This is a genomic window from Rhodococcus sp. IEGM 1372 (assembly GCF_030056835.1).
Classification (GTDB): Bacteria; Actinomycetota; Actinomycetes; order Mycobacteriales; family Mycobacteriaceae; genus Rhodococcoides.
On the sequence record NZ_JASHKS010000002.1, the window covers coordinates 172,502 to 286,134 of the forward strand.

The window sequence follows — 113,633 nt, forward strand, 5'->3', positions numbered from 1 at the left end:
GGGCGACGGCCGCGAGCTTGTCCGACAACGCCTCCACCTCACCGGCGACGGTGATCGGTGGCACGCTCTCGAGCACCTTGCGCATGTCGGCAGCATGCTCGGGATCCCACTGCGGTTGCTGCGCAGCCGGCTTGGCCAACGCATCGTCCAATCGAGAGCGCAGCGTCGGCGACAACGGCGGCAGGTCGGGCAAGCGATCGATGGGTACGTCGACAGTCCAGTTCACGGCTACAGGATATTCGCACCGCCGAAGCCGCAGGACAACGGGTGTTCACCCGCGGTGCGAGTACTCCTCGATCGTCTGGAACTTCGCCAGATTGTGCCGCGCGTCGGCCAAGGCATCGTGAGCGTCGTCGGGCACCGACGGCAGCTCGGGACTGCCGCGATCCTCCCAGTGCTGGCGCAGCTCGCGGGTGAACCGCGGCAGCGAACGCGGCAACTCGGTCATCGAGCCCCACAGCTGGCAGAGCGCGACGTGGTCGTACGCCGCCACCCACGCCCACAGTTCGACCTCGGCACCGTAGTGCGGAACGAGAAATTCGAGCAGTTCGTCCCGGATTCGCGACCTGCTCATCCACAGCGGCGACGAGTACGGTGGCAGCTTGGGAAGCACGTTGCGTCGAACCCAGCGGCCGGCGCGCTCGGGGTCGAACTCGGAGGACACCGCATAGAACTCGCGGCCGTCCTCCGACACCACACCGATCGAGACCAACTCGATTGTGCGACCATCCTCGATGAACTCTGTGTCGTAGAAGTAGCGCACGCGGCTCACCCTAGCGCGTCCCCGACACGTCCCCCCACGTGCCGGTAGCCCCGATCCGAACAGCCCTGAAAGGCAACGCCAGTGACTCCGCCCGACACCAACCGTCCGGTCGCCGAAGCATCGGAGCCGGCGGCGCCGACGCGACGCCGGTGGCCGAGTTGGGCGGTGGCGTCGAGCAGGGTTCTCGTCCTGATCGGTGCTCTCGTCGGCGTGCTGTTCCATCTCAACGGCTTTCCGGGGTTGCGTGAGCTCGGCGAGCACTACCGACTCGATCTGGACGTGTATCGACTCGGCGGTCAGGTGTTCGCCGAGGGCGGGGATCTCTACGGTCAACTGCCGCCGATCGCGACCGGTACGACGCTGCCGTTCACCTATCCCCCGATCGCCGCGGCGATCTTCAGCCCGCTGTCGTCGGTGTCGCTGTACGCCGCCTCGATCGCGGTCACCGTGCTGTCCATGCTCTTACTGCTGGTGACCGTGGTGGCGACCCTCACCTCGCTCGGACTGCGTCCTCGCACGCTCGTGTGGTGGACTGCCGGAGCAGTCTTCGCCGTGGCCGTGCTGCTTCTCGAGCCGGTCACCTCGACGCTGAACTACGGGCAGATCAACATCGTGCTGATGGCGTTCGTTGCACTGGACTGCCTGCCGAAGAAGACGCCGTGGCCCCGAGGTGTGCTGATCGGACTCGTGGCTGCCGTCAAGCTCACCCCCGCGGTGTTCGTATTGTTCTTCTTGTTGCGCAAGGACTTTCGAGCCGCTGTGGTTTCGGTCCTGAGCTTTGCGGTGTTCACCGCGGTCGGTTTCGCGCTGACGTGGTCGGACTCGGTGAAGTACTGGACCGAGACGATCGTCGATTCCGACCGAATCGGCGGTCCGGCCTACCCGCCCAACCAGTCGATCACCGGAGTGCTCGCGCGGCTCGGGCTGGACGAACTGCCTCGGTCGATCCTGTGGCTCGCGTTGTCGGTGGTGGTCCTTGCCATCGCGGCGATAGCGATGCGAAAGGCGTTCTCCGCGGGCGAGACTGCTCTCGCCCTGACGATCAACGCCATGTTCGGTCTGCTGGTGTCGCCGGTCTCCTGGTCACACCACTGGGTGTGGGCCATCCCGTTCACCGTGGTGCTCGCCGTCCTCGGCTACCGACGCCGCAGTGCGCTGTTGGCAACTCTGGTGGCCGTCGGGCTGGCGTTGATGGTCTACCCGCCGCACTGGAAGCTCGGCGAGGGCCGTTGGAGCGGTCTCGGTTGGCCGCTCGTGGATCAGTTCGCGGCCTCGGGATACGTGTGGTGGGCGCTCGCGTCGATCATCGCGGTGGCCGCGGTCGGCTGGACCGACCGGGCCGATACGACAGTCGACACCCGCTCCGCAGTCTGATCACGGAGCGGGCCGAGCAGATTCAGCTCGCCTTGGAATCCGGGATGCGCTGCGCGGTCGGACCCGACTCCGCCTCGGGTGCAGCCTTCTTCAGCGATGCGGCGTACACGTCCACGTACTCCTGACCGGAGAGCAACATCAGGTCGTACATCACTTCGTCGGTCACCGCACGCTCGACGAAACGGTTGCCTGCCATGCCCTCGAAGCGCGAGAAGTCGATGGGCTTGCCGATCCGGATGGTGACCTTCGCCGGACGCCACACGCGCGAACCGATCGGGTTCATCTTCTCGGTACCGATCATCGCGACCGGAATCACCTGAACTCCGGTCTGCAGTGCCAGACGCGCCATCCCGGTCTTGCCCTTGTACAACCGCGCGTCGGGTGACCGAGTGCCCTCGGGGTAGATACCGAGAACCTTGCCTGCTTCGATCACACGCACGCCTGCGTTGAGTGCGTCCTGTGCCGCGTCGGCTCCGGTGCGATCGATCGGCACCTGCCCGACGGCGGTGAAGAACCATTTCTGGAACTTGCCCTTGAGTCCCGGTCCGGTGAAGTACTCGCTCTTGGCGAGGAAGGTGATGCGTCGAGGCGTCTTGAGCGGAAGGTAGAAAGAATCGAGAACGGCCTTGTGGTTGCTGGCCAGAATGACCGGCCCCTCCGTCGGGATGTTCTCCGCACCCTCGATCGTGGGCCGACCCAGGGCGATGAGAAGGGGGCCGACGAAAATGTACTTAACCAGCCAGTACCACATTGACATGCTCCCTGATGATGGTCGGGAAATCGTTTGGTGCCGCCTCGCCCTGAAGCGAATCGACTGCGGCCGTGCGTCCTCGAACCGTGCCGCGTAGTGAACTGTACCCACGGTTTATGACACCAGCCACATCATCGCCGACACCAGGACCGAGGTCACAGAAAGCAGTCGAAGAACCGTCAGCGAACGCCGGTGACGAACTGCGCCCGGGCCAACTCCGCGGCCCCGATCATGCCTGCTGCCTCACCGAGTTGAGTACTGCGAATACGCGCCAGGGGGCGATGCCCCGCACCGGTCACCAGCTCCGCGTACTTGTCGGTCGCGCGAGCGAGGAACTGACTCGACGACGTCGCCACTCCACCGGCCAGCACGATCAGATCGGGGTCGTACACGTCGCTGACCATCGAGAGCCCGACGCCGAGCCACTGCGCGAAGTCCTCCATCGTGCGGCGGGCGATCGAGTCACCCTCGTGCGCGGCACTGGCGATTCGGCGGCCGGTCAACGAACCCGGGTCGAGGAACACCTCACGTGCCAGCGTCGTCGAGGACGCCGGGTCCGCCGCCAGCAACTCGACTGCGGTGTCCACCAGAGCGGTGCCGCTGCAGTACCGCTCCCAACAACCGCGCTTGCCGCAGGGGCACGCACGGCCGTCCGGCACGACCTGGATGTGACCGAGTTCCGGTGCCACACCGTGGCTACCCCGATAGATCCTGCCGTCGATCAACAGGGCCGCGCCGATTCCGGTGCCGATGGCCACCATCACCACGTTGCGCCCCCCGGACGCCGCACCGAAGCGATACTCGGCCCACGCCGCAGAATTGGCGTCGTGCTCGAGCAACACCGGCAGACCGATGCGCATGCTCATCTCGGTCGCCACAGGGGTGTTCACCCACGGCAGATGTGGGGCGAAGAGAACCGTCGTGCGATCGGAGTCGATGAACCCGGCGACGGCGAGCCCGACGGCCGCGATGTCGTGTCGCCCGGCCAGCTCCTGCACGGCCCGATCGAGACCGCGTTCGAGCGCACGCGCAGTGTGCGGAGTGGGAGCGGCCGTCGAATCGAGGACTTGCCCGTCCTCGTCGACGACGGACGCGCGCAGGCTCGTCCCGCCCACGTCGATTCCTACCGTCAGTCGCTGGTGGTGGCGCTTCATTCGTTCATGCCTTCCTCGCCCGTCCCCCGCGCGGGCTGCACCCGAGTCGCTCCGATCACGGACGCTCCTGCTCGTCCGAACGCGAATTCTTCACTCGAACGGTAATCGGAACGAACGAAGCGGGACGATCGCCCTGAAGTTTCGTGTCGATCGACACGTCCGCGACCTCCGCGGGGTCCGAGGGGACACCGGCACTACCGGACCCGGGCTCGGGCGCAGTCCCCGGTGGCGGCGAGGTCGGCGGAGCCTGCGCTGCGGAGTGCGTCGCCCCGGAGGTCGTGTGATCGGCCAGCAACTGACGCAACAGCGCGATCACCACGGCGCTCTCGGAGGCCACGAGCTCGACGAGATCGTGGCGCTCCCCGCGCACCAGTGCCGCGAGAGCGCAAACCGGACACCAACTGCATCCCTGGCGGTCACGATCCTGCTGCGTCTCGGCGACGCGACGCAGGATCGGCTCGAGTCGCGTCAGCACGGTCTCGGCCAGGGCCAGCAGGTCCGCCCCAAGCTCGGAGTGGTCCGAGGTCATCGCGACACCCCGGCCGTCGGGGTTGGCGGAGTCACAGCGGCCACACGTCGGGGTTCGGACGAAAACGCACCACCAGGCACGGTCCGTCGAGTTCGGCGGAGTCGGCCACGCACCGACGCAGCACCGACGCCAATCTGATGCGCCGTCGCCTCCCGTCGGCACTCACTATCAAGTCGTCCTCCACTCGCCCCAGGCCCAAGGTCGTCGAATCCACCACCGGCAGCAGCATTCTCATCGCGTACACGGATTCGAGTCCGCCACCCGACTCGAGCACGACCGAAGGCTGCTCACCCCAGCCCGGCGCGCGCCGTTCGAGGGAGTCCGGTTCGAGGCGATCGGCAACATCTTGCAAGGGCCCCAACCCTACCGGTTCACCGGGAGCCTGCTCCACCTCCACGATCGGCACGGTACCGATGCGTCGGCGCAGCTCGGCGACCGCGTCGAGCTGCGCCGCCCGCCACCTCTCGAACCAGAACACGGCCGGATGAGCGCCCACCAGACCGACCGACGATGCGTTGAGCTTCGGCAGGATTCTGTTGACCAGCACACGATCGATTCTGATTCCGAGCAGAGCAGCTGCCGACAGAGTTCGTTCCGCGTCGACGATCGAGAGCTGTTCGGCGGTGACGACCACGGTCGCCCCGGTACGGTCGGCGTCGGTGATCAGGGACCGGACGGAGTCGATCTGCGCAAGGATTCGCTCGATCATCGCCACCACGAGAGTGAGCCGCACATCGGAACCGGTGCCGGCGACCATCCGAGCGTGCAGAGGCCAGATCCGCTCGACGTATGCGGCGACGGTGTCGGGCAACTGCAGGGTACGTAAGGCATCCGCCGATGCGGGAAGGTCGACTATCACTGTGTCCCAGCGATTCTCGTCGGCAAGACGGCTGATCTCGTGCATGCCGAGCAGCTCTTCTATTCCCGGGAGACCGAGCAGCTCCTCCGGTTCGATCGCCCCGAAGCTCACCCCGTGCTCGTGTCCCGCGGACGCCACGGCCAACAGTGAGCCCAATCCCCGGTACCGGGCTTCGAGCAGCCTCAACGTATCGATCTCGAGGATGTCGAGGCCGGGTGCGATCGAACGAACACCGGACGCATCCTCGACCTCGGCGTCCCCCTTGAATGCATCGGCGAGCGAGTGAGCCTGGTCGACGGACGCGATCAGAACCCGTTCGCCGGCCTGGGCGAGTCGTAGCCCCGACGCAGCCGCCAGCGTCGTCTTACCCGCACCACCTTTGCCGAGGAACAGCAACACCGTGGTGCGGGCTTCGGTGCGAGCTTCGCTCAGCCTTCGACCCGCTTCTTCAATTCCTTGAGTGCAGTGTCGGTGATGACCTTTTCTGCCTTGCGCTTGAACAGACCGATCATCGGAATGTTCAGATCCACGGTGAGCTCGTACGTCACGTCGGTGCCGCTGCGGGTCTCCTTCAACGTGTACGAGCCGTTCTGCGATTTCTGCATTTCGCCCGATACGAGGTTCCAGGAGACCGAATTGCCGTCGGCTGCCCAGTCGTATTCGAGCTCGTAGGTGTCTTTCACCATCCCGGCGTCGAGCACGAACTTGACCCGCTTGCCGCGGCCGTCCGCACCGACCTCGAGGACCTCGACGGATTTCGCGGCCGACACCCACGTGGGGTACGCGTCGAAATCGGCGATGACGTCCATGACCCGGCTCGATGGAGCTTCGACGACGATCGACCTCTGGGTTTTCTCCGCCATGACTACTGGTCCGCTTCCTCTCGGGTACTTCGATCAGCTCGGTTCGCTTCGGTGCCGCAGAACTCGCGCAGGCCTATCTCACACGATCGATCCGCGGACGCACAATGCGAACCGGCCGACCGTACCGCGCGGTTCATTCGCGAGCTGAAGTCGACGCTACGTGGTGGGGTGCTTCACCTGCAGACCGACCGGCCTCGAGCTCTCGCTTGAGCTCGAACGTCATCGCACGTCCGGCCACCCGCCGGGCATGCTGGTGCGCTGCCACGTCGGCGTCCGCGGCGGGTTCGGCGTGCAGGAAGTAATGGACGATCACCCCGTCCAGCGCAGGCTCGAGCCACAGCTCCATCGTTCCGACCACACCGCCGCGCACTGCCCAGCGGATCCCCTTCTCACCCCGGTCCTCGGTGATCGTCAGGTTCAGATCCGGCCACCATCGACGCCACCGCGCAGGCGACGCGAACGCCTGCGCCACCCGCACGCCGGGGGCGGCCACGAATGTCTGATCCGCAACTTGAATACTGCTCATCGACAGAGCTTCACACATCGGGTCGGGGGCCGTGCGCGTCGAGGCGTATTTCGACGCCGGGAGCCCGGGTCTAGAGTATCTGTGAAGCCGAGCTATCGACTTTCGTTCTCCCCAAGTTCTATCCGGAGGTAATCCCGTGCGCGAGTTCACCGTCGCCGCCAAATACGCCATCGCGGACACCGACTCGGCTGTCGATACCGTCTTCGCTCGCGCCCGCACCTCGCCCGACGCGGTGGTGTTCCGACGCACAGTGGACGGACAATGGATCGACGTCACCGCCGCCGAGTTCGAGCGCCTGGTGGTGGGGGTGGCACGGGGTCTGATCGCCGCAGGCATCGAGCAGGGCGATCGGGTCGCACTGATGTCGTCGACGCGATTCGAGTGGTCGGTAGTGGACTACGCGATCTGGGCCGCGGGCGGTGTGACGGTGCCGATCTACGAGACGTCCTCGGCCGGTCAGGTCGAATGGATCCTCGAAGACGCCGAGCCGGTCCTGCTGATTCTCGAGAACGACGCGCATGTGCAGGAGACGAAGTCCGTTGTGGCAGCAGCCCCGTCGGTCCGACAGACGTTCGTCATCGCGAACTCGGCGGGCACCGACGCAGTGCAGGCACTGCTCGACGGTGGTGCCGAAGTCGCCGAAGACGAGGTGCACCTACGGGTTTCGAAACTCGTCTCGTCCGACCCGGCAACCCTGATCTACACCTCGGGAACCACCGGTCGGCCCAAGGGCGTCCAGCTGACCCACGCCAATCTGCTCGCCGAGTCACTCGGGATTCGTGAGACGTCGCTGAAATCGCTGATGACACAGGGCCGCAGCACGCTGATGTTCCTTCCGCTCGCACACGTCCTGGCACGCGCAGTGTCCATCGCGTCGTTCGACGCCGGGGTCACCATCGGCCACACCAGCGACATCCCCAATCTCGTCGCGACGTTCGGCACGTTCCAACCGGACTTCATCCTGTCGGTTCCGCGAGTGTTCGAGAAGGTCTTCAACACCGCCAAGCAGAAGGCGCACGCCGACGGCAAGGGAAAGATCTTCGACCTCGCCACCGAATGCGCAGTGGCATGGAGTGAAGCGCAGGATACCGGAGGTCCGGGAATCGTGTTGCGCGCCAAGCACACCGTGTTCGACAAGTTGGTGTACGGCAAACTGCGAGCAGCGCTCGGCGGCAAGTGCGAACTCGCGATCTCCGGCGGAGCGCCCCTCGGTTCCCGGCTCGGCCACTTCTACCGGGGCATCGGTGTGACGATCTACGAGGGCTACGGACTGACCGAAACCACGGCAGCGTTCGCGGTCAACACCATCGGATTCCAACGCGTGGGCAGCGTCGGGCGTCCACTGCCCGGCAACACCGTGCGCATCGCCGAGGACGGAGAGATCCAACTCCGCGGACCGGTGGTGTTCGACGGCTACTGGCGCAACGAGACCGCCACCGCCGAGTCGCTGGACGAAGGCTGGTTCCGCACCGGTGATCTCGGTTCCGTGGACGACGACGGCTACATCACGATCTCGGGACGCAAGAAAGAACTGATCGTCACCGCAGGCGGCAAGAACGTCTCACCCGCCGGGTTGGAAGACCACCTGCGGGCGGGTGCACTGATCAGCCAGGCCGTCGTCGTGGGCGATCAGAAGCCCTTCATCGGCGCGCTCATCACCCTCGATCCGGACGCGTTCGATCGCTGGAAGTCCGCACACGGCAAGGCCGCCGACGCCACCGCGGCGGATCTGCAGACGGACCCCGAACTCGTCGCGGAGATCGACGCCGCCGTCGCCGACGCGAACAAGTCCGTCTCGCATGCGGAGTCCATCAAGAAGTATCGACTTCTCCCCCACGACTTCTCGGAGGAGAACGGCGAGCTCACTCCCACGATGAAGCTCAAGCGCAACGTCATCACCAAGTCGTACGCCGACGAGATCGAGTCGATCTACTCCCGTTGAGCCGTACTGCCTAGATCAACGAACGCAGCTTCTCGGTCAGCACGTCCCAGCGCCATTCCGCGTCCACCCAGGCGCGGCCGGCGTTGCCCATCTGCGTCGCCAGCGTGCGATCGGACAGGATTCGCACGATCGCGTCGGTGGTGTCCGAGACGGACGTGCCGTCGACGACGAGGCCGGTCTTGTTGTGCTGCACCGCTTCCGGCGCACCCCCGGACATGCCGGCGACTACGGGTACACCACAGGAAGACGCCTCGAGGTAGACGATGCCGAGACCTTCGACATCGAGACCGGCACCTCGGGTTCGGCTCGGCATCGCGAACACGTCGGCGATCGTGTGGTGGGCGCCGAGCTCCGCCGACGGCACGGTACCGGTGAACACCACGTGTTGCTCCATGCCGGTGGATCGGACGAGCTCGCGCAGAGTCTTCTCGTACGGCCCGCCGCCGACGATCACCAGAATCGCTCCGTCGACGGCCCGGCGGATCCCCGGGAGCGCCCGGATCAGGACATCCTGACCCTTGCGCGGAACCAGCCGGGACAGGCACAGAACGGTGGGGCGATCACCGAGGCCGTAGCGGGCACGAAGTTCCGCTCGCGCTGCGTCGTCGGGCACGAAGCGATCGGTATCGACACCGGGCGGCAGATGTTCGAGGGCGGCGGTCCGCCCGAACGCCGAACTGAATCGCCCCCGGGTGTACTTGCTGACGTAGGTCACCACATCGGTGTTCTCGCCGATCGTGCGCAGGGTCGCCCGCCCGCCCGGCACCATCGACCATCCGACCTCGTGACCGTGTGTGCTCGCCACGATGCGATCGGCCCCGGCCTTGCGCAGGTACGACGACATCACTGCCAACGGAGCCGACGCACCGAACCACACCGAATCGCAGCCTCGGGACTTCAGGATTCGAGCCGCACGACGCGCGACGAGCGGAGTCGGCAACATCAGGGTCGTCGGATGCCGGATCACCTCGAAAGGCTGCCTGGCATCGAACTTCTCGTGCGAGTCGCCGCGCCAGCGGGGGGCGTAGACCACCAGCTCGTCGGCCGGCAGCTGCGAGGCGAAGCTGTGCAAGTAGGACTGAATACCACCCGGGCGAGGAGGAAAGTCGTTCGTCACGAGCAGGGTACGACGCATGGCGTCAACCGTAGCGCCCCGTCTCAGCGGGCCTGGCGAGCCACCCAGTCACCCCACGAGGACACGAACTGTGCCCGGTCGAGTCCCAGCACAGACTCGAATGCAGAATCGGTGGGGCTCTCGGACGCGAGCGCTTCGTACAGGGAACGCAGGGTCGACTCCCCGAACCGGTCGGCCACGAATGCGAACACCGACCAGGCCGATTCGTAGGCCACACTCGACCGGGCACCACCGGCACCGAAGTCCTCGTTCTTCGGCAGCACCGTCGGCGGCCCACCCGCCGCCACGATCGCCGCGAGAGTGGGTGCGAGTTGCGCGAACTCGGCACCGGACCCTCGATACCCGGAATAGTCGGCGAACCCCTCCGACACCCACAACTCCGTACCGTCGGACGTCCTCGCCCTCGCCGCCACATGTGTCAACTCGTGCCGCAGAACCGAGCGCACGGTGAACGGCGTCAACCTCGACGCGGCGTCGGGACCGAACACCACCCGCTGACCCGTCGGACGGGAGCCGTCGGCCGCCACCGCGTCGGACACCGTCACCGCAGCCACGTCGGTGGACGGATCGGACCCCGTCAGTTCGGCGAACTCCTCCGCCGAGGATGCGACGAAAATCAGCCCGTCGCGCGCCCAGTCGTCTCCCCAGAAGTCGGCCACGGCCGCGATTGCCGACGGAAGTTCGGCCGTAAGGTTCTCCACGAACGCATCGCGGTCCGGATGACCCATGACCACAGATGTCCCGGCTTCAGTGGCCACCGAACGCACGGTGAGAGGGCCGAAGTCCCACGGCCCACGCCAGGTCTGGCGTCGATACTCGGTCAGATCCGCGTCGTCGACCAACCGCCATCGACCGTCCCGCTCGGCGACGACGAGTGAGACCGGCCGACGCGTCGGCGATGCGTCCGGGCCGGTGATCGCGTATCGCAGATACACCGCGGGTGCCCAGACATCGGTGGAATCGAGCGCCGCTGCGATCGACGGCGGCACCGGGGTCTCGGGCTCGTCGCCCAGGTCGTAGCCGAACTCCGCGAAGGGGACGCCGGGTACCACTGCTGCCCGGCGCAGCTGCGCTTCGACGAAGCCGGGGTCGGCCTGCGGATCCATCACATCGCGCAGTGCGTCGAGATCACCGGAACGAACCGCGCGCGCCCACTGGTCGAGGAGGACGGTCACATCGGCGCGGCGCTGCTGATCGTAGGTCGGCGGGTCCTGGCCGACGGTGACCTCGGCGGTCCCGGCCGTGGGCGGGCCGTCGAATCGGTGAATCAGGACGACCGAGACGGCGACCACCACGACGACCACGACGACAAGCCAGCGCCGCCATGACGATCGGAGGATGACGTGCAACCCGGATGGTCGGTTCGAGGTGGTCATGCCGCCACTCGTCGATCGTCGAGACACGACCTCAGTATCGACGCGCCCCGTAGTACGGGAACGATGCCATCGACTGCACCTTCACGGGCACACCGAATGTGGAGGCATGCAGCACGTTGCCGTTTCCGGCATAAATTCCGACGTGTGAGATGTCCGGATAGAACAGAACGACGTCACCGGGCTGCAGATCCTTCTGATCCACCGGAGTTCCGCCCGCCGCCTGCGCCTGACTCGATCGCGGCAGCGTCTTGCCCACCTGCTTGTACGCCCACACGACCAACCCGGAGCAGTCGAAGCCATCCGGACCGGTTGCGCCCCAGACGTACGGCTTGCCGATCTGCGTGAGGCCGGCCTGCAGCGCACTGGCTCCCGATCCCGGCGTCAGGTTCTGCAGAATCGAGGACGGGTCGAACCCGTCGGGCAGGGTCGAACCGGCCAGAGACAGTTGCTCCGAGGACGAGAGCGCACTGTAGGCGGCCATGACCTCGGCTATCTGTCCCTGCAGCTCACTCTGCTTGGCCTGGAGATCGTCGCTGACGGCCTTGGCCTGCTCTGCGGCGACGCGTGCCTGTTCGGCGGCCGTCGTCGCGGCCTGCTCGGCCGTCTCTGCATCCGAGCTGGCCTGCTTGAATCGGGCGACCTGGTCGGCGGTCTCCGCCGAGATCACGTCCAGCGCCGACATCTGGTCGAGCAACTGCTGTGGTGAGTCGCTGACCATGACGGCGAACAGTCGGTTGGTCCGCGCGCCCTGGTAGTTGACGTTGGCGACCTTGTCCATGGCCGGTTTGAGCTGCTCCAACTGCGCCTGCGCTGCGTCCACGGCGGCACGGCTCTGGTCGACGAGGGCCTGAGCGTCGAGTTGCTGCTGGGTCTTGGCGTCAAGATCGATCTGAGCATCGTGCAGAGATTCGGTGGTCTGCTCGGACTGGCGAGAGAGCTCGGCGAGTTCGGTCTGCGCGTCGGATGCCGAACCGAATCCCGGCTGCGCGGTTGCCGTCGTCGTCGGCACCACGGCGATGCATGCGGTCAGCGCGAGCGCAACCACCGAGTTTCGGGCCGTACGCAACGCTCGGGTAGATCTCGATATCGCCACGGAAAGCGACTCTCCGTCCTCACAGATGTTGCCTCGACCGAGGCAACGGTTGGAAAAGTAGTCCGAAAACGAACCATACCCATGCTCTTACGGGCGCGGACGTGAACACGGTCCGAAATCGACGGGGGTTCGAGGTGACAGGTCACAAAATAAACATCGACCAGGTCTCGATCAGATTACGAACTGGATCCTTCCCTGTCCACCGAACCGGCGTGTCGCGCAGTCCGTGTCCGGATACGCCGACAGGGCCGAGCCGATGAACGGCTCGACCCTGTCGGTCGGTTCACAACGAACGTCGATCGCTCGAGTCAGTAACGGCGAGCACCGTCGAACGGCATCGAGTCGAGCGGGGCAACCTTGACCGGCACGCCGGACGTGGATGCGTGCACGACATTGCCGTTGCCGACGTAGATGCCCGAGTGCGAGCCGTCGTAGAACGAGACGACGTCGCCGGGGGCGAGGCTGTCGCGCGAGACCGGAGTGCCTGCGGCGGCCTGGTCGTAGCTCGTACGAGGCAAGCTGACGCCGGCCTGCTTGTACGCCCACTGGACGAGGCCCGAGCAGTCGAACGAATCCGGACCCGAAGCGCCGTACACGTACGGTGCTCCGATCTTGGATTCTGCGGCCTGAACGGCCTTCGCAGCCGGGGTGACCTGCGGTGCCAACGGCGCACCCGGCGCGGGCACACCCGGAAGGTTGAGGGGAGGAAGGCCCGGGATGTCAGGAATCTCGAAGGTTCCGACGCCGGGAATGGTGAGGGGGGCCGCCATTGCGGGTGCAGCGGGAAGAACGACCACGCCTGCCGTGAGCGCTCCGGCTACGAGGACTCGCCGCAATGTTCGGTTGGAAAGTTGTGACGCCACGAAAGATGGTGCTCCGTTTCTTCCTATCGTCCGCCGACCGAGTTAGCTGACGGGTTCGGGCTGGGAAGAGCAGCCCTACCCACCGGCCACCATGTGGTGGCTCAGCGGGATTCACCCCAGTAGATATCGGGTTCCCGGTACGAACACTCTCGCGAGTGAACGATTAGGCGGTGACTTGCGACGCCACTCCGGTTTGGACTGGCGAGACTCCGCAAGGTCTCAGGAAGGTTACGAAATGGCATACCCCCGTGTCGACCCCAACTCGCCGAGGAGAGCGAATTCGGCTCGATTCTCGCTAGCCGGCGCGCTGATCCCCCGGTGTGTCACGAGTCGATAACAAAGGAACCTCGGCGATGTCGTCGTCGTTCACCACGAGCTTGAGAGTGGGCACGAGACCGACATCGGCGAGCACCCCCATGGCACCGAGTTCCTCCTGCTCGAGAGTGATACGAGACGGCGGACCGACCCGCCGTCCGTCCGACCCGGACGGCATCCCCGGAGCCCCCAGAAGCACCGTCACGACGCAGTCCGCGCAGGCGATGTCACGGACCAGGCAGTCACTGCAATCGATGATCATTGTGATCCTTGTCTCTTTACGGTTTCCGGCGGCCGAATCGGCCGACTCAGCGAAAGATAGCGACGGGCACCGACAGGTTCCGTGACACGACGACGTGGGACGGCGCGATGAGCGTTCTTGTCGGAGGTCGGCCCTAACGTCGTCCCGGTGAGCCTGCCCATCCAGCTGACGTTCGACGAACTCGACACCCCGCTGCACGAGACGACGTTCGTCGTCGTCGACCTCGAGACCACCGGCGGTAGCGCGGACACCGAGGCCATCACCGAAATCGGGGCAGTCAAGGTTCGAGGCGGCGAGATTCTCGGCGAGTTCGCCACGTTGATCGACCCGGGCAGGTCCATTCCGCCGTACATCGTGGAACTGACCGGCATCACATCGGCGATGCTCATCGGTGCGCCGCGCATCGAACGGGTTCTGCCCGGTTTCCTCGAGTTCGCACGAGGTTCGGTACTGGTGGCGCACAACGCCGGCTTCGACACCGGATTCCTCAAGGCCGCCGCGAGCCGTCTCGACATCGCGTGGCCACGGTTTCAGGTGCTGTGCACGGTCAAGCTGGCTCGCCGAGTTCTGACGCGCGACGAAGCTCCGTCGGTGAAGCTGTCCGCACTGTCGACTCTGTTCCGATCCGGCACCAGGCCTACCCACCGTGCGCTCGACGACGCCAGGGCCACGGTCGACGTTCTGCACGGCCTCATCGAACGCGTGGGCAATCAGGGAGTCCACAGCTACGCCGAGTTGGTCGACTACCTACCTGCGGTGTCGGCCGGCCAGCGCGCCAAACGCGGGCTGGCCGCCCATCTTCCCGGCACACCCGGCGTCTATCTGTTCCGCGGCCCGTCCGACGAGGTGCTGTACGTCGGTACGTCCAACAACCTCAAACGACGCGTGCGCAACTACTTCACCGGCTCGGAGACCCGAGGCCGGATGAAGGAGATGGTCGCACTGGCCACCCGCGTCGACCACGTCGAGTGTGCACACGCGCTCGAAGCCGGAGTCCGCGAGCTACGTCTGCTCTCGGCGCACATCCCGCCGTACAACCGCCGCTCGAAGTTCCCCAGGAAAGGGTGGTGGATCACCCTGACCGACGAGGCGTTCCCTCGCCTGTCGATCGTCCGCACCCCGGCACCGAACAGTCTCGGACCGTTTTCGGTTCGCGGTGACGCCGCAGAGGCCGCGGCGCTCGTCGCGGAGTTCTGCCGCCTGCGTACGTGCACTCGCCGTCTGGCCCGCTCGGTTCGACACGGTGACCAGTGCCCGGCGACCGACGTCGGAGGCTGCCCAGCGGCACTGTCCGGCCCGTTGACGGCCGACGAGTACTCCGATGCCCCGACGCAGTTTCTCGCGCTGGTGTGTGGCCAGGACGACGCCGTTCTCTACTCCATGCGCCGCCGCGTCGCCGAGCTCGCAGACAAGGAGCTGTACGAGACGGCTGCCCGTCTGCGCGACAGAATTGCGATCACCGTCGATGCACTGCGCCGGATGCACCGATCGGCAGCAGTGGCCGCCATTGCCGAACTGGTTGCGGCGAGGCGCACGGCCGACGGCGGGTGGGAGTTGATCGTGGTGCGCTTCGGCCGGCTGGCCGGCGCTGCCGTCGCGCCGCGGGGAGTGCATCCGATGCCCGTCGTCGATGCCATCACCGCGTCGGCCGAAACGGTGGTGCCCGATACGACCCCGCTGCGCGGCGCGCCCCCGGAGGAAGTCGGACTTATTGCGGCCTGGCTGCGCACGGAGGGAGTCCGGATCGTGCGCACGAGCAGTGGGTACTGCAGCCCGGCACGGTCGGCGGGTTCGTGGGAGTCGTGGTGTCGGACGGCGAGAGAAGCCGCGAGGGCAGGAGTGGAGCCTGCGGAACGACTGTTCAGCTCAGGAGTGGAGCCTGCGGAACGACTGTTCAGGTCAGGAGTGGAGCCTGCGGGACGACTGTCGGGGTACGGCAGCAACTAGGGTCTGGGGGTAGCTCGCGTCGGACACCGAGCTCGAGATGCTTGAGGAGCGCACATGATCAATGCCATCGTCTTGATCGACGCCGAGGCCGACTTGATTCCGGAAGCGGCGCAGGCCGTTGCGGATGTCGACGGGGTGTCGGAGGTCTATTCGTGTGCTGGTGATGTCGATCTGATCGCCATCGTGAAAGTTCGTGATCATGCGTCGATCGCAGAGGTCATCACCAAGCACATCAATCGTGTGCGGGGGGTGCGCAGCACCACCACTCACATTGCGTTCCAGTCCTATTCGAGTGCCGATGTCGAAGCCGGGTTCTCGATAGGCGAGTAGCCGCGCTCTTCGTCAGCCGGCGAGTTCGGTGGTGCATCGACCCCAGTCGGCGAGTAGCCGTGCTGCTGCACCGGAATCGATTGTTGTTGCGGCAGTGGCCAATCCGGCTTCGATTCGGGCGTGGAGGTCGTCGGACACGCCGTGGTGCGCTGCCATGGCTGCGGCGGCATTGAGCAGTACGGCGTCGCGGACGGGGCCCTGTTCTCCGGCGAACACTCGGTGCGCCACCGCTGCATTGAATTCGGCGTCTCCACCTCTGAGAGCTTCTATGGGCGCTCGGGCGATGCCGTAGTCGAGCGGGTCGATCGTCTCGACGGTCACCGAACCATCGGACACCACGTGCACTGTCGTGGTGGTGGACAGTGTGATCTCGTCCAGTCCGTCGTCACCGCGGACCACGAGCACCGAGCTGCCCCGGGCTGCGAACACGTCGGCGACGACGGGGACCAGGTTCTCGAACGCACAGCCGATCAGGCCTGCGCGCGGGCGCCCGGGGTTCGTCAGTGGCCCCAGCACGTTGAAGACCGTGGGGATTCCGATTTCCTTGCGCGGTGCGGCAGCGAAGCGCAGTGCGGGGTGGTGGATCGGTGCGAAGCAAAAGCCGATGCCGACCTGCTCGACGCTCGACGCGACTGCGTCGGCCCCGAGGGTCACTCGGACCCCCAATGCTTCGAGCACGTCGGTCGTGCCGCTCTTCGACGACGCTGCGCGGTTGCCGTGCTTGACGACTCGGATCCCGCTGGCAGCGACGACGACGGCTGCCATGGTGGAGATGTTGACGGTGTCCGCTCCGTCTCCTCCGGTCCCCACGACGTCGACGGCGTCGGTGTCGGTGTGCACCAGCACTGCGTGCGCCAGCATCGATTCGGCGAGTCCGTTGACCTCCGCCGGCGTCGGACCTTTCATCTTCAGCGCTACTCCGAAGGCTGCGATCTGCGCGGCTGTCGCGTTGTCGGCCATGATCTCGTCCATGACCCAGCCGGTGTCGGCGCTGGACAGGTCGGTGTGGTTCGTCAACGCGCCGAGGATTCGACGCCAGGTTCGCGGCTGTTCGTCGCTGATCGCTGCGGTCATGGTGGTTCTGCCGTGCCCTTCTGCCGTCGATGCACTCGGTGCGGTGGAAGCTTAGCCAGACGCTGCGTCGGGCTGCGCGGGCTGCAGTGCGTCCCACCCCAGTACTGCTCCCCCTCGACGCTGAGCAAGGCCGGCCATGCGAGAACGCTCCTGCGAGCAGTGCAGAGCGTCGAGTACCTGAACACGTTGCAGAACCAGCGGCACGCCGCCTTCCACCCGAGGGCGGTAGCCGGTGCTCTCCGGTAGTTCGGCGGCCGGCCCCACTTCGTAGTCGTCCTGAGCCGCAACCGCTGCTGCGTCCTCCACTTGGTCGGAAGGCAACACGAGATGATGCCGTAGCACCACCTCCGCCGATTCCGTCCACAGCGGTCGGGTCCTCGCTGCTTCGTCGAGCACGGCCGAGCATGCCTGTGCATCGTCGAAGCAACTCGCCACTGTCACGAGGTCCTCGCGAGTGGGGTCCAGACGTTCGGCCGTCGATCGCGAGAACAGTCTCCGAAACCATCCACCTTCGGTGCGCTTTGCCATGAGGCCAGCCTTGCACGACTGGACCCTACCGGCCCGTACAGAGGCTCTGACCAGCACGGGAACAAGGACGTACGCGGATTCGTTCCGACACGACGCGCCAAGAGCGGACCCGGATATGCCTTCCGTACTACGACGGGTCATACTTCTCTTTGTGACGAGCGCTGTAGGGACTCAAGGATCGGCAATCACCCAACGCGTGCACTCGCTGAACCGTCCCAATATGGTCAGCGTCGGCACGATCGTGTGGCTGTCTAGTGAACTCATGTTCTTCGCCGGGCTGTTTGCGATGTACTTCGTCGCACGCGCCCAGGCGAATGGAATCTGGCCGCCGGAGCCGACGGAGCTGAACCTCGCTCTCGCTGTGCCGGTGACCGCGGTGCTGATCGCATCGTCGTTCACCTGCCAGCTGGGCGTGTTCGCCGCCGAGCGAGGTGACGTCTTCGGACTGCGCCGCTGGTACATCATCACTCTGGTGATGGGCGCGTTCTTCGTGGCCGGCCAGGCGTACGAGTACTACCACATGGTGCACGAGGGCACGACGCTCTCGAGCAGCGTGTACGGCTCGGTCTTCTACATCACGACCGGTTTCCACGGATTGCACGTCATCGGCGGACTCATCGCCTTCGTCTTCCTGATCACCAGAACGCTGGTCAGTAAGTTCACGCCCGCGCAGGCCACCGCGGCCATCGTCGTTTCGTACTACTGGCACTTCGTCGACATCGTCTGGATTGCCCTCTTCGCAACGATCTACTTCATCCGCTAGTGACAGTCAGCACACCAGAGATAACGAGCGAACGGAATCAGCCCCCGACGTTCGGTCCGTCCCGACACGACAAGGGATAGAAGATGAGTACATCTCCCCCAGCAGCATCCGACGACAACGCCGCCTCCAAGACGAGACGGCAGCGTAGGACGCGCCGACGCATCACCGGTGCTCTCGTTCTGATGATGGGCCTCCTGAGCGCAGGGTTCCTCGCCTCGGCCCTGACGCCGGCTCCTCAGGTCGCGACTGCCGATACCGATTCGGCAGCGCTCATCCGCGAGGGCAAGCAGCTCTACGACACGTCCTGCGTCACGTGCCACGGTGCCAACCTGCAGGGTGTTCAGGATCGCGGACCGAGCCTCATCGGCGTCGGCGAAGCAGCCGTGTACTTCCAGGTGTCGAGCGGTCGTATGCCCGCTGTTCGCAACGAGGCACAGGCGATGCGCAAGCCGCCGAAGTTCAACGACAAGCAGATCGACGCCCTCGGTGCCTTCATCAACGCCAACGGCGGCGGACCGACGGTCATCCGCGACGAGAACGGTGAGATCGCTCAGGAGTCCCTGCGCGGTGGCGACATCGGACGCGGCAGTGAACTGTTCCGACTCAACTGCGCTTCCTGCCACAACTTCACCGGTGAAGGCGGCGCTCTGTCCTCGGGCAAGTTCGCACCGTCCCTCGGCCCTGCCAACGAGCAGGAGATCTACACCGCGATGGTCACCGGCCCGCAGAACATGCCGAAGTTCTCCGATCGTCAGCTGACGATCGAGGAGAAGTCCGACATCATCGCGTACGTCAAGTCGGCCCAGGAAACCCTTCCCGCAGGCGGTTGGAGCATCGGAAGTTTCGGTCCCGGTACCGAGATGATCGCTATCTGGACGGTCGGCATCATCGCCGTCGTCGGAGCAACTTTGTGGATCGGAGCTAGATCATGACCGACGGCGATTCCGGCCGTAAGGACGCGGGCAACGACGACGAATCCGGACGCAAGGATGCGCCCGGTGCCGACGGCGTGAACGCGGACAAGAAGTACACCGACGAGGAACTCGCCGCGATGAGCCGCGACGAACTGGTCGAGCTCGGCACCAACCTCGACGGTGTCGATGTCGCTTTCCGCCGCAACCGTTGGGCTGTAGAAGGTACCCGCGCCGAGAAGCGTGCCGAGCGCAGCGTCGCGATCTGGTTCGCGATCGCCGGCCTCGCCGCTGTCGCATTCATCGGCATCTACCTGTTCTGGCCGTGGCAGTACTCCGGTATCGGCGAAGAGAACTACCTGGCCTACTCGCTGTACACCCCGCTCATCGGCGGCACGATGGGCCTGGCGATCCTCGCGGTCGGTATCGGCGCGGTGCAGTTCACCAAGAAGTTCATCCCCGAAGAGGTCTCCATCCAGGACCGTCACGACGGCGGCTCGTCCGAGCTGGACCGCAAGACTCTCGTGGCAGAGCTGGGCGATTCGCTCGACACGTCGACCATCGGTCGCCGCAAGGTGATCAAGCGTTCGCTCGTCTTCGGTGGTGGCGCGCTCGGCGTCATGGCGCTGCTCCCCCTCGGTGGACTGATCAAGAATCCCTGGGCCAAGGGCGAAGATTCGCCGTTGTGGGTATCCGGCTGGACTCCTCGCTACGATGGAGAGACCATCTACCTCCGACGAGACACCGGGCGACCGGAAGATGTCGTTCTCGTTCGGCCCGAGGACTTGGACGCTGGTGCCATGGAGACCGTCTTCCCGTTCCGCGAAGCGGACCGCGAGAGCGAGCACGATCTGCTCGTCTCGCTGCGTGGAGTTCGTAACTCGGTCATGCTCATTCGCCTTCGCCCGGATGCCGCAAGCACCGTCATCAAGCGCAAGGGTCAAGAAAGCTTCAACTACGGCGACTACTTCGCCTACTCGAAGATCTGTACGCACCTGGGTTGCCCGACATCGTTGTACGAGCAGCAGACCAACCGAATTCTGTGCCCTTGCCACCAGTCGCAGTTCAACGCGCTCGAGTACGGCAAGCCGATCTTCGGACCGGCTGCGCGTGCGCTGCCCCAACTTCCCATCACTGTCAACGAAGAGGGATTCCTCGTCGCTTCGGGAGATTTCACCGAAGCTCTGGGGCCCGCCTTCTGGGAACGTCGTCCGGAGCGTGACTCATGAGTACATTGCAAACCCTCGCCGCCAAGCAGGCCGACGGCGTAGACAGTCGTTACCACCTGGCGCCGGGATTGCGTCGCCAGATCAACAAGGTCTTCCCCACGCACTGGTCGTTCCTGCTCGGTGAGATCGCGCTGTACAGCTTCGTCATCCTGCTGATCTCGGGCGTGTTCCTCACCTTGTTCTTCGATCCGTCGCTCAGCGAGGTCGTGTACGACGGTGCGTACACCCCCCTCAACGGTGTGACGATGTCCAGGGCATACGCCACCGCTCTCGACATCACGTTCGAGGTTCGTGGCGGTCTGTTCATGCGGCAGATTCACCACTGGGCGGCCCTGATGTTCGCCGCCTCGATCATCGTGCACATGATGCGCATCTTCTTCACCGGTGCGTTCCGTCGCCCGCGCGAGGCCAACTGGGTCATCGGTTGTTTGCTGCTCATCCTGGCGATGTTCGAGGGCTTCTTCGGCTACTCGCTCCCCGACGATCTGCTTTCCGGCACCGGCCTCCGCGCCGCTCTCGGTGGCATCACGATGAGTATCCCGATCATCGGCACGTGGATGCATTGGCTCATCTTCGACGGCGACTTCCCCGGCACGATCATCATTCCGCGCCTGTACGTCGCTCACGTTCTTCTTCTACCGGCCATCATCCTGGCGCTGATCGCAGCCCACCTGGCCCTGGTCTGGTACCAGAAGCACACGCAGTTCCCCGGACCCGGCCGCACGGAGCAGAACGTCGTCGGCGTTCGTATTCTTCCGGTCTTCGCGGTCAAGTCCGGTGCTTTCTTCGCCGTCACCTTCGGTGTGCTGGCAGCAATGGGCGGACTCATCCAGATCAACCCGATCTGGAATCTCGGACCGTACAACCCGTCGCAAGTGTCGGCAGGCGTGCAGCCCGACTTCTATCTGATGTGGACCGACGGCATGGCACGACTGTGGCCTGCCTGGGAGATATACATCGCCGGGCGCTACACCATCCCGGCAGTGTTCTGGGTGGCAGTGATCATGGGTCTCGTCTTCACCGTGATGATCGCGTACCCGTGGATCGAGAAGCGTCTGACCGGAGACACTGCGCATCACAACCTGCTTCAGCGTCCCCGTGACGTTCCGGTGCGTACTGCGATCGGCGCGATGGCCCTCACGTTCTACGTGATCCTCACGCTCTCGTGCATCAACGACCTCATCGCCTACAAGTTCGACATCTCGCTCAACGCGATGACGTGGATCGGTCGTATCGGAATTCTCACCATGCCTCCGCTCGCGTACTTCATCGCGTACCGATTCTGCATCGGACTGCAGCGCAGCGATCGGGCAGTTCTCGAGCACGGCATCGAAACCGGAATCATCAAGCGACTCCCGCACGGCCAGTACGTGGAAATCCACCAGCCGCTCGGACCGGTCGACGATCACGGACACCCGATTCCCCTCGATTACCAGGGCGCAGCCGTTCCGAAGAAGATGAACAAGCTCGGCTCGGCCGGAAAGCCCGGCTCGGGATCGCTGTTCAGTCCGGATCCGGTGGCACAGAGCAAGGCTCTCGAAGATGCCCTTCACAAGGGTGAACACGAGCAGCTGACGATGCTCCGCAACTACCAGGCGGGCATCCACGGCAACGGCCACTCGAACGGCAACGGCCATGCCAATGGCAACGGGCACTCGAACGGCAACGGCCACTCCAATGGCAACGGCCACTCGAACGGCAACGGCCATGGACTCCACTCGGATGAGGACACCGCTATCGCTTCGGGTCGAAGCGACAACGACAGAGAACACTGACATCTGACAGAGTCTCGAAAAGGGCGACACCGGCAACGGTGTCGCCCTTTTTGTTGTCTGCGAACACGATCCGGGCTGGAACACTTCGCATCACCCTCCGAGGCAGCACGGCCGGCTGCTCGTCGTCGGGAGATCCGATAGCCCTCCCCTCCCCCACCGTCGGATGACCCATCCATATCCCAGGTACATCGACCGGTCTCAGCTCCGGGGTTCGCGACGACCGGTATTACTATCGGTGTCATGGTCCGTGTTCCACTCACCCCCGGCGAACTCGCCCGCGGTGCCAGGCTCGGCTCCGCTCTCCGTCATGCCCGCGGTGGCCGAACCATGACCGACGTCGCCGATACAGCAGGCATCTCGGTCGAAACTCTGCGCAAGATCGAGACCGGCCGAATTCCGACGCCGGCGTTCTTCACCGTCGCCGCGTTGTGCGGCGCGCTGAACATCTCCCTCGATTCGCTTGCCGATCAGGTGCCCCGTGCCGTTCGGTCCCACTCGGAGGCCGACGTTTCCTGAGGGTGCGTGCCACCTCGTTCACCGCAGCGCGCTCGACCTCCACACGCTCGCTCTCCGTGTCACCTGACAGCGCCATGAGCGGACCATCCTGTTCGGCCGGTATGCGGACAGCAGAAAAGGGCCCCGGTCGCTCGTGAGAACAACCGGGGCCCTTTTCGGGTGGAGCAGATGGAGTCAGTGGCGCTCGGCACCGACGTGGTACTCGAACACCAAACCTGCGGCCGCAGCGATGACGCTCACCACGCCGAGGGCGATGAGCCACGGCTGGAAGAAGGCGAATCCGATGGCGGTGATGGACGCGGCGCCTGCGAGCACGATCGGCCAGAAGCTACCGGGGCTGAAGAAGCCCAGGTCTCCTGCGCCGTCGCTGACCTCGGCGTCGTCGAAGTCCTCGGGTCGGGTGTCGAGGCGTCGTGCGACGAATCGGAAGTAGGTTCCGACGATCAACGTCAGACCGACCGACAAGAAGATCGCGGTGACTCCGGCCCACTCGACTCCTGTGCGGCTCAGGCCCGTGAACAACGCGTACACGATGCCGACCAGGAGAAAGAAGACAGTGAGGATTTCGAAGATCTTGGCTTCGATTTTCATATCAGCATGCTTCCTTGGTCAGTTGCCTTCAGCGACAGCGGCTGTGCGGAGGGTGCGGTCGGTCGAGAACGGAGCGGTGCTCGTTGCGAGGGGGCTTTCGCCGATGGCTTCGAGTGCCTGCGCGTTGGTCAGCGCATCTCCGCCTTCGGACAGAGGCTTGCGAAGCTCGATGTACTGCTCGAACCGCTCGGGAGACACGGCACGAACCTCGAAGTTCATCATCGAGTGGAAGGTGCCGCACATTTCGGTGCACCGTCCGACAAAGGAGCCTTCGCGTTCGATTTCGCTGATCTGGAAGACGTTGTCGGAGTGGTTCTCCTCGGGGTTCGGGAGAACGTCACGCTTGAACAGGAATTCCGGAACCCAGAATCCGTGGATGACGTCCGAGGACGCGAGCACGAATTCGATGCGCTTACCGGTCGGCAGAACCAGGACCGGGATCTCTTCGCTCGAGCCGACCGTTTCGATCTTGTTGTAGTGCAGGTACGACAGATCCTGCGTGGATGCTCCGTTGATCGGTCCCGGAACGAACTCGCCGTCCTCGCTGCCCTCGGCACCTTCGCCCGGAGTGGCAGCGGCCTCGGCGGCAGCCTGCTCCTCCTCGTCGGTGCCCTCGTACTTGGCGGCACCGTCCTTGAGGTCGATGGTGCGGTAGCCGAACTTCCAGTTCCACTGGTAAGCCGTGACATCCACCTGGACGTCGGGATCGGCCTGCTTCTCGTCGACGTAGTTCTGCACCACGACGGTGAAGTAGAACAGGACGGCGATGATCACGAACGGGACCGCCGTGTAGAACAACTCGAGCGGAACGTTGTAGGCCGTCTGGCGAGGGAACTCCGGTGAGCTCTTCTTCTTACGGTGGAACAGCACCACCCAGAAGATCAGAACCCACACGATGATGCCAATGACCAGGGCGGCAATGACCGACCACGTCCACAGGTCGCCGATGCGTCGCCCCTGCGGGGTGACGCCCGAGGCGAAACCGAAATTGAGTACGTTGTCGCTGCTGATGGAACAGCCCGACAGCATCAACGCGGCTACACCGAGAAATGCTGTCAGCCCCGCTCGCCGAAGGATCCGACTATGCGCCACGTTCACGCCTTCCTGATTGCCCACCACTGAAGAATAAGGGCTTCCACATGGAGATGCCCGAGTACTACGCAGCGTAGACCAATGCTGACGCGGAGCCACCCTTGGGTCGTTACCTAGGTTCGAGCGTGTCTGCGGCATACTCGGTTGCTGATCGACCGTCCCGCTGACGACACGCGGAGATCCGGCCCCCGGCATTGTCCCCAACTGCGAGAAGAGGTAGCAGACGCTGTGTGTGGACTGCTCGGAGTACTGACATCTCACGGAACGACCGCCGCCGGCGTCGAGCTGGTGAGCTCGGCGACTCACTGCATGCGCCATCGTGGCCCGGACGAGCCCGGTGGCACCTGGCACGACGACGACGTCGTATACGGCTTCAATCGACTCTCGTTCATCGACATCGAACACTCGCACCAGCCGATGCGGTGGGGTCCGCCCGAGTCGCCGAACCGGTACGCACTGGTATTCAACGGTGAGATCTACAACTACCTCGAGTTGCGTGCCGAGCTCGCGCGCGATCACGGGGCAGAATTCGCCACCGAAGGTGACAGCGAGTCGATCGTTGCGGCGTTCCACTACTGGGGCGCTGCCGCCGTGCAGCGTCTGCGAGGAATGTTCGCCTTCGCCATCTGGGACACCGAGACGCGCGAGATGTTCGTTGCACGCGATCCCTTCGGCATCAAGCCGCTGTTCCTGGCCACCGGTCCCGGAGGCACCGCGTTCGGTAGCGAGAAGAAGAGCGTGCTCGAGCTGATGGATCTGCTCGGCGTCGGCACCGATCTCGATCCGCGTGCCATCGAGCACTACACGGTGCTGCAGTACGTCCCCGAGCCCGAAACCCTGCACGCAGGCGTTCGGCGGCTCGAATCCGGTTGCTACGCCACGCTGTCACCGGGCACGCCGCCGAAGGTCACTCGCTACTTCACCCCGAAGTTCCCGGTTCAGCCATTCGCACCCGGCAGCGAGAAGGCGCGGTACCAGGAAATCGCCGAGGCACTCGAAGACTCGGTTGCCAAACATATGCGCGCCGACGTCACGGTCGGCTCCTTTCTCTCGGGCGGAATCGATTCGACGGCCATCGCAGCTCTGGCGATCCGTCACAACCCCGACCTGATCACGTTCACCACCGGATTCGAGCGCGAGGGCTACTCCGAGGTGGACGTGGCAGCGGAGTCGGCCGCGGCAATCGGTGCTCGGCACATCGTGAAGGTCGTCGGACCCGAGGAGTTCGCGGCGTCCATCCCCGAGATCGTCTGGTATCTGGACGATCCAGTGGCCGACCCCGCGTTGGTGCCGCTGTACTTCGTCGCCAAGGAAGCCCGCAAGCACGTGAAGGTCGTGCTCTCCGGCGAAGGTGCGGACGAGTTGTTCGGCGGTTACACCATCTACCGCGAACCGCTGTCGTTGAAGCCGTTCGAGTCGCTTCCCGCATTCCTTCGACGTGCGGCCGGCTCGTTGAGCGAGCGAATCCCCGAGGGCACTCGCGGCAAGAGCCTGCTCAACCGCGGATCCATGACTCTCGAAGAGCGGTACTACGGCAACGCACGCAGTTTCAACGACGCGCAGTTGCGGTCGGTGCTGCGCGAGTTCCGATCCGAGTGGACCCATCAGGACGTCACCGCGCCGATATACGCGCAGTCGCAGGGATGGGATCCGGTGGCTCGCATGCAGCATCTGGATCTGTTCACTTGGTTGCGCGGCGACATTCTGGTGAAGGCCGACAAGATCACCATGGCCAACTCACTCGAGTTGCGCGTTCCGTTCCTCGACTCCGAGGTCTACAAGGTCGCCGAGAAGCTCCCGCTCGACCAGAAGATCACCAAGAGCACCACCAAGTACGCTCTGCGTCAGGCGCTGGAGGGAATCGTTCCCGGTCATGTACTGCATCGCGCCAAGCTGGGATTCCCTGTGCCACTGCGCCATTGGCTGCGCGGACCGGAACTCTTCGATTGGGCCCACCAGCAGATCGCCGACTCGCAGACCGATCACCTGCTCAACAAGGCCGCCGTCGTGGCGATGCTCGACGATCACCGCGCCGGCAAGTCCGATCACAGCCGTCGACTGTGGACGCTGCTGATCTTCATGGTGTGGCACGGCATCTTCGTCGAGAAGCGCATCGTGCCGCAGATCGCCGAACCGGAGTATCCGGTCAACATCTGACCTGGCCGACCGTCCCCGCCGGATCAATGCGATTTTCGGTCGCTCGGAGTGCAACAAAGCCACATTGATCCGGTGGGCGAACGAACAACCTCGATCAGGCGGGGAGCAATGCCCCGATTTCCTCGCCCGCTTCTTCACCATAGGCAGAGGTCAGACGCTTGATCGCGTCGTCGCGGTTGAGATCCCACTCCTGAGTGCCGGTGGTCTCGAGCACCAGCACGGCCACGAGCGAACCCAGTTGCGCTGCACGTTCGATGCTGGCTCCGGCCATGTGGGCGGTGAGGAAACCTGCTCGGAAGCCGTCGCCGACACCGGTCGGATCCACCTTGCTCGTCTCTGGCACGACACCGACATGGGTGTGCACACCACCCTTTTCGACGATGTCCACGCCACGCTTGCCCAGGGTGGTGACGCGCAGATCCACCTTGTCGGCGATGTCAGCGTCGGACATGCCGGTCTTCTGCTTGAGGAGCGCCCATTCGTACTCGTTGGTGAACAGGTACGCGGCACCGTCGATCAAGTCGGTTGCCTGCGCGGCGTCGAGCCGAGCGAGCTGCTGCGACGGGTCGGCCGCGAACGGGATGCCTGCAGCGCGGCACTGCGCCGTGTGCGCCGTCATCGCGTCGGGGTCGTTGGCACCGATCAGAACCAGGTCCATCGCGTGCTGCGCTGCGAGTGCCTCGATGGAGATGTCCCGGGCCTCGCTCATCGCTCCGGGGTAGAACGACGCGATCTGCGCCATGTCCTCGTCCGTGGTGCAGACGAAGCGAGCAGTGTGTGCGGTAGCGGACACGCTCACACCACTGCAGTCGACACCGTGCTCTTCGAGCCAGGTCCGGTACTCGGCGAAGTCCGGTCCCACGGCCCCGACGAGCAGCGGCGCGCCGCCGAGAACTCCGAGTGCGTACGCGATGTTTCCGCCGACGCCTCCCTTGCGAATGACCAGATCGTCCACCAGAAAGCTCAACGAGATGTTCGAGAGCTGATCGGCGACGATCTGCTCGGCGAACCGTCCGGAGAATCGCATCAGATGGTCGGTCGCTATCGAGCCGGATACCGCGAGTGTCACGAAGGAAGGCCTTTCGGTTCGTAGATGCTGTGGAGTCGACGGGCAGACACGACTGTGACCGGTACACGCATGCGTGTACCGGTCACAGTCGAGTACGAGTCAGCTCAGTTGAACGAGTCGCCGCACGCGCACGATCCCGTGGCGTTCGGGTTGTCGATCGTGAAACCCTGCTTCTCGATCGTGTCCACGAAGTCGATGGATGCACCCTCCACGTAGGGAGCGCTCATCCGGTCCACTGCGAGGGTGACGCCGTTGAAGTCGACCGCGAGGTCGCCGTCGAGGCTTCGGTCGTCGAAGAAGAGCTGGTAGCGCAGTCCTGCGCAACCACCCGGCTGCACGGCGATGCGCAGCGCGAGGTCGTCACGGCCTTCTTGATCCAGCAGCGCCTTGGCCTTGGTCGACGCGGTCTCCGTCATGGTGACCTTGTGTGCCGTGGTTTCGGTCGTTGCGGTCTCATTCGAAACGGTCATGGGTTCTCCCTATCAGTCGTACAACCCGTGAATGACTCAACCGTACTCCCGGTAGCTCTATTCCTCACGCTCGCCGCCTCCCTTGCACACCGGTGTCGACCACGTCGGCCGCGACGCGCGCGGCCAACTGTTCGAGCTGATTCGCCGCATCCGACATCGCCAGCTCGACCGAACCCGCGAACTCACTGATCGAGTGCGCAGCCGAGATGCCCGCCGACTCCAGTTCGTCCTTCGACAACGTGACCTGCCCCGCGAGCACGATCGTGTCGATGCCCGTCGCGCCGCCCGCGGCAGCGATTCTGGTCACCAGCTTGCCGCGCAGCGATTGCGAGTCGAATTTGCCCTCACCGGTCAGCACCAGGTCGACGGAGTCGAGCAGTTCCTGCTGGCCGGTTCGTTCGGCCATCACGACGGCACCGGGTAGCTGCCTGCCGCCGAGTGCGAACAGTGCCGCCCCCAGACCTCCTGCGGCTCCGGCTCCCGGTCGGTCTGCCACGTCGTAGCCGGCGGCAGAGAGCACTGCAGCCCAATCGGTGTTCGACTCCTCCAGCCGAGCGACGGTGTCTGCGTCGGCACCTTTCTGTGGACCGAACACGCGGGCCGCACCGGCGTCGCCCAGCAGCGGGTTCTCCACGTCCGACGCGGCGACGAGGTCGATGCCCGACAATCGCGCGACCGCCGATCCGAGTCCGCCCAGCGCACGAATCATCGCGCGCCCGCCGTCGCTGCAGCTGCTTCCGCCGAGCCCGACGAACACCGTTCGCGCCCCGGCGTCGAGAGCGGCGTCGAGCAGCTGACCGACGCCGTAGCTGCTCGCCTTCAGTGCTGACAGTGGAGTGGGCGGGCCGTCGAGAAGATGCAGTCCGCAGGCCTGAGCCGATTCGATGTACGCCGCCGTACCGTCGAGCAGCCAGTGGGCTCGGACCGGGTTGCCGAGGGGCCCGTCCACGTCTGCGGTCTGCACGGTGCCGATGCGCGAGGCCAGGACCTCGACGAACCCTGGGCCGCCGTCGGATTGGGGCGCGAGTTCGAGTTCGTCGGTCTCACGAACCGAGGCCCATCCCCTGGCGATGGCGTCGGCCGCGGCCGCGGCAGTCAAGGTGTCTCCGAACGAATCCGGCGCAATCATCACTCGCATCGTCGGAAGTCTAGGGCTGCAGCGCCGGAACGGCATCCGCTGTTTCGCCGCTGACCTGGCCGGTGTTCGTCGGCAACGGGCCATCCCATACTCTGAGTGCGTGAAGCTGCTACGCCGTGGAAACTCTGACAATTCGGACGGAAACGACTCGAACGAATCCGAGTCGACGACGGCCGGGAGCGACGCAACCCCTTCGGTGTCTCTCGGCAAGGGCCGACCGACCCCCAAGCGCCGTGATGCCGAAGCTCGGCGTCGCGGACCGGTTGCTCCTGCTCCTCTGACGAGCAAAGAGGCACGCGAGCGCCGCAAGGCGAACAAGGGCAGCAAGGAAGACCGCAAGGCCGCCTCCAACGAGCGACGCGCCGCCGCAGCCGAACGACGCGCACGGATGCTGGCGGGCGAAGACAAGTATCTGCTCCCCCGCGACAAGGGTCCGGTGCGTGCATACGTACGCGACATCGTCGATGCACGACGCAACCTCGTCGGCCTGTTCATGCCGCTGGCGTTGATCCTGATCTTTGCGCTGTTCCTGCAGCCTCAGGTACAGCAGTACGTCACCCTCGGCATGTTCGTGATGATGCTCTTCATGGTCGGCGAGGGCATCTACCTCGGCAAGATGATCAACAACAAGATCCGGGTGCGGTTCCCCGAGACCACCGACGGCGGTTTCAGGATCGGGTGGTACGCCTTCGTCCGTGCGTCCCAGATCCGCAAGATGCGCGCACCCAAGCCGCGAGTCAGCGCCGGCGAGGCCGTCTGACGTCGGTGGGCGAACCGAGACGAACCCTCGTGCTCGGTGGAGCCAGATCCGGCAAGTCCGGGCACGCGGAATCGCTTGCCGTTCTCGAGCCGGTTCGCTACCTCGCGACCGGTCGGCGGGACGCCACCGACGAGGACTGGCAGCTTCGTATCGAGCGTCACCGTGCGTCGAGACCGAGACACTGGTCCACCGTCGAAACCGTCACGTCACTGTCCGGTGTCGTCTCGCAGCCCTGGGACGGCACCACCGTCGTCGACGATCTGGGAACGTGGCTGACGGGAATGCTCGACGATGCACAGGCCTGGGAGCTCCCCCGCGGCACGATCGCACCGGCTGTCGACGATCTGGTTCGGGCAGTCGCGGACTGCCCGTCCCGCCTTCTGCTCGTCAGCCCCGAAGTCGGCTTGTCCGTGGTGCCCGAATCCCGTTCCGGTCGCCTCTTCCGAGACGAGCTGGGATTGCTCAATTCTCGGCTCGCGGCAGTATGTGACAGGGTTCTGCTGGTCGTCGCAGGACTCGCGCTGACCCTCAAGGACCCTCCGGCGGACTTCATCACCGCGAAAGGCACAGTGTGACAATTCTTTCGGAAGAGGCTTCGGCGTCGTCGCCGTTTCGTCCGGTGACAGCTCCGTCGGACTCGGCTCGATCGGCCGCCGCCGACCGGCAACAGGAATTGACCAAGCCTGCCGGAAGCCTCGGTCGCCTCGAGGCGCTCGGTGAGTGGATCGCCGCCTGCCAGGACGCCTGCCCGCCGCGGTCTCTCGAACGAGTGCGTGTCGTCGTCTTCGCCGGCGATCACGGCGTGGCCGCACACGGGGTCTCTGCCTACCCTCCCGAGGTGACGGCTCAGATGGTCGCGAACATCCGCGCCGGCGGCGCAGCGGTCAACGTACTCGCGGCCATAGCCGGTGCCGCGGTTCGGGTTGTCGACATCGCGGTCGACGCCGATACGGATTCTTCGGTGTCCGCGTTCAAGATTCGACGGTCCAGTGGATCGATCGACCGCGAGGATGCACTCACCGAGGACGAGGTTCAGGCCGCGATCGCTGCCGGAGCCGCCATCGCCGACGAAGAGGTCGACGGCGGCGCGGATCTTCTCATCGCAGGCGATATGGGTATCGGAAACACCACTCCGGCAACGGTATTGATCGCCACCCTGACCGACACCGAGCCGGTTGCCGCCGTCGGCCGCGGCACCGGAATCGACGACGCGGGGTGGATCAGAAAGACTGCAGCGATCCGGGACGCGATGCGTCGAGCCCGGCCGGTCGCGAAGAACCCCACCGATCTGCTGCGAGTCGCGGGCGGTGCCGACATCGCGGCCCTCGCCGGCTTTCTGGCACAGGCAGCGCATCGGCGAACCCCGGTGATTCTGGACGGCCTGGTGGTGACCGCGGCCGCATTGGTGGCCGAGGACGCGGCGGCCGGAGCACGCAACTGGTGGGTTGCCGGGCATCGCTCGGCCGAGCCTGCCCATTCACTTGCGTTGCGGCACTTGCGTCTCGAACCGATCGTGGAGCTCGGGATGCGACTGGGCGAAGGTTCGGGAGCGCTGGCGGCGTTGCCTCTGGTTCGTGCGGGTGTCGGCACCCTCAATTCGATGGCAACCTTCGCCGACTCCGGTGTCAGTACCGGCGACAGCGAAGCCCGCAGCACTGCCGAAGACCGCAGCACCGCCGAAGACCACTGACTGTGCGCAGCCCAGCCGATTCACTGGTGCTCGCGTTCTCCTGGCTGACGGTGCTTCCCGTGCGCGGCCCCGACGAGGTCGACAGGGACTCCGCCGGGCGCGCGATAGCGCTCGCTCCAGTCGTCGGTATCGCCCTCGGCAGCATCAGCGCGATCGTTCTGTGGGTGTCGATCACTGCGGGCTTGACGCCTCTCCTCGGCGGACTGCTCGCCGTCGCGGCCTCGGCATTGCTCACTCGGGGTATGCATCTGGACGGCTTGGCCGACACCGCGGACGGACTGGGCTGCTACGGACCTCCCGAGCGCGCGCGAGAAGTCATGAAGTCCGGCAGTGCAGGCCCGTTCGGCGTGGCATCACTTGCTCTGGTGCTGGGGATACAGGCCGCAAGCCTGGGCCAGCTCGCGCAGTTGCACATGTGGTGGGCCATCGTGTGTGTCTCGGTGATCGGACGGGTGTCGGTGGTCGTCGCGTGTCGCCGAGGGATCGAGGCGGCGGCACCGAGCGGCTTCGGCGCGCTGGTGGCAGGCACTCAGTCGATCGCAGCCGTGGCGTTGTGGACAGGCGTGGCAACGGCCATGTCCACGTACATCCGTCCCGACCGACCGTGGCAGGGAGCGCTGGTGGTCGTTTTCGTACTCGCCGTCGCGGTAATCCTCACTCGCCACTGCGTCCGACGCTTCGGCGGGCTCTCCGGCGACGTGCTCGGAGCCGGAATCGAGACCACCACCGCGCTGGCCGCGGTCGGCCTGCTTCTGGGAAGCTAGCGGAGCGTGGTCATCCAGCCGTGCGTATCGGCGAACGTTCCGCGCTGAATACCGGTGAGCGTGTCGCGCAGTGCGAGCGTGATCTCGCCGGGCTCGCCGCCTGCGATCTCGAACGCCCCCTCGGTGGACTTGACGCTACCCACCGGTGTGATGACGGCTGCTGTACCGCAAGCGAACACCTCGGTGATCTCGCCGGAGTCGGCCCCCTTGCGCCACTCCTCGGTGGAGATCCGACGCTCTTCGACGGGGATGCCTGCGTCGGTCGCCAGGGCCAGCAGCGAGTCGCGAGTGATGCCGGGGAGCAGTGACCCGGACAGCGACGGCGTCACCAGTCGTGCGTCGGAGCCCGAGCCGAAGACGAAGAACAGGTTCATCCCGCCCATCTCCTCGACGTACCGGCGCTCGATGGCATCGAGCCAGACCACCTGATCGCATCCTTCGTCGCTGGCCTGTGCCTGCGCCAGCAGAGATGCGGCGTAGTTGCCCGCGAACTTCGCGTCTCCGGTGCCGCCCGGTGCCGCCCGGACGTATTCGGTCGACAGCCAGACGCTCACCGGCTTGACGCCTCTGGGGAAGTACGCACCTGCGGGAGAGGCGATCAACATGTAGCGGTACGAATCGGCCGGGCGGACACCGAGTCCGGCTTCGGTGGAGAACATGTACGGCCGGACGTAGAGCGCGTCCTCGCCGCCTGCCGCGGGGACCCAGTCGTGGTCGAGTTCGAGCAGCTTCTCCATCGATCCGATGAACAGCTCGTCGGGCAACTCCGGCATCGCCAGACGGCGAGCCGAGGAGCGGAAGCGCTCGGCGTTGGAGTGCACCCGGAAGGTCGAGAGGTCGCCGTTCGGCTGACGGTAGATCTTGAGTCCCTCGAAGATTGCCTGGCCGTAGTGCAGGACCATCGCGGCGGGGTCGAGCTCGATCGGACCGTACGGCGCGATCGTGGCATCGTGCCATCCGCCGTCACGGGTGTAGTCGATGTACACCATGTGATCGGTGAAATGTTTTCCGAAACCGGGTGCAGCGAGCACCGCGTCGCGCACGGCGGGCGTAGCGGGCGAGGGATGCTGCACGTACGTGAATTCGGAGACACCTGTCATGCCCGAGATCCTATCGTCACGGCCACCGAGCTCTCGCGCGGTCACCTGGTCTTCGCTGCGACGAAGGGCGGCGCGACCACTTCGCAGCGCAACGCTCGCCCACGAACGTCGACCTCGACCTCGGTGCCCACCGCAGGAGCGGCCTCCGCGTCGAGCAGGGCGAGGGCGATTCCGATCTTCAGCGACGGCGAGAACGTGCCGGACGTCGTCGTTCCGATCTGCTGTCCCGATGCTTTGACGGCTAGGCCCGGGCGCAGGACACCGCGATCGAGAGCCCTCAGTCCACGCAGCACACGTGCCGGTCCGCTCTCCTTCTCCGTGGACAAGGCTTCCTTGCCCCAGAATGCGTCCTTCTTCCACCCGATCGCCCAGCCGCAGCGCGCCTCGAGGGGCGAGATGTCCAGTGCCAGTTCGTGTCCGTGCAACGGGTACCCCATCTCGGTGCGCAGTGTGTCGCGTGCTCCGAGCCCGCACACCTGTCCCCCACGAGACCGCACTGCTGCCATCAGCGCCCGGAAGAGGGGTTCGACGTCGCCCGCGGGTGGAACCAGTTCGTAGCCGTGCTCGCCGGTGTATCCGGTTCGGCAGACTCGCACCGCAACCGAATTCCAGGTGGCGTCCTCGAACGCCATGTAGTCCATGTCGGTCGGCAGGCCCAGTTCCTGAAGAACCTCGGTCGATTTCGGCCCCTGCACGGCCAGGACTCCGAACTCACGGTGCTGGTTCACCACCGAAATCCCGTCGGGTGCCTGCTCGGCCATCGCCGCGACGACGGCCGCCGTGTTCGCCGCGTTCGGCACCAGGAAGACATCCTCGTCCGAGACGTAGTACGCGATCAGGTCGTCGACGACGCCGCCGGATTCGGTGCAGCACAGCGTGTACTGCGCCTTGCCCGGTTCTATTCGGTTCAGATCGTTGGTGAGAACGGAGTTCACGAACGCAGCGGCTCCGGGTCCGGTCACCGATGCCTTGCCGAGATGGCCCACATCGAACAGACCCACGGCCTCTCGCACTGCCGTGTGTTCGACGACGACCCCGGCGTACGACACCGGCATGGTCCAGCCGCCGAAAGGTGCGAATGTCGCACCCAATTCGGTGTGCACGGCGTGAAGTGGTCCCTCGATCAGCTCGGTGTCGGTCATGGCGGTCACGCTAGCTCACATCGCGGCCGTCGCGGGCCCGGCAGACCGACTGCGTCCCTCGACGAGTCGTCATTAGGATCGAGGTACGTACACGTCAACCCCTACAGGAGCAGCCACGTGCCTTCACCCTCGACGCCTTCCCGCACTCTCGGACCCGACCTGGTCCTCGCGGGCAAGCTCGGTAAGAAAGTCGACGTTCTCGTCGTCGCGCTGAGTACCAGCGACGACGGCCTCGAGCTCGCCATCACCGACGACATCTCCGACGACGCCGTCGCTGCTGCGCTGCTCGATTCCTTCGAGTCCGTCGGTGCCACCGGCAAGGCCGATGAACTGGTGCGCATTCCGGCACCGGCCGGCCTGTCCGTGGACAGCGTCCTGGCGGTCGGCCTCGGTAGCGCGGCCGACATCGACAGCGAGCGCATCCGGCAGTCCGCCGGAACCGCGGCCCGTGCACTGAAAGGCGTCGATACGGTGGCGACCACGTTGTCGGCACTCGATCTCGGTGCGGCCGCGGAAGGTTTCTTTCTCGGCGCGTATCAGTTCACCGAGTTCAAGTCCTCGCTCTCGGCACCGAAGGCGGACGGTCTTCCCCTCGCCCGCGTCGAGTTGCTCGTGCCCGACACGCGCTCGAAGGAAGCGAAGAACGAGCTGGCACGCTCGATCGCCATTGCCGAATCCGTCGCTGTAGCACGTGATTTCGTCAACACCCCGCCGAGTCACCTCTACCCGGAGGAGTTCGCGGCGCAGGCGAAGGCGCTGGGTACGGCTGCAGGTCTGAAGGTCGAGATCCTCGACGACAAGACACTGGAGAAGGACGGCTACGGCGGCATTCACGGCGTCGGCAAGGGTTCTTCACGCCTGCCGCGACTGGTTCGCCTGACGCACTCGGGCGGCAAGCGGGGCGCGAAGAAGGTCGCCCTGGTGGGCAAGGGCATCACGTTCGACACCGGCGGCATCTCCATCAAACCCGCTGCGGGCATGGAGAACATGACCTCGGACATGGGCGGTGCGGCTGCGGTCATCGCGACGGTGATCCTGGCCGCGAAGGTCGATCTACCGCTCGACGTCGTCGCGACGGTGCCGATGGCCGAAAACATGCCGTCGGGCACAGCGCAGCGTCCGGGCGATGTCCTGACCCAGTACGGCGGCATCACCGTGGAGGTCATCAACACCGACGCCGAAGGCCGCTTGGTGTTGGCCGACGCGATCGTGCGTGCCTGCGAGGACGATCCGGATTACCTCATCGACACCGCGACACTGACCGGGGCCCAGGTGGTCGCGCTCGGCAATCGAACGCCAGGGGTCATGGGCACCGACGACTTCCGCGACCGCGTCGCCGAGATCTCTCAGGCCATCGGCGAGAACGCGTGGCCGATGCCGTTGCCGAAGGAGATCCGACGTGAACTCGATTCCAAGGTGGCCGATCTGGCGAACGTCACCAACGGCCGGGCCGGTGGAATGCTGGCCGCTGCGCTGTTCTTGAAGGAATTCGTCCCCGAGGGCGTCGAATGGGCTCACATCGATGTCGCAGGACCGGCGTACAACACCGGCGGGCCCTTCGGTTACACCGGCAAGGGCGGCACCGGCGTTCCCGTACGGACGATGTTCGCGGTCCTCGAGGACATCGTCGAGAACGGCTGATGGCACAGTCCGTGCGTGCGGATCCGAATCTGCACGCACGGATTTCGGTCAGAGATCGCGCTGCTGCTGTTCGCGCTTCTTGATGATCTTCTGGCGAGCGTCGTGATCGCGCATGCGTTGGGGATAGCCGGTCTTGCGCACGTCGTAGACCGGCATCTTCAGGTCGCGTCCGATCTTTCGTGCATATTTTTCATCCAGCGGCCGACGGGTCCACTCGCCGTCGTTCGCGACGAGCACCACCGTCAGCGGGGTCACCGTCGTCTTCGGCTCGACGTAGGCCTCGACACCGATTCGAGCGGCCGTCCAATCGGCCAGGTACTGGGCAACCGACCCCTCGGGGCCACGTTTCGCGGACCCGCCGCTTCGTTTGAGTCGATCGAACAATCCCACGAGAACATCCTTTTCGTACGGCCGATGGATCACCGGTTCGGGTGCCGGAATGTTGTTACCCGCCAGTTTGCCAGGCGTGTTGAACGCCCTAGGGGAACGGCGAGGCGATAACAATGGAAGGATGACATTAGAGGGTTCAGCTCTCTTGATAGTGAACCAAGGCTCGTGAAGTGAGTAAGTGAATTGCCGAGAGGGAGTGTCTACGTGGGCGCTGTGTCGAGCCGAACACGCTCGATCGGTGTCTTGTGCACCGGTGCCTCCGTCGAACCGAATCACGCAACTCTCGTCCATGAACCCTGTTCCGCCAGCACAATGGTCTGCGACCACGAGTCGTCGAACCACATCACCCGCACACAACTGTCGAGGAGTCAACAGACATGGCCTTCTCCGTCCAGATGCCAGCTCTTGGTGAGAGCGTCACCGAGGGAACTGTCACGAGGTGGCTCAAACAAGAAGGCGACACCGTCGAAGTCGACGAGCCATTGCTCGAAGTCTCCACGGACAAGGTCGATACCGAGATCCCGTCGCCTGCAGCCGGTGTTCTGACCAAGATCGTCGCTCAGGAAGACGACACCGTCGAGATCGGTGGCGAGCTCGCCCAGATCGGTGACGCAGGCGAGGCTCCCTCGTCCGACGCGCCGGCCGAGGAAGCTGCCCCCGCCGAGGAGTCGGCACCCGAGGAAGCTGCCGAGGAGCCCACTCCCGCAGCCGAGCCCGAGCCACAGGCCGAGGAGGAGGCACCCGCAGCGAGTGCATCGTCCGACTCGTCCGGATCAGGCACCCCGGTGACGATGCCCGAGTTGGGCGAGTCCGTCACCGAGGGCACCGTGACCCGTTGGCTCAAGGCCGTCGGCGACGAGGTTGCTGTCGACGAACCATTGCTCGAGGTCTCCACCGACAAGGTCGACACCGAGATCCCGTCTCCGGTCGCCGGAACTCTGCTCGAGATCTCCGCCGAGGAAGACGACACGGTCGCCGTCGGTGGCCAGCTCGCCGTCATCGGATCGGGATCGCCGGCCGAGAAGGCCCCCGAGCCCGAGGCCACCCCGGAGCCCGAGGCCCCCAAGGCCGAAGAGCCGAAGAAGGAAGAGCCCAAGACGGAGGCTCCCAAGAAAGAAGCCCCGAAGGCCGAACCGAAGCCCGAACCCAAGGCCGAGCCCAAGCAGGAGGCCCCCAAGGCTGCTCCCGCCAAGGAGTCGGCACCGTCGGGTGATTCCAGCCCGTACGTCACGCCGTTGGTTCGGAAGCTGGCGTCGGACAACGATGTCGACCTCTCGACGGTCAAGGGCACCGGTGTCGGTGGACGCATCCGCAAGCAGGATGTGCTCGCTGCTGCCGAGGCCAAGAAGGCTCCGGCTGCTCCGGCCGCCGAGGCTGCGCCCGCCGCGGCCGCCAAGCCTGCTGCGCCGGCCACCGCCGGTGTTCGTCCCGAGCTCGCGCATCTTCGTGGCACCACGCAGAAGATCAACCGGATCCGTCAGATCACCGCGAAGAAGACGCGTGAGTCGCTGCAGACCTCTGCGCAGCTCACCCAGACCTTCGAGGTGGATGTCACCAAGATCGCCGGTCTGCGGACGAAGGCGAAGGCGAAGTTCGCCGAGAACGAGGGCGTCAATCTGACGTACCTGCCGTTCTTCGCGAAGGCCGTCGTCGAAGCTCTGAAGGCGCACCCCAACGTCAACGCGAGCATCAACGAGGAAGCCAAGGAGATCACGTACCACGCCGATGTCCACCTCGGTATCGCCGTGGACACCGAGCAGGGTCTGCTCTCCCCCGTCATCCACAATGCGGGCGACCTGTCGCTCGCGGGGCTGGCTCGGGCGATCAACGACATCGCCACCCGTGCACGCTCGGGCGGGCTCAAGCCCGACGAGCTGTCCGGTGGCACGTTCACGATCACCAACATCGGCAGCCAGGGTGCATTGTTCGACACCCCGATCCTGGTTCCGCCGCAGGCCGCCATGCTGGGCACCGGCGCAATCGTCAAGCGTCCGGTCGTCGTCAAGGACGACTCGGGCAACGAGTCGATCGGTGTTCGCTCGATGTGCTACCTGCCGCTCACCTACGACCACCGCCTGGTGGACGGAGCCGATGCGGGACGCTTCCTCACGACGATCAAGCAGCGTCTCGAAGTGGCGTCGTTCGAGGCCGATCTCGGCCTGTAGGCAACCGGCGAATCGCTACTCTCACGTATTCTGGTGAGAGCGCGAAACATTCGCATCGGAGTCTCGAAAAGAGGGGCACGAACCGTGCATCCGGGGCATCATTCGTTCGCGAATGATGCCCCGTTTGCGTCAAGGAGGCTTTCGTTCACATGCGCGTAGTCATTGCAGGTTCATCAGGTTTGATCGGCACGGCCCTGGTCGCAGCGCTGCGGGGCCGTAGCCACGACGTCACCCGCCTGGTTCGGAGATCACCGGCCGGACCCGACGAGTCACAGTGGGATCCATCGCGCGGAAGCGTCGATGAGGCCGCGCTCGCCGGAGCCGACGCGATCGTCAACCTCTGTGGTGTCGGAATCGGTGACAAGAGGTGGTCCGGTGCGTACAAGCAGTTGGTACGGGACAGCCGCATCGCTCCCACCGAAGTACTCGCCGGGGCTGCCGCCGACGCGGGTGTGCCCACTCTGATCAACGCGAGCGGCGTCAACTTCTACGGCGACACGGGCGATCGGGTGGTCGACGAGACGGCTCCCGTCGGTGAGGGGTTCCTGGCCGAGGTCTGTCGTGATTGGGAGAACGCCACGTCTGCGGCGTCGGAAGCGGGTGTTCGCACGATCATGCTGCGCAGCGGTGTCGTGCTGTCGCAGCGCGGCGGCATGTTGGGCAAGCTTCGTCCGCTGTATCTGTTCGCCCTCGGCGGGCGGCTCGGCAGTGGCCGCCAGTACTTCCCGTGGATTTCTCTCGAGGACGAGATCGGCGCCATCGTTCACGGCATCGAGAACGATTCCCTGCGTGGGCCGGTCAACATGGTCGGTCCCACTCCGGTGACCAACGCGCAGTTCAACAGTGCGATGTCGCGCGCGGTGCACCGTCCGGCCCCCTGGGTCGTCCCCGGCTTCGCACTGAAGGCAGTGATCGGAGAATTCGCCGAGGAGGCCATTCTCACCGGTCCACGGGCAATTCCGAAGGCTCTCGAGGACGCGGGCTACACCTTCGAGCACAACACCGTGGGAGAGGCACTGCGGGTGGCCGTCGGCTCGTGACGCGGCGTACCGTTCCGATTCATGAGTGATGCGAACTCTTCGTCGGCCGTAGTGTCGGCGCGCGCGAGCTCCGAACCGATGGTGGTGCGTGAGTTGGGCACCGTCGAGTACACCGAGGCCTGGGCACTGCAGCGCGAGCTGGCCGGTGCCCGGGCGGATGGCGTCGGATCCGATACGCTGCTGCTGCTCGAGCATCCGTCCGTCTACACGGCAGGGCGGCGCACTGCCGAGGAAGACATGCCGCGGGACGGCACTCCCGTCGTCGAGGTCGATCGTGGCGGCAAGATCACCTGGCACGGTCCGGGCCAACTGGTGGGTTACCCCATCGTGAAGCTCGAACAGCCGATCGACGTCGTCGAGTACGTGCGCCGGATCGAAGAAGCTCTGATCTCGGTCGTGTCCGGGTACGGCATCGCCTGCGGACGCGTCGACGGCCGATCGGGAGTGTGGTTGGCAGCCGAGATGCGCGACGGCGCGTGGCTTCCCGAACGCAAGATCGCCGCCATCGGAGTACGCGTTCAGCGTGGGGTGACGCTGCACGGATTCTCACTGAACTGCAACGCCGCCATGACCGGCTTCGATGCGATCGTCCCGTGTGGCATCGCCGATGCGGGTGTGACGTCGCTGTCGCTGGAGCTGGGCCGAGACGTCACCGTCGGCGAGGTAACCGCTGCTGTCACCGAGGCCGTTCTGGCCGCGCTGGACGGGTCGATGCCCGTGCAGGATCACGAGATCGAACATCCGGCCGTCACGAGTGCGTCGATCAACCCGCAGTTCACCACGGTCCGCTTCGGCGCGTAGCATCGACTCTGTGACTGTGGCCCCAGAAGGACGCAAGCTGCTCCGCCTCGAGATCCGAAACGCGGAGACCCCCATCGAACGCAAACCCAACTGGATCAAGACCAAAGCGAAGATGGGCCCGGAATACACCGAGCTCAAGGGTCTTGTGAAGCGTGAAGGTCTGCACACGGTGTGCGAGGAAGCCGGCTGCCCCAATATCTACGAATGCTGGGAGGATCGCGAAGCGACCTTCCTCATCGGCGGTGAGCAATGCACCCGCCGTTGCGATTTCTGTCAGATCGACACCGGCAAGCCGGAGGACCTCGATCGAGACGAGCCGCGCCGGGTGGCGGAGAGCGTGCAGGCCATGGGTCTGCGCTACTCCACGATCACCGGCGTTGCTCGGGACGATCTCGAGGACGGCGGCGCGTGGCTGTACGCCGAGACGGTGCGGTACATCAAGAAGCTGAACCCCAACACCGGCGTCGAGCTGTTGATCCCGGATTTCAACGCCAAGCCGGATCAGCTGGCCGAGGTGTTCTCTTCCCGCCCCGAGGTGTTGGCGCACAACGTCGAGACGGTGCCGCGCATCTTCAAGCGCATCCGCCCCGCCTTCCGGTATCAGCGGTCGATGGACGTCATCACCGCGGCCCGCGACGACGGTCTGGTCACCAAGTCGAATCTGATCCTCGGCATGGGTGAGACCCCGGAAGAGGCGCAGGAAGCCATTCGTGATCTGCACGAGGCCGGTTGCGACATCCTGACCATCACCCAGTACCTGCGCCCGTCGCTGCGCCACCACCCGGTCGAGCGTTGGGTCAAGCCGGAAGAGTTCGTCGAGCACTCCGATTACGCCACCGAGATCGGGTTCGCCGGTGTGCTGGCCGGTCCGTTGGTCCGCTCCTCGTACCGCGCCGGACGCCTCTACGCACAGGCCATGGCGCATCACGGCCGTGAATTGCCCGAGAGCATGAGTCACCTGACCGATGGTGGCGAGGCCTCTCAGGAGGCCAGCTCGTTGATGGCTCGTCTGGCCGCCCGCTGATCGTCGTTCCCAATCCGGAGCGGTGCGAGTGAGCGTCGGCACAGGACGTATCCTGTGAGGTATGGCGAACGGCAGTAAGGCTGGCAAAGCAGCAAAGCCCAGCAAGGAAGCAAAAGCGGCTGCCAAGGCGGCGCGCAAGCAGGCATCGAGGGAACGGCGCAAGCAGCTCTGGCAGGCGTTTCAGATGCAGCGCAAGGACGACAAGATTCTCCTGCCGCTGATGATCGGGTCGGTGGTCGGGCTGGGGCTCCTCGGGTTCCTGATCGGCCTGGCCTTCGGTTTCCAGTGGTTCCTGCTCCCCATCGGACTGCTCCTCGGAGTCCTGGTTGCGTTCATCATCTTCGGTCGCCGCGTGCAGAAGTCGGTGTACAAGAAGGCCGACGGGCAGGCCGGAGCGGCCGCGTGGGCCCTGGGCAATCTGCAGGGGTCGTGGCGGGTGACCAACGCGATCGCCGGAACCACCCATCTCGACGCCGTGCATCGTGTCATCGGCAAGCCCGGTGTCATCCTCGTGGCCGAGGGTGCACCGCACCGCGTGAAGTCGTTGTTGGCTCAGGAGAAGAAGAAGACCGCGCGCTTGGTGGGCGATACTCCGATCTACGACATCATCGTCGGCAACGAGGAGAACCAGATTCCGCTCTCGGGTCTGCAGAAGTACCTGTCGAAGTTGCCGAAGAACATCGACGGCAAGCGCATGGACACCATCGAGTCGCGGCTTTCCGCTCTCGGCACCAAGGGAGGCCCGGCGATGCCGAAGGGACCCATTCCCGGCGGAGCCAAGATGAAGGGCGTTCAGCGGACCATGAAGCGCCGCTAGTACTCACGACCACTCGAAACAGCCCTGGTGCGACGACCCCTCAGCGGGTCCGCAGCAGGGCTGTTCCCGTTGCGCGGTCGTGCATTCCTCGGCCGTCCATGTCGGTCACGACGGCCGGTACGACGAACAGTAGAATCAATTGGCGAACCAGGGCGCGGACGAACCCGACCCGCGCATGGGCGTCGATGCGTGCCACCTGAACACCGACGACGAACTGCCCCGGGGTGAACGAGAACAGTGAGACGCTCACCAGTCCCACTCCGAACCACACGGCCAGCACGATCGTCGAGATCAGGCCACTGGTGGTGTATCCGCCGAGAATCAGCGACGCCACGCCGGTGGCCATCGTCCAATCCAGCAGCAACGCGAGGACTCTACGTCCGGTACCTGCCAGCGATCCGACGCCCTGCTGCGGCAGACCCAACTCCTCCCCGCGAAAGTTCTGGGGTTCACGTGGGTTCGCCGAGGCCGGTCCGGACAACCAGGACCCTGTCATTCGTGCCATGATTTCAAGGATAGGCGCGGTCGGGCACACGGGAAAACACCTGGACGTACTGTTGTCCGTGCCAGTCGTGAGCCAGGACGTGTAACACGGGCGAAACACGAGCTTGACGGGCGGGCAACACCAAGTCCATACCGTCAGGTCGACGGACTCAACAAAGGAGCAAAAGCGTGGCGTTTTCCACGGCCCAAGAGGTCATCAAGTTCATCGCAGATGAAGGAATCGAATACGTCGACATCCGGTTCACGGATTTGCCGGGTGCACAGCAGCACTTCTCGATCGCCGCCAAGGCGTTCACGGCAGACACACTGGAAGACGGCCTCGCGTTCGACGGCTCGTCCGTCCGCGGCTTCCAGTCCATTCACGAGTCCGACATGATTCTGCTTCCGGACTACGCCACCGCTCAGGTCGATCCCTTCCGCAATGCGAAGACGCTGAACATCGACTTCTTCGTTCACGACCCGTTCACGCGTGAGGCCTACAGCCGCGACCCGCGCAACGTCGCACGCAAGGCCGAGGAGTACTTGGCGAGCACCGGCATCGCCGACACCGCTTACTTCGGTGCCGAGGCCGAGTTCTACATCTTCGATTCCGTGCGCTTCGATTCGCAGGCGAACGGCGCGTTCTACGAGGTCGATTCGTCCTCGGGTTGGTGGAACACCGGAGCCGAGACCGAGGCCGACGGCAGCCCGAACCTCGGTTACAAGGTGCGTTTCAAGGGTGGCTACTTCCCCGTCGCGCCGTACGACCACTACGTCGACCTGCGCGACCAGATCTCGACCAACCTGCAGAACGCGGGCTTCGAGCTCGAGCGTGCGCACCACGAGGTCGGCACCGGCGGTCAGCAGGAGATCAACTACAAGTTCAACACGCTGCTTCGCGCAGCGGACGACCTGCAGCTGTTCAAGTACATCGTCAAGAACACCGCATGGCAGAACGGCAAGTCCGCGACGTTCATGCCGAAGCCGCTGTTCGGCGACAACGGCTCGGGCATGCACGTGCACCAGTCCCTGTGGAAGGACGGCAAGCCTCTCTTCCACGACGAGGCCGGATACGCCGGACTGTCGGATCTCGCTCGCCACTACATCGGCGGCATCCTGCATCACGCGCCGTCGCTGCTGGCGTTCACCAACCCGACGATCAACTCGTACCACCGTCTGGTGCCGGGCTACGAGGCCCCCATCAACCTGGTCTACAGCCAGCGCAACCGCTCCGCTGCGGTGCGTATCCCGATCACCGGCAACAACCCGAAGGCCAAGCGCCTCGAGTTCCGTGCGCCGGACTCCTCGGGTAACCCGTACCTGAACTTCGCCGCTCAGATGATGGCGGGTCTGGACGGAATCAAGAACAAGATCGAGCCGATGGCTCCGGTCGACAAGGATCTCTACGAGTTGCCGCCCGAGGAAGCCAAGAACATTCCGCAGGCACCTACCTCGCTGAATGCCGTGATCGACCGGCTCGAGGCCGATCACGACTACCTCACCGAGGGTGGCGTGTTCACCACCGACCTGATCGAGACCTGGATCTCGCTCAAGCGCGAGCAGGAAATCGCTCCGGTGAACCTGCGTCCGCACCCGTACGAGTTCTCGCTGTACTACGACGTGTGATCGTCTGATTTCACGCTGACAACGCCCGGCCGAATCCTTTCGGCCGGGCGTTGTTGCGTTCCCGGGCAGTAACCGATCGGCAACGCTTAGGGCAATCGACGAAGAATTCAGACCGGTCGGCGTTTGATTGTCGGTACGCGGGGTAAAGGTATTTATCCGCTACCGGCGAACAGAGGACGACAACTGCATGGATGCACTGTGGGAATTCATCGTCGGACGGCGAAGGCAGTTGGCGATCGACTCCTATCTGCACGTCTCGGCCGTCGTTCAGTGCGTCGTCATCGCCACCGTCATCGGTGTCGCGATCGGTGTTCTGGTCTACCGCAGCCCCGCTGGGTCGGCGATCGCGACGGCTCTCGCGAGCACGATTCTGACGATCCCCTCGTTCGCGCTGCTGGGAGTTCTCATCCCCATCATGGGATTGGGCGTTCGGCCGACGGTGACCGCGTTGGTTCTGTATTCGCTACTGCCGATCATCCGCAACACCGTGGTGGGTCTCGCTGCAGTCGATCCGGCTGTCGCCGACGCCGCCCGCGGTATCGGCATGAGTCGCACGCTGGTGCTGCGACGCATCGAAATCCCTCTCGCCTGGCCGTCGATCCTCACCGGGATGCGGATCAGCACACAGATGGCCATGGGCATCCTGGCCATCGCTGCGTACGCGAAAGGCCCTGGCCTGGGCAACCTGTTGTTCTCCGGGCTCGCTCGCGTAGGCAGTCCCACAGCCCTACCGCAGGCCCTCACCGGCACTGTCCTGATCGTCCTGCTGGCGTTGATCCTGGACGGGATCTACGTGTTGATCGGCAAACTGACCACCTCGAGGGGTATCCGTGAGTGACTCGACCCGTACATCCAACGTCTCCGGCGCGGAAATCGTGCTCGAGAACGTGACCAAGAGCTACCCGGGGCAGAAGCTGGCCGCGGTGGACAACGTGTCCATGACGATTCCCGCCGGCGAGGTCGTCGTTCTGGTCGGGCCATCGGGCTGCGGCAAGACGACGACGATGCGCATGATCAACCGGCTCATCGAACCGACGTCGGGCCGCATCACCATCGGTGGCAAGGACGCGCTCTCGATCGACCCCAACGAGTTGCGTCGCACCATCGGCTATTCCATCCAGCAGGCGGGTCTGTTCCCGCACATGACGATCGCGCAGAACGTCGGCATGGTGCCCGGGCTCATCGGATGGAACAAGAAACGCATCGACGATCGCACCGACGAGATGCTCGATCTCGTCGGGCTCGATCCGGCGGTGTACCGCCAGCGCTATCCGCGTCAGCTCTCCGGTGGCCAGCAGCAGCGTGTCGGCGTCGCCCGCGCTCTCGCCGCCGATCCCCCGGTGCTGTTGATGGACGAACCCTTCGGCGCGGTCGATCCGATCACCCGAGGACTGTTGCAGGACGAGTTGATGCGGCTGCAGGCGGAACTGGGCAAGACCATCGTGTTCGTGACCCACGATTTCGACGAGGCCGTCAAGCTCGGCGATCGAATCGCGGTGCTCGGAAACCAATCGACGATCCTCCAGTACGACACCCCCGAGGCCGTTCTCGCCAACCCCGCCGACGACACCGTCGCCGGATTCGTCGGGGCCGGGGCCGCGTTGAAGCAGCTGACCCTGATGCGCGTACGCGACATCGAACTGTCCGACGTTCCCGTCTTCGGCGAGGACGATTCGGTGGAGAAGATGAACACCGCTCTCGGCTCCGATCCGGAGGCGTGGGGAATTATCCTCGATGCGCGCAAGCGGCCGCTTCGCTGGACCGATCGTCGCCACCTCGTGGGGGTCGGCAGCCTGCGCGACGTCGGTGTGCCGATGGGCGAGATGGTCTCGACGCAGTCCACCCTGCAGGACGCACTGGAAGCTCTTCTCTCCGAGGGCAACGCGACGGCCACCGTGACCGGCAACCGCGGCGAGTACGTCGGCACCGTGACGATCGACGTGTTGATCGACACCATCAAATCTCTACGCTCTCAGCACGCCAACGATCACGACGAGGCGCGCAGCGACGTCGGGACGCCGTCGTGACCACACTCGCCGACACCGGCGAAACCACGAAGGACACCGCGCGCGCCGCCAAGCGGGCCGAGCGACTCCGGCTACTCATCCAGCCCGTGGTCATCCTCGTCATAGTGGCGGTGCTCTTGGTCTACACATTCAGCCGGGACCTCACCGCCACCCAGTCGGGCACCCTCAACGCCGGCAGCATCACCACCGCCGTCCGCGAGCACGTGGCGATCACGTTCGTCGTGACCGCACTCGTACTCGCCATCGCAGTGCCGCTCGGAATTCTGCTGACGCGGCCCGGGTATCGGAAGCTGGCCCCGCTGTTCATCGGTATCGCCAACATCGGTCAGGCAGCGCCGGCCGTCGGACTGCTCGTTCTGTTGTTCCTGGCCACCGGATGGACCGGATTCACTGCCGGCGTTCTGCCCATCGCGTTCTACTCGCTGCTCCCGGTGCTGCGGAACACCATGCTGGGCTTCCAGACGGTGGACCCGAACTACATCGATGCCGCACGCGGGCAAGGCATGTCGAACATGGGCATCCTGCGGCGCATCGAGTTTCCCCTCGCGGTTCCGTTCATTCTCGCCGGTCTGCGGACCTCGCTCGTGTTGGCCGTGGGCACTGCGACCCTGAGTTTCCTGGTCGGAGCGGGCGGTTTGGGCGTGTTGATCGATACCGGCTACAAGCTCAACCAGCCGATCATTCTGGTGGTGGGAGCAGTTCTTGCTGTTGCTCTCGCACTGCTGGTCGACTGGCTGGGCGCACTCGCCGAGGCATTCCTCGGACCGAAAGGACTCCGCTGATGCGGCGCACCACTCGACGACTTGCGGCCCTGTGCGCCGCGGCAACCCTGGCGCTCTCGGGATGCGGATTGCAATCCGGCGGTGCCATGCCGTTGTCGGTCGAGCCGGGAAGCATCACCCCGCTCCCCGGCCTCGAAGGTGCCCAGTTCACCGTGGGATCCAAGGACTTCACCGAGCAGATCATCCTCGGCTACATCCTCGAATTCGCGTTGAGCGCGGCCGGAGCCGACGTACGGGATCTGACCAACATCGCCGGATCGCAAAGTGTGCGGCTGGCCATGCAGAGCGGTCAGGTGGACGTCGCGTACGAGTACACCGGTACCGGATGGATCAACTTCCTGGGCAACGAAACCCCCATTCCCGACGCCACCGAGCAGTTCGAGGCCGTGCGCGACGCCGACAAGGCCAACGGCATCGACTGGGTCAATCCGGCCCCGATGGACAACACGTACGCGCTGGCGATGAATCAGCAGGTGGCACAGGAGACCGGGGTTCGCACCCTGTCCGACTACGCGGCGCTGGTGAACAGCGACCCCGCCGCGGCAGCACTGTGTGTGGAGACCGAGTTCAACAGTCGTCAGGACGGGTTGCCCGGGCTCGCCGCCACGTACGGATTCGACGCCAGCACGTTGCCGGTGCAGATTCTGCAGACCGGCGTCATCTATCAGGCCACGGCCGAGGGCGCGCAGTGCCGGTTCGGTGAGGTGTTCACCACCGACGGACGTATCAAGGGCCTGAATCTGACGGTCGTCGAAGACGACAAGTCGTTCTTCCCGCGCTACAACGCGACCGTCATCATCCGCCAGGAGGTCGCCGATCAGTACCCCGAGATCGCCGAGGTGACCGCACCGATCTCGGCCGCGTTGACCAACGAGGCCATTTCCGAGCTGAACAAGCAGGTCGACATCGACGGACGCGAGCCTGCGGACGTCGCACGGGACTGGATGGTTCAGCAGGGATTCGTCACCGTCGGAAGTGATTAGAGGCAGACGGGGACTAGTTCCCGCCGAACGTCCTCTCCACCACTGCCTTTGCTCGACGCGTCACTCGTAGGTAGTTGTCGAGGAACGCTCCGGCGTCGCCGTTCTCCCAACCCGCGACCTGCGCGACTGCGGAGAGCACAGCTCCCGGTCGCGGCAGCTGATCGGTGGGCTTACCGCGAACCAGGACCAGCGCGTTGCGGGCCTTGGTTGCGAGAATCCATGCTTCCCTGAGCAATTCGACGTCGGTTTCGCTCATGAGCTCGGCTGCGCCGATGGCGTCGAGTGACTGCAGAGTCGAGGTGTTGTGCAGCGTCAGGACCTTGTGCGCGTACCTGAGTTGGATGAGCTGGACGGTCCACTCGATGTCTGCCAGTCCCCCACGTCCGAGCTTGGTGTGGGTGGAGGGGTCGGCCCCCTTGGGTAGACGCTCGGAGTCGATGCGCGCCTTGATGCGTCGGATTTCGCGGACCGCATCGGCGGACACGCCGCCCTCGGGGTAGCGCACCTTGTCGGCCATCAGCAGGAATCGGATTCCGAGATCCTGGTCGCCGGCCACCTGGTGTGCGCGCAGTAGAGCCTGCACTTCCCAGGCCTGAGCCCACTGCGAGTAGTACGCGGCGTACGACGACAGGGTGCGCACCACCGGTCCGCTTCGCCCTTCCGGTCGCAGACCGGTATCGACTTCGAGGGGCGGGTCGGTGCTGGGCGCACCGAGCAGTTTGCGGATGCGATCGGCAATGGTGTTGGCCCACTTGACCGCAACGGTCTCGTCGACTCCGTCGACCGGATCACAGACGAACAGCACGTCGGCGTCGCTGCCGTAGCCGAGCTCACCGCCGCCGAGGCGACCCATGCCGATGACGGCCAGCGTTGCCGGTGCCGGTTCCCCGCGTTCCTTCTCGCTGGCGCGTACGGCTGCGGCGAGGGCGGCGTTTATGACCGCGGCCCAGACCGAGGACAAGGCCCGGCACACCTGAGGGACGTCCAGCATGCCGAGGATGTCCGCCGAGGCCACGCGGGCCAGCTCGTGACGCCGAAGCGCCCTGGCGGCGTTGATGGCTCGAACCGGGTCCTCGTACCGAGCCGAGGACGACAGGATGGCGCGGTACGTCTCTTCCGGCTCGACATCGAGCAGGCGCGGACCTGTGGGTCCGTCGGCGAACAGACGGATGACCTCGGGAGCTTTGATCAACAGATCCGGGACGTAGGCCGAGGAGCCGAGCACGATCATCAGGCGCTGTGCCACTGCGCCTTCGTCGCGCAGCACGCGCAGGAACCACGTCTGCTCCCCCGCCGATTCGGACAGCCTGCGGTAGTTGAGCAGTCCGGCGTCGGGGTCAGGGGTGTCGGCGAGCCATTCGAGCAGCGTCGGAAGCAACACCGCCTGAATCTGACCGCGGCGGGTGCCCGAGCCGACGAGCGCACGCAGGTGGCCCAACGCATTCTGCGGGGTCGCGTAGCCGAGCGCAGCGAGCTGACGCGTTGCGGCGTCGGGCGTCAGACGCACCGTCTCGGAGTCGAACTTGACCACCGAGTCGAGCAACGGCCGGTAGAAGAGCTTGGCGTGCAACCGGCGGATGCGCTGCGCATTGCGCTTGATCTCGGCGTTCAGCACGCCGAGCGCGTCGCGGTTGCCGTCGGGTCGCATGTGCGCCGAACGGGCCAGCCAGCGCAGGGCTTCCTCGTCGTCCTGAGGAGGCAGGGTGTGTGTGCGACGCATTCGCTGCATCTGCAGGCGGTGCTCGATCAGCCGGAGAAACTCGTAGGAGGCCGTCAGGTTCGCGGCATCGTCGCGGCCCACGTAGCCGCCCTCGGTGAGTGCGGTCAGTGCATCGGTCGTGCCGAGAACGCGCAGCGACTCGTCGGTTCGACCGTGCACCAATTGCAGAAGCTGGACGGCGAATTCGACGTCCCGCAGGCTGCCGCGTCCGAGTTTGATCTCGCGCTCGCGGAGCTCAGGCGGCACCATCTCCTCGACGCGACGCCGCATGGCGCGCACCTCGGGCACGAAGTCCTCGCGCTGGCTGGCCAACCACACCATCGGGTTGACCGCGTCGACGTAATCGTTGCCGAGCGCGATGTCGCCGGTCATCGGGCGGGCTTTGAGCAGCGCCTGGAACTCCCAGGTCTTGGCCCAACGCTTGTAGTAGGCGACATGCGAATCCAGGGTGCGGACCAACTCGCCGCGCTTGCCCTCGGGCCGCAGCGCCGCGTCCACCTCGAAGAACGCCGAGGATCCGATGCGCATCATCTCACCGGCGATGCGGCTCGCCTGCGAGTCGGCGGGCTCCGCGACGAACACGACATCGACGTCGGATACGTAATTGAGTTCGCGCGCACCGCATTTGCCCATTGCCACGACGGCCAGACGCGTCGGACACGGAGCGTCCGGGCACACGGTGGCCACGGCCACCGCCAGTGCGGCGGTGAGCGCAGCGTCGGCCATGTCGGACAGCTGCGACCCGACCACCGTGTACGGCAGGACGGGTTCGTTCTCGACGGTCGCGGCGAGGTCGTATGCCGCCAGCACCATGATCTGGTCGCGGTACTTCTTGCGCAGCGCGATCACCGCGGGCGGTCCTGTGACGGATGCGCGGTACAGGTCCGGTGCGGCGTTGGGGCCGGTCTCGGGTTCGGCCCCGACGGCTTCGAGCAGTTCAGCGACCAGGGTGGCTTTGGTGGGGAGCTCGATCTTGGCCGAGACTCCGCTGCTCTGACCTTCCTTGGTCAGCAGCAGACGCCAGGTGCTGTCGTCGGCAACCAGGTGATCGGCGAGCGCACTGGAAGCGCCGACGAGACCGAGGATGCGCCCGCGGAAGCCCTTGTCGGTGCGCAGTGCCGAGTCGAACTCGGCCCACCCGGCACCGAGCAGTTCGTACATCCGCACCAGCGTCCGCAGTGCGAGGTCTGCGTTGGGCGCACGGGAGAGCGACCACAGCAGCTCGAGGCTTTCCTCCCCCGTCCAGCCGAGGGTGCGCAGGTCGGACGGCGCAGTTTCTTCGACGAGGCCGAGACGGCCCGGTCCGGGAACGACGGATCTGGAGGTCGGAGGACGCACCATCAGAATCCACCTCGGGGTGCCACAGAATTACCTCGTCGTCAGTACACAGCGGCGCGAGGGTGCTCGCGTCGGCATCGGAACTACCATTGAAGGATCGAGTAGAACGTAGCCCATGACGACGCCGTGCTGTTAAAGACCCAGGTAGGCCTTCAGCTCGTACGGCGTGACGTGACTGCGGTATTCCTCCCACTCGCGACGCTTGTTGCGGAGGAAGAAGTCGAAGACGTGCTCGCCCAGTGCTTCGGCGACCAGTTCGGAGCCTTCCATCGCGTTCAAGGCCTGATCGAGGTTGCCAGGTAGTTCCTTGTAACCCATGGCGCGACGCTCGGCGGAGGTCAACGCCCACACGTCTTCCTCGGCCTCGGGCGGCAGGGTGTAGCCCTTCTCGATTCCGCGAAGACCGGCCGCGAGCAGCACCGCGAATGCCAGGTACGGGTTGCAGGCCGAGTCCGGGCTACGGATCTCGACGCGACGCGAGGATGCCTTGTTCGGGGTGTACATCGGCACGCGGATCAGTGCCGAGCGGTTCGCCGGTCCCCAGGATGCAGCGGTCGGTGCTTCGCCGCCGCGCACGAGTCGCTTGTAGGAGTTGACCCACTGGTTGGTCACGGCGCTGATCTCGTTGGCGTGTTCGAGGATGCCGGCGATGAACGACTTGCCGGTCTCCGAGAGCTGCATCGGGTCGTCCGGGTTGTGGAAGGCGTTGGCGTCGCCCTCGAACAGGCTCATGTGCGTGTGCATCGCCGAGCCGGCCTGGTCGCTGAACGGCTTGGGCATGAACGTCGCGCGCACACCCTCCTCGATGGCGACTTCCTTGACCACGTAGCGGAAGGTCATGATGTTGTCGGCCATCGACAGTGCGTCGGCGTAGCGGAGGTCGATCTCCTGCTGGCCGGGTGCGGCCTCGTGGTGGCTGAACTCGACGGAGATTCCCATCGACTCGAGCGCGTCGATGGCGTGCCTGCGGAAGTTCGGGGCCGAGTCGTGGACGGCCTGGTCGAAGTATCCGCCGTTGTCGGCCGGGGTCGGCGGTGAGCCGTCCTGCGGGGCGTCCTTGAGCAGGAAGAATTCGATCTCTGGGTGCACGTAGCAGCTGAACCCGAGGTCCGCGGCCTTGCTCAACTGGCGACGCAGCACGTGGCGCGAGTCGGCCCAGGACGGCGAGCCGTCGGGCATGGCGATGTCGCAGAACATTCGCGCCGAGTGCTGGTGGCCCTTGCTGGTGGACCACGGCAGAATCTGGAACGTCGACGGATCGGGCTTGGCCACGGTGTCGGCCTCGGACACGCGGGCGAATCCTTCGATGGCGCTACCGTCGAAACCGATTCCCTCGTCGAAAGCCCCTTCGAGCTCGGCGGGGGCGATGGCCACCGACTTGAGGTACCCGAGGACGTCGGTGAACCAGAGGCGGACGAAACGAATGTCGCGCTCTTCGAGGGTCCGGAGCACGAATTCCTTTTGACGATCCATGAACGCGAGAGTAAGCAAACGGAGTTAAATCTGTGTTACATCGTGAATTCGGTCTCACTTCGTGAAACTCTCAGCCCACTTTCCAGGTGGTGAGGTAGCACGTCAGCACCGCAATCCGTCTCCTGGCGGAACCAGATCGACAAGATAGTTCACCAACGGATCGTCGATGCACTCGACGCCCGAGAAGGCGACCGTGTGCTGGGTGCCCTCGTAGGTCACCAGATCGCCGCGCAGCTGAGCAGCCAACTCCACACCTGCCTGGTACGGCGTGGCCGGATCGTCGGTCGTCGAGACCACTACCAGGGTCGGCAGTCCCTCGACGTCGACGATGTGCGGTTCGCTCGTGTTCGGCACCGGCCAGAAGGCACACAGGTCGAGCGGCGCGTTGCCCGTCGCTCGGCCGTCGTCCAGATACGGCGCGGCGGCACGGAACCTGACGTCCGCCGCGTCGGCCTCGGCGCGATCGGTGGTCGGCGGGCCGTCGACGCAGCGAACAGCGTTGAACGCGTCGTCGATGTTGGTGTAGCTGCCGTCTTCGAGTCGTCCGGAGTAGGTGTCGGCGAGCCGGAGCAGGGTGTCGCCCCGGCCGTCGCGCAGTTCGTTCAATCCGGCCCGCAGCAGACGCCACAGCTGCTGCGAGTACAGAGCCTGCTGGGCACCGGTGATCGCATCGTCGTAGCTGAGACCGCGAGGGTCGGTCGTCTCGGCCGGCTGGTCGATCAGCGGGTCGACCAACGATCGGAACTGCTCGACTGCCTGGGCCGGATCGGTTCCGAGCGGGCAGGTGTCGGTCTGTGCGCAGTCGGCGGCGAACTGATCGAAAGCGGTCTGGAACGCCGCGCCCTGGGCGACGGCTTCGTCGACGGGTGACTGGTCGGGATCGAGCGCACCGTCGAGCACCATCGCGCGCACGTTCGACGGGAACTCCTCGGCGTACGCGGTCCCGATCCGGGTGCCGTAGGAGTAACCGATGTAGGTCAGTTTCTCGTCGCCGAGAACCGCACGGATGACGTCCATGTCGCGCACCACTTCCCTGGTGCCGACGTGTTCGAGCACGTCCGCCCCGGTGCGCTCGACGCATTGCGCGGCGTAGTCCCGATGTTCGGCCTCGGTCGCCGCGATGCCCTCGGGGCTGACGTCCACATCGGGTTCGCGACGTTCCTCGTCGACCTCCTCGGATGTCAGGCATCGCACCTCCGGTTCGGATGCTCCGATCCCGCGTGGGTCGAAGCCGATCCGATCGAAGCGATCGGCGACGGTAGTGCCTGCGGCCTGCCCGGCAAGGTAGAGCCCCGACGAGCCGGGCCCGCCCGGGTTCATCAGTACCGATCCGATCTTCTCGCCCGTCGCCTTCGTCCGCGAGACGGCGACCTCGATCGTCTTGCCCTCAGGGGCTGCGTAATCCAGTGGCACGGTCACCATCGCGCATTCGACGGCACTTCCCAGTTCGCTGCCGTCGGTGTTGTAGCTGTCGCAGGACTCCCACTCCAGGGTCTGGGTGTAGAACGCCTCGAGCCCCGAGGGAATCGGGCCGGCGACCGATGCCGGCGACGACGCGTCGGGCACCGCGGAGTTCTCCGGTGTGGCGGTGGGCTCGGGGCCGGAGCAGCCTGCGAGCACCACGGCCACGGCCGACATCGCCACGGCCGTCTTCCTGGTGCGCGTTCTCATGGATACGATCGTGCCAGGTCTTTCGAGCGTGTCGCTGTCGCTGCCCGGCGGGGACGTCGTGCGCGCACTAGCGTGGGCGCAGTGCAGGCACTTCGACTCGCCCTCGCCCAGATCAACTCCGTCGTAGGCGATCTTGCGGCGAACTCCGCAGCCATCGTCGAGTGGACGGTCCGTGCAGCCCACGACGGTGCCAACGTGGTGGTGTTTCCCGAGATGGCGCTGACCGGATACCCCGTCGAGGACTTGGCTCTGCGACCGTCGTTCGCCGCCGCATCGGCTCGCGCCCTCACCGAGCTGGCTGCCGCCTTGGACAGTGCCGGGTGCGGCGACCGCATCGTGGTGGTCGGCTACCTCGATCGCGACGCCGAGGGCTCGCGGAACAGCGCGGCAGTGATCACCGATGGACGCGTTGCCACTCGATACGACAAGCACTCGCTCCCCACCTACCGAGTGTTCGACGAGGCCCGCTACTTCGCTCCGGGATCCGGCCTGAGCATCACGACGGTGAACGGCCTGCGGCTCGGTGTCGTTGTCTGCGAGGATATCTGGCAGCCGGGCGGGCCGGTGCCGGCCTACGGGGCAGCTGGAGTCGACATGTTGCTCTGCCTCAACGCGAGCCCTTTCGAGCAAGGAAAGGACGAGGTGCGCCGCTCCATCGCCGCGCGCCGAGCCACCGAGATCGGCGCTCCGATCGCCTACGTCAACGTGGTCGGTGGACAGGACGAGTTGGTGTTCGACGGGGCGAGCTTCGTCGTCGGGCCCGACGGTTCCACCTGGGGCCGCTCCCCTCAGTTCGTCGAGCATCTGCTGATCGTCGACGTCGATGCGCCCGCCGATCCGGGTCCGGACGCCGCGACGGTACCCGGCTGGAGCATCGACCGGATACCGCTGCCCGACGTCGCGATCACCGGCTGGCAGCGAGCCGAGCCGTACCTCGCAGAGATCGCGAGCACCGAGGAACAGGTGTGGGGCGCACTGGTGACCGGACTACGAGACTATGTGCACAAGAACGGTTTTCGTTCGGTGGCTCTCGGATTGTCCGGCGGGATAGATTCTGCGGTGGTCGCCGCCATCGCAGTCGACGCCCTCGGCCACGACGCGGTACACGGAGTGTCGATGCCCTCGACGTACTCGTCGGACCATTCCCGCACCGACGCAGAGGATTTCGCGTCGCGCACCGGTATCCATTTCCGCGTTGAGCCCATTGCCGACATGGTTGCTTGCTACGTGGACCAACTGCATCTGACCGGCTTGGCCGAGGAGAACATTCAGGCCCGCTGCCGGGGCATGGTGTTGATGGCGCTGTCGAACAGCTTCGGCCATCTGGTGCTCGCCACCGGTAACAAATCCGAGCTGGCCGTTGGCTATTCGACGATCTACGGAGATGCCGTCGGCGGCTTCGCGCCGATCAAGGACGTGCCGAAGTCACTCGTCTGGGATCTGGCGCGGTGGCGAAACAAGTCCGCTGCCGACCGTGGTGACATCCCTCCGATACCCGAGTCGAGCATCGACAAGCCGCCGTCCGCCGAGCTCCGGCCGGGCCAGCTCGATACCGACTCGTTGCCCGACTACGACGAACTGGACGCCATCGTGTTTCGCTACGTCGATCACGACCAAGGGTTCGCGGACATCGTGGCGGCCGGGTTCGACGCGGCGGTGGTCGCGGACATTCTGCGCAAGGTCGATGCGTCGGAATACAAGCGGCGCCAGTACCCGATCGGCACCAAGGTCACTTCTCGTGCGTTCGGTCGCGATCGCCGCATGCCGATCACCAACGGCTGGCGGGACTACTCGACGCTCGACGGGGTGTGACCAATTGCACTGCCGGTAGCTGCCCGGCAGGTCGCGCGCAGTGGCAGACTTGCCCACGTCATCACACCCCATCCCGGGGACCCGCCGAGCGGGCCTCGAGGACCAGAAAGGGACAAAGATGTCCGAAACTGCTGTGTACGGCGGATCTGCCCAGGAGGCACCCTCCACCGCATTGACCCGCAAGACCCGCACCCACCACCTTCTGCAGATGAAGTCCGACGGTGAGCGCTGGGGAATGCTCACCGCCTACGACTACTCCAGCGCCCGCATCTTCGAGGAAGCCGGCGTACCTGTTCTCCTCGTCGGCGATTCGGCGGCCAACGTCGTCTACGGATACGACACCACCGTGCCGATCACCGTGGACGAGCTTCTTCCGCTGGTTCGCGGAGTGGTCCGCGGCGCACCGCACGCCCTCGTGGTCGCAGATCTGCCCTTCGGCACGTACGAGGCCTCGCCGCAGCAGGCCCTCGAAACCGCAGTTCGGTTCATGAAAGAAGGGCTCGCAGGCGCAGTCAAGCTCGAGGGCGGCGAGCGCGTGGCCGCTCAGATCGCTGCGATCACCGCCGCGGGCATCCCGGTGATGGCCCACGTCGGCTTCACCCCGCAGAGCGTCAACACGTTGGGTGGATTCCGCGTCCAGGGTCGCGGAGACGCGTCCGAGCAGCTCGTGGCCGACGCCATCGCAGTCCAGGAGGCGGGTGCATTCGCCGTCGTCATGGAGATGGTTCCCGCCGACATCGCCGGCCAGGTGACCCGCAAGCTGACCATTCCGACGGTCGGTATCGGCGCGGGCAACGAATGCGACGCGCAGGTACTGGTGTGGCAGGACATGGCCGGATACACCAATGGCAAGACCGCGAAGTTCGTGAAGAAGTTCGCCGACGTCGGCGATTCACTGCGGACCGCGGCAACGACGTACATGTCCGAGGTGCGATCGGGAGTCTTCCCCGGGCCCGAACACAGCTACTGATCGTTCTCGCCTCGCCGGAGTTCGGGTGGCACACTCGGGGCCATGACAATCAGACGGGGTACGACGTCCATTGCAGGAAGAAGCGCAGTCGCATTGGCAGGCGCGGCTGCGCTTCTCGTCGTAGCGACTGCATGCAGCACCGACACCACCAACACCGGTTCGTCGTCCACCACGACGGTCGCACCGACCCCGACGGTCACCGCACCGCCTGCGGGCGCAGCGATCACCGACGCGCAGAAGCAGCAGCTGTGCACCGATCTCGAAGCGCAGCTGTCCAATTGGCGCGTCCAAGGGCCCACCCTTGGTCGCGGCGGGCTCAACATTCTCGTGCAGACCTGGGCGGCGCAGAGCGGCGTCATCAATCTTCAGGTGGTGCAGGACCGAGCGATCATCGACGACATCACGACGGAAACGTGTTCGGACGTACGAGACGAGGCCATCCGATCGCTCGACATTCCGGACCTCGCGTCCGGTCTGGTGGGCTTCTGAGATGCGGACCCTCTACCCCGAAATCGATCCTGTGGAGACCGGCCACCTCGATGTCGGCGACGGCCAACAGATCTACTGGGAGGTCTCCGGCAATCCCGACGGTGCGCCGGTAGTGTTCGTGCACGGCGGTCCGGGCGGTGCCACCAATCCGTTGCAGCGCAGGTATTTCGACCCGCAGGCCTATCGAATCGTGTTGTTCGATCAGCGCGGCTGCGGGCAGTCGACCCCGCACATTGCCGACGGTGCCGATCTGTCGGTCAACACCACCGACCGGTTGATCTCGGACATGGAGAAGCTCCGCGAGCACCTGGGTATCGACACGTGGTTGGTGTTCGGCGGTTCGTGGGGCTCGACGCTGTCCCTGGCGTACGCGCAGTCGCACCGTGATCGTGTGCGTGGGCTCGTACTACGGGGAATCTTTCTCGTGCGTCCGTCGGAGATCTCCTGGTACTACGGCGGCGGGGCAGGCCACATCTTCCCCGATCTGTGGGAGAAGTTTCTCGAACCCATTCCGGAAGACGAGCGCGACGGCAATCTCGTCGAGGCGTATCACCGGCAGCTGATGTCCGAAGACCACGAAGCCGCGACGCGAGCTGCGGTGGCATGGTCCACCTGGGAGGCAGCGACGAGTTACCTGCTACCCAAACCGGATGCAGTGCAAAACAACTCGGATGCACGGTTCGCCCTGGCATTCGCCGGTATCGAGAACCACTACTTCCGGAACAACTGCTTTCTCGAAGAGAATCAACTGCTGCGCGACGCCCACCTGCTCGACGGCATTCCCGGCGTCATCGTGCAGGGCCGCTACGACGTCGTGTGCCCGGCAACGAGCGCGTGGGCACTGCACAAGGCCTGGCCCTCAGCAGATCTGGTGATCGTCGACGATGCCGGTCATTCTGCGGCCGAGCCCGGCATCGTGCATCACCTCGTCGAGGCGACGGATCGTTTCAGGCCGTGACGGCCGAGTAGTCGAATCGTACTGCGCGCGAGTCGGTGTCGGCCCGGGTCAACCGGACCTTCACCGACTCCCCCGCGGGCGGTTCCCCGTCGCACTTGCCGAGGACGATCGGTTCGGACACCAGCACCTCGGCATCCCGCTTGCCCTCGGCACCGCGCAGTACGACCGCTGAGAACTGCTCGCCCACTCGGTCTTTGAGTACGTGCGCTTCGGTGAGGTCGATGCAGGCGCGGTCCACTTTCGATGCCGCAGAATCCGATCCGCGCATGATTGCAGGCAGCTCCGGCAAAGCCTGTGCTGCCCAGTCCGGTATCGGAGTTCCCGCGACGACCGCCAGGCACACCTCGGTGGCGAATCGATCGGACAGCCGCCGCAGTGGCGCCGTCACGTGGGCGTACGGGGCACCGATTCCAGAATGTTCCACCGACTCGTCGCTGTCGGCAGGGGTGGTGGTGCGATCGAACGCGCGGTAGTCCGCACCACGCAGCAAACCTGTCGCCTGCGTCATCATCGCCAGTGTCGACGGCTCACCGGTAGGCAAACCGGCCAGCACTGCGCCGGCCGATGCCCCTGCCGGCCAATCGATTCCGAGTGCGGTCGCTGTCTTCTTCAACGTCTCCACGGCCTCGGCGGGCGCGGGTGGGAGGGTACGGACGAGGCCGATTCCGGCGTCGAGCATGATTCTGGCGGCGCACATACCCGTCAAGAGCGACACCTCGGCGTTCCACCCGTCCACTGCCGTGCGTGGCTGCAGATCGATGCGCCACCCTTTTCCGTGCGGCGTCACTTCCTGCTCGGGCAGTGTGATGTCGATTGCCCCGCGCCGCCTGGCTGCGGCCGCGCGCTGTGCCCCGAATTCCGCCAGCGCCGCGATGGAGGGGTGCGGTGTGCCTGCGTCGACGTCGGCCTGCACTGCGGCGTAGTCGAGCCGTGCAACAGAGCGCACCAGCGCGCGGGTGACGGTCCACGCGGCCGCCTCGCCGACGTCGTCGAGTTCGATGGTCCACAACGCGGCGCAGCGAGTCTGTCCCTCCAGCAGGCTGCCCGAACCCTCCGACAGCTCTCGTGGATGCAACGGCACAGATCCGTCGGGGAGGTAGAACGTCTGGCCGCGTCGACGGGTTTCGGCATCGAGCGCTCCCCCGGGCGTCACCAGTGCGCCCACATCGGCGATCGCGTAGTGCACCACCAATCCGTTGGCCGTCTTCTCGATGTGTACGGCTTGGTCGAGGTCCTTCGACCCGAGTGGGTCGATGGTGACGAACGGGATGTCGGTGCGGTCGATTCTGCTGTCGGCGTGCAGGTCTCGTGCTTCGATCGCCTCGCGCATCACGTCTACGTCGAAAGCTTCGGTGAGAGCGAACTCGGATCTGATGGCCTCGAAGTCGAAGCCCGGAGCCCTCAGCCGGGTGAGCAGCACCGTCAGTTGTTCCAGTCGTCGTCGGAATCTGCGGCCTTGTTGCGCGCCGCGGCTATCTTCAGCGCCTGCTCCGCGGTGGCCTTGTCCGGATACGGGCCCATGCGGTCGAGGGCGTTGGTCTGCTTGCCCTGTACGACCTGCTTGGTGGTGATGTCGTAGTACCAGGAGGTGTCGTCGTCGGTCATGACTTCCAGTGTGCCCCATGGAGCGACGCCGCAGGCGAACTGCGGGAGAAATGGTGAGTGCGAACGAGTCGGCCTGTAAGCCGGATCCTGTCTGCCGTTCCTGCTCTCGCAGGTTCGACGTCGACGACCATCCATCTGGGCACACCGTTGCCGGGTACCTCGAGCAGTCCACCCGCAGGCTCGGGCGAGCAGCCCTCGAGCACCTGCGCAGCTGCACCCCTTGCGCGATGCAGCCTTCGACCTTGCTCCGGGCGGGGTTTACCTAGCCATCCCAGTCACCTGGGATGCTGGTGCGCTCTTACCGCACCGTTTCACCCTGACCTGCAGTTCGACTCCGAAGAACCGATCCGCAGGCGGTCTGTTTTCTGTGGCACTGTCCCGCGAGTCACCTCGGGTTGCCGTTAACAACCGCCCTGCTCTGTGGAGTCCGGACTTTCCTCGGCCCGAAGCGCGACGAAACTAGTTCGCCGGTCCTCCGAGCCGCAGCCGTCCGGCCAACTCGTTCGCGGTTGCACACTCTACTCGGCGAGCCGCACCAGCCGGGAACCGAACTACAGTTCCTCCCATGAGTGAGTGGGTCGTGTTGCTCCGCGGCATCAACGTAGGTGGCATCAACATCAAGATGGCCGATCTCCGTGAGGCCCTGACATCGGCCGGCTTCACCGATGTCCGCACCGTTCTGGCGACCGGCAATGTTCTGCTGGGCTCCTCGCTGACCGCGGCCGCCGTCAAGACACAGGCGGAGAGCACGCTCGCCCAGGCGTTCGGCTACCAGGCCTGGGTTGTCGTCCTGGACGTGTCCACACTTCGAGCGATAGTGGAGTCGTACCCGTTCGACGCCGAGCGGGAGGGCTGGCATCCTTATGTGGTGTTCGGTAGCGACGATAAACATTTGACCGAAATGTCCGCTCTTGCAGACGAACTCGACCCCGGGCTCGAAAGGATCGCCGAGGGGAACAGCGTGCTCTACTGGGAGGTGCGCAAGGGCAGCACCACCGACAGCACGTTCGGCAAAGCCACGGCCAAAGCGAAGTTCAAGGCCACGACCACCACGCGAAACGTGCGCACACTGGTGAAGATTCTCGCGTGACCGTTCTTGCCGCGGCACTGGTGGCCGCCGTTCTCGTCTTCGCCATCGTTCGCCCTCGCGGCCTGCCCGAGATCGTCGCCGCACTTCCGGCTGCGGCGATCGTTCTGCTCGTCGGCCTCGTAAGCCTCGACGCCGCGCGAGAGCAAGTACTCGAACTCGCTCCGACCGTGGTCTTTCTGGCGTTCATCCTTATCCTGGCGCATCTGTCGGACGCACTCGGAGTGTTCACGTGGATAGCCGCGAAGCTCCGCCGAGGATCCAAGGGCAGTCCCCGCCGATTGCTCACCCTCGTGTTCGCTGCAGCGGCATCGACCACCGCGGTACTGAGCCTCGACGCCACCGTGGTTCTGCTGACGCCGGCCATCATCGGTGCTGCGCGGATTCTGGGGATGTCGCCACGTCCGCACAGTTACGCCACTGCGCACCTGTCCAATTCGGCGTCGACGCTGCTGCCGGTGTCGAACCTGACCAACCTTCTCGCCTTCGCCGCGACCGGACTCACCTTCCTGCATTTCACTGCCTTGATGGCACTGCCGTGGATATTCGCGGTGGCCATCGAGTTGGCGGTGTTCCTGATCTTCTTCCGCAAGGATCTGAGCCGCACCGCCGCACCGCCGGAGAAGTCGACTCAGCAGAGCGTCGAGGACGTACCCGCACCGCGGACCACGCTGGTCATCCTCGGCGCGACCCTCATTGGCTTCGCAGTGGCAGGCCTGTTCGACGTCGAACCGTTCTGGGTGGCCGCGGTGGGATCGGTGGCATTGGCCATCCCCGCACTTCGGGGCCGGCACACCAGTGCTCGCGCCATTCTGCGCGGTGCCGATCTACCGTTCTGCGGCTTCGTCCTTCTGCTCGGCATCGTCGTTCTCGGCGTCACCACAGGCCCGATCGGCGACTGGCTGACGCGAATTCTGCCGTCGGACACCAGCTTCGCATCGCTGCTGGCCGCGGCTGCCATTGCGGCGGTGGCGTCGAACATCGTCAACAACCTGCCCGCGACCCTGCTGCTGCTGGCCGCGTTCGGTGCCGATGCTCCCCCGGCGTTGTTGTTGGCCATGGTGATCGGGGTGAACCTCGGACCCAACCTCACCTACGTCGGTTCGCTGGCGATCATGCTGTGGCGACGCGTCGCATCGGCCAACGACGAGCCGGCAGACCTGCGGACCTTCACCGTGTTGGGCGTCATCACGACACCGCTGACCATCGTCGGTGCCGTGGCCGGTCTGTGGCTTGCATTGCAAGTGTGACCGGCGTGTCGCTGTAGCGACGGCGAGCACGCCTACGGGTGCTGGTTCCGACTTACAGTCGGGTCCCACACCCCCCCGATATTGCCGGTACGCAACCTCTGTTCGTAGACATCGGTCTTCCACGCGATGATCTCGCGGGCCTGTTCCAGCTCAGCGATTTGAGCGTCGATTCGGGCACGATGCGTGCTGAGCAGCGCGAGACGGTCGGCCTCGTTACCTGCCCCATCTCGCACAAGCACGGCAAACCGCTCGAGATCCGCCAACGGCATACGGGACTCCCTCAACCGGGTACACACCCGAAGCCAGTCGATGTCGATCTGGCTGTATCGCCTGCGTCCGCTGGCGGTACGTTCCACCGACCCGAGGAGCAGACCTTTGCGCTCGTAGAACCGCAGCGCATGCACACTGAGCCCGACCGCTTTCGCGACCTCTCCGATGGTGTACTCGGACATCTGCCACCTCCCGCAGCTTGACCTAGAGCGAACTCTAGAACATAGCGTGCTGTTCATGACCTCACGATTCCAAGGAAAACGAATACTGATCACCGGAGCGACCAACGGAATAGGACTGGCCGGCGCGCGACTTCTGGCGCGCGAAGGAGCACAGTTGATTTTGACTGGGACGAACAATGAACGCCTGGCAGCTCTGGCTGACGAAATCAGTTCGGCCACCGTCTTGTTCAATGATGCATCGCTCCCGGACACCGGACACACACTCGCCGAGCAATTGGACGAGCTCGTCATCGACGGACTGTGGTTCAATGCCGGTTACGCCGGCATCGCCCCGATTACCGACGTCAGTACTCCCTTCTTCGACACGATGATGGCAACCAACGTGCGTGGCCCCCTGCTTCAGCTTGCCGCGCTGAGTGATCAACTGAGCGACGGTGCCTCCGTAGTCGTCACCTCATCGACGTCGACCTACGAAGGGGCTCCGCTGACCGCCGTGTACGCGGCAACAAAAGCGGCACTGATTGCCGCTGCGCGCACCTGGGCCACAGAACTTGCCCCTCGGAAAATTCGGGTCAACACTCTGGTTCCAGGTGCAATCGAAACAGGTTTCCGAAGCTTCATGGATACCGAGACTCGTCAGGACTTCGAGGCCGGCGTCCTCGGCCGAGTGCCACTCGGCCGAATCGGGACGGCTCCGGAAGCTGCTGCGGTTGCGCTGTTTCTGCTTTCCGAGGAGTCGAGCTACGTCACTGCCAGCCAATACTCGGTCGACGGTGGATTGGGCCACCGCTGACTACTTCCGGCATCGGCCCTGTGCGAGATGAGTTGCACGGCGCTCGATTTTCGATTCGACGCCCAGAACACGCGGCGGATCTACTAGCGCTCCACGAGCCCCATCCATGTTGCCGAAGTACGAATGAGATCGACCGTAAAGCAGTGACTTTCGATGAACGCGGGCTGCCGAGTGGGAACGGAACGCAAATGAGGTACCACACGACTATGGACAGTCTTGTCAGCTCAAAGCAGCGTCGAGATCGATCGTCAGTGGCACTGGAGCTTCGATGACGCATCGCCCTCGACGAACCTGCTCGACATATCCGTGCGGACTCAGATCCAGCGTTGTGAGCGTGGCTGCATCCGGATCGACAATCCAGTAATGGGGAATCCTCGCGTCGGCGTACTCGCTGCGTTTCGTCACCACATCAGTACGACGAGACCCAGGCGAGATCACCTCGACAACCAACACGACGTCTTCGGCGTGCAGCGCCTCAGGTGAGTCGATTGCGCACACCACCACGTCGGGTACCCGCACCGTCGCCGGCGTTACCGAATCGACGACAACCTCGACCTCCGGTAATGCCTCCAGACCGCCCTGCAATTGGTCGTCGAGCTGTGCGCACAGTCGAAACAGAATTCGGGCGTGGGCTTTCGACGGTCGCGGTGACACGATCGGCACACCCTCCTGCATTTCGGCGTGAAAATCGTCTTCACCCAGCGCGCGCCACTGCTCGACAGACAGCAGTTTGGGATGCGCTCTGGCGGCGGTCACTCGTGCAGTCTAACCACGGTCACTGCCGGCACCACCGACAATGGACAAGGTGCGGTCCGACGCGATAGGTCTAGGTCTCATTCACGTCGTGCGCAGAGTTTCGAGACCGCCAGCACCGCACCGAACACCGCGGCACCGATCACCGCCCCCATCACCGGCAACAGCAGCCCCGCATGCACGGTGTCGAACAACGGCGGACCGCCGTAGATGTCCAGACGCGCAGCGCCGGTCGGCCCGAGGTCGTCGAAATAGGGGTCCGCGACCATCCTGACGCGGATTTCGGGAGGTTGGCTTCGTGCCCACCATGCTGCCCCGCGCCGACGATGCTTCCCGCCACGAGTGGGGCCGCCACAAGCGTCAGCCGACCGGTCTTTCGTCCGAGAGGGAACCACCCGATAGCGACCGACACGACGGTGCCGACCACAAGAGCGGCAACCGGAGCGACCCACGTAACCGGCCACCACGGCGGACCCGACACGTATTGCATGTAGTCGTACACCCGAAAGTACCCAGAATCGCCCGGATTCACGGGCGGTGGCGCTTCCGCATCGATCCACGTCCGCGTCACCCCGTACCGCCACCCGAACGCGACTGCCAGACCGGCAACGGCCGATGCGAACGATGCCATGACAATCCAGCGCGCCGCCGCAGGCCCGCGAATACTGTTCTCGGACATGCGAACCGCGTCCTCCGTCGATGCTCCGAAAAGATCAGGCCAGTCGTCCCAGGTGCGAGGTGTCGTTCACCAATCGCACCGAAGCCCCGCCGTCGGGGTAGAACTCGGCGATGCTCAGCGACGCGAGGTCGAGGTGCAGTCGATACAGCAACGACGGGCCGACGTCGAGTGCGAGTTGCAGCAGCATCTTGATCGGGGTGACATGGGTGACCACCAGAAGGGTCTTTCCGGCGTATTCGGTGAGCAACTGGTCGCGGGTCGCTTCGATGCGCGTGCGCACCGAGTCGAAGCTCTCCCCGTTCGGTGGTGCCACCGAGGTGTCACCGCGCCACGCCTTGTGCGCGTCGGGGTGACGTTCCATGGCCTCGGTGAACGTGAGGCCTTCCCAGTCGCCGAAGTCGGTCTCGATGAGACCGTCGACGGTGGTGACGGGCAATCCGAGAATGCCTGCGGTCGCTGCTGCGGTCTGCTGCGCGCGAGCCAGCGGCGAGGCAACGATGGCGTCGATATCGGTACGCGAGCCCAGAACTGTTGCGGCAGAATCGGCTTGACGTCGACCCAATTCGGTGAGATCGGGATTGCCGCGGCCGGAGTAGCGCCGGTCCACCGACATCGGGGTCTGGCCGTGACGCAGCAACAGCAGGCGAGTCGGCTCCCCCATCGCCCCGGTCCAGCCGGGCGACTCGGCCTTCTTCGCCACCGGCTCGGCATCGGGCAATTCCGATAGGTCCACGCCCTCGGCCGCGGCGTCCATCGCCTCGTTCGCCAGTGCGTCGGCGTGCGAGTTCTGCGAACGCGGAATCCACTCGTAGGTCACGGAATCGAAGTGGCGGGCCAGTTCGGCCGCTTTTCGCTGAAGCGGAATCATGTCCGGGTGCTTCACTTTCCAGCGTCCGGACATCTGCTCGACGACGAGTTTGGAGTCCATGCGGACGGCAACTTCGCGGGCACCGACATCGCGTGCGGCGCTCAGTGCAGCGATCAGTCCGTTGTACTCGGCGACGTTGTTCGTGGCCACGCCGAGCGATGCCCGACGCTCGGCGAGAACCTGCGAGCGATCGGCGCTGAACACCACTGCGCCGTACCCGGCCGGGCCTGGGTTACCACGCGATCCACCGTCGGCCTCGGCAACGACCCTCGATACTTGACTCAAATTCCGGATTCCTTGGTGCGCACCAGGATTGCATTGCACTCGGAGCAGCGAATGAGAGCATCCGCGGGCTTGTTGGCGATGCTTGCGATCTCGTTGCGATCGAGTTCGATGCGACACGCTCCACAACGGCGAGCCTGCAGCAGTGCCGCACCGCGGCCGGTGAGCGCTCGCTGCTTCTCGTAGAGCGCAAGCAGACCCGCGGGCAGTCCCGAGGTCAACGATTCGCGGCGCTCGGCGCTGCGCTTCTCGGCGACATCGAGGTCTGCGACCGCGTCGTCGCGGCGACGGCCCGCGTCGACCAATTCGTCTTCGATCTGTGTCAGCTGGGCACCGGCGTGCTCGTAGTCCCGCTCACTGGCCTCGCGCTGTTCCATGACCTCGAGCAGCTCCTCTTCGAGGATGCCCTGGCGACGTTCGAGGCTGCCGAGTTCGTGCTGCAGTTCGGTCATCTGCTTGGGGGCGATGGTGCCGCTCTCGAGCATCTTCTTGTCGCGAGCCTCGCGCTTCCGAACCGCGTCGACCTCACCCTCGAGCTTGCGGATGTCCCGATCGAGATCGTCCATCGAGATCTGCACCGTCACCGCGGCGTCCTTGCGGGTGGTGCGCTCGGCCTCGAGCTTGTCCACCTCCTGCTGCTCGGGGAGGCTCTTGCGGCGGTGGGCGATCTGCGAGAGTTCGGTATCCACACCGGCCAATTCGAGCAGCGAGGCCTGGACTTTGGGATCGACGTTCACGCTTGATGACTCCTGCGACTATGGAAGTTGATAAGAGATCACCCTACCGGCTACCCGAAACCCAGACAGCCGGATCCACCTCACCGCCGGTCGCTGGGCTCGATGGTCACAGCGTCCACGGGTCGGTGCGCACGTCGGTGACGCGGCTGCTCCACCCGTCGGTGTCGCCGAACGCGGCGTCGACGACGCCTCTCGCCTGTTCGCACCACGGAAACTCCGAGGCCCAGTGCGCGGTGTCGATCACGGCGGGGCCGCCGGCGCGCAGATGCTCGTCGACGGGGTGGTGCCGCAGATCCGAGGTGACGTACACATCGGCGTCGGTGCGCGCCACCGCGGACAGGAACGAGTCACCCGCTCCCCCGCACATCGCGACCACCGAGACCGTGGCCTCAGGATTCCCTGCCGCACGTACTCCCCACGTCGTGGCAGGCAACGCCTCGCGGACGACCTCGGTGAACTCGGCGAGGGTCATCGGATTCGGTAGCTTTCCGATGCGCCCCAAACCGGTGCACGACGGTAGAGCCGCGGACTCGAAGACGTCGAACGCGGGCTCCTCGTACGGGTGTGCCCGACGCATCGCCGAAAGCACCTCTGCACGTAGCCCTTTCGGGGCAACGACTTCGATGCGATCCTCCGCCTCGGTGTGCACCTCTCCGGCAACACCGAGCGTCGGGTGCGCATTCGGACCCGGACGGAATTGGCCGAGTCCTGCGCTCTGCCAGCTGGCTTCGCTGTACTCGCCGATCTGTCCGGCTCCGGCGTCGAACATGGCCTGTCGCACCGCGGCCGAGTCGGAGGTCGGTACGAAAACCACCCACTTGTCGTGTGCGCGAGCAGGAATGGGGTCGAGCGGCCTGGTGTCGATCACCCCGAGGGCGGACGCGAGTGCATCGGAGACACCGGGATCGGCGGAGTCGGCGTTGGTGTGGGCGGTGAACAGCGCGCAATCGGCCTTGATCAGGCGATGGATCACCGAGCCCTTCGCGGTGTCGGCCGCGACGGTGTCGACGCCTTTGAGCAGCAAGGGATGGTGGGCGACGATGAGATCGGCACCCCGAGCGATGGCGTCGTCGACCACGGCGTCGGTGACGTCGACGGTGTACACGACCTGCTGCACAACAGCTTCGGGATCCCCGCACACCAGGCCCACCGAGTCCCAGCTCTCGGCCAAGCGCGGTGGGTACGCATCGTCGAGTACCTCGATGACGTCCGCCAGTGTCACTGCCATGGTCGATGCTCTCCTCACAGAACGGTGTTCAACGCGTCCACCAGTATGTCGACCTGCTGCGAGTCCCGTACTGCGACGCGCAGGTAGTGACGGTCGAGCCCCGGGAACGTGTCTGCACGCCGCACCGCGATACCCATCGTGCGCAGGCGTTCTCGGACCGAATCGGCTCCGTCGACGCGCAGCAGCAGGAACGGGGCGCGAGCCGGGCCTGCGACAAAGAGGCCGAGAGCCTCGAGTCGCGGGATCATCGCGGTGCGTTCGCGGTGGATTCGTTCGGACTCGGCGCGTGCCTGGTCGACCGCGAACGGTTCGGTACAGGCGCGGATCGCTTCGAGCTGCAGGCTCCCCAGCGGCCAATGCGCGCGGCCGTATTGCAGCTTCGCGAGGACGTCCGGGTGGCCCAGCGCATATCCGCATCGCAATCCCGCCAGCGCCCACGTCTTCGTCAGACTGCGCAGAACCAGTACGTCGGGAAGGCTCTGTGAGGCGATCGACTCCCCCGACCCGAGAACGGCGTCGGCGAAGGCCTCGTCGACCACCAGCGTGCGTCCGGGTCCACGCAGACTCAGTACCGCCTCACGGGGATGCAGAACCGAGGTGGGGTTGGTCGGGTTGCCGAGGATCACCATGTCGGCGGCGTCGGGCACGAGCGTCGAATCGAGTTCGAAGGGCGGCGGCAGGATCACTCGGTGCACCGGAATGCCCGCCTGCTCCAGCACCCAGTCGGGCTCGGTGAACGACGGGTGGATCGTCACTACGAGCTGTGGCTCCAGCCGCGGCAGCATCGAGAAGCCCTCGGCCCCACCGCTGAGCAGCAGCACCTCGTCCGGTGAGCGGCCGTGGTGTTCGGCCACCTGCTCTCGTGCGGCCTTGTCGGCGGCCGTGCTCGGGTACGAACCCAGCGAACTCAGTGCCGCGGCCAGCCGATCGCGAAGCCATGCCGGCGGTCCGTCGCCCCGCACGTTGACTGCGAAGTCGACGAATCCGGAATCGACCTCGACGTCGCCGTGGTGACGGAGTAGCGCATCGGGATCGGCAGCTGTGTCGGACATCGCGACGAGCGTAGCCGCGCCTTCGTCGAACAGCCCGCACCGATAGGCTCGGGCCATGTCTGTCGATGTTCCCGCGTCCGTTGTCCTGTTCGATCTCGATGGGACGTTGACCGATTCCGCACCGGGAATTCATGCCGGTTTTCGTCATGCATTGGCGTCGGTGGAGGCTCCCGAGCCGACCGAGGAACAGCTGTCGATGGTCGTCGGGCCACCCCTGATCGACACGCTGCGCGGGCTCGGCCTGGACGAGGATGCAGCGCAGCGTGCCTTGGCGGCGTACTTCCAGCGCTACGACGAGCGGGGCTGGGCCGAGAACACCGCGTTCGACGGCATCGAGACGGTGTTGACGCGGTTGCAGGATCGCGGCGTACGCCTCGGCGTGGCGACGTCGAAGTCGGAGCGATTCGCCATCCGGATTCTGGACCACTTCGGCCTGTCGCGGTACTTCGAGTTCATCGGCGGGGCAAGCAACGACGGCACCCGACGGGCGAAGTCCGATGTGATCGCGCATTCGCTGACCAACCTCGGCATCGAGCCGGTGGAATCCGCGGACGGCGGCACGGCAGGGGTGATCATGATCGGTGATCGGGATCACGACGTGCACGGTGCCGCTCGATTCGGCATTCCCACGGTGTACGTGGAGTGGGGCTACGGCGTCGACGGCGAGAGCGACGACGCCGCGTTCACCGCGTCGAGCATGGACGAACTGGCCAAGTTGCTGGAGCAGAACACGGCGGCCGTGCAGTGAACGAGCCACTGCACGTGACCTTCGTGTGCACCGGCAACATCTGCCGGTCGCCGATGGCCGAGAAGGTTTTCGCCGGGCATCTGCGCGACGCCGGTCTGGGCGACGCGGTGCGCGTCTCGAGTGCCGGGACCGGCGGTTGGCATGTGGGCGACGGCGCAGATCCACGCACCGTCGCCGAGCTCGATGCCCACGGATACGACAGCGAACACGAGGCAGCGCAGGTCGGACCGGATCACCTGGCGGCAGATCTGATCGTCGCGCTCGACACCGGCCACGCGAAGGCACTGCTGCAGCTCGGTGCGCCTGCCGAACGGGTGGCCCTGTTGCGCTCGTTCGATCCCGATGCCGACGACTCCTCGGTGGCCGATCCGTACTACTCCTCCGATTCGGCGTTCACCGAGGTGCGCGAGCAGATCGAAAGTGCCGTTCCCGGCATGCTGGACTGGGCACGGTCTCGACTCTCTCGCTGACCCGGCTACCGTGGTGGAGTGCGAAAGTTAGCGTTCTTGCTGCGACCCAAATGGTTGGTGCTGGCTGCGGTGGTGCTGGCCTTCGCGTTCCTGTGCTTCAGCGTGCTCGCTCCGTGGCAGTTGGGGAAGAACACCTCGACGTCCGCGCGCAACGATCTGATCACCCGATCCGTCGACGCGGATCCGGTGCCGATCTCCGACGTTCTCACCGCAAACGGGTTTCCGGCCGAGGATGAGTGGCGTCGGGTCATCGCCTCCGGGGCCTATGTCACCGATTCCGACGTGTTGGTGCGGCTGCGCAGCATCCGCGATCAGCCCGCATACGAGGTCATCACCCCGTTCGTGATCGACGGCGGGCCCACCGTGCTCGTCAATCGCGGGTACGTGTTGCCGGTGGAGGGAACCAGAGCGCCCGAGTTCGAGGCGGCACCCGCCGGCGAAGTGACGCTGAACGCACGGGTCCGCCAAGCCGAGGGCACCTCGCGCGAGCCCGTCGAGGACGACGGTCGGCTGCAGGTCTACAACATCAACCCGGAACAGATCGGCGCGGCGGTCGGAGTCGACGCCATCGACGGATACCTACAGCTCGACGACGCTCAGCCGGGCGGTCTCGGCTTGATCGAGCTGCCGCAGACCGACGCAGGCCCCTATCTGTCCTACGGTCTGCAGTGGCTGGCGTTCGGCATCATGGCACCGCTGGGTCTGGCGTATTTCGCTCGGGCAGAGATACGGGAACGCCGCAATTCACGTGCCGAGCTCGCGAATGCGATGTCCGGCGGGCCGGACACCGAGCCAGAGGACAAGGCCGGCCCGGACGAGGAAGAAGAATTCACGCTGCCCACCCGACGCGAGAAACGAGCAAAGGCGCGCGCGGCGTCACGCCCGACGACGCCGTCGGATCCTCGCTTGGCCGATCGCTACGGCAAGAATCGCTGACGCGACCGCCGACAATTCCTGTACTCGGCTCGACAGTGCGACCGCACGACGGAGATCGCGTGCGGTCGGCGAATGTCCGTCACCGAGTGTCGGCCTGATCTCGACGCCGTGTCGGTACTGCGTTCTGCCGCCGAGCTGCAGCCCCAGCGCCCCGGCAGCCGACGCCTCCGCAACACCTGCGTTGGGGCTGGGGTGCTGCGCGGCGTCGCGTCGCCACATCTGCAGGGCTCGGGCGGGCGATCCCTGCACCGAGGGCGCTGCGACAACCGTCGCCACGCCGGTGACGCGGGCCGGTAGCAGGTTCAGAACGTCGTCGATTCGCGCTGCGGCCCAACCGAAACGCAGATACTTCGGGGACCGGTAGCCGACCATCGCGTCGAGCGTGTTGCTCGCTCGGTAGGCCAGAATTCCCGGCACCCCGGCCAGAGCTCCCCACACCAGCACCCCGACCGTGGCGTCGGAGGTGTTCTCCGCGATGGACTCCAGTGCGGCGCGCGCGAGGCCGTCGGAGTCGAGTGGTTCCGGATCCCGACCGCACAGTGACGGCAGCAATGCGCGGGCGCTCGAGAGGTCGTCGTTGTCGAGGTGATCTGCCATCTGCCGACCCACCTTGGACAGGGACGTGCCACCGAGGGCGGCCCAGGTAGTGGCCGCAACCAGAGCGACCTCGGCGGGTGCACCCACACGAACTGCGACACGGTTCGACCCGACGCCGAGCGCGGTCACCGAGCCGATCAGGGCGACTGCATGGACAACGCCCAGCACCCGACTATCGCGATAGAGGACGTGTTCGACGCGCAGCGCCGTGGTGCCGAATCCTGCTACCGGGTGCCAGCGTTGTGGGTCTGCGAACACTCGATCGAGGCCGTAGCCGACCAGTAAGCCGATCGCTCGGGGGTGTGTCCACATCCCACGAATCTTGCCAACTGCACACCCGGCGCAGGTATTCGGTATGCCGGACTCAGCGCTGGCGGTACGCGCCTGCCAACTGGCGACCACGGAAGTCGATGTCGCTTCCGTCGTTGAGCAGTGCGATTGCCATTCCTACGAAGCCGACCGTTGCGATTACGAACAGTGTCATGATTCCCCCAGAATCTCGAGTGGATCCGCGTCCGCGGATGTGTCTGTAACAGATTGTTACCCCTATCTTGACTGTTTCCCACTTCTTTGAGGTCGGCGTCACGTGTGTCCGTCATCACGAGACGCGCGTCTCATCGAAACGTCCAAATATCAACGGCCACCGGCACTCTCGGACTGTGCACTTCTCGCGTCGTTACTGCGACACAGGAACGAGATGCTCTTCGTCGGTCACGACCGATCTGAGGAACTCGTCGACGACCTTCACCCGGGCCAGACCGGTCAGCTCTCGCGGCACCACCGTCCAATACGTCCTCTCGACCGAGACGACGCCGTCCAACACCGACGTGAGGGCCTCGTCCGGCTCACCGATGTAGCTGGGCAAGGGCGCAATTCCCACACCGGATCTCGCCGCGATCCACTGCCCGGTGATGTTGTTGGTCTGAATCTGCGCGCGGCCCTCCGGCAGGATCGCATCCAGAATTCGCAGCGGTGCCACATCCAGCAGCGCGTCGACGTACGAGATCAGCGTGTGTTCTCGCAGATCGTCGACGGTGTCGATGGGCGACGTCGCGGCGAGATACTCGGCGGCAGCGTAGAGCCCGAGGGAGTACGTGGCCAACCTGCGAGTCACCACGAATCGCGGCGACGGCCGCTCCAACGTGATTGCGATGTCGAATTCCCTGGTGGCCAACGAGTTGTGCTCGGTGGCGGTGACCAATTCGATGTCGAGATCGGGGTGCTTGTCTCTGAGCAGCCCCAGTTTCGGTGTCAGAACGAACGCTCCGAACCCGTCCGGGGCCGCGATGCGCACGGTCCCTCGCAGGGTGCCGGTGTCGGAGGTCTGATCCTCGAAGGCGGCGATGAGTGTCGATTCGACGGTCTCGGCATATCCGACGAGGCGTCGACCCGCCTCGGTGAGTCGCCAACCCGACGGCGTTCTGTCGAACAGGCGCTGCCCGGCCGATTTCTCGAGCGCGGTGATGCGCCGACCGACGGTGGTGTGGTCCACACCGAGAGTGTGCGCGGCGTCGGTCAGACGCCCGGTCCTCGACACTTCGAGGAAGTAGCGGAGGTGGTCTGCGTTGAACACCCATCGAGACTATCGACGGTGTGCATTTCTGCACAGCGATCTGCGGTTTTGGTCTTTGACATGTGCATCCTTACAAGTGAGACTCGGGACACACCCGAAGGAAGGATCGAACGTTGACCGACGTCATTGCGCACTGGCTCGATGGAAAGACCTATTCCGGCGCCTCCGACCGAACCGCGGCCGTCACGAACCCCGCGACCGGCGAGGTCACCGGCACGCTCACCCTGGCCGATCAGGGCGACGCCCGGGCGGTCATCGATGCCGCTGCAGCCGCATTCCCGGCGTGGCGCGACACCTCCCTCGCCAAGCGCACATCGATCCTGTTCTCGTTTCGAGAGTTGTTGAACGCGAAGAAGAACGAGCTCGCCGAGATCATCACCTCCGAGCACGGAAAAGTGCTCTCCGACGCACTCGGCGAGATCTCTCGTGGCCAGGAAGTCGTCGAATTCGCCTGCGGCATGGCGCATCTGCTCAAGGGCGGATACACCGAAAATGCGTCGACCGGCGTCGACGTCTACTCCATCCGCCAGCCGCTCGGACCGGTCGGCATCATCTCCCCCTTCAACTTTCCCGCCATGGTCCCGATGTGGTTCTTCCCCATCGCCATCGCGGCCGGCAACACCGTGGTACTCAAGCCCTCGGAGAAAAACCCGAGCGCGAGCATCTGGCTCGCCCGGCTCTGGGCCGAGGCCGGTCTGCCCGACGGCGTGTTCAACGTCCTGCAAGGTGACAAGGTGGCCGTCGACGAACTCCTCGAGAACAAGAAGATCAAGTCGATCTCCTTCGTCGGCTCCACCCCCATCGCCCAGTACGTCTACTCCACCGGCACCGCCCACGGAAAGCGCGTCCAAGCCCTCGGCGGTGCCAAGAACCATGCCGTCGTACTCCCCGATGCAGATCTCGACCTCGCCGCCGACGCCATGGTCAACGCGGGCTTCGGATCCGCAGGCGAACGCTGCATGGCCATCTCCGCCCTGGTCGCCGTCGGGAACATCGCCGACGAACTCGTCGCGAAGATCGCCGAGCGCACCACCCCGCTGGTCACCGGCGACGGCACCCGAGGGGCAGATATGGGTCCGCTCGTCACCAAGGCCCACCGTGACAAGGTCGCGTCGTACGTCGATGCAGGCGAAGCCGCCGGGGCCACGCTCGTCGTCGACGGCCGCACCGTCCAGCCCGACGGCGGCACCGACGGTTTCTGGCTCGGCCCCACCCTCATCGACCACGTCACCCCCGACATGAGCGTCTACACCGACGAGATCTTCGGACCGGTCCTCTCGGTCGTACGCGTCGAGACCTACGACGACGCGCTTCAACTGATCAACGACAACCCCTACGGCAACGGCACGGCCATCTTCACCAACGACGGTGGGGCGGCACGCCGCTTCCAGAACGAGGTGGAGGTCGGCATGGTCGGCATCAACGTGCCGATCCCGGTTCCCATGGCGTACTACAGCTTCGGCGGCTGGAAGAACTCCCTCTTCGGCGACAGCCACGCCCACGGCACCGAGGGTGTCCACTTCTTCACCCGCGGCAAAGCTGTCACCAGTCGCTGGCTCGACCCCAGCCACGGCGGCATCAACCTCGGCTTCCCCGAAAACAGCTGAGCCCAGAAAAAGAGCTGACGCACGTGCACGGAACTTCGTAGCAGGTTACGAATTTCCGCGCACATGGGTCCACAGCGCTAAGGAGCACACCCATGGTTGCCAATATTTCGTTTCCTCGGTTTCTCAAGCTGGGCGGCGGTGCCGTCGAGGAGCTGGGGACCGTTCTGACCGACCTCGACGTGTCACGGCCGTTGCTCGTCACCGATGCGTTCATGGCCGGCAACGGCTCGGCGGATCGTTTGATGAAGATCATGACCGAGGCCGGTAAGACGCCTGCATTGTTCTCGGGCACCGTTCCTGATCCGACGACCGATTCTTTGGTCGCCGGTCTCGAAGCGGTGCAGCAACATTCGGCTGATTCGATCATCGGGTTCGGCGGTGGCAGTCCGATGGACACAGCCAAGGCGTTGGCCATTCTCGCGGTGCAGGGCGGCACGATGCGGGACTTCAAAGCTCCCGTGCTGTCGACCGGCCCGGCCCTACCGATCATCGCCATCCCCACCACGGCCGGAAGTGGTTCGGAGGCAACTCAGTTCACCATCATCACCGACGTCGCCTCGGACGAGAAGATGTTGTGCCCCGGCTTGTCCTTCCTGCCGATCGCCTCGATCATCGACTTCGAGTTGACGATGTCGATGCCGGCGCGTCTGACGGCCGATACCGGTGTCGATGCACTGACCCACGCCATCGAGGCGTACGTCAGCAAGAAGGCCAACCCCATCTCCGACGGTTTGGCGCTCAGTGCGATTCGCACGATCGGGACGTCGTTGCTGCGGGCGTATCGGGACGGCGACGACCGGCAGGCGCGCGAGGCGATGATGCATGCCTCGACGCAGGCCGGAATGGCCTTCTCCAATGCGAGCGTCTGCCTGGTGCATGGCATGAGTCGACCGATCGGCGCGCACTTCCACGTTGCACACGGGCTGTCCAACGCGATGCTGTTGCCTGCCGTCACGGCATTCTCGATCGACGGAGCACCGGCGCGTTACGCCGACTGCGCACGCGCACTGGGCGCGGCGTCGGAAAGCGATTCGGATCAGGTTGCCGGTGGCAAGCTGCAGGATGCGATCGTCACACTGTGTCGTGAGGTGGAGGTTCCGACGCCGGAGACCTTCGGTATCGACAAGGCGAAGTGGGACGAGCTGTTGCCGCTCATGGCCGAGCAGGCGCTCGCGTCCGGCAGCCCGGGAAACAATCCGGTCGTGCCGACCGCCGAACAGATCGTCGATCTGTACCGGCAGGTGTACGCGGGAATCTAGTCGCACTCACTCCGATGCGCGGGCGGCAACAGTGTCGCGCCGCGCATTTCGGCGTTGCACCAGAATTCCGCCGATCACGGTCACTGCGGCGAGGACGGCCGAGAGCAGGATCGACGACCGCTGCTCCGGCCGCACCACCATCATCACCAGGACGAACACGATGAACCCGATGGCCAGGTAGGTCAACCACGGGTACAGCCACATCCGAACGGCAGGGCGTTCGTCGTCGCGGTCGAGTTGACGTCGCAGCACCAGCTGGCTGCTGGCGATGGCAAGGTAGACGAACAGGGCGACGGCACCGGTGGTCGCCAGCAGGTAGGTGAAGAGTTTCTCGGGCAGGATGTAGTTTCCGATCACGGCGAGGAACCCGAGCACCATCGAGGCGATCACCGCAACCCACGGCACCCCGTTCGTGGTGATCTTCTTGACCGCCCTGGGTGCGTCACCTCGATCGCCGAGCGAATACAGCATGCGCGACGCGGTGTAGAGCGCCGAGTTCAGGCACGACGCGACGGCAGTCAGGATGACGATGTCCATGATGGTCTCGGCGTGCGGGATACCCATCTTGGACAGCACGAATTGGTACGAGCCCGTATTGGGGTCCAGTTCGTTCCAGGGCACCAACGCGACGATGACGAAGATGGAACCGAAGTAGAAGATCGAGATTCGCCAGATGACCGAGTTGGTGGCGCGGGTGATTCCCTTTGCCGGGTCCTTGGATTCGGCAGCGGCGATGGTGACGATTTCCGAGCCCATGAACGAGAACATCGTCGTGAGCATGGCCGCGATCACCGCGCCGAAGCCGAGCGGCATGAATCCGCCCGAGGCCCACAGTTGGTCCACTCCACTGACTTCCGAATCGGGTAGCCATCCCAGGATGGCCGCGATTCCGAGGCCGATGAACGCGATGATCGCCACCACCTTCACCAGCGCGAACCAGAACTCGAATTCACCGTAGTTGCCGACGCTGATCAGGTTGGTCGCGGTGAGGGCGATGACGATGAGCAGTGCCCACATCCACTGGGCTCCGCCGAGCCAGTTGGTGAGAATCGAGGCGGCCGCGGTGGCTTCGACCGGGATCACCAACACCCAGAACCACCAGTAGAGCCACCCGACCGAGAATCCGGCCCAATGTCCAAGTGCGCGTGTGGCATACGTGGAGAACGAGCCGGTGTCAGGATTGGCCGTTGCCATCTCCCCCAGCATGCGCATCACCAGAATCACGAGTGTTCCCGCGAACAGGTACGCCAGCAGCACCGCCGGGCCTGCCGTCGCGATGGCGTTGGCCGAACCCACGAACAATCCCGCGCCGATGACTCCGGCTATCGAAATCATCGTCACGTGCCGTGGTTTGAGGCTGGTACCGAGTCCGTTCTCGCCGGTGTCCGGCTTCTCCGTAATTGCCATCACTGAAGTTGAACATAAAATTAGCACCGGCGCAGCAGGTGACCGATATGTCCAGAATGTCTGTGGGGCAGACATTTCCACGCACAAAGCGCAGAGTTGATACCGTCTCGATCCATGGAAGCAGGCTCGTGATCTTCACTGTCTCCGTCGCCCGTGCCATCGCCGACGGTAAGGTCCGCCGGGTCTATCGACGGTGGTCGAGTCCGAAAGTGACTGCCGGGTCGGTTCAGCGCTCACCCTCGGGCATGATTCGCATCGACTCCGTCCGTGAGGTGGATCCTGACGGGCTGACCGACGCGGATGCCCGGGCCGCGGGGGAAGAATCGCGCAGTCACCTCGAGAAGTCGTTCTTCGGACCCAGCTCGAATCCCACCTATCTGATCGAGGTCTCGTACCTCGGCGCCGATCCTCGTGATGCCTTGGCCGACGATGCCGAACTGGACGAGACCGCACTGAACACTCTGAGGACAACGCTTTCACGGATGGACTCTCGGGCCGAATCTGTTTGGACACGTGAAGTATTGACGGCCATTGCCGCCGAACCCGGACGCCGCGCAGCGGACCTTGCCGAGCAGGCCGGACTGGATACGAAGACGTTCAAAGCCCGTGTACGCCGGCTGAAGACTCTGGGGCTGACGATCAGCCTCGAGACCGGCTACCGAATCTCACCCCGCGGTGCCGAATTCCTTCGGCTCACCGACGCGACCGACTGATCCCGGCATACTGGACGCATGAACTCCCAAGCGGGCAGCATCACCGATCCGGTCACCATCGTCGGTGCGGGCATAGCCGGCGCGGCCTGCGCGCGGGTTCTCCGCGACGCAGACGTGCCGTTCCGCATTCTCGACCGAGGCCGCGCTCCGGGCGGGCGGATGTCGTCGCCGGAGTTGCACGGCCGTCGCGTCGACCTGGGTGCCGGTTACTTCACCGTTCGTGATCAGGATTTCTCGACCGTGGTCGCCGATTGGGAGTCGGGCGGATTGGCGCGCCAGTGGGCCAACACGTTCGGCATCCTCAAGCCCGAAACAGCTCCGTGCACAACGACCGGACCGGTTCGCTGGGCCACCCCGAACGGGCTGCGATCGCTGGTACGAGACATGCTCGACGGCGTCGGCATCGAGCATTCCACCGAGCTGACCGAATTGCCCGACGGTCATGTCGTGGTCGCGATGCCGGATCCGCAGGCGGCGCGACTGACCGCCGTCCCCGATGCCGTGGACTACGTACCCGTCATCGCGGTGGCGTGTGGGTTCGACGGGCTCGACATCCCCTTCCGCGATGCGGCGTTCGTCAACGATCATCCCGATATCGATTTTGTCGTCGACGACGGTGCACGCCGTGGAGACGGCACTCCGGTTCTGGTGGTGCACACCACGTCGGAGCGAGCGCAGCAGCATCTCGACGATCCCGACGGAGCGATCGCCCCGGTTCTCGAAGCCCTGCGCGAATTGTCGGTCGTCACCGCGCAACCCACATGGACTCACGCTCATCGATGGACCTTCGCCAAGCCTGCGGCCCAGCACGATTCGAACTACGCGCTTCAGCAGCAGGACGGACGCTTCGTCGGATTCGCGGGCGATCAGTGGTGCGAATCCGGAGTGCCCAGGGTGGAAAGCGCCTGGCGTTCGGGGACGGACGTGGGCAGAGAACTGGTTCTGAGATTGACCCGCTGACGCCGGGCGTGCTCAGCTGACAAATCTCACCGTCTCGTCCAAAGGGGCTCGGCTGGTACGGAATCCGTTGATCGAGTGCGTCTCGTCCGGGTAGCCGAAGGAGACGCCGGCCACCACTTTTCGAGTGTCCGGGATGTCGAACCACTCGTGCAGAAACGGTGAGTACGCGGCCAGGGCTGCTTGTGCGATCGCTCCGAGACCGAGACTCTGCGCGGCCAGCAGGAAAGTCTGCAGATACAACCCGCAATCGACCGCCCCGTACACACCCAGATCGGCGTCGGTGGTGATGATGGCCGCGTGCGGGGCGTCGAACAGCTCGTAATTGCGAATGAATTGACGCGTCGTCGCCTCGGTGTCGGACTTGACCACGCCGATGCTTTCGTACAGCGCGCCACCGCATTCGCGTCTGCGCGCGCGGTGCACAGCGTTGTAGTTGGCCGGGAACGGAAAATCCGGTTGCGGCACACCGGACGCCACGTGCTCCACCAACGCGTCGGAAAACTTCCGGGTGGCATCGCCTTCGGTCACGATGATCTGCCACGACTGGGTGTTGGACCAAGACGGTGTGCGCCGGGCGGCCGACAGTAGCTGTTCGAGTACTTCGCGCGAGACCTGCTTCGGCAGGAACTGCCGGCACGAGTACCGCTCGTCGAGGAGTTCTGTCAATGCGTCGTACCGGGTCACATCGTCCGCCTCGTGTCGGTGTCGTCGGGTGCGGGTCGAACGTAACACCACGGCTGACCCCAGCCATATACTCTTCGGCGCGGATGAGCGGCTGCCAGAGAAGCATCGGGCACGTTGTGCGGGGTCCCGGCGAGCCGCGGATCGGAAGACGGTGGGCGCAGAGGGGTTCGAACCCTAATCGGGGCCCCGGCCACGGCCTCAATATCGCTTTGACCTGCATACATAGGTCACCACGCATCACCGCCTGTCACCACGTTTGTGCCCAAACTGTGCCCAATATGTGCCCACGGAACGTAGCGTTGGTGTCATGCCATGGAAGCTTGAGAAGGTAAACGACACCGAGTACGCGATCTTCAACCGAACGGGCGCGTCGGCGTCGTCGGTTCGAGTAGCCGCCGACGACTCGAATAGCGCCGAGGCGCTGTCTTGGAACAGGCCGGGCTGGATCGAGAGGGACAGTGTCGGTGAGAGCGATTCACTCGACGTGGTGGTGCACCCGCAAGCAGGAACATGGGTCACAGTCACTTGGAGCGACGGCGAATCGGTGAAGTGCGCGGCTAGGTTGTCCCTCGCGCCGCCCGCTAGCGAACCCTGGGTAATGCGAATGTGACGCTCCGAGCGGACCCCGAACGGTACCGAGCGATAGTCGAACGCAACAACGCCCCGGCCCCCTTGCAAGGGTCGGGGCGTTGTCGTTTCGTCCGGCCGACCGCACGGACGCACCGGCCCGTCATAGGGGCGGGCGGTGGTCTCAATTACGCCGCGGCGTCGAGGTCGAGCTTGACGATGCCGTTGGGCTTGTAGACGTCGAGGCCGAACCGACCCTCGACGCGTGCACGAACCTGGTTGCGTGAGAAATCGTCGGCCACGCCGCTCGACCACTGCGTGCGAATCTGTCCGTCACCGACGACGGCCAAGGCACTGAGGTCGAACAGAATGCCGGTGCCCTCGGGCACCGAGTTCGACACCGCGATACGCAAGCCCCACAGGCGCTGTGCGGCGCGGTCGACCGGGATGCCGCTACCGAGGTCGGGCGTGCCGTCGGCACGGCGTGAGAGTTCCAACGCCTCCCAGGCGAGCGGGTGCAAGATGATGCCGCCCGCCTCGTAACCGATGAGTTCGAGCTTGGTGATACCGCGGCGCACGGTGGTCGTCGGGTCGATCAAGAACGGCTGTACGACGACGCCCGAGGCGTTGAGAACGCCGGTCATGTTGATGCCGGTGCCGTCGCCCGCAATGACCTGTTCCTCGACGGCGCGTTCGAGGCCATACTGCATCTCACCCTGTACGAACCCCTGTAGCGCGGTGTTGTCGGTGAGCCAGTATTCGGGCGTCGGTTCGCTCACGTGCGCGATGACTTCGAGCTTGCCGTCGATCGAGGTGACGCCGTACTTCGACTCGGGCTTGAGTTCACCTACGGCGACCGGCGCGGCCTGGTTGTCGCGCAAGGTCTGGCGTAGGTAGCTGTACTGCGGCACGCGCTTGCGGAACGGCAGGATTGCCAACGCCGTATTGTGCACGCGGCCCTGTTCGTAGATCGTGCCGTCGAGGGGTACGCCGGTGATCGCATCGCCCGACGAGGCGATTGCTTTCTGTCCGGTCGGGTCGGCCATCTTGGCCGCGATGTTGACCGTGGCGGCCTTGGCGCGGAAGTTGAGGCGTGCACCCTCGGGCGAGTCGGTCGGGCCGCCGAGGCCGGGGCCGCCGGTTACCTCACCGGTGTCGACGTTGACCGTGCCCCGAGAGAACATCGACTTGACGTGTGCGCTGCGCTCGGCGGCCTTGAGCTTGACGTCGAGCGTGTCGATTGCCTTGGCCCCCGATTCGAGCGCGGCCTGTTCGTCGTCGTCGAGTTCACGTGCCTCGGTCTTGGCGACGTCGAGAATGTCACTGCCGAGTTGCACGAGGCGGGTACGGGCCTCGGTGAGGTCGCCCTGTGTGCCGTAGTCGGCCTTGGCGGCGAGGTCGGTAAGTTGCTTGATCTTCATTAGAATCGTCCCCTTTCGTGGGACTCACTGCGCACCGAACACGGTGCAGCACAACGATTAAGTGAGCCTCACGGGCGGCATTGGAGACTCGACGAGCGCACGGATTGGGTACCGCTGGCCCTGCCGATCCTCACGCCGTTGGCGAGGGCATCGAACGAACGGACGGATTGGGTACCGCTGGCCCGCCGATGCCTCACCACTGTAACCCATTGCGGCACAACACCTAAGGGGTAGCGTTACCGGCTCGGCACGGTCGCGGTGCCGTAGCGGGCGGCGGTGAAATACCCCTCCCACGCCTTGACGCTCGGCCCGGTCGGCTCGGCGGCGGCCTTGACGGCCAACACCGCGGTCGAGCGGTTCGCGCCGATGGGTACGAGACTTACCTCGTGAATGTGCAGCACGTCGAGCGACTTGTAATTGCCGAGCGCGGGGTCGTTCTTGACCGGGTGCGTGGTGACCTCGTCGTAGGCGAACGAGAGTTGAGTGACCCGCCGACCCTTGACGAGGCGGTAGACCTGCGCCCCGGTGTCGCTGTCGAGGTCGAGCTTACCGCGAATCTTGAGGCCGTGGCCGTCCTCGACCATCGACAACACCTCACCGACATACGAGTGCGGTGACTTGGAATCGTGACCCCACAACAGGGGCACCGAGTTGCCCGAGGCGGCCCAATCGGCAATCGACTTGGTGAACGCCCCCGGTTGCACCACGTCGCCGTAGCTGTCGACGTTGCCGAACACCGACGCGTAGGCGGTGAACTCACCCTCACCGAGGTTGTCGTCGGCCCCGGCCTTGATCTTGGTCAGCGGGGTTGCCTTGGTGCGTGTCATCGCCATATCGCCTCGTTCCAGTGTGCTGCCGCTATCGGGTCGTCCGTCCCCGCCATAGGCGGGTCCATCGTTACGAGCCCGTCCCTGTTCCCATGAATCGGGTACATCGTCGGACTTGCCGCGGCCTGTTCTGCCGCGCCCTCGTCGGGCGTCTCGCTCACGTTCTCGTCGACTTCGGGTGTCGGTGGGTTCGTCGTCATCGTCGTCGTCCTCGGTGTCGTCGGGTGCCTCGTCGGCCTCGGTTGGTTCGTCTGCCGCCGGGGCCTCGTCGTCGTCGCCCTCGGGCTTGACCTCGTCCTCGGCATAGCGGTTGTGGCCGTGCACGTCCTCGAAATAGCTACGGCACAACGAGGCCGGGTTAATCGGGTAGTCGTCGAGTAGCTGTTCGCATCGGTCGAGCGCGCCGGGTGTATCCCACTCGATGACGAGCGCGCCCTCACCGCGGGTCCAGAACTCCCGCAAGGGGCTTGTGTCGGTATTCCTGCCGTCGCCCTCGGCCTTGACCAACGCTGCCCCTCGGGCGACGGTGTAGCGGCGGCGTAGATCGTCGGTGGCGCTCACGATGCACCCCCGGCAAACGGGTTCGGCACGCCGTCGGTTTCCTTGGCCTTGTTCGACTGCGCCGACGCGTATGCCTTGGCCTCGGTGGCCGGTGACAACCCGAGTTCGGTTGTGAGACGGTGCAATTCACTACGCGTGTCGGTGAGCATCTTGACCTCGGGCCGCACGACGCGCTTGGTGGTCTCATTACCCGCCGAGTCGCGCACCTTGGCGACCGCGGTACGGCCATGCTCGGCAACGTCGGCGGTCAACTCGACGTAGTCGGCCCACGCCCGCACGTAGCGAATGACGACGCCGCGGTGCAGTTCACCGGCGAGCACGCCGAGGTCGTCGAGCAGGGGCACGACCCGCGCCCACTCGGCTCGTGCCTCCCGAGGTAGACCTCGGGGCATCGTCGGCGGCACGCGGTCGGACGGCACCGAGACGACGGTGCGGCCTGCCGAGTCGAGGCCGTCGCCGCGCCCGTTGAGTAGCCGCAACGGTGCCGGTTTGCTTGGTGCTGGCATTGGCCTGCCTCTCGATTGTTGGCCCCACCGATACCCGCACCGCGTAAGCGGGCCAACGCGGCACGCGGCGCGGGCATCGGCCCACGTGTGCAATGGGTTTCACACGCCTCGACTGTAAATCGCTATCCCTCAGGCGCGACCATGTTCGAACACTAGGTAAAGGTTAGGTAATGCCCGTTCACATTCGTTCCGCGAAGCGTGCTTGCGTGTTCGAGGCGAGGAAGAGGGGTCTGAGCTGGCGAAAAGCTCCAAAAATGTAACACCCCCTCCCCCTACCCCCTCGAAATTGCGTCCGCGAGGGGATAGGGGTTACTTTTCCTTTACCTTATGTTCGATTCGGTTCGTCGGCCGCCTTACGGGTCGACTCGGCAATGAGTCCGACGAGGATTGCGTCGACGTCGTCACCGTGCAACGCGTCGAACAGTTCCGACGCTATCGCGGTCATATGGCCGAGCATGGCCGACACCGCAAGGCCGTCGTTTTCCACCTCGGCGGCTAGCCGGTCGTACTCGAACCGATCACCGCGGCACCGTTGGCGGTCGACGAGCAAATAACGCACCGCTAGTGCGTGATCGGCGTACATGTTGCGCTCACTCATCGTTGCGACCGCCTGTGTCGTTCGCTGCCGCCTGCATATCCTCTGCCCACGCCGCGAGGTTGCCGAGCGCGCCCGCGGCTTCGAGAACGTCGCACAACAGTGCCGCTTGCGCGGTAACGAGTTCGTTGACGCCGTACTCATGCTCGGTCACTTGGTCGAGCAGTAGTGCCATTGCCGCTCGGTCGTTCGTCGAGGCGCATAGCGCGGCTCGGGCGGCCCATGCCATATGCAGTGCGGGCGGTGCGTACCTGTTCGGTGCGGTCATCGGTTCTGTCCTGTTCTTGGTCGGTTGTATTTCTCTGCCCATGGGTCGAGGGCCTCGGCAACGGCCTCCTCGGGCGACATGGGTGCAAGGTCGTTCAATGCCTCGGATACGTCGGTATCTGCAAACACGCCCTCGACGAACACGAGGTCGTCGTCGAGGTCGACCGCCTGCCAGATCGAACCGCGGTAGAGCACCACGGCGTCGATGTAGTGAGAGCGACCTGTGTCGGTCGTCCCGTCGCGCAAGTCGGTCACGGCCCACATCACGACGGGTAGGGCGAACGGTTGTTGATCCGGCCCGTCGGCGTCGAGCGTCAACCCGACCAAACTGTGCCCCGGTGTCGCCGGGATGAATTGCATCGCGTCGTGGTCCATCGGTTAGTACCCCCGCGTGAGCGCAACGGCGCGGTCGGCACGCGGCAAGTGCGCTAGACGATCGCCAGAGCCTCGACCCATCGTGCAGGGCACGCCTACGGCGGCACGGCAACGTGGGCACGCGACCGTCGCGTATAGCGGGTGTTGTGGTGACCGCCCCGGCGACGGTGCGATGACGTACCGCTCGATGATCGGCTCGATATCAGGTCGGCCCTTGACGGTGTGGTGAATCTCGATTGCGTGCACGGTGGTTCTCCTAGCTAGTGGTTCTTGGATTCAATGCGGTACGTCTCTTGGTCGGTTCATATCGCCATCGCCCACGTGGGCGGTCCTCTGCTGCCATAGCCGCGCTCTGTCGGTACGTGAGCGGTTCCGTCGACGTAGCCGAGACGTGTCCGAAAATTGAAGAAAATTACGAGGTGCCCGGTCCCGATGCCCTCTAAGAGAAAGGGCACCGGGCACTTTGGCCGGGCAACCAACCGGGCACGACCGGGCGTTGACCGGGCACCGGCCATGACCTGCACAAACGTGACCATCGAGAAAACCGACCGGGCACAACCGGGCACCCAACCGGGCAGACCGACCGGGCACGCACCGGGCACCCTTTTCACGGTGTCTCATCGGTGTCGACGAGGCCGAGTTCGACGGCGTATGCATCGGTGATCTTGTACTTATCTCGGTCCGCAATGCGGTCGAGTCGACCGCCTTCCTCCAACGTCGACCACGCTTCGGAGAACCGCCTGCCTGCATTGCGGGTGTCGGCAACGATCTTGAGTTCGGGGTCGCCTTGTAGGGCGGCCTTGGCCTCGGCCTTGGTGGCCCCCGAGGTGCCGTGGTGGAACGTCTCGAACATCACGCGGGCCAACCGTTCGTATACGAACGACTCGGCGTTTACGCGGGCCGGTAGCACCGTGAACGGATCGTCGGGCGTGCCGCCGCCGATGCCGTCGAGCACGATTGATCCGGTGCCCGCGACCGCCGAGGCCACCAAGGGCAACGGGTCGGGTTCCTCGATATCCTTCTGTTTCTCGGTCTTGAGTTGGGCCAACCCGCGTTTGTTCTTGACCATCACAAGTTCGCTTTGCACGCCGCCCTCGATAGCAGTCGAGCCGCGGGCGTGATCGGTGCCGCGGGTCGTGTGATGCACGAGCAACACGCACGCCCCCGTTGCGCGTCTGAGCGCGTCGAGGTTGTGAATGAACACGCCCATATCGGTTGCGCTGTTCTCCTCGTGGCCGGGCGTGTAGCGGGCTTGAGTGTCGACCACGATGAGGCGCGGTTCTAGCGGCGTGATTACGCGACTGAGTACCTGCCACTCGGCGTCCTGCTTGGGGTTGGGCAATGCCGCAAGGTCGACGATGCCGTCGAACACCGCCACGTGTGCGTCATCGCCGCCGTTGCGCGAGAGTTCCCACGCCTGCATCCGAGCGTCGATACCGCGCACGCCCTCACCGACGAGGTACACAACTTTGCCGGCGGTTACGGCCTTGCCGTGCCATGGCCGCCCCGTCGCGACCGAGCACGCCCAATCGAGCGCAAGAAACGACTTGTACGACCCCGGCGCGCCGACGAGACGGGCCACGCTGTCAAGGTAGAGATACCCGTCGACGAGGGGTTCGGGGTCGGGCATATTGCGCAAGTCCTCCCGCGTGAGGAATGCCGCCCTGATTCTGGCCTCGGCAGAATCCGTTGCGGCACTAGCCTTGTCGGCAAGTTTGCGCTTGGTCATATCCACAATGGATTCGTTGATATCGAGGTCGGCATTGGGCGCAGGCGGTTGCGGCACCGCGTCTCGTAAGAACTCGGGGAATGCCAGACCGGAACGACCGGGCCGGGGCGGTATCAGGTACTTCGGATAGGTGCTCACGCTGCCTGCTCTCGAACGTAGGGATGAGTGACCACGAGCAAGGCGAAGTCGTAATTACGGGTGAACGCGTCGTCGGCCACTAGCTCGGCGTGGTTGCGTTCCAACATTCCGACCGCACCGGCGAGCCGGTGTGCTGTCCATCGCCGTTGCAACAGGTCGATGCAACGGACCAACGCGGTGCCCACCTCGGCGGTGTGCGGTGCCGCCATGGCCGCCCGCAACATCGTCTCTACGGCCTCGGCAATGACCGACTCGTCGTTCTCGGTAGCCGCGTAGCTCGACGCCGGGGCCTCGAACGTAGGTGGATTAGTTGGGGTGCCATTGAGTGGTACTTGCTCGGCGATACCCTCGAACTCGACGGTCTCGAACTCGGTGACATTCTCAAACTCGACATTGCGCCATTCATCGAATGACCCACCGAACATCACCGACGCGGGCACATCTACAGACGGCGCGACACGCATAGCGCGCAACGTGGCGGTTGCGTCGAGTAGCGCGTTCTCCATTGCGTCGAGGTACCCCGAGGGGGTATCGTGGGAGTTCTTGAGATTCATTTTGTGCCTGTTCTGGTGAGGCCCCGTCGGTTTGCGGAACCCGGCGGGGTCTTTCCTATGTCGGGTGAGTGTGCATGGTGTTGGTTCCTTGCGTAGTGGGTTACGTTGCAGGCGTGGGTATTACGCGGCACGACCGAGGCCGGGCGGTGAATGCGACGTGACGACCGCCGGGCGGGTGTCTACCGGCCTCACCGCGTCCGTTGCCGTCACGTCGCCGGGCGCGGTGCAGGTCTGCTGTAGCCGTCCCATCCCGGCGAGATACCCGATCCACAACGTGACGACTGCGAGCACGGCGGCGGTCATGCGGTAGCCCTGGTATCGGTGCGGGTGTAGCGGTTCCCCTTGAGATATGTCTCGATATCTGTGCGGCGGTATCGCACAAGCTGGCCGAGTTTGACGAACGTCGGCCCGGTGCCCTTGTATCGCCGGTTCGCCAACGAACCGACGCTGGTGTTGAGTAGCTCGGCGCACTGCGCCGGGGTCAGTAGATCGTCCATGACGCTCGTCTCCGTCTGTTGTGATTTCGAGTTACACCGTTGTCATTACGGTGCCATGAACACAGATAAGCACACCGCTCGACAGTTGGCAATAAATCACCTAAAGTACTCGGAATGACAACAACAGGACGGCAACCGGTGCGCCGCGTCGAACTCGGCCCGACGGGTAACACAGTGGCCGACAACGTCGAGCGGTTTCGTAAGGGTCAGGGCCTCACCTTGCGCCAGGTAGCCGACAGAATGGCCGATGCGGGCAGGCCGGTCACCCATACCGCCGTGTCGGATATCGAGAAGCGAGCACGTCGCGTCGATTCCGACGACCTCGTGGCCTTGGCCCTCGTGCTCGGTGTAAGCCCGTCGACGTTGCTCATGCCCACCACGTCCACGGACGCGACGGGATCGGCGCAACAAGTCGAGGTGACCGGCGTTGGTTCACGATCTGCACGCGACGTGTGGGACTGGCTACGCACCGATGCCGCACTCGACCCCGAGGCAGACCCGCGTGAGTTCCGTTGGCGTGCCGTCCCGGCGTGGGCCGACGCACTCACAGCCCTCGGTATGGACGCGCGAGGAAAGGAACGACGACGTGGCAACAATTGAGTCGTACACAACCAAGGCGGGCAAGCGCTACCAAGTCCGTTACCGCACACCGGATCACAAGCAAACCAAGCGGCGCGGGTTCACAACGAAACGGGACGCGTCGGCGTTCGCGGCCACGGTCGAGGTGTCGAAACTGCGCGGCGAATACGTCTCCCCCGCCGACGCGCGCGCCACCGTTGGCGAACTCGGCCCCTCGTGGCTCGACCGCCAACGGGGCCACCTCAAGCCGTCGGCATATCGACCACTAGAGGTTGCGTGGCGTCTGCGCGTCGAGCCTCGGTGGGGTGAGGTCAAGCTGTCGGATATTCGCCCCACCGAGGTACAGGCGTGGGTGACGCAACTCGGCCTCGACGTCACCGACAACAGCGGCAAGGTGACCACCAAGGGCCTCGGCGCAACAGTCATCATTCGCACGTTCGGCGTGCTCGCGTCGATCCTCGACGACGCGGTGCGGGATCGGCTCATCGTCGCCAACCCGGCGCGTGGCGTCACCAAGGGCAAGGGCACCAAGCTCCCCCGCAAGACCCGCAAACGGAACGTGTACCTCACCCACGAACAGATCGACACCCTTGCCAACGCCGCCGCGCCGTACTCGGCCCTCGTGTTCGTCCTCGCGTACTGCGGCCTGCGTTGGGGTGAGGCAACCGGGTTACGGGTGCGCGACCTCGACCTGTTGCGCCGCCGCGCCACGGTCGACGAGAACGCCGTAGCGGTCGGTAGCGAAATCATCGTCGGCACCACCAAGGGCCACAAGCGCCGCACCGTTCCGTTGGCGGCATTCCTCGTGCCGTTGCTGGCGCGCCAGTGCGAGAACAAGGGCCGGGATTCGCTCGTGTTCCCCGGCCCCGACGGCAATCACCTACCCCGCCCCCACAACGTCTCGGGTTGGTTCGACAAGGCCGTGGCCGCCGCCGGTGTCCCCCGCGTAACCCCGCACGATCTGCGCCACTCGGCGGCGTCGTTGGCGGTGCGCTCGGGTGCCAACGTCAAGGCGATTCAAAGGATGCTCGGCCATGCCTCGGCGGCCATGACGCTCGACGTGTACGCCGACCTGTTCGACGACGACCTCGACGCGGTGGCCGTCGCCCTCGACGAGGCCCGCACAGCAAGTGTGCCCAATTTGTGCCCACCGAGTGCCCACCGCGTGCCCACGGCATCGCGTCGGTGACATAGAAACGGCCCCGACCTGCAACGATGTGCGGATCGGGGCCGTCTGATTGTGTGGGCGCAGAGGGGTTCGAACCCCCGACCGCTGGTGTGTAAAACCAGAGCTCTACCGCTGAGCTATACGCCCGAGTACCGGTGGCCTGGGGACAACCCCGGGCCACCGGAACGCTTGGAGAAATTTATCGTGTCTGATCTCTAACTACAATTCCGCAGGTCAGCTCACCTGTGCGAGAGCCTCGGCCCACGAAGAACTGTCGCGAGCCTCGCCGGGTCCGTTCATTTCGGCGAACCTGATGATTCCGGATTTGTCGACGACGAACGTTCCACGATTGGCGAAGCCGGCGCTGTCGTTGAACACGCCGTACGCCTGAGCAACCTCACCGTGCGGCCAGAAGTCCGACAGCAGCGGAAAGGTGTAACCCTGTTCTGCAGCCCAGATCTTGTGGGTCGGAGGCGGACCCACCGAGATTGCCAGGATCGCAGTCTCATCGTTCTCGAAGGTCGGTAGCTCGTCGCGCACTCTGCACAGCTCGCCCTGGCACGTGCCGGTGAAGGCCAGTGGATAGAACACGAGCAGAACGTTTTTCACGTTCCTGTACGACGACAACGTGACCAGTTGGTTGTTCTGGTCTTTGAGGGTGAAGTCGGGCGCAACTGCGCCAACCTCGATCGGCATCTAGAACCGTCTTCCTGTATCGAGCATCTCCCCTACCGCTTGGTGGCAGGGGTCTTGGGCTGAACCAATCGACTTCCGATCCAGTCACCGAGGTTTGCCGCAGAGGTCTGCGTCAATCCTGCGGTCGGGGCGGACTCGGCGATCTCACTGGGTTCGACATGACCGGACATGCCGGTCTTGGGGCTGAGGACCCACACGATGCCATCGTCCGAGAGCGGACCGATCGCATCCATGAGCGCATCGACCAGGTCACCGTCTCCGTCGCGCCACCACAGCAGTACAACGTCGATCACCTCGTCGGAATCCTCGTCGAGGGTCTCGCCACCGATCGCATCTTCTACGTCGGCGCGCAGATCATCGTCGGTGTCCTCGTCCCAGCCCAGCTCCTGTACGACCATGTCGCGAGTGATGCCAAGTTTCTGAGCGTAGTTCTGAGCGTCCGCCGCGGCGACCACGGTGGTGACCTCCTTGAATTGTGGGTGCAGTAGTCAAAGCGAACAGTGTCGAAGCCGTTCGCGCAAGCTGACCGCGCCGAAATTGCGTACATAAATTTCTACTGGTGGGTATCGGACCTCTGTACTACCAGAACCGACGAGATGCGGCAGGATTGGGGAGGAATCACGAGAACGAGGAAAGTAGACCGCCGTCACAGGGGCGGGACTACCGGGACCGGGCGCCACACCGAGCGTCCGCCACATTGAGGAGTGCACACGTTGTCCGAAGTGAACAGCGGCGAACGGCAGAACACATCGTCTGCAGGCAAGAAGGGCTCGGACGGCCGGGTCCGCGTCATCCGTGAGGGTGTCGCGTCGTACCTGCCCGATATCGACAACGACGAGACCAACGAATGGATCGAGTCGTTCGACGGCTTGTTGGAAAGATCCGGCCCCAACCGCGCTCGCTACCTGATGCTCAGATTGCTCGAGCGCGCCGGTGAGCGCCGCGTCGCGCTGCCGTCGCTGACGTCGACGGATTACGTCAACACCATTCCCACCGAGAACGAGCCGTGGTTCCCCGGCGACGAGTCCATGGAACGCCGCTACCGCGCCTGGATCCGCTGGAACGCCGCGATCATGGTGCACCGCGCGCAGCGTCCCGGAGTCGGCGTCGGTGGACACATCTCCACGTATGCCTCGTCGGCAGCGCTGTACGAGGTCGGCTTCAACCACTTCTTCCGCGGCAAGGACCACCCGGGCGGCGGCGACCACATCTTCATCCAGGGTCACGCCTCCCCCGGCATCTACGCCCGCGCGTTCCTCGAAGGACGTATCCCGGCCGAGCGCATGGACGGCTTCCGCCAAGAAGCCAGCCACGTGAACGAGGGCGGCGGACTGCCGTCGTACCCGCACCCGCGCCTGATGCAGGACTTCTGGGAGTTCCCGACGGTATCGATGGGTCTCGGCCCGATGAACGCCATCTACCAGGCCCGCTTCAATCACTACCTGAACGACCGCGGCATCAAGGACACCACCGATCAGCACGTATGGGCCTACCTCGGCGACGGCGAGATGGACGAGCCGGAGTCGCGTGGACTCGCGCACGTGGCCGCTACCGAGGGCCTCGACAACCTCACGTTCGTCGTCAACTGCAACCTGCAGCGCCTCGACGGCCCGGTCCGCGGCAACGGCAAGATCATCCAGGAATTGGAGTCGTTCTTCCGCGGTGCCGGCTGGAACGTCATCAAGGTCGTGTGGGGCCGCGAGTGGGACTCGCTGCTGCACAAGGACCGCGACGGCGCACTGGTGAACCTCATGAACACCACGCCCGACGGCGACTTCCAGACCTACAAGGCCAACGACGGCAGCTACGTCCGCGATCACTTCTTCGGCCGCGATCCGCGCACCAAGGAGCTCGTGAAGGATCTCTCGGACGACGAGATCTGGAACCTCAAGCGCGGCGGCCACGACTACCGCAAGGTGCACGCTGCCTACGCAGCCGCGATGTCGCACAAGGGCCAGCCGACGGTCATCCTGGCGCACACCATCAAGGGCTACACCCTCGGCAAGCACTTCGAGGGCCGTAACGCCACGCACCAGATGAAGAAGCTGACGCTCGACGATCTCAAGACGTTCCGCGATCTCCAGCACATCCCGATCTCCGACGAGGAGCTCGAGAAGGATCCGTACATGCCGCCGTACTACCACCCCGGTGCGGACGCTCCCGAGATCCAGTACATGCTCGATCGCCGCAACAAGCTCGGTGGATTCGTCCCCGAGCGGCGAGTGGACGTCAAGCCGCTGCCGCAGCCGGGCGACGACACGTACAAGACGCTGCGCAAGGGCTCGGGCAAGCAGGAAGTCGCCACCACCATGGCGCTCGTGCGCGTCATGAAAGAGTTGTTGCGAGACAAGGAGATCGGCCACCGAATCGTGCCGATCATCCCCGACGAGGCCCGCACGTTCGGTATGGACTCGTGGTTCCCGTCGCTCAAGATCTACAACCGCAACGGCCAGCTGTACACCTCGGTGGACTCGGAGCTGATGCTCGCCTACAAGGAGAGCTCGGTCGGCCAGATCCTGCACGAGGGCATCAACGAGGCCGGTTCGACGTCGTCGTTCACCGCGGTCGGCACCTCGTACGCCACGCACGGCGAGGTCATGATCCCGCTGTACATCTTCTACTCGATGTTCGGATTCCAGCGCACCGGCGACGGTCTCTGGGCTGCGGCAGACCAGATGGCTCGCGGATTCGTCCTCGGTGCCACGGCGGGTCGCACCACGCTCACCGGTGAGGGTCTGCAGCACGCCGACGGTCATTCGCTGCTCCTGGCGTCGACCAACCCGGCGGCCGTGGCCTACGACCCGGCGTTCTCGTACGAAATCGCACACATCGTCAAGGACGGTCTGCGACGGATGTACGGCGGCACCGAGGGCGTGGAAGGCTTCGGCGGCGAGAACATCTTCTACTACATCACCCTGTACAACGAGCCGTACGTACAGCCGGCCGAGCCGGAGAACCTCGACGTCGAGGGTCTGCTCAAGGGCATCTACCGGTTCGCCGCTCCGCAGGAAGGCGACGGACCCGAGGCGCAGCTTCTGGCGTCGGGCGTCGGCATGGTCTCGGCCCGCAAGGCCCGTGAGCTGCTGTTCGAGGAGTGGGGCGTGCGTTCGGCCGTCTGGTCGGTGACGTCCTGGGGCGAGCTGCGCCGTGACGGCGTCGACGCCGAGAAGGAGTCGCTGCGCAACCCCGGTGCCGACAAGCGGGTTCCGTTCGTCACCTCGGCGCTGGCCGACGCCAACGGCCCGGTCATCGCGTCCTCGGACTGGATGCGCGCCGTTCCGGACCAGATTCGTCAGTGGGTTCCGGGCGATTACGTCACCCTCGGCACCGACGGCTTCGGATTCTCCGATACCCGTCCTGCCGCCCGACGGGTGTTCAACGTCGATGCCGAGTCGATCGTCGTCGCCACGTTGTCCGCTCTCGCCGCGTCCGGTGAGATCGACAAGTCCAAGGCAGTCGAGGCAGCGGAGAAGTACAAGATCGACGACGTCACCGCAGCTCCGACGTCGTACGCCGATACCGGTTCGGCGTAGGTTCCACGCCTGTTCGGCCGACCCCCGTCCCACGTCGCGAAGCATGTCCGTCGCGATGGGGGCGGGGTCGGGCGTAGGTTCTCCTTATGTCCGATGCGAAACCCGACTCACCGGGCAGCGCGTCATCACGCGATGTGTCCCGACGCGACGCCTACCGTGAGGCGTTGCGTGAATCGTTGACCTCGGACAACGAAGTGCACCTTCCGGTCGCCTCACTGGCACCCTCCCGCCAGAAACGCGATCCCCTGCCCGATGCCCTACTGCGTCGCGTCAAACAGTTCTCCGGTCGACTCTCGACCGAGGCCGTCACCACGATGCAGGGGCAGTTGCCGTTCTTCGGTGATCTCGACGCCGCCCAACGTGCCAGCGTCCAGCTGTTGATTCAGACAGCCGTCGACAACTTCCTCGAATGGCTCAAGAACCCCAACAGCGATATTCGCTTCAGCCTCGACGCATTTCAGGTCATTCCCCAGGACCTTGCCCGACGCCTCACTCTGCGCCAGACAGTGGACATGGTGCGGGTGGCGATGGAGTTCTTCGAGCAGTGGCTCCCCGCGCTGGCTCGCAACGATCAGCAGTTGGTGGCCCTGACCGAGGCCGTGTTGCGATACGGGCGCGAGCTCGGTTTCGCGGCCGCGTCGGTCTACGCCAGCGCAGCCGAATCCCGCGGAGCCTGGGACACCCGCCTCGAAGCCCTCGTGGTCGACGCCGTCGTACGCGGAGACACCGGGTCGGACATGCTCTCGCGTGCCGCCACGTTGAACTGGGACGCCACCGCGCCCGCAACGGTGCTGGTAGGCACTCCTCCCGACGATCGAGGCGTCTCGGTCGTCGGAACCGTCCACGCCGTGGCGCAGAAGCACGGCCGCGCCGCACTGGCGGTGGTGCAGGGAACGCGGCTGGTGATGGTGGTCAGCGGTCAGCTCGACGACACTGCCACCCATCGCGCCTTCATCGACGACATGCTGCAGAACTTCTCCGACGGACCCGTCGTCATCGGCCCGACCACCCGCACCCTCGGTGCGGCGCACTCGAGCGCGGTAGAGGCATTCGCGGGGATGCAGGCCGTGGCGGGGTGGCGGGGTGCGCCGCGTCCGGTGCATGCGGGCGAGCTACTGCCCGAGCGCGCACTGCTCAACGACGGTGCGGCGATATCGGCGTTGAACGATCACGTGGTCGTTCCGTTGGCCGCGGCAGGTTCGGGACTGGCCGACACCCTCGATGCGTATCTGGACTGTGGCGGAGCGGTGGAAACCTGCGCACGGCAGCTGTTTGTTCATCCAAATACCGTCCGGTATCGGCTCAAGCGCATCGCCGAGGTCACCGGTCGAGACCCGACGCATCCGCGCGACGCGTACGTACTCAGGGTTGCGGCAACGGTAGGTAGGTTGGCTCGAACGCATCACGAACCGCCCCATCCTGCCCCATATGTCACACAGGTCACATTCGGAGAAGTAGTCACGTAACGCCGGACCACCCTTCGGCGATAGCGGATCCCCACGAGGCAATTTGTAGGGTTCCCACAAATTGCTTGTCGAGAGTTCATCGAGCGCGACATCACTCATTCGGCACCCGACGGTGTTCTCTTAACCCTGTGATTGCGTTGCTTGCGCCCGGTCAGGGCTCCCAGACTCCCGGCATGCTGCTGCCTTGGCTCGAATTGCCGGGTGCGGCAGATCGACTCGCGTTGTGGTCGAAGGCCTCCGGTCTCGACCTCGTCCGCCTCGGCACCACAGCCACCGCCGAGGAAATCACCGACACCGCAGTGACCCAGCCTCTGGTCGTCGCGTCGGCGTTGCTCGCGTTCGAGGAGATCGCGTCGCGCGGCCTGTTCCCCGAGGACGCCGTCATCGCCGGACACTCGGTGGGCGAACTCGCCGCCGCTGCGATCGCCGGCGTCATCTCCTCCGACGACGCCGTATCGCTCGCTGCCGTCCGTGGCGCAGCAATGGCCAAGGCCTGCGCGCTCGAGCCGACCGGCATGTCCGCCGTGCTCGGGGGCGACGAAGCTGCTGTCCTGGCCCGCCTCGAAGAGCTGGACCTCGCTCCGGCCAACGTCAACGCTGCAGGTCAGATCGTTGCAGCCGGGCTGCTCACCAAGCTCGCCGAGTTGGCCGAGAGCGCGCCCGAGAAGGCTCGGGTTCGCGCACTACCGGTCGCAGGCGCATTCCACACCAAGTACATGGCGTCCGCAGGCGACACCGTTGCCGCAGCCGCTGCCGCCATCACCCCGTCGGAGCCGACGCGGACGTTGCTGTCCAACTCGGACGGTCAGCCGGTCTCCTCGGGTGCCGACGCCCTGAACAAGCTCGCTGCCCAGGTCACTCGCCCCGTGCGATGGGATCTGTGCAACGCCTACCTGCGTACCGCGCAGGTCACCGGACTCGTCGAACTGCCCCCGGCAGGCGCACTTGTCGGTATCGCCAAACGCGAACTGCGCGGCGTTGCCAACCTCGGCCTGAAGACACCGGCGGACATTTCCGCAATGGCCGAGCTCGGTTAGCTCGACCCACACACTTCGCAGTCACAGCACTGCGGCTCGCACTTCCACTCCCCGAGTGGCAGAAATGCACAATCGCGTCTCGAAGCACATGACTTCGGCGTTCTACACAGAAGAGAAGGGAGCCACAACAGTGGCCAGCCAGGAAGACCTCATCGCCGGACTTGCAGAGATCATCGAGGAGGTCACGGGCATCGAACCGTCCGAGGTGACCATCGAGAAGTCCTTCGTGGACGACCTCGACATCGACTCACTGTCCATGGTCGAGATCGCAGTGCAGACCGAGGACAAGTACGGCGTGAAGATCCCCGACGAGGACCTCGCAGGTCTGCGCACCGTCGGCGACGCCGTGAACTACATCCAGAAGCTCGAAGCGGAGAACCCCGAAGCCGCAGAAGCTATCAAGGCCAAGCTCGACGACTCCGCGAGCGAGTGACACGGCCCATGACCAACCCATCCACCGCCAACGGACGCTTCCCCAGTGTCGTCGTCACCAGCCTCGCTGCGACCACGTCACTCGCGGGTGACGTCGATGCCACGTGGAAGGGTCTGCTGAACGGCGACAGCGGAATCGCAACGCTGGAAGACGATTTCGTCGCCGAGTACGACCTGCCCGTGCGGATCGGCGGCCACCTCGCGGTGAACCCGCAGAGCCTGCTCTCGCGGGTCGAGATTCGTCGCCTGAGCTATGTGGAGCAGCTGGCCACCGTTCTCGGTCGTGAGGTCTGGAAGAACGCCGGGACTCCCGACGTCGATCCCCTCCGCCTCGGCGTGTCTATCGGTACCGGCCTCGGTGGCGGCGATTCTCTGATCGACGCCAACGACAAGATGAAGGCCGGTGGTTACCGCAAGGTGTCTCCGCTCGCCGTTCAGATGGTCATGCCGAACGGCCCTGCAGCGGTCGTCGGACTCGAGCTCAAAGCACAGGCCGGTGTCATCACTCCCGTCTCCGCCTGCTCCTCGGGATCGGAAGCCATCGCACACGCGTGGCGGATGATCGTGATGGGCGACGCGGACATGGTCGTCACCGGCGGCGTCGAGGGTTACATCGACGCGGTTCCGATCGCCAGCTTCTCCATGATGCGGGCGATGAGCACCAACAACGACAACCCGAAGGGTGCGTCACGTCCGTTCGACAAGGATCGTGACGGCTTCGTCTTCGGTGAAGCGGGTGCGCTCATGGTCATCGAGACCGAGGAGCACGCCAAGGCACGCGGCGCAACGATCCACGCCCGCCTGCTCGGTGCCGGAATCACCTCCGACGGGTTCCACCTCGTGGCTCCCGACCCGGAGGGCACGGGTGCCGCGCGCGCCATGAAGCGTGCAATCGAGACCGCAGGACTGCAGAAGTCCGACATCACCCACGTGAACGCCCACGCAACGGCAACTCCCATCGGAGACACCGCCGAAGCGCTCGCGATCAACAAGGCCGTCGGAAATCACGCAGCCGTGTACGCACCGAAATCCGCTCTCGGCCACTCGATCGGTGCCGTCGGCGCTCTCGAATCGGTTCTGACGGTGCTGGCAGTGCGTGAGGGAATCATCCCTCCCACACTGAATTTGGAGAATCAAGATCCCCAGATCGATCTCGACGTCGTCAAGGGCGAGCCCCGCGTCGGACAGATCGATTACGCGATCAACAACTCGTTCGGATTCGGTGGGCACAACGTAGCGCTCGCCTTCGGAAAGGCGTGATGCACTGAGTCGTTCTTTCGACTCAGCGAATCCCGCTCTCGCAGTGCATGATCCGGGCTGGGGCCGTTCCCAGTGAACGGCCCCGGTTCGGGCCTCGCCCCCCAGGGGCCCTGAAGAAGGACAAGCGATGACCATTCTGGCCCCCGTCACACGATCCGGTACCTCCACCGATCCCCGCGATCCACTCGCCCGCCTCGAGAATCTGTTCGACGCCGGAACCACTGTGCCCCTGCACGATCGGGACAAGTCCGGCATCCTCGCAGCGTCCGGCGAGATCGACGGCGTCCACACCATCGCGTATTGCTCCGACGCCACCGTCATGGGCGGTGCCATGGGCGTCGACGGCTGCAAGCACATCGTCGCCGCCATCGACACGGCCATCGAGCAGCGCGCTCCGATCGTCGGCGTCTGGCATTCCGGCGGCGCGCGCCTCGCCGAGGGCGTCGAAGCCCTCCATGCCGTCGGGCTCGTCTTCGAGGCCATGGTTCGAGCATCCGGCCTCGTCCCCCAAGTTTCCGTCGTCCTCGGCTTCGCAGCCGGCGGCGCCGCCTACGGTCCTGCGCTGACCGACGTCGTCATCATGGCTCCCGAGGGACGCGTGTTCGTCACCGGTCCCGACGTCGTCCGCAGCGTCACCGGTGAGCAGGTCGACATGGCCTCGCTCGGCGGCCCCGACACCCACCACAAGAAGTCCGGCGTGTGCCACATCGTCGCCGACAGCGAGATGGACGCGTTCACCCGCGCCCGCCGCCTGGTGTCCATGTTCTGCGAGCAGGGCAAATTCGACATCGCCGCCGCCGAGCACGGAGACACCGACCTCCGAGCGCTGATGCCCGAATCCAACCGTCGCGCATACGATGTGCACCCGATCGTGCACGAGCTGCTGGACAACGTCGAAGGGGAATCGACCTTCGAGGAGTTCCAGGGCGGCTGGGCCCGCAGCATCGTCATCGGCCTCGGACGCATCAGCGGCCGCACCGTCGGCGTCATCGCCAACAACCCCATTCGTCTCGGCGGTTGCCTCAACTCCGAAAGTGCCGAGAAGGCAGCCCGTTTCGTGCGACTGTGCGACGCATTCGGCATCCCACTGATCGTGGTCGTCGACGTTCCCGGGTACCTCCCCGGCGTCAGCATGGAATGGGAGGGCGTTGTCCGTCGCGGAGCAAAGCTGTTGCACGCCTTCGCCGAAGCCACGGTCCCCCGCGTCACCCTGGTGACCCGCAAGATCTACGGCGGCGCGTACATCGCGATGAACGCCCGTGCACTCGGTGCCACCGCGGTCTACGCCTGGCCCGGCTCCGAGGTCGCCGTGATGGGCGCGAAGGCCGCCGTCGGCATCCTGCACAAGAAGGCACTCGCAGCCGCTCCCGAGGAGGAGCGTGAGGCATTGCACGATCGCCTCACCGTCGAGCACGAAAGCATCGCCGGTGGCGTCGAGCGCGCCGTGGCCATCGGTGTCGTCGACGAGGTCATCGAGCCGAGCAAGACCCGCAGCACCGTCGCCAAGGCGCTCGCGGCCGCCCCTGCGGCACGCGGCAACCACAAGAACATTCCGCTCTGATCGTCAGCTCTCGATCCACTTGTGGTCGTGAGCCAGTCGCAGCATCGCCGATCGGATGTCGAGGATCTGCGCTGCGGTGACACTTCCGTTGGCTGTCAGCAGTGCCTCGGTCACTTCGGCGGTGAAGTCCGCCTCGGAGAGCACGTCGCAGATGACGTCCTCGAGTTGCTCGCGTTCGCTGACCGGAACGTCGTGGAACGGCACGTCGGGCTTGCGCCGGGTGACCAGCGCGGTCGACGCGGGAGTGTCGATGATCTGTACCTGGGTGGCCTTGAGGCCTCGATCGCCCTCGACGGCAACGTATTCGACACGAACCCCCGGTGCCAACAGTCGTTTGTCGAAGTCCAGATCGTTGACGTGAATGAACACGTCCTCGCCGCCCTCGTCCGGCGCTACGAATCCGTACCCCTTGAACTCGTCGAATCGAATCACTTTTCCGGTCGACAACATCGAACTCACCACTCCACGGTCGTTCCCACATGCCTACCCCAGGCACGGACGCAAACTACCGCGAGCCAGAACCCCCAGCAACCCCTAGCCGACGTTGCGACTCAGCCACGTCACTTCGGCTCCGGCCCCGCCGGTTCGGTACGGCTCGAGGGCTGCGTCCCAGTCCGATCCGAGAGCCTGCTCGACGGCCGCGGTGAAGTTGCCTTGGTTGTTCTCCATCAGGGCGCGCAGCCGCATCTCGCCGAGCATCACGTCCCCGTTCGCGCTCGTCGTTCCGCGCCACAGCCCCAAACCGGGCACGTGGGAGAACCGTTCGCCGTCCACGCCTTCGCTGGCGTCCTCGGTCACCTCGAACCGCAGCATCTGCCACGAGCGCAGGATGCCGGCCAGCTTTGCTCCGGTGCCGACGGGGCCGACCCAGTCGGTGGTGGCGCGCAGCTGCCCATCGGAGGCGGGCTGCGCAGACCACTTCAAGTTCGCACGGCAATCGAGGGCGTCGGTCAACGCCCATTCGACATGCGGGCACAACGCAGCGGGCGACGAGTGGATGTACACAACACCCGATGTCGCTTCTGCGAATTGGTTCGATCCACGCATTGCACTACCTCCAGCTTCGACGAGGGACGTCTTCCCCAACGACCTCGACATGCTTCGGCTGGCTGCAGTGAATCAATGCGTCTGTGTACTAGTGTGCCCCGAGTTGCCCCTGTTGCGCCAGTGCAATCTGTGAACGATGGAGTTTCACCCGGCCAGCACTGCGTCGGAGAGCTCCGGCCACAGCGGCTTCGCCCAGTCTCCGAAGGCTCGATCGGTCAACACCACACACGCGGTGCGTACTGCCGGATCCACCCACAGGAACGTTCCGGCCTGCCCGAAGTGGCCGAACGTGGCCGACGAGTTGGCGCTTCCGGTCCAGTGCGGGCTCTTGCCGTCGCGCAGCTCGAACCCGAGTCCCCAGTCGCACGGCTTGTGCGATCCGTATCCGGGCACGATCCCGTTCAGGCCGGGAAACTGCACTTCAATCGCCGACGCCAGTGTCTGCGACGCCAGCAGCGTAGGTGCCAGCAGTTCGGCGGCGAACCTCGTCAGATCGGCGAGGGTAGAGCTGGCCCCGTGGCCCGCCGATCCCGGCAACGACGTGTTCGTCATCTGCAGTGGCCGGCACACGGCCTCGTCCAAGTAGTCGGGGAAGGCAATGCCTGCCTCGGTTTCGATCAGCTCGGCCAGCACCTCGAACCCGGCGCTCGAGTAGATCCGCTTGGTACCGGCCGGTGCCTGCACTGTGCGGTCGCCGAACGCCAGTCCCGACGCGTGTGCCAGGAGGTGTCGAACCGTCGCCCCTTCCGGTCCTGCGGGCTGATCGAGCTCCACCGCACCTTCCTCGACGGCGACGAGAACTGCGTACGCACTGAGCAGCTTGGTGACCGAGGCCAGCTCGTAGACGCGATCGGTGTCCCCGACCTCCTCACGAACTCCGGAGTCGGTGACGACTGCTGCACTGACATGGTCGACGGGCCAAGAGGCCGTGAGATCGAGGGTGGTCACGATTCACGAGCCTAATTGTCGGTCGACGACGGTGCCCCGGTCCCCCGCCGGGCTACGCTCGCAGCACATGAGTGGGAGGAATGCGATGTCGGTTGTGTATGGATCGTGCAATCTGTGCGAGGCGATCTGTGGGCTCGAGTTCACGGTGGAGAACGACGCGGTGGTCTCGATTCGCGGTGACGAGAAGGATCCGCTCTCACGCGGCCACATCTGCCCCAAAGCGCTGTCGCTGATCGATCTGCACGCCGATACCGATCGGCTCACCACTCCGGTCAAACGTGTCGGTGAGAAATGGGAGAAGATCGGCTGGGACGAGGCATACGACCTCGTGATCGACGGTTTGATCTCGACGCGTGAGAAGTACGGCCGCAACGCGGTCGGGATCTATCAGGGGAATCCCAACGTCCACTCGATGGGCGCGATGACCCACGGCATTCCGTTCACCTCGCTGCTGCGCACGCGCAACCGATACTCCGCCACCTCCCTGGATCAGTTGCCGCACCAGCTCGTCGACCATCTTCTCTACGGGCATCAGTTGCTACTGCCGATCCCGGACATCGATCGAACCGACTTCTTCCTCGTCCTCGGCGGCAATCCGATGGCCTCGAACGGCAGCATGATGACCGTGCCCGATTTCGCCAAGAGGGCGCGGGCACTGCGCAAACGGGGCGGCCGCCTGGTCGTTGTCGATCCGCGCAAGACCGAGACCGCCGATATCGCGGACACACACTTCTTCGTTCGGCCCGGCAGCGACGCACTGCTGCTGCTCGCGATGATTCACACGATCGTGGCCGACGGCACGGTACGGGTGGCCGACTACATCGACGGGGCCGATCGACTCGCAGATCTCGTCGCCGAGTTCACGCCGGAATCCGTCGCTCCGGTCGTCGGTATTTCTGCGGACGAGATCTCGACCCTCGCGCGCGATTTCGCCTCGGCGAAGTCCGCGGTGGCGTACGGCCGAATGGGGGTCTCGACCCAGCAGTTCGGCACGGTGTGCCAGTGGGCAATTCAGGTACTGAACATTATCACCGGCAATCTCGATCGCCCGGGCGGTGCCATGGTGACCGATCCCGCGATCGATCTGATCAAGCAGGGCATCGTCGGCCGCGGCCATTTCGACAAGTGGCGCAGCCGCGTTCGGAATCTGCCCGAGTTCGCCGGCGAATACCCCTGTTCGACGCTCGTCGACGAGATCACCACCGAGGGCAAGGATCAGATCCGCGCGATGGCGGTCCTGTCCGGCAATCCGGTGTTGTCGATGCCAGGCGGCACCACCCTGAACGACGCGTTCGCAGGCCTCGATTTCATGGTGTCGTTCGACTTCTACATCAACGAGACCTCGCGTCACGCACACGTGATTCTGCCGCCGACGATGTCGCTCGAACGCGACCACTACGACCTGATCTTCAACTCCTTCGCCGTTCACAACACGGCGAAGTACATGCCCGCAGTGCTGCCCAAGCAAGCCGACGCCAAGCACGATTGGGAGATCTTCCGAGATCTGTCGCTGCGCTACAAGAGCCGTATGGCCGGTTCGACGGTCGGTCGGTTGAAGTCGCGAGTAACTCCGAAAAACATCATCGGCGAAGCCCGGCTGCGCCTGTCCCCCGCCCGCACACTGGACATCCTGCTCCGCAGTCAACGAAAAGGACTGTCGCTCAAGAAACTTCGAGCCAACCCACACGGTGTCGATCTCGGACCATTGCGTCCCGGGTTCCCACAGAAGTTGAAGACGCGGGACAAGCGAGTACAGCTGATTCAGGACATCGTTGTTGCCGAGCTCCCCGCGTTGGTGGATCTGATGCATTCCAGCGCAGTTCCGTCCGGCGATGAGTTGCTGATGATCGGTCGGCGACACCTGCGCAGCAACAACTCGTGGATGCACAACACCGCCCGACTCACCAAAGGCAAAGCGCGACATCAGCTTTTGGCACATCCAGAGGATCTCGCGCATCGCGGCATCGAGGACGGTTCGATGGTGTCGGTCACCTCCGCCGCCGGAACCGTCGACATCGAGGTAGCGGCGTCGGAGAAGATGATGCCGGGCGTGGTGAGCATGCCGCACGGGTTCGGGCATCAGCGCCCCGGCGTGCAGTTGTCCGTTGCCACGACGGTGCAGGGGCCGAGCGTCAACGACATCACCGACCCCAATCGCGTCGACGCCGTCTCGGCCAATGCGATCCTCAACGGTGTCCCGGTGCAGGTCCGAGCGAAATAGCTGCCCCGATGCACCGTCGAGGCGACGCGATTCTGTACGATTCTGCAGGCTCGTACCTGGTACGGGCATGGGGCGGTAGCTCAGTCGGTTAGAGCCGTGGACTCATAATCCATTGGTCGCGGGTTCGAGCCCCGCCCGCCCCACTCACATTCGCCCAGCTCAGAGTGGGTCGAATTGCCGGTCGACGGTATAGCAAACCCGCTCAAACCGGTTGGGGATAGCACCGGGATAGCAGTTCCCGAACTCCCCCGGCATTTCGCCTGGTCGTTACTCGCCGTCGAGCGCGTCGGCTACGGCGTCGAGGCCGTCCTCGAAAAGCCCGCTGTAGACGTCGAGCGTCATCGCAGCGGAACTGTGGCCGAGCTGGCGCTGCACGTCCTTCACCGAGGCACCCTTACCGATTGCCAAGCTCGCGTAGGTATCGCGCAGATCGTGCGGTGTCAGCGGAGCCAGTTGCGCAAGCTCGACGGCAGGCTTGAACACCCGCTTGGACCACGACGGATTGCGGATCGGCGCGCTCTCACCTTCGGCGTGGACCTTAGAACGTTTACCCCAGGCCCGCGACGAGAACACGAGCGCGCCGTCCTTCCGACCGTCGATCTGCTCCCGGAGCGGTTCGACCAGCGACCGAGGGAAGGCCACCGAACGGGCCGTGTGATTCTTGGTGTCGGACCATTCGAGCTTGCCACCGACCTCGGAGACCGACCGCTCGATACGCAAACGGCGCTTGTCCAGGTCGACACACTCGACCCGTAGCCCCGCCAACTCACCCCATCGAATGCCAGTCATGGCCAGGACGCGCATCATAAGCCCGTCAACCGATAGTTCCACAGGAGGGATTACGTTCCTGCCCTTGTCGTCTTGCTCGATGACCGTTGGTTCGTAGAGCTCGTCAGCATTCTTCCCGCCACGTCTTGCGGTTCGTGTCTTCCACTTCTCGCGAGTAGCCCGCTCGCGCTCGCTGGCCAGGTAGTCGGCAGCAGCGACCAGTCGCGCAAGCTCGGCGCGTGAGAGGAACCGCTGTGAAGCCCGACGTGCTCGCGGGAGCTGTACGCCGTCGCACAGGTTGCGCGGCATCCGGCCGTCACGCACCGCAAGGTCGAGAATCATTCGAGTGACAACGTGGACATGACGCACACTCGACGGTGAGAGCCCGCGTTCGGAGGTGAGCGACGCGATCCACGTAGCGATGTCGCCGTGCTCGACGTCGGCCAGGCGCACCTTGCCCCACCGAGGGAGCACGTGAGTGTCGAGCACGCTCTCGTAGCTGCGTCGAGTGCTGGCCGTTCTCGACGCGAGACCGGCCCTCCAGACCTCGGCGAGCGCTCCGACCGTCATCTCCGCCCGAGCGGGTGCAACGTGGTCGCCCCGCACGACCGAGGCCATCTGTTCCGAAATCCACGCCTCGGCGCGCGCTTTCGTGTCGAAGCCCTTCGAGATCGGAGCGCCTCCGAAGGCGGGCACATATCGGGCCGTCCACCGTTTCCCGACGCCATGCCGTGACGAAGGCTTCTTCTTCTCGGATCGGCATCCACATTTCACGTCATCGGGGCCGAGTAGGTCGCGGGTGTGCCAGCGGTCGAAGACGTTGGAACGCACACGTCGTGCAGCGGGGATTGCGGAGGGCATACCGGGAAGTTTAGGTCACCTGTGACCAATGGAATATTTGCTATCCGTGTGATGTGCATCACATTCGCGCGACGGGCATGACCAGCATTTTAAAACTTTGATCGCCAAAGCTGACACGGCCTCTGACCTGGGGATGTCCGATTCTTTCGTCAAAGTTGACATGTGGCACAACGGTTTTCGGCGTGATCTAGTGACGTCACAGCATGAACCAACCGAAACCCCGGAGGCACCAATGCAACCCACAGACCGACTCAACGCCAGCGGCGCGGCCGAATTTCTCGACCTGTCCACCAAGACGCTCGCCAACATGCGAGCACGCGGAATCGGCCCGCCGAGCTACCGGATCGGTGGCCGAGTCTGGTACGACCTGCGCGATTTGAACGTGTGGATTGCTCGCGAGAAGGCCGCAACACTCGTCGGAGCGTAACCGGGGACCTCTACTCGTCACCCATCCCGAGGCCGGCTCAGCCCACAACTGCCGACTTGAAAGATGGTCCTCTGCAATGCTTTACACACAAGAAAACCCCCGACCGAAGTCGAGGGCATCTCGCCGAAATGGTCACCTACCGCTAAGTCACCGGATTTCGTCTCCCGAGGCGATTCTAGCGCGTACGTCCGACATTCTCGAGTCTCCCGTTTTCTGGGGTTGCGTCGCGTTGCTCTCCAACGTCGGTGCGCTGGTCTCGATCGTCGGCGGTGGACGATGATCCGATTTGCCGAGTGCGAGCCCCACGAATACGACGAAAGTTGCCGGGTCTGCCGCGACGCTCACAGCTCGCGCTTCGACGGACCCAAGTATGCCGCCGACGAACGACGACTCGTGTTGCGCGCGATGGGAATCCGATCAATTCGTTTGCAGAACCGCCTACTTGCCGAGGGTGGAGAGGCGCTTATCGACCTCGCTGTGCGGTGCCTTACGGATTTACCGTCGTCGGTGCTGGAAACGCAGCTCGACGCCACGGTCCCGGTCCGCAGCATGGGCAACGCACCGGTCACCGACCGAACCCACCGGATGCGCACAATCGACAAGCGGGACCCACGAAAAGCGCTCCCTAAAAGCACCGTGGACGTTCTGCGTGAGTTCTACCGCGCCGAGGGTCGACTGCCGGTCATCGTGCCGCTGGCCATCGGGGCCGAGGTCGCGGCCGAGGTGGGATTGCCGACGAGATTTCTGATGCCCCGGCCCCTGCGCGCAGAGCTTGTCGCGCGCTTCAAGCACGAACTGACGGAGATTTTCTAGTGACTACCGACGACACCCGCAGTCTGCGACTCTCACGCCAACACAGCGGACAAGCGCGGTGGGCATACCTGCTCGCCGAACATCATGCGAACGACGTCATGTTCGTTACCGGTCTCGGATGGTTCGCCTACGACGGGACCCGCTGGACCGAGGACCCGGACGGAGTGGTCGCTACTCGGCTACTGCTCGCACTACTCCGAGCGGGTCGCTCGCAGGAGTCCGTGGACAAGGACGCCCTGTCCGAGATTGCGTCCTGTGAGCGTGCGAGCGGACTTGCTGGAGTGCTCAGCATCGCGGCGAAGCTGCCCGAGTTTCACTGCACCGTGGCCGACCTGGACGCCGACCCGAACGTTCTCAACGTGGCGAACGGGACCGTTGACCTACTCGACGGGACATTGCGAGCGCACGACCCAGACGACCGAATAACGAAGGTCACACGCGCGGCATACCGACCCGAATCCCGTTCCGTGGCGTGGGAGAGATTTCTGAAGTCCTCACTGCCCGACGCCGAGGTTCGCACATTCCTCCAGCGATACGCCGGCTACGCACTGAGCGGCCGAGTAACCGAGCACATTCTGACGATCCTGCACGGAGAGGGCCGGAACGGTAAGGGAGTGTTCTACGGCGCTCTGAATCACGCGCTCGGATCGTATGCCGGCATCGGCGAGTCCGAGTTGTTCCTCGATCGCAGAGGCGCTCACACCACCGGCGAGATGGACTTGCGCGGACTGCGACTGGTCACGGTCTCCGAGACCGGACAGGGTGCACAGCTCGCCGCTGCGACGGTGAAACGACTTGTCGGCGGGGACAGGATCAAAGCGCGTCGGATGCACCGAGATTTCGTAGAGTTCGAGCCGAGCCACTCGCCGTTTCTCGTGACGAACCACCTGCCGAAAGTGCGCGGCGACGATCCGGCGTTATGGGCACGCCTGCGTGTGGTCCCGTTCGGCGTGGTGATCCCGGAGGCCGACCGAGTGAAGGACCTGCCGGCACGCCTGGAACTGGACGCGGACGCCGTACTCGCGTGGATGCTCGCCGGCAGACGCGACTACCTGGACCGTGGAGACCTCGCAGCTCCCGAGGCCGTGAAGGGTGCCACGGCAGGTTATCGGCGCGCGCAGGACGCAGTGAGCCAGTTCCTGGACCAGGTGATGGAAATCGACGCCGACGAGAAGGCCCTCCTGTCCACGGTCTACAGCCGGTGGACCATGTGGGCCACCAAGAACGAGCAGCCGCCTCTGGCGAAGAAAGCTTTCCGTGAGGCACTGGAAGCCCGGAACGTGCCCGTACGGATTTCGACCGGCAAGCAGAACTACGTGTTCGGCTACCGACTGCCGGAGCGAAAGCTGGTCCTCTCCTCCTCCCAGGATTGAACCGGAAATGCCCGGAGGGGAAAAAGGGGAATTGAAAACCTAATTCTCCATGTGTACGCGTAGGGCGATTACATATTGAAATCCCCTTTTTCCCCTCACCATTTGTGACCAGCACTAATAAGCACACCCTAAGTGGAAGAAAAGAGAGCATCGCATGAGCGCAACAGGATTCAACCCCAACACACCACCGACGAACGCGGACGACATCGCCCAGGAAATCGGTGAGGACGAGAGCCCCGATCTGCTCTCGGCTAGCGCAGTAGAGGCAGGGAACCGACTCGCAATGTCCGACGCCGGAGAACGCGACATGAGGGCCGTAGTCGGGACGACGCAAGTGGGAGCCCGAGAGCGCGACTTGCGACTCTCGGAAGACCGAGCAACAGCCGAACGTGCACGCGCCCAGATCGACGCACAGCGCGGTGGACCGACGATCTCGACCGTACTGTGCGGAGAGGCCGGCGAGGCCGTGAGCGAGCTTCTACGGCTCGATGACATCGCACGGCAGTCATCGGCCATCGAACACCGCGTAAACGCCGAGGTCGGCGAACTGGAGGCGGCGAAGGCCAAAGCGGCCGAGGATGCCCTACTGGACGGACTTCTGTCGGAAGGGTGGGATGCCAGCGCGTCGAAGAGGGCCGTACCGCCGATCCTCACGCCCTTCATGGCGCACAACGAGCATCAGCGGCCCGTGGGTCGGCCGGAAGGCTTCGCCGTGGACGTGCGCACTCGACTCCGCCGCCAGCACGCCGAACGCAACGCCGAGCGGGTTCGCAACAACCGTGAGAGCATCGAAAAGCTGCTCAGTTCTCGCACACTGTCGATTCTCGATAGCGCCGGTACGGCAGCGGACGCCCTTGAGCCAGCGGGCCTATCGGTCGACGCCAGCGCAGAAGACATCATCGAGCAAGACGACCCGGCGGTCTCGGCAGCCTGGCGAGCATGGCGGGAAGCCGTGGTCCGGTGGACCGAGGTCCAGTCGACGCGCCGTTGGCTCGCAGTGGCGCTGTCGAGCGGGTTCGATCCGAAACGGCCTCTGGAGTTGCTGAACGACACAGACGCCGAACGGATTTCGTGGGAGCGGCAATTCGTGGGAGCCGAGGTAGGGGTCCGTATAGAGGGGTCCCATATGGCCCTTGTCTGGTGGCTCGCACATGGCAGGCCACCGGCCGCAGGGGTAGCGGCACTGGACGAAGTGGAGGCAGCACGGTGACCGCCAAGAACCGAGGGGTTGGTCGTTACCTGTCCGACGACCATCACGTAGCTGCGACGTTGCGAGCGAAGAAAGCACAGCTCGAACGCGACGAACGTAAACGGGAACACGAGAACTCGATGGCCATCAAGAGAAGCAAGCGCGAAGCCGATCGGCAGGCCGAGGCCGACATGTCGCACGGAGTCTCGCAGGTGGAGGCTGGTCGAGGCGAGAGCGGTGGGTCACCGATCAAGAATGCTCAGCGTCGCGAGAACGCCGGCAGAGGGTTCGGCCGGTACTTGGACAACTGACAGCAGCCGACGCCTCAGCGTGGCGTACAGCCCCGGCATTCCATCGCGGAGTGTCGGGGCATCGTCGTCTCGACCCCAGGGGGTCCACCTCCCCCCGCCCCCGTTCACGGAAGGCAGCCCCGTACTCCGCTTTCTCACCTGCCCGGTTCGGAAAGTATGCCCTCCCAGGCCAGATATAGGCTCTGAGCAGGCGTTTTGCCGCACCTAGAGGCCCTCCACATCGACCGTGGAGCGACGTCCCACCCACCAGCGGGGCGAACTCCACTGGCGCTTAACGCTTTTCGCTAGATCAAGCGGGTTGGACACCAGAGGGAAGCACCAGCGGGCAAACTTTTGACAGCGCCGATACCGTAGTTTCGAGCGCCTAATCGGGTGCTCGAAGACGTCGAAAAGGATTGCGCGCCATGCCTATCACTCCACCAAGCGCCAGCACCAAGACTGAGCATCTCGCCGCCGCCGAGGCCGCTCTCGCGAAGGCGTACCGTCTCGCCGACAAGTCGTACGAAATCTCCCCCGACTTCCACGCCCTGCTCGCGTCGCTGCACCTCGGCATTGCGGGGCTCAAATGACCGCCGAAAGTTCGCAGGAACTGCGACGGATTTTCGTCGCGAAGGCCACCGACGCGGCACTCATCCTGGACGACGACGACCTGGTCGTTCTGGACCAGGCGTGCGCTGTCGCCGACATCCTGAAGCAACTGGACGCCGACATTTCGGCGAACGGGGTGACGACCACGAACTCAGCGGGAACGGTGAAGGTGAACGCCGCCGTAGTGGAATCGCGACAGCAGCGAATCGCGCTGACTCGCCTCATGGCCGTCATGGACCAGCGGATCAATGCCGCCCGAGCGGGTGTGCCGTCCACCGGCCAAGGCGGTGTCCGAGGCGTGCATGTGGGCAACGGACGGCCGAACCAGGCCCGCGACGCCACACGCCAGCGAGGCGACAAATCGCGCGGACGGGGAGCCTGATGGCGCGCGCCGCCACACCCGCTGAATTGACACCGAACGCCGACGAGCTGACCTTCGCCGACGTGCCGGCGAACTTTCGCCCGAGCGCCTGGCGGTACTGGCATCGGCGCTGCGTTCGCCAGGCCGACGAGAGCTTCGAGACGTGGCGCATGCGATGCGACGAGACCCACTGGGAGGCATACGCGGCGTGGCTCATCGAGAAAGGTCTCGTGGCAGACGGCACGCCGATCGATGGACCGCACTCGATGGGTGTCGCTGTGGCGGGTTGGCGCTGGAGCGAACTGATGGCCTGGGAGGGTCCGCAGTGACAACCGACAACGCGGCCGAGGGTACCGAGGTCTCGCTCATCGTGCCGGCGACGTGTCCACGCGGTCACGTCCTGGAGCCGCGCACCGTGACACTCGATATCCGAATCGTTCAACACACCCGCACGAGTCGCCGGCTGGACGCGGTCGGATGGCGGTGTGTGTGTTGCGTCCGTGCAGACGTGTTTACGGCCCACACCGGCCAACCTGCGCCGGCCGAGATATTGCGCGCCGACAACTTTTGCCGGCAGCAGGGGTGGTCCAGCTCCAGCGGGTGGCACAAGCGGGTCCGTTTCGGCAGCGGAAGACAGTTCACCGACCGTGACGACACCCCCGACAAGACCGACAAGAAGAAACGGAATCCGAACGTGAGCCACTTCGACCCCACGTCTAGCGCAGCCCTGCGAGGCGTCAACGTTCAACGCCGAGCGGCCGAGCCGACTTGGCGGGATTTTCTCGACCCCTACGAAGTGCCGACCGAGAGCGACCGTCACGACGTCGAAGAACTCGGACTCGACGCGTGGAGGGACGCCCGCGCATATCGGCGCTACCGCCAGACGCGACACGGCAACGCGGCATGACCGGAGGGTATGTCCGACGAGAACGGAAGCGCCCGCCGATCATCGCCGTCTCGGATAGCACAGGGATAGCAGTAGCGCCGGGACGCGACGGGAATCCGAGTGATGCACCGGGAGCACTAAGCAGGATGATCTGCACTACAGTCGATTTGAGGGCGCGTTCGTGAATCGCCAGGATCGGCCGGGAACATGAAAATATAACTCATAATCCATTGGTCGCGGGTTCGAGCCCCGCCCGCCCCACTCCAGCGGTCTTCCCATAAAACTGTTGCACGAATTCGGCAGTTCATCCCCGAACATCGGCCAATGCGGACGCAGGATGTCCTCGAGGGTGGGCACACTGACGAGATGTGCAACCACAGCGCGATAACACCACGAGCAAGCAAGTGACTGCGTCGGAGTGGCAGTCGGCGTCCGACCACCCACCGACGTGGAAGTTCGACTACCCGATCATTCACGCCGAAACTCGGACGCAGTGGCGCACCTGGCTGGCGGACAATCACAGCTCGACCCGAGGCGTGTGGCTGTGCTCCTGGCGGAACACCCTCGACCGATCCCGCTGCGCGTACCCCGATGCCGTCGAGGAAGCCATCTGCTTCGGTTGGATCGATTCCACCAGCAGCATCCTCGACGACGAGCGCAGCCTGCAGATGTTCACGCCGCGCAGGCCCAAGAGCCAGTGGACCCGTCTGAACCGGAAACGCGCCGCCGATATGGAAGACCGTGGTCTCATGACCGACGCGGGTCGCCACGCCATCGCTGCGGCGAAATCCAACGGCTGGTGGACGATTGCCGACCAAGTCGAAGACCTGGTGGAACCACCCACGTTGGCGACGGAGCTGAACAGAGATCCACGCGCTAGAAGCAATTGGGACGGCTTTCCGCCCAGTGCTCGCAAGCAGATGCTGTGGTGGATTGTCAGCGCCGTGCGAGAGGACACTCGCGTAGGTCGAATCACTCAGGTCGTCGCGGAGGCCGCGGCCGGTCGCCGAGCCCGCGGCTGAGTGCCGTCGACCGAGGTCAAGTCAGCACTGCTCTTCGGTACAGCCGCGACCAATACACCAGCAGCACAGCAGCATTCGCCCCGAACCACACCCACGTGAGAAACGCCGCCACCACGCCGATGACGAAGAAACCCAGTACCAGTGCCACGACCCAGGCGAGGACGAAGGCAACAATCGTGACGACTGCCGCGACTGCGCACCGCCCCGGGGACCGCCGGACCGTAGCCGACGCAGCACGGAACGGATGT

116 protein-coding genes, 2 tRNA genes, 1 other RNA gene and 1 riboswitch (2 of these 120 running past the window's edge) are annotated in these 113,633 nt (G+C 64.8%); of the genes, 59 read left to right on the plus strand and 60 right to left on the minus strand.

Annotation, left to right across the window (positions count from 1 at the left end; genetic code table 11):
* Window positions 1-226, minus strand: the 5' portion of a protein-coding gene (locus QM590_RS03265; protein WP_032394396.1) for a class II 3-deoxy-7-phosphoheptulonate synthase. The gene continues 1,160 nt to the left of window position 1, outside the view; only the first 226 of its 1,386 coding nucleotides appear in the window; its start codon is at window positions 224-226; its stop codon lies off the left edge, out of view.
* A 45-nt stretch (window positions 227-271) separates the two neighbouring features.
* A complete protein-coding gene (locus QM590_RS03270; RefSeq protein ID WP_094688468.1) occupies window positions 272-763 on the minus strand; it encodes a polyadenylate-specific 3'-exoribonuclease AS in 492 nt (163 codons plus the stop codon).
* Between the two features lie 81 nt (window positions 764-844).
* Here QM590_RS03270 and QM590_RS03275 point away from each other — a divergent pair, with 81 nt between their 5' ends.
* Complete coding sequence (locus tag QM590_RS03275; protein WP_394855420.1) at window positions 845-2,137, plus strand: glycosyltransferase 87 family protein; 1,293 nt, start codon at window positions 845-847, stop codon at window positions 2,135-2,137.
* 22 nt (window positions 2,138-2,159) lie between these two features.
* Here QM590_RS03275 and QM590_RS03280 read toward each other — a convergent pair whose 3' ends face one another.
* The 6 genes from QM590_RS03280 to QM590_RS03305 all read right to left on the minus strand — a co-directional run bounded on the left by QM590_RS03280 (window position 2,160) and on the right by QM590_RS03305 (window position 6,819).
* On the minus strand, window positions 2,160-2,888 hold the full coding sequence (locus tag QM590_RS03280; protein WP_068052034.1) for a lysophospholipid acyltransferase family protein: 729 nt from the start codon (window positions 2,886-2,888) through the stop codon (window positions 2,160-2,162).
* A gap of 179 nt (window positions 2,889-3,067) precedes the next feature.
* Window positions 3,068-4,042: an ROK family protein gene (locus tag QM590_RS03285; RefSeq protein ID WP_037192841.1), complete on the minus strand. Its 975-nt coding sequence runs from the start codon at window positions 4,040-4,042 to the stop codon at window positions 3,068-3,070.
* A 55-nt stretch (window positions 4,043-4,097) separates the two neighbouring features.
* Window positions 4,098-4,571, minus strand: coding sequence for a hypothetical protein (locus QM590_RS03290; protein ID WP_094669861.1), 474 nt, complete (start codon window positions 4,569-4,571; stop codon window positions 4,098-4,100).
* A gap of 31 nt (window positions 4,572-4,602) precedes the next feature.
* The gene (locus QM590_RS03295; protein WP_082898940.1) at window positions 4,603-5,829 is read right to left on the minus strand and encodes an ArsA family ATPase; all 1,227 of its coding nucleotides are present in this window, start codon (window positions 5,827-5,829) and stop codon (window positions 4,603-4,605) included.
* Between the two features lie 29 nt (window positions 5,830-5,858).
* The gene (locus QM590_RS03300) at window positions 5,859-6,293 is read right to left on the minus strand and encodes an SRPBCC family protein (protein ID WP_269593885.1); all 435 of its coding nucleotides are present in this window, start codon (window positions 6,291-6,293) and stop codon (window positions 5,859-5,861) included.
* A gap of 133 nt (window positions 6,294-6,426) precedes the next feature.
* Entirely contained in the window at window positions 6,427-6,819 is a 393-nt protein-coding gene (locus QM590_RS03305; protein WP_082898941.1) for a polyketide cyclase / dehydrase and lipid transport, read from the minus strand.
* A gap of 136 nt (window positions 6,820-6,955) precedes the next feature.
* Here QM590_RS03305 and QM590_RS03310 point away from each other — a divergent pair, with 136 nt between their 5' ends.
* A complete protein-coding gene (locus QM590_RS03310) occupies window positions 6,956-8,761 on the plus strand; it encodes an AMP-dependent synthetase/ligase (RefSeq protein WP_269593884.1) in 1,806 nt (601 codons plus the stop codon).
* A 10-nt stretch (window positions 8,762-8,771) separates the two neighbouring features.
* Here QM590_RS03310 and QM590_RS03315 read toward each other — a convergent pair whose 3' ends face one another.
* From QM590_RS03315 to QM590_RS03335, 5 genes are all read right to left on the minus strand, one after another.
* Complete coding sequence (locus tag QM590_RS03315) at window positions 8,772-9,896, minus strand: glycosyltransferase family 4 protein (protein ID WP_269593883.1); 1,125 nt, start codon at window positions 9,894-9,896, stop codon at window positions 8,772-8,774.
* Window positions 9,897-9,919: 23 nt separating this feature from the next.
* Entirely contained in the window at window positions 9,920-11,272 is a 1,353-nt protein-coding gene (locus QM590_RS03320; RefSeq protein WP_269593882.1) for a hypothetical protein, read from the minus strand.
* A gap of 31 nt (window positions 11,273-11,303) precedes the next feature.
* Window positions 11,304-12,365 (minus strand): C40 family peptidase, encoded by a 1,062-nt coding sequence (locus QM590_RS03325; protein WP_394855421.1) that lies wholly within the window; start codon window positions 12,363-12,365, stop codon window positions 11,304-11,306.
* Between the two features lie 308 nt (window positions 12,366-12,673).
* Window positions 12,674-13,228 (minus strand): C40 family peptidase, encoded by a 555-nt coding sequence (locus tag QM590_RS03330; protein ID WP_068052083.1) that lies wholly within the window; start codon window positions 13,226-13,228, stop codon window positions 12,674-12,676.
* A 16-nt stretch (window positions 13,229-13,244) separates the two neighbouring features.
* Window positions 13,245-13,408: riboswitch (cyclic di-AMP (ydaO/yuaA leader) on the minus strand.
* Window positions 13,409-13,523: 115 nt separating this feature from the next.
* On the minus strand, window positions 13,524-13,805 hold the full coding sequence (locus tag QM590_RS03335) for a hypothetical protein (protein WP_068052086.1): 282 nt from the start codon (window positions 13,803-13,805) through the stop codon (window positions 13,524-13,526).
* 147 nt (window positions 13,806-13,952) lie between these two features.
* Here QM590_RS03335 and QM590_RS03340 point away from each other — a divergent pair, with 147 nt between their 5' ends.
* Both QM590_RS03340 and QM590_RS03345 read left to right on the plus strand, forming a co-directional pair.
* Window positions 13,953-15,752: a DEDD exonuclease domain-containing protein gene (locus tag QM590_RS03340; RefSeq protein WP_269593881.1), complete on the plus strand. Its 1,800-nt coding sequence runs from the start codon at window positions 13,953-13,955 to the stop codon at window positions 15,750-15,752.
* A gap of 54 nt (window positions 15,753-15,806) precedes the next feature.
* A complete protein-coding gene (locus QM590_RS03345; RefSeq protein ID WP_068052089.1) occupies window positions 15,807-16,082 on the plus strand; it encodes an Lrp/AsnC family transcriptional regulator in 276 nt (91 codons plus the stop codon).
* Between the two features lie 12 nt (window positions 16,083-16,094).
* Here QM590_RS03345 and trpD read toward each other — a convergent pair whose 3' ends face one another.
* The gene (trpD, locus tag QM590_RS03350; RefSeq protein ID WP_094640136.1) at window positions 16,095-17,156 is read right to left on the minus strand and encodes an anthranilate phosphoribosyltransferase; all 1,062 of its coding nucleotides are present in this window, start codon (window positions 17,154-17,156) and stop codon (window positions 16,095-16,097) included.
* Window positions 17,157-17,207: 51 nt separating this feature from the next.
* A complete protein-coding gene (locus QM590_RS03355; protein WP_068052095.1) occupies window positions 17,208-17,684 on the minus strand; it encodes a hypothetical protein in 477 nt (158 codons plus the stop codon).
* A 151-nt stretch (window positions 17,685-17,835) separates the two neighbouring features.
* Here QM590_RS03355 and ctaE point away from each other — a divergent pair, with 151 nt between their 5' ends.
* From ctaE to QM590_RS03380, 5 genes are all read left to right on the plus strand, one after another.
* Entirely contained in the window at window positions 17,836-18,447 is a 612-nt protein-coding gene (ctaE, locus tag QM590_RS03360) for an aa3-type cytochrome oxidase subunit III (protein ID WP_037192869.1), read from the plus strand.
* A gap of 83 nt (window positions 18,448-18,530) precedes the next feature.
* On the plus strand, window positions 18,531-19,379 hold the full coding sequence (gene qcrC, locus QM590_RS03365) for a cytochrome bc1 complex diheme cytochrome c subunit (protein WP_094640137.1): 849 nt from the start codon (window positions 18,531-18,533) through the stop codon (window positions 19,377-19,379).
* Entirely contained in the window at window positions 19,376-20,587 is a 1,212-nt protein-coding gene (gene qcrA / locus QM590_RS03370) for a cytochrome bc1 complex Rieske iron-sulfur subunit (RefSeq protein WP_256980917.1), read from the plus strand. The genes qcrC and qcrA overlap by 4 nt, the downstream gene beginning before the upstream one ends.
* Window positions 20,584-22,362 (plus strand): cytochrome bc1 complex cytochrome b subunit, encoded by a 1,779-nt coding sequence (qcrB, locus tag QM590_RS03375; protein WP_068052098.1) that lies wholly within the window; start codon window positions 20,584-20,586, stop codon window positions 22,360-22,362. The genes qcrA and qcrB overlap by 4 nt, the downstream gene beginning before the upstream one ends.
* A 240-nt stretch (window positions 22,363-22,602) precedes the next feature.
* Window positions 22,603-22,878, plus strand: a complete 276-nt coding sequence (locus tag QM590_RS03380) for a helix-turn-helix domain-containing protein (RefSeq protein ID WP_068052101.1) — start codon at window positions 22,603-22,605, stop codon at window positions 22,876-22,878.
* Window positions 22,879-23,052: 174 nt separating this feature from the next.
* Here the strand turns inward: QM590_RS03380 and QM590_RS03385 are convergent, their stop codons facing one another.
* Window positions 23,053-23,469, minus strand: a complete 417-nt coding sequence (locus QM590_RS03385) for a cytochrome c oxidase subunit 4 (RefSeq protein WP_068052104.1) — start codon at window positions 23,467-23,469, stop codon at window positions 23,053-23,055.
* An 18-nt stretch (window positions 23,470-23,487) separates the two neighbouring features.
* A complete protein-coding gene (gene ctaC / locus QM590_RS03390; protein WP_269593986.1) occupies window positions 23,488-24,567 on the minus strand; it encodes an aa3-type cytochrome oxidase subunit II in 1,080 nt (359 codons plus the stop codon).
* Between the two features lie 222 nt (window positions 24,568-24,789).
* Between ctaC and asnB the strand changes: the two genes are divergently transcribed.
* On the plus strand, window positions 24,790-26,718 hold the full coding sequence (gene asnB / locus QM590_RS03395; RefSeq protein WP_094669854.1) for an asparagine synthase (glutamine-hydrolyzing): 1,929 nt from the start codon (window positions 24,790-24,792) through the stop codon (window positions 26,716-26,718).
* Between the two features lie 94 nt (window positions 26,719-26,812).
* Here asnB and QM590_RS03400 read toward each other — a convergent pair whose 3' ends face one another.
* From QM590_RS03400 to QM590_RS03410, 3 genes are all read right to left on the minus strand, one after another.
* On the minus strand, window positions 26,813-27,787 hold the full coding sequence (locus QM590_RS03400; protein ID WP_094688459.1) for a carbohydrate kinase family protein: 975 nt from the start codon (window positions 27,785-27,787) through the stop codon (window positions 26,813-26,815).
* Between the two features lie 104 nt (window positions 27,788-27,891).
* A complete protein-coding gene (locus QM590_RS03405; RefSeq protein WP_068052114.1) occupies window positions 27,892-28,257 on the minus strand; it encodes a HesB/IscA family protein in 366 nt (121 codons plus the stop codon).
* Between the two features lie 64 nt (window positions 28,258-28,321).
* Window positions 28,322-29,395: a glycerate kinase family protein gene (locus QM590_RS03410; RefSeq protein WP_269593880.1), complete on the minus strand. Its 1,074-nt coding sequence runs from the start codon at window positions 29,393-29,395 to the stop codon at window positions 28,322-28,324.
* A 100-nt stretch (window positions 29,396-29,495) separates the two neighbouring features.
* Between QM590_RS03410 and QM590_RS03415 the strand changes: the two genes are divergently transcribed.
* Genes QM590_RS03415 through QM590_RS03430 form a run of 4 tightly spaced genes read left to right on the plus strand, consistent with a single transcriptional unit; the run spans window position 29,496 to window position 32,609 of the window.
* Window positions 29,496-30,155, plus strand: a complete 660-nt coding sequence (locus QM590_RS03415) for a DUF3043 domain-containing protein (protein ID WP_068052118.1) — start codon at window positions 29,496-29,498, stop codon at window positions 30,153-30,155.
* 5 nt (window positions 30,156-30,160) lie between these two features.
* Window positions 30,161-30,730 carry a bifunctional adenosylcobinamide kinase/adenosylcobinamide-phosphate guanylyltransferase gene (gene cobU / locus QM590_RS03420; RefSeq protein WP_094688458.1) on the plus strand — a complete coding sequence of 190 codons (570 nt, stop codon included), beginning with the start codon at window positions 30,161-30,163 and terminating at the stop codon, window positions 30,728-30,730.
* A complete protein-coding gene (gene cobT, locus QM590_RS03425) occupies window positions 30,727-31,845 on the plus strand; it encodes a nicotinate-nucleotide--dimethylbenzimidazole phosphoribosyltransferase (protein ID WP_094688457.1) in 1,119 nt (372 codons plus the stop codon). Before cobU ends, cobT begins: the two co-directional genes overlap by 4 nt.
* 2 nt (window positions 31,846-31,847) lie before the next feature.
* Window positions 31,848-32,609 carry an adenosylcobinamide-GDP ribazoletransferase gene (locus tag QM590_RS03430; protein WP_269593879.1) on the plus strand — a complete coding sequence of 254 codons (762 nt, stop codon included), beginning with the start codon at window positions 31,848-31,850 and terminating at the stop codon, window positions 32,607-32,609.
* Here QM590_RS03430 and QM590_RS03435 read toward each other — a convergent pair.
* Entirely contained in the window at window positions 32,606-33,709 is a 1,104-nt protein-coding gene (locus QM590_RS03435; RefSeq protein ID WP_269593878.1) for a branched-chain amino acid aminotransferase, read from the minus strand. The genes QM590_RS03430 and QM590_RS03435 overlap by 4 nt on opposite strands.
* A 41-nt stretch (window positions 33,710-33,750) precedes the next feature.
* On the minus strand, window positions 33,751-34,851 hold the full coding sequence (gene gcvT / locus QM590_RS03440; RefSeq protein WP_269593877.1) for a glycine cleavage system aminomethyltransferase GcvT: 1,101 nt from the start codon (window positions 34,849-34,851) through the stop codon (window positions 33,751-33,753).
* Between the two features lie 117 nt (window positions 34,852-34,968).
* Here gcvT and QM590_RS03445 point away from each other — a divergent pair, with 117 nt between their 5' ends.
* Window positions 34,969-36,492: a leucyl aminopeptidase gene (locus tag QM590_RS03445; RefSeq protein ID WP_269593876.1), complete on the plus strand. Its 1,524-nt coding sequence runs from the start codon at window positions 34,969-34,971 to the stop codon at window positions 36,490-36,492.
* Between the two features lie 48 nt (window positions 36,493-36,540).
* Here the strand turns inward: QM590_RS03445 and QM590_RS03450 are convergent, their stop codons facing one another.
* Window positions 36,541-36,882, minus strand: a complete 342-nt coding sequence (locus QM590_RS03450) for an oxidoreductase (protein WP_094688555.1) — start codon at window positions 36,880-36,882, stop codon at window positions 36,541-36,543.
* A gap of 377 nt (window positions 36,883-37,259) precedes the next feature.
* On the opposite strand from QM590_RS03450, the gene sucB reads away from it, so the two are divergent.
* The 5 genes from sucB (at window position 37,260) to QM590_RS03475 (ending at window position 42,729) form a co-directional block, all read left to right on the plus strand.
* Window positions 37,260-39,047, plus strand: coding sequence for a 2-oxoglutarate dehydrogenase, E2 component, dihydrolipoamide succinyltransferase (gene sucB, locus QM590_RS03455; protein ID WP_269593875.1), 1,788 nt, complete (start codon window positions 37,260-37,262; stop codon window positions 39,045-39,047).
* Between the two features lie 149 nt (window positions 39,048-39,196).
* Complete coding sequence (locus tag QM590_RS03460) at window positions 39,197-40,087, plus strand: TIGR01777 family oxidoreductase (protein ID WP_269593874.1); 891 nt, start codon at window positions 39,197-39,199, stop codon at window positions 40,085-40,087.
* 21 nt (window positions 40,088-40,108) lie between these two features.
* On the plus strand, window positions 40,109-40,888 hold the full coding sequence (gene lipB, locus QM590_RS03465) for a lipoyl(octanoyl) transferase LipB (RefSeq protein WP_269593873.1): 780 nt from the start codon (window positions 40,109-40,111) through the stop codon (window positions 40,886-40,888).
* A gap of 10 nt (window positions 40,889-40,898) precedes the next feature.
* Window positions 40,899-41,912, plus strand: coding sequence for a lipoyl synthase (lipA, locus tag QM590_RS03470; RefSeq protein WP_269593872.1), 1,014 nt, complete (start codon window positions 40,899-40,901; stop codon window positions 41,910-41,912).
* A 61-nt stretch (window positions 41,913-41,973) separates the two neighbouring features.
* Window positions 41,974-42,729 carry a DUF4191 domain-containing protein gene (locus QM590_RS03475; RefSeq protein WP_269593871.1) on the plus strand — a complete coding sequence of 252 codons (756 nt, stop codon included), beginning with the start codon at window positions 41,974-41,976 and terminating at the stop codon, window positions 42,727-42,729.
* A gap of 40 nt (window positions 42,730-42,769) precedes the next feature.
* On the opposite strand, the gene QM590_RS03480 is transcribed toward QM590_RS03475, so the two are convergent.
* The gene (locus QM590_RS03480) at window positions 42,770-43,234 is read right to left on the minus strand and encodes an RDD family protein (protein ID WP_149406144.1); all 465 of its coding nucleotides are present in this window, start codon (window positions 43,232-43,234) and stop codon (window positions 42,770-42,772) included.
* A gap of 167 nt (window positions 43,235-43,401) precedes the next feature.
* On the opposite strand from QM590_RS03480, the gene glnA (QM590_RS03485) reads away from it, so the two are divergent.
* From glnA (QM590_RS03485) to QM590_RS03505, 5 genes are all read left to right on the plus strand, one after another.
* Window positions 43,402-44,838 carry a type I glutamate--ammonia ligase gene (gene glnA, locus QM590_RS03485; RefSeq protein ID WP_032368128.1) on the plus strand — a complete coding sequence of 479 codons (1,437 nt, stop codon included), beginning with the start codon at window positions 43,402-43,404 and terminating at the stop codon, window positions 44,836-44,838.
* Between the two features lie 187 nt (window positions 44,839-45,025).
* Complete coding sequence (locus QM590_RS03490) at window positions 45,026-45,676, plus strand: ABC transporter permease (RefSeq protein ID WP_037192916.1); 651 nt, start codon at window positions 45,026-45,028, stop codon at window positions 45,674-45,676.
* A complete protein-coding gene (locus QM590_RS03495) occupies window positions 45,669-46,865 on the plus strand; it encodes an ABC transporter ATP-binding protein (RefSeq protein WP_149406145.1) in 1,197 nt (398 codons plus the stop codon). Before QM590_RS03490 ends, QM590_RS03495 begins: the two co-directional genes overlap by 8 nt.
* Window positions 46,862-47,647 carry an ABC transporter permease gene (locus QM590_RS03500; protein ID WP_149406146.1) on the plus strand — a complete coding sequence of 262 codons (786 nt, stop codon included), beginning with the start codon at window positions 46,862-46,864 and terminating at the stop codon, window positions 47,645-47,647. The genes QM590_RS03495 and QM590_RS03500 overlap by 4 nt, the downstream gene beginning before the upstream one ends.
* Window positions 47,647-48,630 (plus strand): glycine betaine ABC transporter substrate-binding protein, encoded by a 984-nt coding sequence (locus tag QM590_RS03505; protein ID WP_094688453.1) that lies wholly within the window; start codon window positions 47,647-47,649, stop codon window positions 48,628-48,630. The genes QM590_RS03500 and QM590_RS03505 overlap by 1 nt, the downstream gene beginning before the upstream one ends.
* 13 nt (window positions 48,631-48,643) lie before the next feature.
* Here QM590_RS03505 and QM590_RS03510 read toward each other — a convergent pair whose 3' ends face one another.
* From QM590_RS03510 to QM590_RS03520, 3 genes are all read right to left on the minus strand, one after another.
* Window positions 48,644-51,691: a bifunctional [glutamine synthetase] adenylyltransferase/[glutamine synthetase]-adenylyl-L-tyrosine phosphorylase gene (locus tag QM590_RS03510; RefSeq protein ID WP_269593870.1), complete on the minus strand. Its 3,048-nt coding sequence runs from the start codon at window positions 51,689-51,691 to the stop codon at window positions 48,644-48,646.
* 129 nt (window positions 51,692-51,820) lie between these two features.
* The gene (glnA, locus tag QM590_RS03515; RefSeq protein ID WP_032379097.1) at window positions 51,821-53,161 is read right to left on the minus strand and encodes a type I glutamate--ammonia ligase; all 1,341 of its coding nucleotides are present in this window, start codon (window positions 53,159-53,161) and stop codon (window positions 51,821-51,823) included.
* Window positions 53,162-53,263: 102 nt separating this feature from the next.
* Complete coding sequence (locus QM590_RS03520) at window positions 53,264-54,832, minus strand: alpha/beta hydrolase (RefSeq protein WP_269593869.1); 1,569 nt, start codon at window positions 54,830-54,832, stop codon at window positions 53,264-53,266.
* 81 nt (window positions 54,833-54,913) lie between these two features.
* Here QM590_RS03520 and QM590_RS03525 point away from each other — a divergent pair, with 81 nt between their 5' ends.
* The 4 genes from QM590_RS03525 (at window position 54,914) to pip (ending at window position 59,061) form a co-directional block, all read left to right on the plus strand.
* On the plus strand, window positions 54,914-56,644 hold the full coding sequence (locus tag QM590_RS03525; RefSeq protein ID WP_269593868.1) for an NAD+ synthase: 1,731 nt from the start codon (window positions 54,914-54,916) through the stop codon (window positions 56,642-56,644).
* A 118-nt stretch (window positions 56,645-56,762) separates the two neighbouring features.
* A complete protein-coding gene (gene panB, locus QM590_RS03530; protein WP_149406151.1) occupies window positions 56,763-57,614 on the plus strand; it encodes a 3-methyl-2-oxobutanoate hydroxymethyltransferase in 852 nt (283 codons plus the stop codon).
* A gap of 42 nt (window positions 57,615-57,656) precedes the next feature.
* The gene (locus QM590_RS03535; RefSeq protein WP_176460269.1) at window positions 57,657-58,103 is read left to right on the plus strand and encodes a hypothetical protein; all 447 of its coding nucleotides are present in this window, start codon (window positions 57,657-57,659) and stop codon (window positions 58,101-58,103) included.
* 1 nt (window position 58,104) lies between these two features.
* Complete coding sequence (gene pip / locus QM590_RS03540; RefSeq protein WP_269593867.1) at window positions 58,105-59,061, plus strand: prolyl aminopeptidase; 957 nt, start codon at window positions 58,105-58,107, stop codon at window positions 59,059-59,061.
* Here the strand turns inward: pip and QM590_RS03545 are convergent.
* The 3 genes from QM590_RS03545 to rnpB form a co-directional block, all read right to left on the minus strand.
* Window positions 59,051-60,481, minus strand: coding sequence for an RNB domain-containing ribonuclease (locus QM590_RS03545; RefSeq protein ID WP_269593866.1), 1,431 nt, complete (start codon window positions 60,479-60,481; stop codon window positions 59,051-59,053). The two genes, pip and QM590_RS03545, sit on opposite strands and share 11 nt — an antisense overlap.
* A gap of 2 nt (window positions 60,482-60,483) precedes the next feature.
* A complete protein-coding gene (locus QM590_RS03550; protein WP_094688449.1) occupies window positions 60,484-60,666 on the minus strand; it encodes a hypothetical protein in 183 nt (60 codons plus the stop codon).
* Window positions 60,667-60,726: 60 nt separating this feature from the next.
* Window positions 60,727-61,168, minus strand: an RNA gene (gene rnpB, locus QM590_RS03555) — RNase P RNA component class A.
* Window positions 61,169-61,231: 63 nt separating this feature from the next.
* On the opposite strand from rnpB, the gene QM590_RS03560 reads away from it, so the two are divergent.
* Window positions 61,232-61,756: a DUF1697 domain-containing protein gene (locus tag QM590_RS03560; RefSeq protein WP_269593865.1), complete on the plus strand. Its 525-nt coding sequence runs from the start codon at window positions 61,232-61,234 to the stop codon at window positions 61,754-61,756.
* Window positions 61,753-63,003 (plus strand): ArsB/NhaD family transporter, encoded by a 1,251-nt coding sequence (locus QM590_RS03565; RefSeq protein ID WP_269593864.1) that lies wholly within the window; start codon window positions 61,753-61,755, stop codon window positions 63,001-63,003. Before QM590_RS03560 ends, QM590_RS03565 begins: the two co-directional genes overlap by 4 nt.
* 32 nt (window positions 63,004-63,035) lie before the next feature.
* Here the strand turns inward: QM590_RS03565 and QM590_RS03570 are convergent, their stop codons facing one another.
* Window positions 63,036-63,455, minus strand: coding sequence for a MerR family transcriptional regulator (locus QM590_RS03570; protein ID WP_269593863.1), 420 nt, complete (start codon window positions 63,453-63,455; stop codon window positions 63,036-63,038).
* Between QM590_RS03570 and QM590_RS03575 the strand changes: the two genes are divergently transcribed.
* Entirely contained in the window at window positions 63,439-64,248 is an 810-nt protein-coding gene (locus QM590_RS03575; protein WP_269593862.1) for an SDR family oxidoreductase, read from the plus strand. The genes QM590_RS03570 and QM590_RS03575 overlap by 17 nt on opposite strands.
* Before the next feature lie 219 nt (window positions 64,249-64,467).
* Here QM590_RS03575 and QM590_RS03580 read toward each other — a convergent pair whose 3' ends face one another.
* The 6 genes from QM590_RS03580 to cobC all read right to left on the minus strand — a co-directional run bounded on the left by QM590_RS03580 (window position 64,468) and on the right by cobC (window position 69,847).
* Window positions 64,468-65,004 carry a Uma2 family endonuclease gene (locus QM590_RS03580; protein ID WP_269593861.1) on the minus strand — a complete coding sequence of 179 codons (537 nt, stop codon included), beginning with the start codon at window positions 65,002-65,004 and terminating at the stop codon, window positions 64,468-64,470.
* Between the two features lie 77 nt (window positions 65,005-65,081).
* Entirely contained in the window at window positions 65,082-65,270 is a 189-nt protein-coding gene (locus tag QM590_RS03585) for a hypothetical protein (RefSeq protein ID WP_269593860.1), read from the minus strand.
* 444 nt (window positions 65,271-65,714) lie between these two features.
* Window positions 65,715-66,833, minus strand: coding sequence for a bifunctional RNase H/acid phosphatase (locus QM590_RS03590; protein ID WP_269593859.1), 1,119 nt, complete (start codon window positions 66,831-66,833; stop codon window positions 65,715-65,717).
* On the minus strand, window positions 66,830-67,567 hold the full coding sequence (locus QM590_RS03595) for a zinc ribbon domain-containing protein (RefSeq protein ID WP_269593858.1): 738 nt from the start codon (window positions 67,565-67,567) through the stop codon (window positions 66,830-66,832). The genes QM590_RS03590 and QM590_RS03595 overlap by 4 nt, the downstream gene beginning before the upstream one ends.
* A 106-nt stretch (window positions 67,568-67,673) precedes the next feature.
* Window positions 67,674-68,795 (minus strand): Nif3-like dinuclear metal center hexameric protein, encoded by a 1,122-nt coding sequence (locus QM590_RS03600; protein ID WP_269593857.1) that lies wholly within the window; start codon window positions 68,793-68,795, stop codon window positions 67,674-67,676.
* A 14-nt stretch (window positions 68,796-68,809) separates the two neighbouring features.
* Window positions 68,810-69,847 (minus strand): Rv2231c family histidinol phosphate aminotransferase CobC, encoded by a 1,038-nt coding sequence (cobC, locus tag QM590_RS03605; RefSeq protein ID WP_269593856.1) that lies wholly within the window; start codon window positions 69,845-69,847, stop codon window positions 68,810-68,812.
* 55 nt (window positions 69,848-69,902) lie between these two features.
* On the opposite strand from cobC, the gene QM590_RS03610 reads away from it, so the two are divergent.
* The 3 genes from QM590_RS03610 to QM590_RS03620 are packed head-to-tail and all read left to right on the plus strand — an operon-like array spanning window position 69,903 to window position 72,001.
* Window positions 69,903-70,595 carry an HAD-IA family hydrolase gene (locus tag QM590_RS03610; protein WP_269593855.1) on the plus strand — a complete coding sequence of 231 codons (693 nt, stop codon included), beginning with the start codon at window positions 69,903-69,905 and terminating at the stop codon, window positions 70,593-70,595.
* Window positions 70,592-71,065 carry a low molecular weight protein-tyrosine-phosphatase gene (locus QM590_RS03615; RefSeq protein ID WP_188078659.1) on the plus strand — a complete coding sequence of 158 codons (474 nt, stop codon included), beginning with the start codon at window positions 70,592-70,594 and terminating at the stop codon, window positions 71,063-71,065. The genes QM590_RS03610 and QM590_RS03615 overlap by 4 nt, the downstream gene beginning before the upstream one ends.
* Before the next feature lie 18 nt (window positions 71,066-71,083).
* A complete protein-coding gene (locus tag QM590_RS03620; RefSeq protein WP_269593854.1) occupies window positions 71,084-72,001 on the plus strand; it encodes an SURF1 family cytochrome oxidase biogenesis protein in 918 nt (305 codons plus the stop codon).
* Here the strand turns inward: QM590_RS03620 and QM590_RS03625 are convergent.
* Window positions 71,942-72,910 carry a cobalamin biosynthesis protein gene (locus QM590_RS03625; protein WP_269593853.1) on the minus strand — a complete coding sequence of 323 codons (969 nt, stop codon included), beginning with the start codon at window positions 72,908-72,910 and terminating at the stop codon, window positions 71,942-71,944. The genes QM590_RS03620 and QM590_RS03625 overlap by 60 nt on opposite strands.
* 364 nt (window positions 72,911-73,274) lie before the next feature.
* On the minus strand, window positions 73,275-74,171 hold the full coding sequence (locus QM590_RS03630) for a LysR family transcriptional regulator (RefSeq protein ID WP_269593852.1): 897 nt from the start codon (window positions 74,169-74,171) through the stop codon (window positions 73,275-73,277).
* Between the two features lie 113 nt (window positions 74,172-74,284).
* Here QM590_RS03630 and QM590_RS03635 point away from each other — a divergent pair, with 113 nt between their 5' ends.
* The gene (locus tag QM590_RS03635; protein ID WP_269593851.1) at window positions 74,285-75,778 is read left to right on the plus strand and encodes a CoA-acylating methylmalonate-semialdehyde dehydrogenase; all 1,494 of its coding nucleotides are present in this window, start codon (window positions 74,285-74,287) and stop codon (window positions 75,776-75,778) included.
* 92 nt (window positions 75,779-75,870) lie between these two features.
* Window positions 75,871-77,037 carry an iron-containing alcohol dehydrogenase gene (locus QM590_RS03640; protein ID WP_269593850.1) on the plus strand — a complete coding sequence of 389 codons (1,167 nt, stop codon included), beginning with the start codon at window positions 75,871-75,873 and terminating at the stop codon, window positions 77,035-77,037.
* A gap of 6 nt (window positions 77,038-77,043) precedes the next feature.
* Here the strand turns inward: QM590_RS03640 and QM590_RS03645 are convergent, their stop codons facing one another.
* Window positions 77,044-78,444, minus strand: coding sequence for an amino acid permease (locus QM590_RS03645; protein ID WP_269593849.1), 1,401 nt, complete (start codon window positions 78,442-78,444; stop codon window positions 77,044-77,046).
* A 128-nt stretch (window positions 78,445-78,572) separates the two neighbouring features.
* Here QM590_RS03645 and QM590_RS03650 point away from each other — a divergent pair, with 128 nt between their 5' ends.
* Window positions 78,573-79,157, plus strand: a complete 585-nt coding sequence (locus tag QM590_RS03650; protein ID WP_269593848.1) for a winged helix-turn-helix domain-containing protein — start codon at window positions 78,573-78,575, stop codon at window positions 79,155-79,157.
* An 18-nt stretch (window positions 79,158-79,175) separates the two neighbouring features.
* Complete coding sequence (locus tag QM590_RS03655; protein WP_269593847.1) at window positions 79,176-80,117, plus strand: NAD(P)/FAD-dependent oxidoreductase; 942 nt, start codon at window positions 79,176-79,178, stop codon at window positions 80,115-80,117.
* A gap of 12 nt (window positions 80,118-80,129) precedes the next feature.
* Here QM590_RS03655 and QM590_RS03660 read toward each other — a convergent pair whose 3' ends face one another.
* The 12 genes from QM590_RS03660 to QM590_RS03710 all read right to left on the minus strand — a co-directional run bounded on the left by QM590_RS03660 (window position 80,130) and on the right by QM590_RS03710 (window position 88,838).
* Window positions 80,130-80,801: a nitroreductase gene (locus QM590_RS03660; RefSeq protein ID WP_269593846.1), complete on the minus strand. Its 672-nt coding sequence runs from the start codon at window positions 80,799-80,801 to the stop codon at window positions 80,130-80,132.
* Between the two features lie 755 nt (window positions 80,802-81,556).
* On the minus strand, window positions 81,557-82,789 hold the full coding sequence (locus QM590_RS03665) for a phage major capsid protein (RefSeq protein ID WP_269593845.1): 1,233 nt from the start codon (window positions 82,787-82,789) through the stop codon (window positions 81,557-81,559).
* Window positions 82,790-83,025: 236 nt separating this feature from the next.
* On the minus strand, window positions 83,026-84,177 hold the full coding sequence (locus tag QM590_RS03670; protein WP_269593844.1) for an HK97 family phage prohead protease: 1,152 nt from the start codon (window positions 84,175-84,177) through the stop codon (window positions 83,026-83,028).
* On the minus strand, window positions 84,174-84,683 hold the full coding sequence (locus QM590_RS03675) for a phage terminase small subunit P27 family (protein WP_269593843.1): 510 nt from the start codon (window positions 84,681-84,683) through the stop codon (window positions 84,174-84,176). Before QM590_RS03675 ends, QM590_RS03670 begins: the two co-directional genes overlap by 4 nt.
* 325 nt (window positions 84,684-85,008) lie before the next feature.
* Window positions 85,009-85,281 (minus strand): hypothetical protein, encoded by a 273-nt coding sequence (locus QM590_RS03680; protein WP_269593842.1) that lies wholly within the window; start codon window positions 85,279-85,281, stop codon window positions 85,009-85,011.
* Window positions 85,274-85,453 (minus strand): hypothetical protein, encoded by a 180-nt coding sequence (locus QM590_RS03685; RefSeq protein ID WP_269593841.1) that lies wholly within the window; start codon window positions 85,451-85,453, stop codon window positions 85,274-85,276. Before QM590_RS03685 ends, QM590_RS03680 begins: the two co-directional genes overlap by 8 nt.
* A gap of 89 nt (window positions 85,454-85,542) precedes the next feature.
* A complete protein-coding gene (locus QM590_RS03690) occupies window positions 85,543-85,920 on the minus strand; it encodes a hypothetical protein (protein ID WP_269593840.1) in 378 nt (125 codons plus the stop codon).
* A 3-nt stretch (window positions 85,921-85,923) separates the two neighbouring features.
* A complete protein-coding gene (locus tag QM590_RS25915; protein WP_442972434.1) occupies window positions 85,924-86,166 on the minus strand; it encodes a zinc finger domain-containing protein in 243 nt (80 codons plus the stop codon).
* Between the two features lie 361 nt (window positions 86,167-86,527).
* Window positions 86,528-87,787 carry an AAA family ATPase gene (locus QM590_RS03695; RefSeq protein ID WP_269593839.1) on the minus strand — a complete coding sequence of 420 codons (1,260 nt, stop codon included), beginning with the start codon at window positions 87,785-87,787 and terminating at the stop codon, window positions 86,528-86,530.
* Window positions 87,784-88,341, minus strand: a complete 558-nt coding sequence (locus tag QM590_RS03700; RefSeq protein WP_269593838.1) for a hypothetical protein — start codon at window positions 88,339-88,341, stop codon at window positions 87,784-87,786. The genes QM590_RS03695 and QM590_RS03700 overlap by 4 nt, the downstream gene beginning before the upstream one ends.
* Before the next feature lie 120 nt (window positions 88,342-88,461).
* Complete coding sequence (locus QM590_RS03705; RefSeq protein WP_269593837.1) at window positions 88,462-88,644, minus strand: hypothetical protein; 183 nt, start codon at window positions 88,642-88,644, stop codon at window positions 88,462-88,464.
* Complete coding sequence (locus QM590_RS03710; RefSeq protein WP_269593836.1) at window positions 88,641-88,838, minus strand: helix-turn-helix transcriptional regulator; 198 nt, start codon at window positions 88,836-88,838, stop codon at window positions 88,641-88,643. The genes QM590_RS03705 and QM590_RS03710 overlap by 4 nt, the downstream gene beginning before the upstream one ends.
* Window positions 88,839-88,952: 114 nt before the next feature.
* On the opposite strand from QM590_RS03710, the gene QM590_RS03715 reads away from it, so the two are divergent.
* Complete coding sequence (locus QM590_RS03715; RefSeq protein ID WP_269593835.1) at window positions 88,953-89,438, plus strand: helix-turn-helix domain-containing protein; 486 nt, start codon at window positions 88,953-88,955, stop codon at window positions 89,436-89,438.
* Complete coding sequence (locus tag QM590_RS03720) at window positions 89,425-90,606, plus strand: site-specific integrase (RefSeq protein ID WP_269593834.1); 1,182 nt, start codon at window positions 89,425-89,427, stop codon at window positions 90,604-90,606. The genes QM590_RS03715 and QM590_RS03720 overlap by 14 nt, the downstream gene beginning before the upstream one ends.
* 54 nt (window positions 90,607-90,660) lie before the next feature.
* Here the strand turns inward: QM590_RS03720 and QM590_RS03725 are convergent.
* From QM590_RS03725 to QM590_RS03735, 3 genes are all read right to left on the minus strand, one after another.
* Window positions 90,661-90,732: transfer RNA gene (locus tag QM590_RS03725), tRNA-Val, on the minus strand.
* Between the two features lie 87 nt (window positions 90,733-90,819).
* Window positions 90,820-91,281, minus strand: coding sequence for a peroxiredoxin (locus QM590_RS03730; protein WP_094640166.1), 462 nt, complete (start codon window positions 91,279-91,281; stop codon window positions 90,820-90,822).
* Between the two features lie 32 nt (window positions 91,282-91,313).
* Complete coding sequence (locus tag QM590_RS03735; RefSeq protein WP_032379129.1) at window positions 91,314-91,736, minus strand: DUF3052 domain-containing protein; 423 nt, start codon at window positions 91,734-91,736, stop codon at window positions 91,314-91,316.
* A gap of 258 nt (window positions 91,737-91,994) precedes the next feature.
* Between QM590_RS03735 and aceE the strand changes: the two genes are divergently transcribed.
* From aceE to QM590_RS03765, 6 genes are all read left to right on the plus strand, one after another.
* Window positions 91,995-94,814, plus strand: a complete 2,820-nt coding sequence (gene aceE, locus QM590_RS03740) for a pyruvate dehydrogenase (acetyl-transferring), homodimeric type (protein WP_269593833.1) — start codon at window positions 91,995-91,997, stop codon at window positions 94,812-94,814.
* 86 nt (window positions 94,815-94,900) lie between these two features.
* Window positions 94,901-96,280: a PucR family transcriptional regulator gene (locus tag QM590_RS03745; protein WP_231893914.1), complete on the plus strand. Its 1,380-nt coding sequence runs from the start codon at window positions 94,901-94,903 to the stop codon at window positions 96,278-96,280.
* Window positions 96,281-96,408: 128 nt separating this feature from the next.
* A complete protein-coding gene (locus tag QM590_RS03750) occupies window positions 96,409-97,317 on the plus strand; it encodes an ACP S-malonyltransferase (RefSeq protein ID WP_149406177.1) in 909 nt (302 codons plus the stop codon).
* Between the two features lie 88 nt (window positions 97,318-97,405).
* Entirely contained in the window at window positions 97,406-97,750 is a 345-nt protein-coding gene (gene acpM / locus QM590_RS03755) for a meromycolate extension acyl carrier protein AcpM (RefSeq protein WP_045199610.1), read from the plus strand.
* An 8-nt stretch (window positions 97,751-97,758) separates the two neighbouring features.
* Window positions 97,759-99,009 carry a KasA/KasB family beta-ketoacyl-ACP synthase gene (locus QM590_RS03760; RefSeq protein ID WP_068052249.1) on the plus strand — a complete coding sequence of 417 codons (1,251 nt, stop codon included), beginning with the start codon at window positions 97,759-97,761 and terminating at the stop codon, window positions 99,007-99,009.
* A 127-nt stretch (window positions 99,010-99,136) separates the two neighbouring features.
* The gene (locus QM590_RS03765; protein WP_269593832.1) at window positions 99,137-100,570 is read left to right on the plus strand and encodes an acyl-CoA carboxylase subunit beta; all 1,434 of its coding nucleotides are present in this window, start codon (window positions 99,137-99,139) and stop codon (window positions 100,568-100,570) included.
* Window positions 100,571-100,573: 3 nt separating this feature from the next.
* On the opposite strand, the gene QM590_RS03770 is transcribed toward QM590_RS03765, so the two are convergent.
* The 3 genes from QM590_RS03770 to QM590_RS03780 form a co-directional block, all read right to left on the minus strand.
* Window positions 100,574-101,020, minus strand: a complete 447-nt coding sequence (locus QM590_RS03770) for a cold-shock protein (protein ID WP_269593985.1) — start codon at window positions 101,018-101,020, stop codon at window positions 100,574-100,576.
* 84 nt (window positions 101,021-101,104) lie between these two features.
* Entirely contained in the window at window positions 101,105-101,617 is a 513-nt protein-coding gene (locus tag QM590_RS03775) for a DUF3145 domain-containing protein (protein WP_068052258.1), read from the minus strand.
* 144 nt (window positions 101,618-101,761) lie between these two features.
* Window positions 101,762-102,565 (minus strand): serine hydrolase domain-containing protein, encoded by an 804-nt coding sequence (locus QM590_RS03780; RefSeq protein ID WP_149406179.1) that lies wholly within the window; start codon window positions 102,563-102,565, stop codon window positions 101,762-101,764.
* 85 nt (window positions 102,566-102,650) lie between these two features.
* Here QM590_RS03780 and QM590_RS03785 point away from each other — a divergent pair, with 85 nt between their 5' ends.
* Both QM590_RS03785 and QM590_RS03790 read left to right on the plus strand, forming a co-directional pair.
* Window positions 102,651-104,786: a molybdopterin-dependent oxidoreductase gene (locus QM590_RS03785; protein ID WP_269593831.1), complete on the plus strand. Its 2,136-nt coding sequence runs from the start codon at window positions 102,651-102,653 to the stop codon at window positions 104,784-104,786.
* 69 nt (window positions 104,787-104,855) lie between these two features.
* Window positions 104,856-104,929 (plus strand) — tRNA-Ile (locus tag QM590_RS03790).
* 124 nt (window positions 104,930-105,053) lie between these two features.
* Here QM590_RS03790 and QM590_RS03795 read toward each other — a convergent pair.
* The gene (locus tag QM590_RS03795; RefSeq protein ID WP_269593830.1) at window positions 105,054-106,415 is read right to left on the minus strand and encodes a tyrosine-type recombinase/integrase; all 1,362 of its coding nucleotides are present in this window, start codon (window positions 106,413-106,415) and stop codon (window positions 105,054-105,056) included.
* A gap of 232 nt (window positions 106,416-106,647) precedes the next feature.
* On the opposite strand from QM590_RS03795, the gene QM590_RS03800 reads away from it, so the two are divergent.
* The 10 genes from QM590_RS03800 (at window position 106,648) to QM590_RS03845 (ending at window position 113,385) form a co-directional block, all read left to right on the plus strand.
* Window positions 106,648-106,842 carry a helix-turn-helix domain-containing protein gene (locus tag QM590_RS03800; RefSeq protein ID WP_094704636.1) on the plus strand — a complete coding sequence of 65 codons (195 nt, stop codon included), beginning with the start codon at window positions 106,648-106,650 and terminating at the stop codon, window positions 106,840-106,842.
* Between the two features lie 507 nt (window positions 106,843-107,349).
* The gene (locus tag QM590_RS03805; RefSeq protein ID WP_230555689.1) at window positions 107,350-107,655 is read left to right on the plus strand and encodes a hypothetical protein; all 306 of its coding nucleotides are present in this window, start codon (window positions 107,350-107,352) and stop codon (window positions 107,653-107,655) included.
* Window positions 107,655-109,028 (plus strand): DNA primase family protein, encoded by a 1,374-nt coding sequence (locus QM590_RS03810; protein ID WP_269593829.1) that lies wholly within the window; start codon window positions 107,655-107,657, stop codon window positions 109,026-109,028. Before QM590_RS03805 ends, QM590_RS03810 begins: the two co-directional genes overlap by 1 nt.
* 154 nt (window positions 109,029-109,182) lie before the next feature.
* A complete protein-coding gene (locus QM590_RS03815; RefSeq protein ID WP_269593828.1) occupies window positions 109,183-110,238 on the plus strand; it encodes a hypothetical protein in 1,056 nt (351 codons plus the stop codon).
* Window positions 110,235-110,528: a hypothetical protein gene (locus QM590_RS03820; protein ID WP_269593827.1), complete on the plus strand. Its 294-nt coding sequence runs from the start codon at window positions 110,235-110,237 to the stop codon at window positions 110,526-110,528. The genes QM590_RS03815 and QM590_RS03820 overlap by 4 nt, the downstream gene beginning before the upstream one ends.
* 404 nt (window positions 110,529-110,932) lie before the next feature.
* Window positions 110,933-111,097 carry a hypothetical protein gene (locus tag QM590_RS03825; protein ID WP_179276619.1) on the plus strand — a complete coding sequence of 55 codons (165 nt, stop codon included), beginning with the start codon at window positions 110,933-110,935 and terminating at the stop codon, window positions 111,095-111,097.
* The gene (locus QM590_RS03830) at window positions 111,094-111,498 is read left to right on the plus strand and encodes a hypothetical protein (protein ID WP_269593826.1); all 405 of its coding nucleotides are present in this window, start codon (window positions 111,094-111,096) and stop codon (window positions 111,496-111,498) included. The genes QM590_RS03825 and QM590_RS03830 overlap by 4 nt, the downstream gene beginning before the upstream one ends.
* Window positions 111,498-111,806: a hypothetical protein gene (locus tag QM590_RS03835; protein ID WP_269593825.1), complete on the plus strand. Its 309-nt coding sequence runs from the start codon at window positions 111,498-111,500 to the stop codon at window positions 111,804-111,806. The genes QM590_RS03830 and QM590_RS03835 overlap by 1 nt, the downstream gene beginning before the upstream one ends.
* Window positions 111,803-112,384, plus strand: a complete 582-nt coding sequence (locus QM590_RS03840) for a hypothetical protein (protein WP_269593824.1) — start codon at window positions 111,803-111,805, stop codon at window positions 112,382-112,384. The genes QM590_RS03835 and QM590_RS03840 overlap by 4 nt, the downstream gene beginning before the upstream one ends.
* Before the next feature lie 383 nt (window positions 112,385-112,767).
* Window positions 112,768-113,385: a YdeI/OmpD-associated family protein gene (locus QM590_RS03845; RefSeq protein ID WP_269593823.1), complete on the plus strand. Its 618-nt coding sequence runs from the start codon at window positions 112,768-112,770 to the stop codon at window positions 113,383-113,385.
* A gap of 16 nt (window positions 113,386-113,401) precedes the next feature.
* Here QM590_RS03845 and QM590_RS03850 read toward each other — a convergent pair whose 3' ends face one another.
* On the minus strand, window positions 113,402-113,633 hold the final stretch of the coding sequence (locus tag QM590_RS03850) for a hypothetical protein (RefSeq protein WP_269593822.1). Its footprint extends 353 nt past the window's final position; the window shows 232 of its 585 coding nt (coding positions 354-585); the start codon falls outside the window, past its right edge — the gene reads right to left on this strand; it ends in the stop codon at window positions 113,402-113,404.

What these genes read in the sequence shown, in the direction of transcription:
- QM590_RS03280 (WP_068052034.1), bottom strand. Translation starts at nt 2,888, where the DNA reads ATGTGGTACTGGCTGGTTAAGTACATTTTCGTCGGCCCCCTTCTCATC.
- QM590_RS03285 (WP_037192841.1), bottom strand. Translation starts at nt 4,042, where the DNA reads ATGAAGCGCCACCACCAGCGACTGACGGTAGGAATCGACGTGGGCGGG.
- QM590_RS03290 (WP_094669861.1), bottom strand. Translation starts at nt 4,571, where the DNA reads ATGACCTCGGACCACTCCGAGCTTGGGGCGGACCTGCTGGCCCTGGCC.
- QM590_RS03300 (WP_269593885.1), bottom strand. Translation starts at nt 6,293, where the DNA reads ATGGCGGAGAAAACCCAGAGGTCGATCGTCGTCGAAGCTCCATCGAGC.
- QM590_RS03305 (WP_082898941.1), bottom strand. Translation starts at nt 6,819, where the DNA reads ATGAGCAGTATTCAAGTTGCGGATCAGACATTCGTGGCCGCCCCCGGC.
- QM590_RS03315 (WP_269593883.1), bottom strand. Translation starts at nt 9,896, where the DNA reads ATGCGTCGTACCCTGCTCGTGACGAACGACTTTCCTCCTCGCCCGGGT.
- QM590_RS03320 (WP_269593882.1), bottom strand. Translation starts at nt 11,272, where the DNA reads ATGACCACCTCGAACCGACCATCCGGGTTGCACGTCATCCTCCGATCG.
- QM590_RS03335 (WP_068052086.1), bottom strand. Translation starts at nt 13,805, where the DNA reads ATGATCATCGATTGCAGTGACTGCCTGGTCCGTGACATCGCCTGCGCG.
- QM590_RS03345 (WP_068052089.1), top strand. Translation starts at nt 15,807, where the DNA reads ATGATCAATGCCATCGTCTTGATCGACGCCGAGGCCGACTTGATTCCG.
- trpD (WP_094640136.1), bottom strand. Translation starts at nt 17,156, where the DNA reads ATGACCGCAGCGATCAGCGACGAACAGCCGCGAACCTGGCGTCGAATC.
- QM590_RS03355 (WP_068052095.1), bottom strand. Translation starts at nt 17,684, where the DNA reads ATGGCAAAGCGCACCGAAGGTGGATGGTTTCGGAGACTGTTCTCGCGA.
- qcrC (WP_094640137.1), top strand. Translation starts at nt 18,531, where the DNA reads ATGAGTACATCTCCCCCAGCAGCATCCGACGACAACGCCGCCTCCAAG.
- qcrA (WP_256980917.1), top strand. Translation starts at nt 19,376, where the DNA reads ATGACCGACGGCGATTCCGGCCGTAAGGACGCGGGCAACGACGACGAA.
- qcrB (WP_068052098.1), top strand. Translation starts at nt 20,584, where the DNA reads ATGAGTACATTGCAAACCCTCGCCGCCAAGCAGGCCGACGGCGTAGAC.
- QM590_RS03380 (WP_068052101.1), top strand. Translation starts at nt 22,603, where the DNA reads ATGGTCCGTGTTCCACTCACCCCCGGCGAACTCGCCCGCGGTGCCAGG.
- QM590_RS03385 (WP_068052104.1), bottom strand. Translation starts at nt 23,469, where the DNA reads ATGAAAATCGAAGCCAAGATCTTCGAAATCCTCACTGTCTTCTTTCTC.
- QM590_RS03405 (WP_068052114.1), bottom strand. Translation starts at nt 28,257, where the DNA reads ATGACCGTTTCGAATGAGACCGCAACGACCGAAACCACGGCACACAAG.
- QM590_RS03410 (WP_269593880.1), bottom strand. Translation starts at nt 29,395, where the DNA reads ATGCGAGTGATGATTGCGCCGGATTCGTTCGGAGACACCTTGACTGCC.
- QM590_RS03435 (WP_269593878.1), bottom strand. Translation starts at nt 33,709, where the DNA reads ATGACAGGTGTCTCCGAATTCACGTACGTGCAGCATCCCTCGCCCGCT.
- gcvT (WP_269593877.1), bottom strand. Translation starts at nt 34,851, where the DNA reads ATGACCGACACCGAGCTGATCGAGGGACCACTTCACGCCGTGCACACC.
- sucB (WP_269593875.1), top strand. Translation starts at nt 37,260, where the DNA reads ATGGCCTTCTCCGTCCAGATGCCAGCTCTTGGTGAGAGCGTCACCGAG.
- QM590_RS03460 (WP_269593874.1), top strand. Translation starts at nt 39,197, where the DNA reads ATGCGCGTAGTCATTGCAGGTTCATCAGGTTTGATCGGCACGGCCCTG.
- lipB (WP_269593873.1), top strand. Translation starts at nt 40,109, where the DNA reads ATGAGTGATGCGAACTCTTCGTCGGCCGTAGTGTCGGCGCGCGCGAGC.
- QM590_RS03475 (WP_269593871.1), top strand. Translation starts at nt 41,974, where the DNA reads ATGGCGAACGGCAGTAAGGCTGGCAAAGCAGCAAAGCCCAGCAAGGAA.
- QM590_RS03480 (WP_149406144.1), bottom strand. Translation starts at nt 43,234, where the DNA reads ATGGCACGAATGACAGGGTCCTGGTTGTCCGGACCGGCCTCGGCGAAC.
- QM590_RS03490 (WP_037192916.1), top strand. Translation starts at nt 45,026, where the DNA reads ATGGATGCACTGTGGGAATTCATCGTCGGACGGCGAAGGCAGTTGGCG.
- QM590_RS03505 (WP_094688453.1), top strand. Translation starts at nt 47,647, where the DNA reads ATGCGGCGCACCACTCGACGACTTGCGGCCCTGTGCGCCGCGGCAACC.
- QM590_RS03510 (WP_269593870.1), bottom strand. Translation starts at nt 51,691, where the DNA reads ATGGTGCGTCCTCCGACCTCCAGATCCGTCGTTCCCGGACCGGGCCGT.
- glnA (WP_032379097.1), bottom strand. Translation starts at nt 53,161, where the DNA reads ATGGATCGTCAAAAGGAATTCGTGCTCCGGACCCTCGAAGAGCGCGAC.
- QM590_RS03520 (WP_269593869.1), bottom strand. Translation starts at nt 54,832, where the DNA reads ATGAGAACGCGCACCAGGAAGACGGCCGTGGCGATGTCGGCCGTGGCC.
- panB (WP_149406151.1), top strand. Translation starts at nt 56,763, where the DNA reads ATGTCCGAAACTGCTGTGTACGGCGGATCTGCCCAGGAGGCACCCTCC.
- QM590_RS03535 (WP_176460269.1), top strand. Translation starts at nt 57,657, where the DNA reads ATGACAATCAGACGGGGTACGACGTCCATTGCAGGAAGAAGCGCAGTC.
- pip (WP_269593867.1), top strand. Translation starts at nt 58,105, where the DNA reads ATGCGGACCCTCTACCCCGAAATCGATCCTGTGGAGACCGGCCACCTC.
- QM590_RS03550 (WP_094688449.1), bottom strand. Translation starts at nt 60,666, where the DNA reads ATGACCGACGACGACACCTCCTGGTACTACGACATCACCACCAAGCAG.
- QM590_RS03560 (WP_269593865.1), top strand. Translation starts at nt 61,232, where the DNA reads ATGAGTGAGTGGGTCGTGTTGCTCCGCGGCATCAACGTAGGTGGCATC.
- QM590_RS03575 (WP_269593862.1), top strand. Translation starts at nt 63,439, where the DNA reads ATGGTGTACTCGGACATCTGCCACCTCCCGCAGCTTGACCTAGAGCGA.
- QM590_RS03570 (WP_269593863.1), bottom strand. Translation starts at nt 63,455, where the DNA reads ATGTCCGAGTACACCATCGGAGAGGTCGCGAAAGCGGTCGGGCTCAGT.
- QM590_RS03585 (WP_269593860.1), bottom strand. Translation starts at nt 65,270, where the DNA reads ATGGTCGCGGACCCCTATTTCGACGACCTCGGGCCGACCGGCGCTGCG.
- QM590_RS03600 (WP_269593857.1), bottom strand. Translation starts at nt 68,795, where the DNA reads ATGGCAGTGACACTGGCGGACGTCATCGAGGTACTCGACGATGCGTAC.
- cobC (WP_269593856.1), bottom strand. Translation starts at nt 69,847, where the DNA reads ATGTCCGACACAGCTGCCGATCCCGATGCGCTACTCCGTCACCACGGC.
- QM590_RS03610 (WP_269593855.1), top strand. Translation starts at nt 69,903, where the DNA reads ATGTCTGTCGATGTTCCCGCGTCCGTTGTCCTGTTCGATCTCGATGGG.
- QM590_RS03625 (WP_269593853.1), bottom strand. Translation starts at nt 72,910, where the DNA reads ATGTGGACACACCCCCGAGCGATCGGCTTACTGGTCGGCTACGGCCTC.
- QM590_RS03640 (WP_269593850.1), top strand. Translation starts at nt 75,871, where the DNA reads ATGGTTGCCAATATTTCGTTTCCTCGGTTTCTCAAGCTGGGCGGCGGT.
- QM590_RS03645 (WP_269593849.1), bottom strand. Translation starts at nt 78,444, where the DNA reads ATGGCAATTACGGAGAAGCCGGACACCGGCGAGAACGGACTCGGTACC.
- QM590_RS03655 (WP_269593847.1), top strand. Translation starts at nt 79,176, where the DNA reads ATGAACTCCCAAGCGGGCAGCATCACCGATCCGGTCACCATCGTCGGT.
- QM590_RS03665 (WP_269593845.1), bottom strand. Translation starts at nt 82,789, where the DNA reads ATGAAGATCAAGCAACTTACCGACCTCGCCGCCAAGGCCGACTACGGC.
- QM590_RS03675 (WP_269593843.1), bottom strand. Translation starts at nt 84,683, where the DNA reads ATGCCAGCACCAAGCAAACCGGCACCGTTGCGGCTACTCAACGGGCGC.
- QM590_RS03680 (WP_269593842.1), bottom strand. Translation starts at nt 85,281, where the DNA reads ATGAGTGAGCGCAACATGTACGCCGATCACGCACTAGCGGTGCGTTAT.
- QM590_RS03685 (WP_269593841.1), bottom strand. Translation starts at nt 85,453, where the DNA reads ATGGCACTACTGCTCGACCAAGTGACCGAGCATGAGTACGGCGTCAAC.
- QM590_RS03690 (WP_269593840.1), bottom strand. Translation starts at nt 85,920, where the DNA reads ATGGACCACGACGCGATGCAATTCATCCCGGCGACACCGGGGCACAGT.
- QM590_RS03700 (WP_269593838.1), bottom strand. Translation starts at nt 88,341, where the DNA reads ATGAATCTCAAGAACTCCCACGATACCCCCTCGGGGTACCTCGACGCA.
- QM590_RS03705 (WP_269593837.1), bottom strand. Translation starts at nt 88,644, where the DNA reads ATGACCGCCGCCGTGCTCGCAGTCGTCACGTTGTGGATCGGGTATCTC.
- QM590_RS03710 (WP_269593836.1), bottom strand. Translation starts at nt 88,838, where the DNA reads ATGGACGATCTACTGACCCCGGCGCAGTGCGCCGAGCTACTCAACACC.
- QM590_RS03715 (WP_269593835.1), top strand. Translation starts at nt 88,953, where the DNA reads ATGACAACAACAGGACGGCAACCGGTGCGCCGCGTCGAACTCGGCCCG.
- QM590_RS03730 (WP_094640166.1), bottom strand. Translation starts at nt 91,281, where the DNA reads ATGCCGATCGAGGTTGGCGCAGTTGCGCCCGACTTCACCCTCAAAGAC.
- QM590_RS03745 (WP_231893914.1), top strand. Translation starts at nt 94,901, where the DNA reads ATGTCCGATGCGAAACCCGACTCACCGGGCAGCGCGTCATCACGCGAT.
- acpM (WP_045199610.1), top strand. Translation starts at nt 97,406, where the DNA reads ATGACTTCGGCGTTCTACACAGAAGAGAAGGGAGCCACAACAGTGGCC.
- QM590_RS03760 (WP_068052249.1), top strand. Translation starts at nt 97,759, where the DNA reads ATGACCAACCCATCCACCGCCAACGGACGCTTCCCCAGTGTCGTCGTC.
- QM590_RS03765 (WP_269593832.1), top strand. Translation starts at nt 99,137, where the DNA reads ATGACCATTCTGGCCCCCGTCACACGATCCGGTACCTCCACCGATCCC.
- QM590_RS03770 (WP_269593985.1), bottom strand. Translation starts at nt 101,020, where the DNA reads ATGTTGTCGACCGGAAAAGTGATTCGATTCGACGAGTTCAAGGGGTAC.
- QM590_RS03775 (WP_068052258.1), bottom strand. Translation starts at nt 101,617, where the DNA reads ATGCGTGGATCGAACCAATTCGCAGAAGCGACATCGGGTGTTGTGTAC.
- QM590_RS03785 (WP_269593831.1), top strand. Translation starts at nt 102,651, where the DNA reads ATGTCGGTTGTGTATGGATCGTGCAATCTGTGCGAGGCGATCTGTGGG.
- QM590_RS03795 (WP_269593830.1), bottom strand. Translation starts at nt 106,415, where the DNA reads ATGCCCTCCGCAATCCCCGCTGCACGACGTGTGCGTTCCAACGTCTTC.
- QM590_RS03800 (WP_094704636.1), top strand. Translation starts at nt 106,648, where the DNA reads ATGCAACCCACAGACCGACTCAACGCCAGCGGCGCGGCCGAATTTCTC.
- QM590_RS03815 (WP_269593828.1), top strand. Translation starts at nt 109,183, where the DNA reads ATGAGCGCAACAGGATTCAACCCCAACACACCACCGACGAACGCGGAC.
- QM590_RS03825 (WP_179276619.1), top strand. Translation starts at nt 110,933, where the DNA reads ATGCCTATCACTCCACCAAGCGCCAGCACCAAGACTGAGCATCTCGCC.
- QM590_RS03830 (WP_269593826.1), top strand. Translation starts at nt 111,094, where the DNA reads ATGACCGCCGAAAGTTCGCAGGAACTGCGACGGATTTTCGTCGCGAAG.
- QM590_RS03835 (WP_269593825.1), top strand. Translation starts at nt 111,498, where the DNA reads ATGGCGCGCGCCGCCACACCCGCTGAATTGACACCGAACGCCGACGAG.